The sequence below is a fragment of the Gilliamella sp. Pas-s27 genome (assembly GCF_009795865.1).
Classification (GTDB): Bacteria; Pseudomonadota; Gammaproteobacteria; order Enterobacterales; family Orbaceae; genus Gilliamella.
In genome coordinates this window covers 1-99,782 of sequence record NZ_WTEW01000006.1, presented here as the reverse complement: position 1 = coordinate 99,782, position 99,782 = coordinate 1, and the positions used below count along the sequence as shown (strand labels likewise).

Sequence of the window (99,782 nt, the reverse complement as noted above, 5' to 3'; positions counted from 1 at the left end):
TATCACCTGAACAATATGAACAACAATATTACCAAAATGAAAAAATGATAGAGGTGGGCACTGTCTAATATTTTGGCGAGGATCAAACATTATTGGAGTGAAATAAAATTTATTTAGAATTTGTAACTACCTCCTAAAATAGTACAGCCAAAAAGTAGAAAATTCTTTACGATAAAAGTAAAAGAGGCTCTATCAAATAAAGAAATTACAGAGGAGCAATGTGAACAACTAAAAAATGTCAATATTAACGGATTTTATTTTCAATCGGTTTATACCCGTTCAACACATGGGCTAGAAGGGTGTGAAACAGGACGGCAATTTAACCAAAAAATGTATGATCTTAAACATCTAAAGGGGATCGATGTTGAATCAGGCGCCTATATTAAACTGCGTAAAACCCACTTTGTTATATTGGCATTACGGGCACAATTCTTCGATTTTAAGCCAGCAATGAAAGTCCTTCAAAATATTTATGATGTGGTTAACAAAGAAAATAACAGCAAATATGAAAAAGATTTTTTAGAACAAGTAAGTATAAAAGGTCTATCATTTATTACGAGTCAATTTCGCTATGCAACCTTAATGCTTGAGTATTTTACTGAACTGCAACGGTTAAAAAAAATCGAAGGATTAACCACAATCGCCCTTAACACTAATCTGGGTAAAAGAACAATTTTAATCAAATATCTGGCTAACTATGACTCACCAGGGCTAATTTGTAACGGAGTATTGCGGATGCACGACAATCTGATCAAGCTCTGTAAACCTATCGGTAATGGTTTGTATAGTTTAGGGGCATGATTGTCGAATCGTCAATACTGGCCCTTTCGGGGGTTGTTTGGGAAATCTGCGTGGTTTATGCTCATCTAAAATATCAACTGTTTGAAGCGTGGATAACCTTTAAAAGCCTTAGTTTTTCGGGTGTTGATGTTGGTGGTGGCTTAAAGTTAGTATCCAATGCCTATTCAGCTGAAGTAAAAAAACTGATTAAAGATCTGCGCAATAGCTTAAACCAAGTGATCAAAGATATTGACCAACGACTTCATCGCCAATTGGTTGAAATTGAACATATCTTTAAAAAAGCATTAAATATTACCTTTAAAGTGTTTGAAGATGGTACGGGGATCAATGTTAATCGCAAACAACTTCAATTTCGCAGTGTAAGACTTTCTTTTTTAGTCGGTGCATTCGAAATTTATAACTGGCAATGTGTGATGGACAAAAAGCCTAATCTGTTTGCTAATGATAGTGATATTATAATGGAAAAAATGATAGCTACTAGTTCGCTCATTGCCGCTGCTGCAGATATTACAGCCAGTGTGACAAAAGTTTTAGCTGGGCGAACATCAGTGTTTATTTATTCCAAATTTACTTTTGGTGTTTTTACTGGATTAGTTAGCTTTTTAATGGGGGCTAAAATGATAAAATCCATTATACAAGATGGTGAATTTGGTAGTGTCTTGTCAATATTTTTAGCTAGTGCATCATCTTTGAGTTATTTTGCCTCAGGCAGTGCTTTTTCGTTAATGTGTATGAGCTATCGCTATGCTTGGGTACAAACTTTTATTGAAGCTAAAATTACGCCAGCGGCAGAAAAGCTAGCAGCACGCTTTGCTAAAAAAGGCGTTCAAAAAGCGTTTGATCTATTTGCTATGCGTACAATATTATTCCGTTTTGCAGGTGTTGTTGGCATAATAGCTTTGGTTTTAGAATTACTTTATGACTATTTTTCTGACGATGAAATTCAAGTTTGGATCACCTATTCTGCTTTAGGAGTACGTAAAGGTGAGCTAAGATTTAGAATGAGTTTAGATCAAATTAACTCGTTTAAAAAACTCAATATGTTTGTTGAAAAGTTCCAAGAAGAGAGCGGTGTTAATCTTTCCCAAATTAACAAAAAAGCAATTGAAAGTATGAAAAACGATTACGAGTCTATTTTATTAACGACTCAAAATAACGTTCATAAATGGCTTAAATAAAGAAAAAAAAGGCACTTAGGTGCCCTTATTCTTCAAGCGGTGGGTAGCCTGGCCAGTAATTTTCAAATGGTAGCTCTCCCATAGTGATGGCATATTTACGCCAAAGTTGGGCTTTTGCGATATCTTGTGCTTCACCTTTATAATAATAACTTAAATAAGTCATGGTTTTATAGTAACCTTGTATTGACTCTTTTACTAAGTAACGTTCTTTTAATGGGGTAATTTCACCAATAGTTTCACCTAGTACGCTTGACCATGTTGGTCTTGGCCAAATTTCTATAGGGCCAATCCCATTGATAAAATTTAACTGATAGATTCGATTGAAAAATTGAAATTTTTCAGTAATATAGTCTTCGTCACTGGACTCCATTATTTGAAATTTTTGTCGGTGCGGTTTTTTATAATCTTCAATTTTAGCTTTAAGTGAGTATTTTTTATAATTTTCGTTAGTTTCAATACGCCAGATAACATCTTCTAGATTATTATCTGGCATAACACGAAAAGCCTGTACCAAAGTGTCAAAACCTTTAGGTATATCTTGCTGAGTGCCAAGACCTTGCATATACATAAAGGCCAGTGTTTTAAGCGCAGGGGCGCAGTTTTGTTTAGCGGCTTTTTGATATAACTCAAAGGCCTGCTTTTCATCTTTTTCAACGCCGATACCGAATAAATAAAAATAAGCTAAATTAGTTTGAGCAAGGGCATGCCCTTTATTAGCCGCTTTTTGATACCATTCGATGGCTTTAGCCAAATCAGGCTCAACACCTTGACCAAACTCGCTCATTGGGTAAATTGCACGGGAATAAGGGTCAGAAGGTAGTTGAAACTCATAAGGAGCAAATTTGGCTTCAATATAGGGTAAATCGGGGTCAGCATTTTTGCCGTTTTCATCAAAAAAGTAGTTGCGAGGCGGTTTACCACCAGAGCCGTTTTCGTAGATATAGCCAATACTATTTTGCGCATCCAAATCACCTTGAGCGGCCGCTTTTTCAAACCAGCTTAATGCAACAGGAAAGTTATTAAACTCATCACGATACATCGCCCCCAAATTATATTGGGCTTTAGCCAGTCCTTGAGCCGCAGCTTTTTCGAACAATAATCTGGCTTTAGTGTGGTAGCCTTTATGTAACAAGGCATCTTGATAATAGATTTCGCCCAGATTATTTTGGGCTGTAGCCTCGCCTTTATCGGCCAGTTTGGTACAAATAGCGATATTGGCTTCATCTTTTTTAAGTGGCAAACACTTTGTGTTGGTTTTAGCCGCACTGGGCAATGATAATCCAACTAACACAATCAATAAAAAGGGGAATTTGGTGTATGCTAACATAGCGTGCTCCAGTTAATCGTTCAATAAAACATCAGGTTAACATAAAACACCCCTAGATAAAACAGATTATTAATTCCTAATAGCAGTCACTGACGATGAAATTAAAACCAAAATAACGTTCATAAATGGCTTAAATAAAGAATAAGGGCACTTAGGTGCCCTTATTCTTCAAGCGGTGGGTAGCCTGGCCAGTAATTTTCAAATGGTAGCTCTCCCATAGTAATAGCATATTTACGCCAAAGTTGGGCTTGTGCAATATCTTGCACTTCGCCTTTATAGTAGTAACTTAATAATGTCATGCGTTTATAATATCCTTGTATCGATTTTTTAACAAAAAAACGCTCTTTTAGTGGGGTAATTTCACCAATAGTTTCACCTAATATTACTGACCATGTTGGTCTTGTCCAATCATACATTGCCCCAACAGTACCCGTAAAATTCAACTGATAGATTCGATTAAAAAATTGAAATCGTTCAGCGATATAATCTTCGTCGCTTGAATCATTTGGTTCAAATTTTTGTCGGTATGGTTCTTTATAATATTTAAGTGTTGTCTTTAAAGAGTAACGAATATACATTTTATGGCTTATCATATGCCATAAATTATCGTCTGGTAAAATCTGGTAAGCCTGCTCTAGAGTCGCAAAACTTTTAGGTATATCTTGCTGAGTGCCAAGACCTTGCATATACATAAAGGCCAGTGTTTTAAGCGCTGGGGCGCAGTTTTGCTTAGCGGCTTTTTGATATAACTCAAAGGCTTGTTTTTCATCTTTTTCAACGCCGATACCGAATAAATAAAAATAAGCTAAATTAGTTTGAGCAAGGGCATGCCCTTTATTGGCCGCTTTTTGGTACCATTCGATGGCTTTAGCCAAATCAGGCTCAACGCCTTGACCAAATTCGCTCATTGGGTAAATTGCACGGGAATAAGGGTCAGAAGGTAGTTGAAACTCATAAGGAGCAAATTTGGCTTCAATATAGGGCAAATCGGGGTCAGCATTTTTGCCGTTTTCATCAAAAAAGTAGTTGCGAGGCGGTTTACCGCCAGAGCCGTTTTCGTAGATATAGCCAATACTATTTTGCGCATCCAAATCACCTTGAGCGGCGGCTTTTTCAAACCAGCTTAATGCAACAGGAAAGTTATTAAACTCATCACGATACATCGCCCCCAAATTATATTGGGCTTTAGCCAATCCTTGAGCCGCAGCTTTTTCGAACAATAATCTGGCTTTAGTGTGGTAGCCTTTATGTAACAAGGCATCTTGATAATAGATTTCGCCCAGATTATTTTGTGCTGTAGCCTCGCCTTTATCGGCCAGTTTGGTACAAATAGCGATATTGGCTTCATCTTTTTTAAGTGGCAAACACTTTGTGTTGGTTTTAGCTGCACTGGGCAATGATAATCCAACTAACACAATCACTAAAAAGGGGAATTTGGTGTGTGCTAACATAGCGTGCTCCAGTTAATCGTTCAATAAAACAGCATTTTAGCATAAAACAGTTGATGACTAATAATCTTAAAATTCATAACATTAAAAGAAAAATGGCACTTAGGTGCCCTTATTCTTCAAGTGGAGGATAACCTGGCCAGTAATTTTCAAATGGTAGCTGCCCCATAGTAATAGCATATTTACGCCAAAGTTGGGCTTTTGCAATATCTTGTGCTTCGCCTTTAAAATAATAACTTAAGTCTGTCATAGTTTCATAATAACCTTGTATAGAGTTTTTAATAAAATAACGTTCTTTTAATGGTGTAATTTCACCTATTGCTTCACCTAATACAATTGACCAAGTCGGTCGTTGCCAACTATACATTGATCCAATACCATCTCTAAGGTAAAGTTGGTAAATATTATTAAAGAATTTAAACCGTTCAGTAATGTAGTCTTCATCACTGGAATCATTTGGTTCAAATTTTTGTCGGTATGGTTCTTTATAATATTTAAGTGTTGTCTTTAAAGAATAACGAATATACATTTTATGGCTTATCATATGCCATAAATTATCGTCTGGTAAAATCTGGTAAGCCTGCTCTAGAGTCGCAAAACTTTTAGGTATATCTTGCTGAGTGCCAAGACCTTGCATATACATAAAGGCCAGTGTTTTAAGCGCAGGGGCGCAGTTTTGTTTAGCGGCTTTTTGATATAACTCAAAGGCTTGTTTTTCATCTTTTTCAACGCCGATACCGAATAAATAAAAATAAGCTAAATTAGTTTGAGCAAGGGCATGGCCTTTATTGGCCGCTTTTTGGTACCATTCAATGGCTTTAGCCAAATCAGGCTCAACACCTTGACCAAATTCGCTCATTGGGTAAATTGCACGGGAATAAGGGTCAGAAGGTAGTTGAAACTCATAAGGAGCAAATTTGGCTTCAATATAGGGTAAATCGGGGTCAGTATTTTTGCCGTTTTCATCAAAAAAGTAGTTGCGAGGCGGTTTACCGCCAGAGCCGTTTTCGTAGATATAACCAATACTATTTTGCGCATCCAAATCACCTTGAGCGGCCGCTTTTTCAAACCAGCTTAATGCAACAGGAAAGTTATTAAACTCATCACGATACATCGCCCCCAAATTATATTGGGCTTTAGCCAACCCTTGAGCCGCGGCTTTTTCGAACAATAATCTGGCTTTAGTGTGGTAGCCTTTATGTAACAAGGCATCTTGATAATAGATTTCACCCAGATTATTTTGTGCTGTAGCCTCGCCTTTATCGGCCAGTTTGGTACAAATAGCGATATTGGCTTCATCTTTTTTAAGTGGCAAACACTTTGTGTTGGTTTTAGCATAAGCACTAGGTAAAGATAACCCAATTAACATCGTCACTAAAAAGGGGAATTTGGTGTGTGCTAACATAGCGTGCTCCAGTTAATCGTTCAATAAAACAGCATTGTAGCATAAAGCAGTTGATGACTAATAATCTTAAAATTCATAACATTAAAAGAAAAATGGCACTTAGGTGTCCTTATTCTTCAAGTGGAGGATAACCGGGCCAGTAATTTTCAAATGGTAGCTCTCCCATAGTAATGGCATATTTACGCCAAAGTTGGGCTTTTGCAATATCTTGTGCTTCACCTTTATAATAATAGCTTAAATAAGTCATGGTTTGGTAATAACCTTGTATAGAATCTTTTATTAGGTATTGTTCTTTTAATGGTGTAATTTCACCCACTGTTTCACCTAATACAATTGACCAAGTTGGTCGTTGCCAACTATACATTGATCCAATCCCATTCCTAAAATACAGTCGGTAAATATTATTAAAAAATTTAAACTTTTCAGCAATATAATCTTCATCACTGGAATCCGTTATTAGAAATTTTTGTCGGCGTGATTTTTTATAATCTTCAATTTTAGCTTTAAGTGAGTATTTTTTATAATTTTCGTTAGTTTCAATACGCCAGATAACATCTTCTAGATTATTATCTGGCATAACACGAAAAGCCTGTACCAAAGTGTCAAAACCTTTAGGTATATCTTGCTGAGTGCCAAGACCTTGCATATACATAAAGGCCAGTGTTTTAAGCGCTGGGGCGCAGTTTTGTTTAGCGGCTTTTTGATATAACTCAAAGGCTTGTTTTTCATCTTTTTCAACGCCGATACCGAATAAATAAAAATAAGCTAAATTAGTTTGAGCAAGGGCATGCCCTTTATTAGCCGCTTTTTGATACCATTCGATGGCTTTAGCCAAATCAGGCTCAACGCCTTGACCAAATTCGCTCATTGGGTAAATTGCACGGGAATAAGGGTCAGAAGGTAGTTGAAACTCATAAGGAGCAAATTTGGCTTCAATATAGGGCAAATCGGGGTCAGCATTTTTGCCGTTTTCATCAAAAAAGTAGTTGCGAGGCGGTTTACCGCCAGAGCCGTTTTCGTAGATATAGCCAATACTATTTTGCGCATCCAAATCACCTTGAGCGGCGGCTTTTTCAAACCAGCTTAATGCAACAGGAAAGTTATTAAACTCATCACGATACATCGCCCCCAAATTATATTGGGCTTTAGCCAGTCCTTGAGCCGCGGCTTTTTCGAACAATAATCTGGCTTTAGTGTGGTAGCCTTTATGTAACAAGGCATCTTGATAATAGATTTCGCCCAGATTATTTTGTGCTGTAGCCTCGCCTTTATCGGCCAGTTTGGTACAAATAGCGATATTGGCTTCATCTTTTTTAAGTGGCAAACACTTTGTATTAGTTTTAGCATAAGCACTAGGTAAAGATAACCCAATTAACATCGCCACTAAAAAGGAGAATTTGGTGTGTGATAACATAGCGTGCTCCAGTTAATCGTTCAATAAAACAGCATTGTAGCATAAAGCAGTTGATGACTAATAATCTTAAAATTCATAACATTAAAAGAAAAATGGCACTTAGGTGTCCTTATTCTTCAAGTGGAGGATAACCGGGCTAGTAATTTTCAAATGGTAGCTCTCCCATAGTAATGGCATATTTACGCCAAAGTTGGGCTTTTGCAATATCTTGTGCTTGGCTTAATACAATTGACCAAGTTGGTCGTTGCCAACTATACATTGATCCAATACCATCTCTAAGGTAAAGTTGGTAAATATTATTAAAGAATTTAAACCGTTCAGTAATGTAGTCTTCATCACTGGAATCATTTGGTTCAAATTAAAACACTAAAATGCTCAGTATAATTTTCTACGAGAGTTGTGTACTAAAAATGGGGTATTTACATATACTCATTACAGTCGTTTCTCAAATTACTTTAAACAACGTGGGGAATTTTTGCATTTTATTTAATATCATTTTAATCAACAAATATCACTACAAAAAATAGTGATATTTTTTTAGGTAGGTATTCAAAGGTTCAGAATTGCAACAGAAACAAAGATGGGTATATAATCACTACTTTGCTTAAAAGTTGTTAAAAACACCATGATAAACAATCAAATTAGCCATATTATAGCTGGTGAGCTTACTGTAAAACCCGAACAAGTGTTAGCTGCCATTCAATTATTAGACGAAGGTAGCACAGTTCCCTTTATTGCTCGTTATCGAAAAGAGGTAACAGGAGGGCTTGATGATACTCAATTACGAACACTTGATAGTCGATTGAGCTATTTACGTGAACTTGAAGATCGTAAGCAAACCATTTTAAAATCAATAGAAGAACAAGGCAAATTAACGCCTGAATTAAGTAAAAGTATTGCCTCAACGCTTAGTAAAACAGAACTTGAAGATTTATATTTACCGTATAAACCCAAACGCCGTACTCGAGGCCAAATTGCAATTGAAGCAGGTCTTGAACCTCTTGCTGATGATTTATGGCAAAATCCTTCATTAAATCCAGAAAACGAAGCAGAAAAATATTTTAATACAGATAAAGGTATTACCGATACTAAATCTGCCTTGGATGGGGCTCGTTATATTTTGATGGAACGATTTGCTGAAGAGGCTAACTTATTAGCAAAAGTACGTCATTATCTTTGGAATAATGCTCATTTGGTTTCTCGAGTAGTCAGTGGAAAGGAAGATGAGGGTGTAAAATTTCGAGACTATTTTTCTCAAAGTGAACTTATTTCAAAAGTACCTTCACACCGAGCATTAGCTATGTTCCGTGGGAGAAACGAGGGTTTTTTACAACTTTCCTTAAATGCTGATCCGCAATTTGAAGAAGCACCAAAAGAGAGTTATTGTGAACAAATTATCACTGAGTATTTAGGTGTTCATTTTAATGATCAACCAGCAGATAAATGGCGAAAAGCAGTGATTAATTGGACGTGGCGCATAAAAATTTTAATGCACATGGAAACCGAGCTGATGACGACGCTTCGAGAACAAGCCGAAGAAGAAGCAATTAATGTTTTTGCTGCCAACTTGCATGATATGTTAATGGCCGCACCAGCAGGTATGAAAGTCACCATGGGTATGGATCCGGGGTTAAGAACTGGAGTAAAAATAGCGGTTGTTGATGCAACAGGTAAATTAGTTGCGACTGAAACTATCTATCCGCATACGGGGCAAGCTGATAAAGCGGCAATGGTTATTGCTGCGCTTTGTATTAAATATCAAGTTGAATTGGTGGCAATTGGTAATGGTACGGCTTCGCGCGAGACAGAACGTTTTTATTTGGACGTTCAAAAAAAATACCCAGAAGTGAAAGCGCAAAAAGTGATTGTCAGTGAAGCTGGCGCTTCGGTTTATTCCGCATCAGAACTAGCCGCACAAGAGTTTCCTGATCTTGATGTATCTATTCGTGGTGCTGTTTCTATTGCACGTCGTTTACAAGATCCATTAGCTGAACTTGTTAAAATTGATCCTAAATCTATTGGAGTAGGTCAATATCAGCATGATGTAAGCCAAACTCAGTTAGCTAAAAAACTTGATGCCGTGGTTGAAGACGGTGTCAATGCGGTTGGTGTAAATTTAAATACTGCCTCAATGATGTTACTCGCACGTATTGCTGGTCTAAATAAAGTTATTGCGCAAAATATTATTGATTGGCGTAATGAAAATGGACAATTTACGGATCGCAAACAACTATTAAAAGTTTCGCGTCTTGGGCCTAAAGCATTTGAACAATGTGCAGGTTTTTTAAGAATTATGGATGGTAAAAATCCACTTGATGCCTCTGCAGTTCACCCAGAAGCTTATCCTATTGTTGAGCGTATTTTAGAGAAAAATGGAAAATCTTTAAAAGACATTTTAGGTGATAGCAATTATTTAAAATCACTTAAAGCAATTGATTATGTGGATGAAAACTTTGGTGTGCCAACAGTAACTGATATTATTAAAGAACTTGATAAACCAGGACGAGATCCAAGACCTGAATTTAAAACTGCTCAGTTTGCTGATGATATTGAAACTATGGAAGATTTAAAACTCGGCATGATTATGGAAGGTTCTGTTACCAATGTGACCAATTTTGGTGCCTTTGTTGATATTGGTGTTCATCAAGATGGTTTAGTGCATATTTCGGCCTTATCAGATAAGTTTGTTGATGATCCAAGAACAGTAGTAAAAGCGGGGGATATTGTTAAAGTTAAAGTGGTAGAGGTTGATATTCCTCGTAAACGTATTGCGTTAACCATGCGTCTTGATGATCCTGCGTCATTGACTAAGCAAGATGCTAATCGCATTTCAAAAAAACATACTCAGGCCAACAAACAAAATAATTATAATTCATTGCCGAATAACAGTGCGATGGGAAATGCGTTTGCTGCTGCATTAAAGAAAACTAAATAAAAATATTGACAAATTATGGGACAGTTGTCCCTATTTTGTATTCAGTGCGTTGAAATATGGTCATTTTTATATTGGATATCATCAATGTGCTTTTTAGCTATTTTTTATTAAGTTATAAAATAAAATTAAATTAAATTAATAGAAAGGGAATATCAAAAACAATGAAAAAATATTTTAATGTTGTTTGGTTGGCATTAATTGTTATCCTCTCAGGATGTGATAAAAACCAAGTAAAATTAACGGAAGAAGTTAAATCTGAATTGGAAGATCAAGACAAACCGATTTGTTTTTATTTAGGTAAAGTAACATTTCCTTATCTTAAAAAAGATCTTAGCTATCCTGCAAATGAACGAGCAGAGGTTTGGGTAAATAATGAATTAAATCGACGGTTAGAGATTTTTTCAAATTTAGGTTTACTAGAGCGTTCATCAGATGCTAACAATCAAACAACCACCTATCAATTAGCTAAATTAAACAGCGATACTATATTTAAAAAAGGTAGTTTTTGTTTTGGGCAAGTGAGTTTAGATCATCTTTTTGTTGACAATTATAGAAATAGTGTAAACCCTTTTGCAACGGTAACTTATACTATTGAGCAAATTCCTTCTTGGGTTAATAATGATATCTTCAAACAATATTTTTATTCTCGTGAATTAGATAAAAATAAACAAAGTTATTACTATAGTTATCCTAGTTTAATTGATGGGCAATTTCCTAACCAAATATCGTCCACAATTAAGTTAGCTAAATTGGAGAATGGTGAATTGATTTTTGATAACGAAGATTCGATAAAGCATTCATATTTTAATAGTAAAAAAGATGATAACTGGGATCGTGAGCATTTCACTTATGCATATTATGATACGGCAAAAGCAACCGAAATCAGATATGATTTTGTTAAGTATAATCAAATGAATAATGATTGGGGGATAGAGCCAGATTCTGTATTATTTTCAAAAGAAAAACCAAAACCATCAGCAAATTTAGCTCGTTCAACTAACTTAGTTGTAATGTATTACTATTTTGATCATGCGCTTACTCAAAATCGTATTAAGTCGGCAAAAGGATATATAAAAGATAAGTTATTAGCTCAGTACTCAAAATTGCTTAGTGAAAAAAACGATTTTGCTTTTGAAATGAATTTTGATGAAAATGGGGTAGTTTCTTATTTCGTTGATACAATTGAAAGTTATAATTATAAACAGAAACGTATTATTTCATCTTCTGACGATATGAAAACAGAACGAACGAGTTGGAAATTTTATGATTATTTTACCATGTCTTTACCTAGCCAAGATCAAAACTATCTCAATCCGTTTGCAACCGATGATTATGAAAAAACAGAGATATTTGATATTTTCCAAGCAGACTATAACACAAAATTTGTTCAAACAGGGGTTGATTTAGATGAACTTCATTCAGTTTTCGTTGACTATGATGATGAAGACAAAATACTATTTTTTGATAATAATATGACATTTCAATACAATGATAAAAACCAGTTGATTTCAAGGGTGATTGATAATGAAACTTATACTATGGAGTATAATAAAGAAGGTCAATTAATCAAAATGAAAAAATATACTGGTAATAAAAATAAAGCGAGTCTTGAATGTCAATTTTTTAAACACAACCAAAAAGGTGATTGGACAATCAAAGAATGTGATGATGGTAAGATAACAACTCGAACTATTGAATATTATTAATAGCTTTTATAATAATCCTATTTTATTTCTTGTGTATTTAATCGTTAAAGGTGATGGTTTAGGCCGTCACCAAATTCGATAATAAGCCAACTTATTGTTAGTTATCACAAATATTACTGCGTTGGTGATTTATCGATTGGCTATATTTTTGTCATATAGAAAAGAAACCGCTTTCTTATTATCGAGAAATAGAAAACCTTGGTATCATTTTTGTATAGTCTTTTTGTCGATATGCATTTACTTTTTAGTGAATGGATTAATTCAAAAACTAAAAATCGATAAAATTTTTACAGTGGTAAAAAAATCACAAATAAACACTAGGTAATACAATCTTTTGTAGATTATATTGTTTTAATTGTTTTGCAAACTGCTCTACTTGTTGTTTACTGGCAGATGGCCATGTTTTAGCAATGCCATGTACACCATGATTATGAAAGGCGTTAATTCGAATTCGAATATTGGGATCTATATCAATTAAGAATTCAGCAATATTTTTTGCATTATCTTGTAGATCGGTTTGTTTTGGAATAATTAAAAATCTTATTTCATATAATTTATTGATTTTGGCAAGATATTTAATCGTTTCTTTTACTCGTAGATTGTCTCGTCCTGTTAGCTGTTTATGTACATTATTATCCCAAGCTTTAAGATCAATCATTGCTCCATCCATCGTGCTTGTTACTTTTTGCCATCCTGTCTGTTTTAAGTAACCATTACTATCAATAAAGCAAGTAAGGTGATTTAAATCGTTGGCTTGTTTTATTGCTCTAAACAGATTCTCAATAAAAGGGAGTTGTATAGTGGCCTCTCCTCCACTAAAAGTTATACCGTTTAAAAATGGCAGATATTTTCGGATAATTTTTAATATATCTTCAACACTGTATTTATAAGTCATTGGTGTTGAGTTATAACCGCAAGTATTAATACAAGTATCACATTGTTGGCAAACCGAAGTTTGCCATATGACGCGATGATTGTTAAAACTTAATGCCTTATGTGGACAAGCATTAATACAATCGCCACAATCCTTACATAATGATATTGTGTAAGGATTGTGGCAGTTTAAGCAACGAAAATTGCATCCCTGTAAAAATATTACAAGTCGATTGCCTGGTCCATCAACACAAGAAAAGGGTAATATCTTGTTAACGATTGCCCATGACTTGTTCATGACTGATTACTCTTGGCTTTCGAGATAAATAACTATTGTTTTTAACGTCATCAGCAGCTTCTGCTCCTAAAAACGTTGTGTTAATTCGTGATCCTTCTTGTTTATACTTTTTGATGTCGGATAATCTAACCATATAACCCGTTACTCGAACAAGATCATTGCCACTGATATTGGCGGTAAATTCACGAAAACCCAATTTAAAAGCTGCTTTACAAATTTGCAGTAATGCTGATGGGTTATTTTTGATGGTTTCATCGATAGTTAAAATATCACTAATGCCCGATGTGTAGTAATGATGATGTTTAAATAGCGCCATAATATGGGTAACTGGATCGGGTTCATGACCGTAAGGAATTCTTAGACCAGGGGTTATGCCTATATCGGTACTGATTCCTGATTGTGAATGTAACATAGCCTTTCCTTTCCAAGCATTTTCTATTGTGTGGTTGTCAATAAATTTGGCAATGAGTTGGGTAATGGTTAATGCCAGTTCATTGGCTTGTTCGTCAAAACCATAACGCCCTGCTAAATTTGCTTTTTCTTGCAGGATATTGACCGCTTCAGCCATACCAAAAATACCAAACATAGGTGCAAATCGGTTGGGATCAATTAATCCTTCTTGAACTAAAAAACTGCTATTAAAAAAATTGGATTGATTATAAAGAAAATTCGATCTTGCTTGAATAAGATTAAGTTGTAACTGACAATAGTAAGGTAAGGTATTTGTCAAAAAATCCTCACTATTTTTACTGCGTAATGCCACTTCTTTTAAGTTGATTCGTGAAAGCGTGCTTCCTCCGCCTGCAACTGGCAGTGAATTATAGCAACTTACAACACCGTATCCTTTGCTATCAAAATCTTTTTGGACCATATTATTGTTTGCAATATGAGGTTTGCTTGTTTCACAGATATTTTCAATTGCCACTAATAATAATGATTCTGGGGTAATCTCTTTATCATAGATAAAGGTTAAATTAGGTGCAACTTGTTTTAGTTCTCTATCTATACGTAAAATTACCCGACAGATAATATTATCTGTTGGTCCAATGTTTGCATGCATAAATGCATCAGGTAAATTACGATCGAGCATGATCCAAAAACGCTTTAATCGCTGATAAATTTCATCTTCAGTAAGATTACCAACGTAAGGAAGTAAAATTTGATCTAAGCATCCTAAATAAACAGGCATACCAGTTACTGAAGGAACGTGATGATAGATGATGATAAGCAAATTTAATGCATCATCAAATGTTTCAGCTGGATTAAGTTCTAACCACTTCGACCCTTGTTTTAAAAATTTCACATAATCAGGTAAAACATAACGAGGTTTATAAGGCGCGTGACCTTCGTACATATCACAGATAACGCGGTCATTTAAAGCTTGTTGTGTTTCTTCATCCAGATCTACATAAGGTAAATTATTTTCTGCTGCTAAGGCGAGTAAATTTGATTTTTGTTTAGGCGACAAATTAGGATCTGTCACAATATTATAACAACTTTGTTGAAATTCAGTCATGCTCATAATTATCTCAATATTTATTTCTCAATAATAAATTGTTTTGGTTCATAATCAGATGCATTAATTGGTGAATGTTTTTCAACATATTGTTTTACTACATCTGCATCGCGATAACCTGTATCAACGTAAGTCGGTGACGTATTGGTTATTGGGTAACCATCTCCACCAGCGGCTAAAAAGTCAAGCGTGGCAATGCGATAGTTTTTTTGTAAATCGATCGGTTGATTGTTAATTTTTACATTTTCAATATTGTCCTCATTTTTTGTTAGGCTAATATTTTTCAAATGCGTATATCCTCCTGAGCCTTGTTTTTTACTTAATGCCGCTTTCAGATAATCAATTAATTCATTGCCTGTTAATTCGAAATAAACCACACTGTTACCAAAAGGTTCTACTTTTAAAATATCGCGGTAAGTAATATTACCTTCAATTAAGGAGTCACGAATCATACCACCAGACATAATGCCAACATCTGCATTAGTTTTTTCAACAAAAGCACTAAGTAACAATTGTCCCATATTGCTTTGCTGGTATCTAACAACATCACGATTGCCTTCTAACCGACCTATCAACTCACCACTTTTCACTAATAACTGCTGTTTACCCAGTTCTTGATATGGCCTCAAATTTTCAAGTAAGGATTTATCTTGAGGAATTTCTTGCGTGTAATATTCAAGGCGTTTAGTGCTATTACCATTCTCCACCTCTTTTTTTAGATTAATAGGAATTAATTGGTAATTTTTTAATGTGATTTTGCCATTTAAAAAGACAAAATCAGCTCGTCCAACATATTTACCCCATTCGTGGGCTTGTACAATCCATGTGCCATTTTGTTGATCTGGTGCACAAGGTGTACCTGGTACATATTCGGTAATACGTTTATTAGGGCTAGCCATACAGACAGGATTTTGGGAGTGTCCACCTACTATCATATCCAAATCGCCTGTGTGCAATTTTCTGGCTAATTCAACATCGCCCGGTGCCATCGAGCCATGTTCACCATTTTCATAATGTCCCATATGAGTGACAGCAATAATCATGTCTGGGTGTTCATTGTCTTTTAATTGTTTAATTATTTTCTGTGCTTCAGGTAAAGTTTGTCGAAATTCGACGCCTTCTGTATTTTTGGGGGAAGCTAGAAAAATGGTATCATCAGTAGTCAAACCAAACACTGCAACTTTAATACCATTTAAATTAAACATTTTATAAGCATCAAATACACGTTTATCAGTTCCCTTGAAATAAGTATTTGCTGATAAAAAAGGAAATGTTGCCCATTTTTGTTGCTCACGAATAATTGTCAAAGGGTGATCAAACTCATGGTTACCCACAGCCATAGCATCGTAACCAACAGCATTCATACCAATAAAATCAGGTTTGGCTTGCTGTACATCAGATTCAGGGACCCCCGTATTAATATCACCACCTGAAAGTAGCAATAATTTGCCACCTTCTGCTGTAACTTGTTTTCGAATTTCATCCACTACAGTTTTTTGGGCAGCAAGTCCATATTCACCAATATCGTTTTGCCAAAAACGACCATGATGGTCGTTGGTATGTAAAATAGTAAATTGATAAGACTTGTCTTTTTCCCAAGTTGGAGTAGGGGTGTTTTTTGTGGTAACATCGGCCATGCAAGAGGCTGAGAATAGCCCCATACAAACAAGTAATGATAGTTTTTTATTAAATTGAAACGGATACATTGTATCTCCTAACTTACTATATAATAACTACTATTCTGTAATAACTTTGTAAATAAGTTGTGGTTCTTTTGCACTATCACTAATAGTAATATTGTCGTAAAGTTTTTGTTTGATCGCATCAATCTTATCGGTACTAGCATGGATCGTTAACAAAGCTTCGCCTTCGGCTACTTTATCACCTACTTTTTTATGTAACACGATTCCTACAGCAGGATCGATAATATCCTCTTTAGTTGCACGGCCTGCACCTAATTGCATAGCAGCAATACCAATTTGATCGGCAATGATTCTTGAAACATAACCTGATTTAAGTGCAGGTAAAGCAATTTGATAAGGAGCACTAGCTAATTTTTCAGGGTGATCAACAACTGAGCTATCCCCACCTTGTGCTTCAATAAGTATTTTGAACTTCTCAATGGCTTTGCCATTTTTAATAACTTCTTGAAGTTTTGCTCTGGCTTCTTCTAATGTTTTGGCTTTATTAGCAAGCACAACCATTTGGCTACCTAACGTTAAAACTAATTCAGTTAAATCAGCAGGGCCATGACCTTTTAAAGTATCAATGGCTTCTTTTATTTCAAGTGCATTACCAATTGCATAACCAAGCGGTTGTGACATATCAGATATAATAGCCATGGTTCGACGACCAATTTGGTTACCGATATTGACCATTTCGTGAGCTAACTTTTCGGAATCGGCCATATCTTTCATTAGTGCACCATCACCTGTTTTGACATCAAGTACAATAGCATCGGCGCCTGCTGCTAACTTTTTACTCATAATTGAGCTTGCAATAAGAGGAATAGAGTTAACTGTTCCTGTGACATCACGTAAAGAATATAACTTTTTATCAGCGGGGGTTAAATTGCCTGATTGACCGATAACAGCAAGACCTTTATGATTAACTTGATCGATAAAATCTTGTTTACTTAATTCAATTTTAAATCCTGGAATTGATTCAAATTTATCGGTAGTACCACCTGTATGACCTAAACCACGTCCAGACATTTTGGCAACAGGAACATCTAATGCGGCAACAAGCGGTGCAAGTACGAGTGTTGTGGTATCACCAACGCCTCCAGTTGAATGTTTATCAACTTTAATTCCTTGGATTGAAGATAGATCAACGGTATCGCCTGAATACATCATTGCACTAGTTAAATCAGCACACTCTTTTGATGTCATACCTTTATAGTAAATTGCCATTAATAACGCACTAACTTGGTAATCGGGGATAGTGCCATGAGTATAGTTGGTGATAAAAAATTGGATTTCTTCGGTAGTTAGAGGATGTCCATCACGTTTTTTTTCAATAATATCTACAAATCTCATTATTTTTCTCTTTTAAATCAATTAATTATTTTTTGTTTACTTATACAAATGAGCATGTTTAGTTTTTGTCGAAAATAATCGACTTAAAACAGCACTAAAATAAGTATAATGTTACATTATTTAACAACTTTGTTTCAAAAAACGAAATTACTCCAAATCACTTGGTGAAAAAGACCAAGGTAATAATTCCCCTACCGTTGTTTCTTGAACTTTACCATTCATATTCGTTAAAATAACTGGCATATCTTTAGCACAAAACTCACTAATCACTTGACGACAAGCGCCACAAGGTGAGATAGGGCCTTGAGTATCTCCAATTACCACTAATTTTTTAAATTTCCTTTTACCTTCAGATACCGCTTTAAAAATAGCCGTACGCTCCGCACAGTTGGCTAATCCATAAGAGGCATTTTCAATGTTGCAACCTAAAATGGCTTCGTCATCTTCGGTGATAAGTACAGCCCCAACCTGAAATTTAGAATAGGGTACATAAGCCTTAGCTCGGGCTGTTTTGGCTAATTCAATTAGTTTTTCAATTTTCATATTAATAATCCTTCTGTCTTAATCACATTATTTTGTGGGTGTTTGTAGATTGATACGGTAAACACCAAACCCTAAGTTGTTTTGTTCTATAAATTTTATTGGGTAGAGTGAATTATTTTGAATATAGTTTTTTGCATCATCATTAAGGGAGGATTCAAAGCGAATATCCAAATCTTTATTACTAGTAATCGGAGCAATTCGCCAATTATTATCGACAGTAACATCTACTGTGCCATTTTTTTGGGTCATATTGGTGATATAAGCTGAAAGAATCACTCTTAAATCATCTGGTGAATTGAATTTAACATTTTTTTCACCTGTCCCAGGAAATATGCCACTATAAGCGCGATAGTTATTGGTAGCAATTAAAAATGTTTGATTAGGGTTAATCGGTTTTTGTTGATAAGTTAGATTGTTAATTCTTTCTGATGTTGGATTAATTAGCTGACAATTTGCATCATAACGAGGTGGTTTAGTAATATCTATTTGATAATTCACCCCATCAATTGTATCAAAATTATAAGTTCTAAACTGTTCCCAGTTGATCAGGTATTGTGGGTTTGATGTATTAACATCAATTTGATTATATACTCCTGCCGAACATTCAAGCCACTCTTTTACGTCTGCACCAGTAATTTTTAATGTTGATAGTAAATTAGGATAAAGGTAAATATCCGATGCATTTCTAAAGGTTAAATCCCCTTTTTTTACATCAACAAAAGCATTTGGATCATTTTTTCTTCCACCAGCTTTAAACGGTGCAATAGCTGATAAAATAGGTAATCCATCTAGATCAGGATCGCCTTGAATAAATTGTTTAACATAATCGATCTGTGCATCGCTAATAATTTGTAAGGCTGAGCTATCTTCGACCAAAGCTAAATAACTAGTAATATCAGTTGAAACTTTGCCTATTGGTTTGCTAACAAATTCACGCGTACCTTGATGGTCTTGATTTAAAATATTGACGATATTTTGATCGGTATCGACTAATGCTTTTTTATTTTTTATATCATAAATAGGGCGAGCTTCAGATTTTCCTGAAACCACTTGCCAATTTGCTTGTTCACCTTCAAGAACTAAGTCAACTACTCCTAAGTGGCTTCCCCATTGTCCTGGCATGACCGCAGGAACGTGATTAATTTTACCGGTTTTTATATCTGTATTTGGTAGTGATTTGAACTCCTCGCTTGGAAACACTCCATGGGCGTGGCCAAACATAATTGCATTAATACCTTCAACTTGACTTAAGTAATAAACTGAATTTTCAGCTAGTGCTTTATAAGGCTCAGAAGAAACACCTGAATGAGGAATGGCAATAATGATATTAGCGCCTTGTTTTTTCATTTCTGGAACCAAGCGCTTGGCTGTTTCGGTAATGTCTTTAACCACAACTTTACCATCAAGATTAAGTTTGTCCCATTGCATAATTTGTGGTGGCACAAAGCCAATGTAGCCAATCTTAATGGTTTGTTTGTTACCATTTCTATCTACAACGGGGGTATCAATAATAATATATTGCTTAAAGAACGGTTTATTGGTTTTTGCATCATAGACATTTGCATTAATATAAGGGAATTTAGCTCCAGCAAGGCTTTTTTGTAGGAATTCCAAACCAAAATTAAATTCGTGATTACCAATATTACCTACAACATAATTAAGCGTGTTCATTGCTTTATATACAGGATGAATATCACCATCATTAAGGCCTTTATTTACTGTATAATCAGCCATTGGACTACCTTGAATCAGATCGCCATTATCAACAAGAACACTATTTTTTATTTCACTTCGTGCTTGGTGAATCAAATTAGCTGTTTTGGCTAATCCAAAGGTCTCGATAGATTGATCTTTAAAATAGTCGTAGTTCATCATATTACCATGTAGGTCGGTTGTTTCGATAATCCTTAAATCAACCGTTGCTGCACTGGATGTGCCAGAAATGAATAGGGCTAAAAAGGTTAAAGGTAACTTAGTTTTTTTCATACAAATCTCCTATTATTCTGACAACTAAATTAATTAATGGTCATGGCTAGTAATAATTTTTGATATTCTAAAAAGCGTTCGATAATTGCTGGATGATATCTTTTATCATTGATACACTTTTCTAACAATTGCTTATCATCAGATGTAAAACAAGCAAGAATTTTTTTAATTAATTGGGTTTTAATTGAATTTTCAATAAATGCAGCGTGAATACCGCACAGTGTAATATCAAGTAATTCTAATCGCGAAAATGCAAATATAGATTGAGCGATGTTATACTCTTTTTCTATATCGGTACCAAAAATCCCTGCATCATCCGTATTTAATGTAATGCGAACACCTTGGTCATAAAGCTGCCTGATGGGGTGCTGATAAATATCACCATGTAGCTCATTAACTAAAATTCGATTGCTTGTTAAGGCAATTTCGAGGGTGATTTTTTTATTAATCAGTTCACCAATAAGTGTTTTGTCTTCAATAGCACGAATGCCGTGTCCAATTCTATTTGCGCCATGCTTAATGGCTTGAATAATACTTTGAGCTGAATCTATTTCGCCAGCGTGATACGATTTTTTTAGATTAAGCTCGGTAGCCAATTCATGAGCATCCTTAAAGTCATCAAAATGACCTGTTTTTTCATTACCAGCGATATTGAAACCAGTAATAAATGGGTGAGGATTATTTTTAATGAATCGCAAAGTATCGTAAACCACGTTCGCACCAAGATGCCTAACACCGATTACATGATATCGTACGGTAATATCATATTGCTTACGAACGTCAATAATTGCCTTATCCATTTGCTTTAGTGTTTGGTGAAATCGATCTTGATTCCAAACAACATGTCCATCGTGGGATTGCGTTGCACAGATATGAAAAGGGGATATAAACAGCTCGCAATAAATTAACCCTTGTTTAGCATTTCTATTAAGAAAATCGTAAGTAATTAAATAGTAATCCTCTGGATTTTTTAGAAAGCTAGAAACAATATCATATGTTTTGATAAATTCTTCAAACTTAGATTCGTCGTATGAATATCTACCATTTTTATACTCATTGGTATCATATTGATCGGGTTGGTAACATAAAGTTTTAGGGAATGGAATATTATTTTTTTGGGCTAATTTGTGAGCCATTATTGGGGTTATGCTTCCTTCAATGTGCTCATGTAATATGACTTTGGGTATTATTTGGTTGTTCATTTGATATTTAATTTCTTTAAATGAGCTAAATATGCTCTAGTAACAATGGCATAAAAAATTGATCAAAAAGATCAAAATAGTATACGCACATTGTGAATTATAGTTTCAGCTAGTCTACCTTGATAAGCTATCTTTCTGCTATTTATTTTGCATTACTTATTTATTTTTTGTGCGACAAATCATACTTTTTTAACTTTAACAATAAAGTTGGCTTGTTGATAACCAAAAAGGCAACAACCGATATTGTTGCCTTTATATTGGTAGTGTAAAATTCAACCTACCACACAATAATTGATTAATTAATGATTTGAGTGGCTTTTTCGTTAGTATTAATGTTTTCGTTAGAATTTTCGTTTTTAAATATCAACGCAAATACGACGGCTAGAATCAAAGAATAGCTAGCAAAAATAAGCCAAACGCTTTGCCAATCAATAACATCATTATTAGTATAATGATCGACAACAAAACCACTAATTACCGAACCTAAATAAGCACCAATCCCATTAGTCATCATCATAAATAGACCTTGGGCACTATTACGAATACTAGGGGAAACCGTTTTATCAACATACATGGAACCAGAAATATTATAAAAATCAAAGGCACATCCATAAACAATCATGGATAAAAGTAATAGCACAAAACCAAATGGTGATGGGTTACCATAAGCAAACAAGCCAAAACGAGCAACCCAAGCTAGCATACTAATTAACATCACATATTTAATGCCAAGGCGTTTCATAAAGAATGGAACGAATAGAATAAATACCACTTCTGAAATTTGAGAAATTGACAACAATACTGATGGATATTGAACAGCGAAGCTATTTGCATATTCAGGAATATCTTCAAATGAGCGAATAAAAGGATTACCAAAAGTATTAGTGATTTGTAAAATACCGCCAAGTAATATTGCAAATACGAAAAAGATAGCCATTTTTGGTTGTTTAAACAAAACAAACGCATCTAACCCTAAAGAAGTTATAAGTGATTTTTTTTCTGATTTTCCTTGAGAAGTTGAAATGAATGGTAAAGTAAGGGTATATAGGCTAAGTAAAATAGAACTTAATCCTGCAATATACAGTTGCATACTACTTAATTCTAATTTTAAAAAGCTCACTAGCCACATAGCAACGATAAAGCCAATTGTACCAAATATTCTTATGCTTGGAAATTGTGTAATGACATCTAAACCTTGAGATTCCAAGCAAGAGTAAGAGATAGAGTTGGAAATTGCAATGGTTGGCATAAAGGCTAAACAGTGAATTAGCATAATAATGAACATCATAAAAGGTGATGTTATTGAAGCTGCTATAAATAGTGTAGCAGCACCGATCAAATGACAAATCATATATAAGCGGTTAGCAGGTATCCATCTATCTGCTACGACACCGAGTAAACCAGGCATAAATAGCGATGCTATCCCCATGGTTCCATATATAGAACCGACAGCAGTACCGCTAAATTTTAGGGTCTCCATCATATAAGAACCGAGGGTAATAAGCCAACTTCCCCATATAAAAAATTGTAGAAAAAATATAACTCTAAGTTTTTCCGTAGTGTTCATTTTGTTCCCTTATTAAACAAGATATTTATAACCTACTACACATAAATATAAATAAAAAGTCGTATTACTATCAATATTGATAAGTTAAAAAAAAATGGCAGTGATTCTGCCATTTTTAATTTTAGTTTTGATTTAATAAAACAGATTCCAACGCAACAGTAATCATATCTTTAAAGCCTAGCTGGCGCTCTTGTGCTGACATGGCTTCGCCTTTGCGAATATGGTCTGAAACTGTACAAATAGCCAATGCTTTTGCGCCGTATTCTGCGGCAACGCCATAAATGCCAGCAGCTTCCATTTCAACACCTAAAATATTGTATTTTTCCATCACATCAAACATATCAAGTTCAACACTATAAAAAAGGTCGGCAGAAAAGAGATTACCCACTTTAACATTTACACCTAATTTTTTAGCTGCATTAACAGCATTACAAGTTAGCTCAAAATCAGCGATAGCCGCAAAATCATGATCTTTAAAACGTAAACGATTGACTTTTGAATCGGTACAAGCACCCATTCCCACAATGATATCACCCACGTTAACGTTAGGGCTTATAGCGCCACATGAACCAACACGGATAATGTTTTCAACGCCATAAAATTTAATTAGTTCGGTTGCATAAATAGAGCAAGATGGAATGCCCATACCATGCCCCATAACTGAAATTTTTTGTCCTTTGTAATAACCGGTAAAACCTAACATAGATCTTACATTAGTGACTTCTTGTGCATTTTCTAAAAACGTTTCTGCAATAAATTTTGCTCGTAGAGGATCGCCGGGCATTAAAACGGTTTTTGCAAAAGCATTATCAATGGCATTAATATGCGGGGTAGACATTAACTTCTCCTGATATTTGTTACTAAATTGGCATGACTTAAATTATTTCTTTTTTATAAACGATTTACCGTAATCCATTGGCGATAAATCAAAATAGTCAGCAACACTTTGCCCAATATCGGCAAATGTTTCACGATGGCCTAAAGAGCCCACAGGCACACTGTTACCATAAACGATGACAGGAATATGTTCACGAGTATGATCAGTACCAGTCCAAGTGGGATCGCAACCATGATCGGCACTAATAATTAGCAGATCCTCGGGCTGAATTAGTGCTAACATTTCAGGTAGGCGACTATCAAAATATTCTAATGCAGCGGCATAACCACAAACATCACGACGGTGACCATAAGAAGAGTCAAAGTCAACAAAATTGGTAAATACAATAGTATTATCTTTAGCTTGTTTTATTTCTTCAAGTGATGCATCGAAAAGTGCTTCAAGACCCGTTGCTTTAACTTTTTTAGTGATCCCAACTTGAGCATAAATATCGGCAATTTTACCGATTGATACTACTGTGCCGTGTTTTTCATCAACTAACTTTTTAATCACTGTTGGAGCAGGTGGTTCAACGGCAAGGTCATGACGATTACCCGTACGTACAAATTCGCCTGCTTTTTTACCGATAAATGGTCTAGCAATAACACGTCCAATATTGTAATTACCTTTATTTAGCTCATCACGAGCAATTTCGCAAATTTCATAAAGTCTATCTAAGCCAAAAGTTTCTTCATGGCAGGCAATTTGGAATACCGAATCAGCAGACGTGTAAAAAATAGGTTTATTAGAAGCCATATGCTCTTCACCTAGTTCATCAAGGATAATGGTACCAGATGAATGACAATTACCAAGATAACCAGGGAGTTTTGCGCGGGTAACAATTTTATCTAAAAGATCTTGAGGAAAGCTATTTGTAGTATTAGTAAAATACCCCCAGTCAAAAAGTACTGGTACACCTGCAATTTCCCAGTGTCCTGAAGGTGTATCTTTACCAGAAGATATTTCGCTAGCATAACCATATGAGCCAATAATTTTACCTTCAGTTTGCATGCCTTTAGGGTAATTACCCGATGATTCATACGCTGCTTCGATTAAGCCTAATTGACCTAAATTTGGTAATTTTAATGGTCCACTGCGTCCTTGTTCAGCCTTACCTAATGCACAAGCTTCGGCAATATGTCCCAAAGTGTTAGCCCCTTCATCGCCATATTTTTTGGCATCTTCAGCACCACCGATCCCAAAAGAATCTAGGATCATAATAAAAACTCTTTTCATAATATCCTCTAATTGATAGACAACACTTAACTTGAGCACAATAAATATAATCAATTACAGCCAATCAAATATTGACAACTATCTTGGTGCTAACAATAATTCATAAAAAATTGCTCAGCTAGTGGTTATATATGATAACAAAAAACAAAAAAGATTTAAGCATTGCTTTTATCAAATAGTCGAATATTTGTTAAATAATGCAATTAACTTGCGCCAAGTTATACTTTTTATAAAAAAATAACATCGTTTTAGCAAAACGAAGGCAATAACAAATTGATAAAAAATTCAAATGCATTTACAACTAAATAAATCATCAAATAACATTAGCTATGTGATAATATAGAAAGCAAATACAGTAGATTCCAAACCATAAAAATAACAAAGAAAATCGATTTGCATTTGGTATCTACTTCCACAAAAATAAAGGTAGTGATTATTGATGAAACAAAAAATTCCTAATACATTTGGTTTAAGTGTTTTTGCTCAAAAAGTTATTACTGTTACGACTGTCGAACAATTACAACAAGTCTGGCAAGATAACATCCCAAATTTACCCATTATGATTATTGGCGAAGGCAGTAACACTCTATTTACATGTGATTTTGATGGTATTGTTATTGTTAATCGAATCAAAGGTATAACCATTGCCGAAACCGCCCAAGAATGGCATTTAAAAGTCGGCGCAGGTGAAATTTGGCATGATGTCGTATCACAAACAATCGAACAAAATATATCAGGGCTTGAAAACCTTGCTTTAATTCCTGGTTGTGTAGGTTCTGCCCCTATTCAAAATATTGGTGCTTATGGGGTTGAATTTCAAAAAGTAGCCGATTATGTGGAACTGCTTGAATTTGCTACAGGAAACATTATTACTGTCACAGATGGTCAATATGGTTACCGTGAAAGTATCTTTAAAAAAGCGTATTTACAAGGTTATGCCGTTGTCAATGTGGGCATTAAATTACCCAAACAATGGCAGCCTGTTTTAACTTATGGTGAATTACGAAACTTTGATCCACAAACAATCACCGCAAAAATGGTTTTTGATAAAGTGTGTGAAATCCGCCGTAGCAAGTTACCCGATCCTAAAGTACTTGGTAATGGTGGTAGCTTTTTTAAAAATCCTGTGGTCGATAAAATTGTTGCTGATAAGCTACTTGAAATTTACCCAACTATGCCAATATATCCACAAGCTAACGGAAAAACAAAATTAGCCGCAGGTTGGCTTATTGATCAGTGTGGCTTGAAAGGCTATCAAATAGGCGGAGCTGCAGTACATCAACAACAAGCGTTGGTATTAGTCAACAAAAAACAAGCAACTGCGCACGATGTCGTTGAATTGGCTCGTTATATTAAAAAATGTGTGGCACAGAAGTTCTTGGTGAATTTATCACCAGAAATCCGATTTATCGGCAACAAGGGCGAAATTGACGCAGACAGTTATTTATAATTAGCACTAAATTATAATTGCCCGCAAATTATAGCTCATAAATTATATGCGATAACATTATGAAACATTCGTACTCATTTCCTATTCTATTAACGAGTTTACTCTTTGTGACTATCTCGTTGTCGGCACTAAATACACAAGTACCATTATGGTTAGTGCGTAATGAGTTTTCGCTAGGGCAAATTGGGCTTGTAGGATCAAGTTATTTTACAGGTAACTTAATTGGTACTATTTTTGCCAATTGGTTTATTAATAAATTCAATGCGCGTCACACGTATACCTATAGTTGTATTATTTTTGCAATTGCAACAATCGGACTAGGTTTTTCAATGAATTTTTATAGTTGGATAATGTGGCGGTTTTTTATTGGTATTGCTTGTGCTGTAACGTGGGTGGTTATTGAAAGTTGTATATTGCTAACAGGTCCTGTGCGTACGCGTGGAAAAATGCTTGCAGTGTATCTGACCACTTACTATTTAGGCACGGTTTTAGGGCAAGCTTTATTGCAGTATTTTCCACAAGATGTATTGTATTTTGGGTTAGTTATCGCGTTACTGATGGGGCTAGCGATTTTATTTATTTTGCTCACCCATTATAAATTACCTAAAAGGAAAAAAAGCAGCTTTAACATTATGCCAATGATATTGAATAAGCCTTCTCGACTAGGCTTAACTGGTTGTGTGATTGCTGGTATGTTAATTGGATCATTATATTCACTTTTACCTGCTTATTATTCACATTTAGGTTATAGTGATATTCAAGTTGCAAATTGGATGATATTACTGATTTTATCGGGCGTCATTGCACAAATGCCTGCCAATTGGTGTGCAGATAAATTTGGACGGCAACGTGTATTATTAATTGAATCGTTACTGATGTTAATTGCATGTATTATGCTAATATTCAATTGGTTTGATGCATTAGCAATTATCTTATTAGGCGCAACCATTTACACTATTTACCCAATATCTATGGCTTGGGCTTGTTCTTGCGTTAAAAAACAAGATATCGTTGCCATGAATCAAGCTATGTTATTAACCAATACGTTAGGTAGTTTGATTGCGCCAGCGGTGATCGCCTTTATTATGGATAAAATGAATAATGCTTATTTATTTGTCAGCTTTGCTATAATCTCGTTATACTTCATTATGCTGTTAATTAAAAAAAGAGGAACGGATGCGCAACCACAACAACCCACTTAAATTAATTGAAATACTTGCAGATGGCAAATATCATTCGGGGGAAGAATTAGCGGTAATATTTGGCATAACACGTGCAGGCATCAATAAATACATTAAACAACTGCGTGAGTGGGGACTAGAGATAACATCTGTACAAGGTAAAGGTTATTGCTTGTCAGCTCCGCTTGATTTGTTAAGCAAAAACAAAATTGATCTACACTACCAATCCGATAGCCATTGTGAAATCTTACCGATTATCGACTCCACCAACCAATATCTAATGGATCGAATTGGTCAATTAACATCGGGCGATTGTTGTGTTGCTGAATTTCAATCAAAAGCAAGAGGGCGAAGAGGGCGAAAATGGTTTTCACCTTTTGGCACTAATCTATACTTTTCTATGTATTGGAAATTAGAACAAGGTGTGGCTGCGGCAATGGGACTAAGCTTAGTGGTGGGTATTGTGCTTGCTGACACGTTGCGTGCATTATCAGCTCAAGACATTAAAGTTAAATGGCCAAATGACCTTTATCTTAACGACCAAAAGTTAGCAGGTATATTAGTTGAACTTGCGGGTAAGACTGGCGATTGTGCTCATGTTGTGATCGGTATTGGTGTTAATCTAGTCATGACTAATCCTGATACCAACATCGTTAATCAAAAATGGGCTAATTTAGGCAAAGTTGATCGCAATTTGCTAGTTGCTCAAGTAGCCAAAACTTTGAAAAACAAATTAATCGACTTTGAACAACATGGTTTAGAACCATTTATTAACGATTGGCATAGACTCGATAACTTTGTCAATCGACCAGTAAAACTTATTATTGGTGACAAAACCATTCGTGGCACTGCAAAAGGCATTAACGAGCAAGGCGCACTAATGCTAGAACAAAATAGCAAAATTAACGCCTACATCGGAGGTGAAATATCCTTAAGAATTGATGATTAGTCACTTCACAACCTATTGCGCACAGTTTAAATGAAATAGGTTAATCGCTATTTTATTCACCTTTATTTTTAAATTTTAAAACACGAAGAGCATTTGCTGTTACAATCGCGGTTGCGCCAGAGTCAGCTAATACAGCTAGCCACAGTCCAGTGAAGCCTAACAAACTGGTCACTAAAAATACTAATTTAATTCCTAAAGCAATGGTAATATTTTGTTTAATATTACGATATGCAAAGCGCATTAAACGAATTAATTTAGGCAAACTTAACAGGCTATTTTGGGTTAGTGCGGCATCAGCTGTTTCAAGTGCAACATCAGTACCACTACCCATAGCAATACCTACGCTTGCGGCTTTCATAGCAGGAGAATCATTAATTCCATCGCCCACCATAGCAATAGCCGTTGTATTACGGATTTTTTCAATTTCTGCTAATTTATCTGTTGGTAACAGTTGGGATCGATAATCAATGTTGAGCTGCTTTGCAACCTGCTTTGCTGCACGTTCATTATCCCCAGTAAGCATCAAGGTTTTTAAACCTAATTGATGTAATTGATTAATTGCTGTTATTGCATCTGCGCGGAGCACATCTTGTAAAGCGATAATGCCCAATAATTTTTGGTCTGTTACTGCTACAATGACGGTTTTTCCTGCGGTTTCTAGCTGGTTAATTATTTTTATTTGTTCATCGGTTAGTGCCATAGACACAGTCGATATTTTATTGGGTGATACAATATAAAAAATTTGCTGATTTATTTCACCTTGTATTCCAACGCCTGCAATTGTTTTACGATTATTGGCTTCCACAAATGGAATTTGGTTTTGCTTAACATACTCAACAATAGCTTTAGCCAGAGGGTGATGCGAACCACTTTCTATTGCTGCCACAATGGCAAGTAACGCTTCTGTTGAGTTTGCATTTTGATTAATAATATCGGTAATTTGTGGTTTGCCTTCAGTTAACGTACCAGTCTTATCAAACGCAACCAATTTCACTGAACCAATATGCTCTAACGCTGCGCCACCCTTAATTAATATCCCTTGCTTTGCCGCATTAGACAAGGCCGAGGTTATCACCGCAGGGGTTGATATCACTAGTGCACAAGGGCAACCAATTAATAACAATGTCAAACCACGATAAAACCAAGTATACCAATCTGCATTAAATAACACTGGTGGCACAACTATCACCAATAGTGCAAGCAAGGCAATTGCGGGTGTATAATAACGGCTAAACTTATCAATAAAGCGCTCAATAGGTGCTTTGCGCTCTTCGGCGTCTTCAATTAGCTGTAAAATACGATCAACGGCATTTTGTCCAACATCAGATACAACTTTAAGTTCAATGGTATTATCAACCACCAACGACCCGGCCAGAATTTTATCACCTGAAAGGTAATTTACAGGAATCGACTCGCCTGTTAAAGCGCTTTCGTCAATATTGGCTTGCTCGCTTATTAAAATCACATCAGCTGGCAAACGCCCTCCTGACGAAATTTCAATAATATCACCCGGTTTCAAATTATGGCTAGCAATGGTTTTTCGTTCGCCATCAATAATTATTACAGTTTCTTCAGGCATTAGCTTGGCAAGCGACGAGATTCCCTGTCTAGCTTTACTTGTTGCCACACCTTCTAGCATTTCGCCAATCATAAATAAAAATATAACCATGGTCGCTTCTTCGGCTGCACCAATAAATAAAGCGCCAATAGCCGAAATACTCATTAACGACTCGATAGCAAAAGGAGTGCCACTACGAGCTAAAATTAACGCCTCTTTTAGAATTGGAATCAATCCAATAATGGCTGTTACTATAAAAGCATATTCGCCAGCTGTTTTATTAAACAATAAAAGAAGGTAACTCACCACAATCAAGCCACCTAATACCGCTAAAGGAATAAGCGCCTTTTTATCGAAGCCGTGAGAATGCTCATGGTGGTGAGTATGTTCGGGAGTAGATTCAAAAATAGGGGTATAGCCTAATTCGGTGACTTTATCTTCAATCAATTTAATGGTTTTTTCATTTTTTTGCGGAACAAAAACCACTAATTTTTGGGTAGAAAAGATAATTTTAGTTTGGCAAATATTCGGCAACGTTTTTAGTCCGTTTTCAATTTTTTGTGCACAGTGCGCACAATCCATGCCTTTTATTTTCCATATTAATTTAGTTTGTGAGCTTTGCCTGTCTGGATCATCGGGGGAATCGTCACACTGATTTTTTTTTGCTGTTGTATGGCAATCATCTGTATGGCAATCACCACCACAGCTAGGGATTGAGTCTTGATGACAATTTAGATCATGAGATAAATGTGCATGATTATGCGCCATATTTTTACAGTCACAATGACAACTTTCATGATGATGATTATGCTGTATAAATTTGTTATTATATAACATAACATTACCTCGATTTGGGAATGATTTTGATTGTACGCTAAAAAAAGGGAAAAGGAATCATTTTGTTTTAAATACATTAGATTTTTTCAAGAGCGTGAATTCCGAGGTAGTGGTTTTCCATGTTTGTTATCAGTAAGCCTTTCAGATTATTATTCTTGGTACATATATAGATACTAATTTACTTTTTATTTGCAAAAATCGTTCAGGAAAGGTATTGATTTTATTGAAGTTTTTATTTTATCAAAATAAATCATTTCTATAATTAATAAAATATCGATTCTGCCTCTATAATTTTACAGCGCTTAGTAGGCTTTGTCGTACTTTTAATTAGCTCACATAGTAAAGTTGCTGATTTTTGCCCCATTTCAAACAGCGGTTTATTTATTTTACTTAAATTATCTAGCTGATTATATTTAAGTTCTTTGGAAGCGCTAAAATATGATATTGTAAGCGGTTTTGTGAGTTTTGATTGGCTTTCATTGGCTTGGTGAACGGCACCTAAAACCATGTTATCAGGCGATTGGTTGTGGTCTTTATAATTATTTTTATCTAAACAATTTAAGCTAAAATTATCAGTACAAATAATCGCTGAAGGTGATTTAGTGCTGTTTATGAGTTTTTTTACCGCAGATCTGGCATGTTGATAGGTAAAGCAGCCATGAATAATATATTGAGGTTCAATAATAATATTGGCGCGCAATAAAGCTTGTTTATAGCCTTGTAACAAAAGCGTAGAACTAGTTAATTTTTCATTATTGAGCAAAATGGCAATTTTGGTATGTGACTTATCAATCAAATATTTTGTTATTTGGTATCCAATAAGTAAATGATCAAAGTGAACACAAATAAAATCCAGTGAAAAGTGATTAACTAAGACAATGGTTGGTAATGTCGTTTTATAAGTAACTAGCGTTTTTAAGTAAGGTGCATCATTAATAATAATGATGCCATCAAATGCATGTTGAGCAACATAACGAATAATATGATGGATATCAGTTTTATTATGATAAGGAAACTGCAAATAAAATATTTGAAACTGTTCTTCTTTTAAAACTTGCTCTAATCCTGCATTGATTAAGCTTTTTGAATAAAGTTGATTGTCGATAATTAATATTTTGCCACTATTATGTATGGGTTTATAGGGTTTGAAATTTTTTGACGTATCCATATTTAATTCCTCAATTGCTTGATAAACACATAACTGTATTTGAGGTGAGGTTAAATGTGGTTTTTTTAGCACTCTAGAAACCGAAGCGATAGAGGTATTCGCTTTTTGAGCAATTGTTGATAGGGTGATTTTTGTCATAATAATAAATAAAGTTAACTAAAATGACTTATCACTTTACTGATATTGATTTTTTTTGTAAGGGATCAAATTTTATTTTGTCGATCTGTGTTCCAAAATCTTTTTCAAAGATATTGAAATCAGTTTAGACGAAAGTGATTTATCAGAAAGATAAAGATACTAGAATAAAAAACTTGATTATTAAGAAATCAGGTAAAAAGTTGTGTTATTATTAATAAAAAAGATAAAATTGAGTTATTCAGAGATAAGGAAGTAAAAAGGAATCTTATATGATAAAAAAACGTTTACTTAGTACAATTTTATTTGCATTTAGTTATTGTGCTTATGGTCAATTACTTGATATTAATCCTAAATATCGTGGAGATCCTTTTTTTATTAATGTTAATATGCACCAATTGAAGCAAGATTGTGCAAAAAATGAAGATGAATATAATCAACTCAATAAACAGGACAAGTTAAAGTATGATAATCGTTGCCCTTTAAATAATTTGAAATTTGATTTTAAAAAGTTAGATAAATTAATCGATGATGATCCTGTTGTCTATAATGGTAATGACTTTCAATTAAAATTGAGTATTAGCCCAGTTAATCCTAAGAAAAAAAATGAGGAAGACCAGCCTAATTCTGGGCGAGATATTACGTTATCTTTAATTAGCAAAAATCAGGTAATAGATAAACTTCTTTTAGCCAATAACTCTTTTTCTAATAATCCTACTCTTTGGAATGGTTATCAACATTACTATCTTGCCCCAAGTGGGGATATTTACACACTATTGTCGATAAAATCAGAACCCGTTGAGGATGAGTCTGGGACTTTTCCTACATTATGGAAGCATTACAATATTGACGTTAGCAATATGAAATTTGTGCTTAAAGAGATGTTAATTGAAATGCCAGAAGCAACTTATCAAATTATTTATCCTAACCAATTTAGTACTAATCTTCATAAAGGTGCTGTCGAATATGGTTTAACATTAGAAGAGTCAATAGCACTCTTTAATCAATCATCTAAGAATGGAACTTCTGATTATAGCCTTGATTTTAGAGTCTATAATTATTATCAAGATCAGCTAAAAGATAAAATAAAATTGCTTGATAACAAAAAACAACAAAAAGATTCATTTTCAGCATTAAAACAAAGTATGGATAAAACGTGTTTAAGTACACCTGATCCAATTCATGAAAGCGATATCGAACCTTATTTAGATAAGGTGCTTACTTGCTTAATTGAGCAGCATCGACAAGCAATAAAACACGCCGAAGATGAGTTAGGTAATTAGATGTTAATATAATAAGTGAATAAACTATAATTAAAAAAACTTGTATCAAAAAAGCCATCTTGAAGGTGGCTTATCATTTTTCATGATTATACTAACTGTTAGATAATATCTATTCATCCAATGCTATCGTCATTACTTTTTCCGCTATCTTTGACAATATAGTGATATAATTACCGCTAAATTTTTTATTTGGGTTGATAAATATGTCTGCATGGAATATTGCTATTGTTGGGGCGACAGGACAAGTGGGTTCTGCGCTAGTTGAACTACTACAACAACGTGGTTTACAAGATAATAATCTAAAAATTGAAAATCTCTATCTAGTTGGTAGTGATAATAGTGCTGGCGAGATTGTTCGCTTTTCTGGCAAGAATTTAACCGTGATTGATAGTGCACAAATGGACTGGAGCGAGTGCCATTTTGCCTTTTTTGTAGCGGGTGCAAAAACTAGTGAAAAATATGCACAAGTTGCTGCAGAGGCAGGTTGTGTGGTGATTGATGCAAGTGGTTATTTTGCCGAGCAGGATCATATTCCACTTGTAGTCCCTAAAGTTAATAATAGTGTATTAACAGAATACCGTAACGAAAACATCATCGCTGTTGCCAGTGCCACTGTGTGCCAATTATTGCGCTGTGTTGCATCGTTGACTGATATGGCGTTATTAACTAATTTACATGTAACTAGTTTTATTCCAGCATCATTGTATGGTAAGTCTGGCGTTGATGAACTTGCCGGGCAAAGTGCTCGTTTATTAAATGGTATGCCAGTTGATAATCAACTGTTTGATAAACAATTAGCCTTTAACTTATTGCCTATATCTCACGAACAGGATGATGCGATATTAGGTGAAAAATCACAAGTGAACCAAATCCGTAAAGTATTGAGTAATTATGAACTTCCTGTTTCTATTGAGTCAGTGATTGTGCCCGTGTTTTATGGTGTATCACAAGCCATTAATGTATCAAGTAGTTTACCAATTGAATTGGATATGGCTCGTTTTGGCGAATTTGGTGTTGAAGTCCAAGGTGATAACTTGCCAACGCCAGTGACCGAAGTGAGCACCGAATCAGAAAGCCAACTAACCATTAAATTGGCTAATTTACGACACAGTTATGGTCATTATGAACAAATTCAATTTTGGTCAGTAGCGGATAATATCCGTTATTTAGGCGCATTAATGCTAATTGAAACGCTTGAGATCCTCATTAATGACTATATATAAAATTGCCCTTGGTGTTGAATATGATGGCAGTGCTTATTTTGGTTGGCAACGGCAGCAGTCGGTCGATTCTATTCAAGAAAAGCTAGAATCGGCACTATCGATTATTGCCAATTCACCCATAACCGTATTTTGTGCAGGAAGAACAGATGCTGGCGTGCATGCAACAGGGCAAGTTATCCATTTTGAAACTCAAGCCGTGCGATCAGCTAGTGCTTGGACAATGGGCGTGAATTCACATTTACCCGATAATATTGCTGTGCGTTGGTCGCAAAACGTAGATGATAGCTTTCACGCTCGGTTTAGTGCCACAGCTCGACGTTACCGTTATGTGATTTATAATCATCGCTATCGGCCAGCCATTTTAGCCAAAGGGGTATCGCATTATTATTTACCGTTGAATGAGAACTTAATGCACCAAGCAGCGCAGTATCTGTTAGGCGAAAATGATTTTTCATCTTTTCGAGCATCACAGTGTCAATCATTAACACCGTGGCGCAATATTCACCATATTGAAGTTTGGCGGCAGGGTGAATATATTATTGTCGACATTAAAGCTAACGCATTTGTGCACCATATGGTACGCAATATTGTAGGCAGCTTACTTGAGGTTGGTGCGGGTAATCAGCGCCCTGAATGGATCGATGAGCTGTTACAAGCTAAAGATAGAACACAAGCGGCAGCAACGGCAAAACCCGAAGGATTATATTTAGTTCAGGTCGACTATCCTGCTGAATTCCAAATACCAACGCAAGCATTAGGTCCGCTATTTCTAAAATAAATTATAAATTCAGTTGTAAAACGGAACATAGAATAGATAAAACATTTAAAATTGAATCAAATTAAAAAGATAAATGTCATGAATAGTAACGAAAAAAGCGCAAGTAAAGATTCAAGAAACCAAGAAGCGAAAAAATCAAAATTACATAATATCAAGCTTCCACCTCATTCAATCGAAGCTGAACAAGCAGTACTTGGTAGCTTGATGCTCGATAATCAACGTTGGGATGCGGTATCAGAAATGATCACCGAACGGGATTTTTATTCACGTCACCATCAATTGATTTTTTCTGAAATGCATACTTTGGTTAGCAAAGGAACTCCAATTGACTTAATTACTCTTTCTGAATGCCTTGAAAGTAAAGATATTTTGGCCGATGTAGGGGGATTTGCCTATTTGGCGGAGCTGTCTAAAAATACGCCAAGTGCAATTAATGTTGTTGCTTATAGTGATATTATTCGCCAACAAGCAATTTTACGTGAATTAATCAGTGCGTCAAATGATATTGCCGATAACTGTTATACCACTGAAGGGCGTGATAGTACCGAAATTTTAGACTTTGCGGAAAGCAAAATTTTCCAAATAGCTGAAAGCCGAACAAAGCAAGGTGAAGGCCCGAAAAGCATTACCGAAGTGTTAGAGGCAACCGTGGCTAAGATTGAAGAACTCTTTCAACGTCCACATGATGGTGTGACTGGGGTTTCAACCGGTTATGTGGATTTAGATAAAAAAACAGCTGGTTTACAGCGTTCCGATTTAATTATTATCGCTGCAAGACCATCAATGGGTAAAACCACATTCGCAATGAATTTATGTGAAAATGCTGCACTAGAGCAAGAAAAGCCAGTGCTAATATTCAGTTTAGAAATGCCATCAGAACAAATTATGATGCGTATGTTGGCCTCACTTTCACGAGTTGATCAAACCCGAATTCGAACAGGGCAACTACAAGACGATGATTGGGCAAGAATTTCAAGCACTATGGGGTTATTGCTTGAAAAGAAAAACATTTATATTGATGATTCATCGGGTTTGACGCCAATGGAATTACGCTCAAGAGCCAGACGTATTTATCGTGAGCATAAAGGTTTAAGCATGATAATGGTGGATTACTTGCAACTTATGCGTGTGCCAAATATCTCTGAAAACAGAACATTAGAAATTGCTGAAATATCACGCTCATTAAAAGCCTTGGCAAAAGAGTTACAAGTTCCTGTCGTTGCGCTATCACAACTTAACCGTAGCTTAGAGCAACGGGCTGACAAAAGACCTGTTAACTCAGACTTGCGTGAATCAGGATCGATTGAGCAAGATGCCGATGTGATCATGTTTATCTATCGTGACGAAGTTTATAACGAGGCGTCAGAACATAAGGGTATTGCCGAAATTATTTTAGGCAAACAACGAAACGGTCCAATAGGTAAAGTTAGATTAAAATTCCAAGGACAGTTTTCACGCTTTGATAATTATGCTGATGCCAGTAAATATTTAGATGATGAATAACGATAAAAATCGTATACGGCAATGCTTAGCCTATTTTTGTTACAATGATTTAAACATTACTTAAATCGCTGCTTTAACAGCGATTTTTTTATTATCAATAAATTGATAAATTTGAGCTAGTAAAAATAAAATTGCTTGTAAAATAACAATACTTGCACTGGTTGATGCATCAACATAATAGCTTATTAGCGTACCTAATACGGTTGAAAATGCCGAAACCAATACTGCTATGATTAACATCCGCTCAAACCGCTTAGTTAACGAAAAAGCAATGATACCCGGAGCGATTAACATCGCTATCACTAAAATCATTCCAGCTGTTTTTAATGAACCAACAATAGTTAAAGCTAGCACACTTAATAACCCGTAATGCAACAGCTTGACTGGCAAACCAACCACTTTGGCTTGTACGGGATCGAAGCAGTACAGCATTAAATCACGGCGTTTAATAATAACTAAGATCGACACAATTGTGGCAATAAGGATAATTTGTTTAAGCTCGTCATAACTTGTTCCAAGCACACTACCAAATAAAATATGATTTAAATGTTGTGATGTATCTACCTTTGAAAACAGCACCAAACCAAACGCAAACATTCCCGAAAATACAATGCCCATGACAGTATCTTCTTTAACTCGACTGTTTTCTTTAATATACCCCGTTGCCACTGAGCAAAATAATCCCGAAGCAAATGCGCCAATAATGATGGGGATTCCTGCTAAATACGCCAACACGATCCCTGGCAAAACGGCGTGTGAAATCGCATCGCCCATTAACGACCAGCCTTTTAGCACCAAAAAACAAGAAAGCAAAGCACAAACAATACCTGTGGCTAACGCGGCTAAAATTGCGCGTTGAATAAGGGGTAGGGTAAGTGGGTAATAAATAAACTCCCAAAATTCGGTCATACTTTTCCCCCTTTATTTAATCGGCTTTGACGTATTTTAAGGCGATTTGAAATAAGCCCTTGTTGTGGGGCAAATAAAAATGCGGCAATAAAAATCAGCGTTTGTAGCGTTACAATAACGCCACCTGTTTCGCCATTTAAATAATAGCTAATCCACGCCCCTACAGCACTGCTTACGGCACCAATTGCAACTGAAATCATCAACAACCGTGAAAATTGATTTGTCAATAAATAAGCCGTTGCCCCGGGAGTGATAACCATCGCAATAACTAAAATAGCCCCCACTGTTTGCAGTGCCGCAACGGTACAGGCGCTTAAAATGGTAAAAAATAGAATTTTTAGTTTTAGTGGTTGTAAACCAATGGATCTGGCATGGGTTTCATCAAAAAAAACAACTAATAAATCCTTCCAAAAAAAGAAAAGTAATATAAATGACACTAAAATAATAATTTGTACTTGCCACATATCGCTATCGTCAATGCCAAGAATATTACCAAAAATAATTGTTTGCACATTAACCGAGGTTGGATTGAGGGAAATGATCAACAAACCGATAGCAAAAAAAGTTGAAAAAATAAAACCAATAATCGCATCCGCTTTTAACCGTGTAAAAGCACGCACTAAGGTAATGGCAAGTGCTGCGAGCAATCCAGTAAAAAAAGCCCCAACCGAATAAGGCAACCCCAAGGCATAAGCACCAGCAACCCCCGGCACCACTGAATGCGAAAGCGCATCGCCCATTAACGACCAGCCTTTTAACATCAAAAAAGCCGACAAAAAAGCACAAGCCGCACCAACAAGACTACTTACCCAAATTGCTTTGAACATAAAATCATAGGTAAATGGTTCAAGTAATAGTTCCATTTATTTTGGCCTTTTTTGTTCGTTTTCAACATGGTTAACCAACAAATCTTGATGAGGAGAATCATGTTTACCTTCACCGTAAAAAATGGCAGCACGTTCATCATCGGTTAAGATCGATACTTTTCGGGGATCTTCATCTTCATGTAATTTATCGCCCGATAGGCTAAGATAACGCAATGCACCACCAAAAGTAGTCATTAAATTTTGTGGTGTAAAGGTAGTTTCGGTTGGACCAAATGCCAACACCGTTTGATTAATTAACACCACCTGATCGCAAAATTCAGGCACACTACCTAAGTTATGGGTTGACACCAAAATCAAATGACCTTCAGCACGCAGATTTTTCAAAAGATCAATAATGGCATTTTCGGTTTTAACATCTACACCGGTAAAAGGCTCATCTAATAACAGCACATTACCTTGCTGAGCTAAAGCTCGGGCTAAAAATACACGTTTTTTTTGTCCACCAGAAAGCTCGCCAATTTGGCGATGCTTAAAATCAAGCATATTGACACGTTCAAGCGCAATATCGACTTGCTTTTTATCTTCTTTACTTGCAATACGTAAAAAAGACATATGCCCATATCGCCCCATCATCACCACATCCGATACAAGAACAGGAAAATCCCAATCGACATCTTCCGTCTGTGGTACATAAGCGATAATATTTTGCTTTAAAGCCTGATTAACAGACATATCATTAAACGTCACTCGACCGCGGGTTGGTTTAACCATTCCCATAATGCTTTTGAATAAAGTCGATTTACCACTACCATTTACTCCAACTAAAGCACAAATAGTGCCACCATTTAAGTGGAAGCTAGCATCATGAATTGCGGTGTGACCATTATTATAAGTCACGGTGATGTCATTAACATTCAAGCAAATTTGAGTCATTATTCTTCGAATCCTTTAGCTATGGTTTCAACCGTTACTTTTAATAGATCAATATACGTTGGCACAGGCCCATCTTTTGTTGAAAGCGAATCAACATATAAAACACCACCATATTTTGCACCCGTTTCATTGCTTACTTGTTTAGCGGGTTTGCTTGAAATGGTACTTTCACTAAAAATCACCGGAATGTGATTTTTATTAACTAAATCAATTAAATGCCTAACTTGCTGAGGTGTACCTTGCTGCTCGGCATTGATAGGCCATAGATAAGCTTCTTTCAAATTATAGTCACGGGTCAAATAACTAAAAGCCCCCTCACTGGTCACAAGCCAACGCTTTTCATCAGGGATTTTGGCTAACCGCTCACGTAATGGGGTATCAAGTGCTTTAATTTTGGCAATATAATCAGCCGCATTTTTATTATAAATCTCGGTATTTTGGGGATCATATTTAACCAATGCTGCACGGATATTTTCGACATAAACTAACGCCAAAGTTGGTGACATCCAAGCATGTGGATTAGGGTTACCTTTATAACTACCTTCTTGGATCTGCATTGGCTCAATACCGTCTGTTACCACAACAGATGGTACATCTTTGACATCTTCAAAAAAACGTTTAAACCAAAGTTCTAAATTAAGCCCATTCCATAACACCAAATCGGCTGAAAGCACTTTAGTAATATCTTGAGGAGTGGGATCGTATTCATGAATTTCAGCGCCAACTTTGGTAATTGACTCAACCACAGCGGCATCGCCAGCGACATTTTGTGCAATATCTTGAATTATAGTGAAAGTGGTAACCACTTTGAATTTTTTATCTGCTGCGTGGGCGCATTCGGACTGGTCAGTCAAAATAATTAACGAAGTTAAAATAACCTTTAATAACGTTTTGCGGTTTTTAAAAAAATTGAACTTCATTAGCGACTCCTTGCACATAATCAAATAATAAAATTCAGTGATAGCCATTAACAAATAGAGTAATTAACCAATCAAGAAAATAACGTCTTATTTAATTAGTGATAATAGTGAAACAGCATTACTATAAACAATAGCAATAAATATTAATGAGAATTATTATCATTTAAATAAGTAAAGTCAAATATTTCCTAAAATTTATTGTTTATTGCTTCATTATTAGTATGACTATAACTTAATTCATTGTATATAAAACTAAATTAAATAGTAGATAGTTCCGTCTATTTAACCAATAGTTATCACAAAACAGATAATTATCAGGATCGCGATAACGCCCCTTTATTCACTATAACTAAAGGTATATTATTGATCTAACCTTTACCGTTCTAACTATTTGTTAAATTAAGCGAGGCTTAACATGAAATTGCGAAAAGTGATGATTATTGGCGTGGGTAATGTGGGATCAACAACGGCTTACACATTGGTAAATCGAGGTATTTGTGAAGAAATAGCACTCGTTGATCTTAATAAAGAATTAGCCTATGGCCATGCGCAAGATTTATTAGATGCTGCGGCCTATCGACAAAACATGGTCAAAGTTAGCCTGCGTGAATCGACTGATTGTTCAGACATTGACATAGCCATTATCACCGTCACATCAGGCATTGCCCAAAAAAGTCGAGCCGAAGAACTTGCTGGCACATCTAAAATCATCGCAAGTATCGTGCCTAACATGATGAAAAGCGGATTTAAAGGCATCTTCTTAATTGCCACCAACCCTTGTGACGCGATTACTTATCAAGTTTGGAAACTATCAGGGCTACCACGCCATCGCGTAATTGGCACAGGGGTATGGCTTGATACCGTACGATTACGCCGATTATTAGGGCAACAAATGGATATTGGTCCACAAAGTATTGACGCTTTTATTGTGGGTGAACATGGTGATTCACAATTCCCTGTTTGGTCGCATTCATCGGTTTATGGCATTAATCTTAATGATTTAGAAAAAAACAAAATCGATTTTGAACAAATTGGCACTCAAGCTCGAAAAATGGGCTTTGAAATAGCTAACCGTAAACACTGTACCGAATACGGTATTGCCAGTACTATCACCGAAATCTGCCAACACATATTCACTAATAGCCACCGAGCCTTAGCGCTTAGTTGTATTTTAGACGGCGAATATGGCTATAAAAATGTTGCTATTGGTGTTCCTGCAATTTTAGATCAACATGGTATTAAAAAAGTGATCAAACTCGACTTTACCGAAAATGAAAAGCAACTTTTTGAAAAAAGCATCAATATTGTTAAAGGCTATATTGATCATATCAAATTACCGTAGCACAAGTTATTTTCACTATTGCTTTATTAGCGAGCTATTAATATTATCAATTCGTGGCATTGTTCCTATTCACAGCGTGCCACGAACAAATTAGGCTTTGTTAAAGCTTCATTTTGGAATATAACGGCTAATCGTCTAAAATGATTTTAAGTTGGTTTTTAAGTTGATGATATTCAGCATCACTTAAAAAATAGTAACGAGTATCTCTAATATGACTGGCGATCTTTTTATATGTATTAAGATGCTCAGATACAGGATAGCAAGCAATATAATCATTAAAAGTGGCAACATCAGCAATGTCAGCAAACTGTTTTTTATCGATGCTATTTAAATAGCCTTTAAGATCAAGTATTTGGCAATTAGGCTTATGTTCCTTTCGCCAAAATTGATTGTTTTTAAACTGGTAAGTTAAATTAACATTCGTTTTATAGTCATAATGGTTATCTTTGACATCAATAAAATATCCGAGTTCATAATCGGCTTTGACATGCACATAAAATAGATTATTAAGCACTAAAGACGAATAAAAGAACAAATGATCTTCATGTCCTGTTTTTGCTGATAAGATAAGTTCATCTAAATATTTTCCATTTTCATCAAAAGCATTAAGTACCATTAAATCTTCCTTAATGCCTTCGCCTTCACTATCAAAGGTCAGGCTATAGAGCACAAATCGAATATTATCGATTTCAAAACGACCAATAGAGGTAAGATCTTTTAATGTAAAATAACGTTGTTCTTTATCTAGGGGATTATCATAATATCGATAATCATCGTCCTCAAAATGAAAAAATTTGCTATCTACAAATTTACCTTTAGGTAGCGAATGCGTATCAAACGGTATGGTCAACATAGGTAAACTTTGGTAAAAGTCATCAAAATTGGCAAAATGCTCTCTAGATTTATATTGAGATGATGAACTTTGAGGATCCGCTAAAGAATAATTAGCACAAAACAAACTAAATAACATCGTTAAAAATAACACTAAATTCTTCATAATATAACTGTCTTATTCAATCAACTTATTTATTATTATATAGTTTTTTCTGTTCGGCAAGAATGATAGTGCAGACTGTCGATTTGTAAAAATAATCAAATAAAAACTTCAATAAAATCAATATCTTTCCTGACGGTTTTTTTAGGGTGATTGACTGGGGATTTATTCTTTATTTTTTTAACTTTAAATTAAACTTAAATAGTTAGATAACTTTAAATAAGCAAAAAATCGTCATAAAAACCATTGATTTAATTTGGTTTTTTTGAAATAAGGATAAAAAAACAAGTGCTAGTAATAATGAAAGAAGATACGTTTTATATTTAACATTGCTCAATATGAGATTATTGAGTTCATGCATCGAAATATGTCGAGGAATTTGAAAAATTTATTTAATTTCCATCGTTTATTTTTGTGATATTCATTGCATTTCGGTAAATATTACAAAAGGCTGTACATTTTACTCATATTAATTAATAACCTTTCCCAAAAAATATATTTAAATTTTTCCTGATCAATACGGAAAAAGTTGGTTAGTAATTCTATTTTTTTCCTTTTATACTAAATTTGAATTATTAATAAACACAGGTACTTAATTATGAATAATAGAGGTTTACCAAATGATTTTTTATGGGGAGGCGCTGTTGCTGCTCATCAATTAGAAGGTGCTTGGCAAGTCGGTGGTAAAGGTGTGAGTGTTGCTGATGTAATGACGGTGGGCTCACCCAAAAGTTATCGTAAGATTACCGAAGGTATCGTTGCGGAAGAATATTATCCTAATCATGAGGCTATAGATTTTTATCATCACTATAAAGATGACATTAAGTTATTCGCCGAAATGGGCTTTAAATGTTTCCGTACTTCTATTGCTTGGACTCGTATTTTTCCCAATGGTGATGAACTTGCGCCAAATGAAGAAGGGTTAAAGTTTTATGATGATCTTTTTGATGAGTGCTTAAAATACAATATTGAACCAGTCGTCACCCTTTCTCATTTTGAATTACCTTATTATTTAGTTACCCAGTATGGTGGTTTTCGGAATCGTAAACTAATTGACTTTTTTGTTCGCTTTGCAGAAGTTTGCTTTGATCGTTATAAAAATAAAGTCAAATATTGGATGACATTTAACGAAATTAATAATCAAGCTAATTTTAATGAAGATTTTGCGCCTTTTACTAATTCAGGTATTTACTATAAAACAGGTGATAATCGCGAAGAGATTATGTATCAAGCTGCTCATTATGAATTAGTTGCTAGTGCTAAAGCGGTACAAATTGGCCATGCAATTAATCCTGATTTTAAAATTGGTTGTATGATTGCAATGGTGCCAATCTATCCCGAAACCTGTAAACCAGGCGATATTTTAATGGCACAAAAAGTTATGGAGCGTAAATACTTCTTTGCTGATGTGCATGTGCATGGCGAGTATCCAAACCACATTAAAAAATATTGGCAACGTAAAGATTTTAAACTTGATATCACCAATCAAGATCTTGAGGTTTTGAAAAACGGTGCAGTTGATTACATTGGCTTTAGCTATTACATGTCTAATGCAATTAGGAAAAAAGAAGGTAATGATAGCTATGAATATAACGAAAAAACTGATTTAGTTGGTAATCAATATGTCAAAAAATCAGATTGGGGTTGGCAAATCGATCCTGAGGGACTTCGTTATACACTTAATTGGTTAACAGACATGTATCATTTACCGCTTTTTATTGTTGAAAATGGTTTTGGTGCTTACGATAAAGTCGAAGTTGATGGTAGTGTTCACGATGCTTACCGTATTGATTATCTACGGGAACATATTAAACAAATGAAGCTTGCTGTTGAAGAAGATGGTGTTGATTTAATGGGTTATACCCCTTGGGGTTGTATCGATCTGGTTTCGGCAGGTACAGGGGAAATGGAAAAACGTTATGGCTTTATTTATGTCGATAAAGATAATAAAGGTAACGGAACATTAAAGCGTAGCCGAAAAGATTCATTTATTTGGTTTAAACAGGTTATTGCATCAAACGGTGATGTTTTATAAAGGAATAATGATTGTATTGAGGAAAAGTTCATGAAGAAAACATTAATTATTTGTGCTGCAGGGATGTCATCATCATTGATGGCAAAAAAAGTAACAGAATATTTTGCTAGCAAAGATAAAGCTATTTCGGTCGATGCCGTATCAGCAACGGAAGGTAGCAATATGATTAAAAGTAGTGATTTTTCACTTTTTTTAATTAGCCCGCAAACGATGATGATGCTTGATAAATTTAAAATGTTGGGAGAAGAAGTGGGTAAACCTGTCGTGAGTATCCCTTTTCAAGCTTATATTCCTATTCAATCAGGTATTGAACAACTAGCTAAGCTAATAGAGGATAATATCAAGTAATTAAAATTGATATTTATTTTAGGGATATGATTTGGGCGTTGTGGATAGATTATCTAAAATAGCAGCGCCTTATTATCTTACTTGGGTGTACTTATGTAATAGATAAAAGTATTCACTATATTATTAATAATATGGTTTTGGTTGGTAGGCGGGTATGGATGATAGTGATTAAAAACAAACAGCGTGACCTTATCAGTTTATTGGTTCGTTCTAAAGATCTATTCAAAAGCAGTGCGTTGCTAGCAACTGAGTTATCATTATCAGATCGTACTGTTCGCACTTATCTTAATGATTTGAAGTTTTTAATTGAAAGTCATGGTGGAGCTATTATCAGTAAACAAGGTCATGGCTATAAATTAGAGATTAAAGATAGAACAACTTTCAACTTATTTTTAATTGAGCATCATTTATTGGATCGCAATGTAGAACAAGCAAATTGTCGAGAAGCATGTCAAAGAAAACACCATATTCTTAATTTATTATTATTAGAAAGCCAAAAAATTGATATAGAGGCATTATCTGAACAATTATTTATTAGTTCTTCTCAGCTAAATAAAGATATTTTAGAAATCAAACATCAACTCCAAGCTTACGGTCTTACTATTAAAAAAAGTCAATCCCTGATGTACGTAGAAGGAGAGGAGAAAGCAAAACGACATTTCATTTTAAGTTATTTTTTTCATGAGGAATCAATTAATTTTCTGCAAAATCTAACTTATTTAAACAAGTTCAATGATGTAATTGGTTTAGATACCTTAACTATTATTATTTTAGATGAGTGTCGTGAGGCAAAAATAAAACTATCTGATGTAATGATGCAAAATATTGTACTACATCTGTCATTAAGTATTAAACGTTTACAATCTGGGCTTTCTATTCAACATCTTGATATGCCACAATCGACTAAAAACACATTGGAATATCAGGTTGCTAAGAAAATTATCAATAGAGTAGAAAAGGTAATTGGTTTTTGTTTTCCCAAACAAGAACAAATGTATTTAACTTTACATTTGATTAGTAAATCAAATTTTATCCAAAATGACTTTAACTCCGAGTTATCTTTATCTTTGACTAATTTATTGTTTGAGATACAGCAAGAAACGGGATATTTATTTTTAAGCGATGAGCAATTGAAAAACGGAATTATTCAACATTTAAAACCAATGATTGTCCGTTTAGAACAAAATATTAAATTAAAAAATCCATTGCTTGATGAAATTAAAACGAACTCTCCAGAATTGTTTGAGCTAGTTAAAAAATACCTTAACCAAATCCCTGAACTTAAAAAATTTACTATTTCTGATGATGAATGGGGTTATTTGACTTTGCACTTTTTGGCTTCGATTGAAAAACTAAAAAATGAACAAAAAGCCAAAGTACTAATTATTTGTGCAACTGGACTTGGCAGTGCTCAACTACTAAAAAATAGAGTTGAATGTGAATTTAATGAAAGAATCAAAATCGTTGCAACACAAGGATATTATGAAATTGAATCTCAAATATTAGACAAGGTCGATTTTATTATATCGTCAGTTGATCTATCGTCAAAAGTGTTTAAAGTTCCCGTTTTTCATGTCTCGGTTTTCTTTACTGAAAATGATATACAAAAAATTCGTCGTCATCTTTCGTCATCTATTATGCTTAGTTCACTACACAAAGATCCAATATCAACATTTAAATCATCAAGCACTTTGGAACATTTTAGTGATGTAGGTCAAATGGTAGATGATTTATCCGCTGATTATTTTTACTGTTGCAAATACCCTCAAAGTAAAGAACAAGTGTTAGATTGTTTACTTGAGCTTTTAGCACTAAATGAAGATAACGATTATAAGCAAAAGATGATAGAGCAAATGGAAAACCGTATGCTGTTAGGCGATATTTTCTTTAGCCCAACTATCGTAGTACCACATCCAGCAATACCTATTGGGAAATTGTCTAAAATTGGCATTGCAATTATTCCAGATGGATTATTTTGGGATCACAATTATTCAAAAATACACTTTATCTTCATGATTTCGCCTTCTATTTATCAAAATCCAACTTTATCGATGATGACAAAGGCTATTGTCAAATTGATTGATGATTTAAAAATGCAATCAAAACTATTAAGAGCAAAAAACTTTGACCAATTTAAACAACTTTTTATCCAACTTATTGAAAAAGGAGTATAGCAATGAATGAGGAAATGAGCTCAGAGGATATTCAACTTATCGCTTTTAATATTATTTTATATAGCGGTAATGCTAAAACCAAAATCCACGATGCTTTTAAAGCAATGAGAAAAGCTGATTTTATTACTGCAAATCAGCTTCTTGAAGAAGCAAATGAACAAATTTTACAAGCACACCACTCACAAACGCAATTACTACAAAATTATGCTAATGGCACCAAAATCACGATGGAAATTATTATGGTACATGCACAAGATCACTTAATGACAACCATGAGTTTTCGAGAAATGGCGATTGAAATGTTACACCTATATGAAAAGCATCATGAGCTAGAAATAAAACTAAAGAGTTAAATAAGGAGTAGCATAATGACAGAAAAGTTAACAATGCATAAAAAAATCAGCTTAACTAATCTCTATTTTAATCGATTTTTAATGATTCGCTATACCACCGCATTTTTTTTATTTTTGAATCTTTATTGGGCAACCTTTTTAATGGGGTCATTGTCAATGGTAGCTATTTTGCCGCTTGTTCTTTTTGTTTTAGGCATACTTACCACTTGGGAACAAATTAAACTTTATCGAAATCATTGCAATAAATTGCCTTATGCACGGTTATTTTATCGTGTTTTAGCGGTAGTTTTTATAGCATTAATGATCACACTTTATACGCCTTTATATCAGCTTTTTTATCCATTTTTAAAACAGACACAAGATGTATTAAATGTGTTGTTGGTATTACTAACGGTGAGTTTAATTATAACGCTTTTAATGCTTAAAAAGTTAAATAATATTCAACATAATCGAGATCAGCATTTTAAAAGAATCCAAGCTTATGAAGAATTTATTAATTAAATGAGGATATCAAAATGAATACAGGATTTGTTATTTTACAAAAATATCTGATGACGCCTATGGCGAAAATATCGCAATTTAAAATTGTTCGAGCCGTAATGGCTGCGGGCATGGCATCTGTACCTTTTTCTATTGTTGGTTCCATGTTTTTGGTATTCAACACGTTACCAGTGACATTTACTGGATTAAAAGGTTTTTTTGAAAATACTTTTTTTAGAGTTAGCGATCTTTATATGATTGCCAATACTGCAACAATTGGTATTTTAGCCCTTTATTTTAACTTTGTTGTTGGTTATGAACTAACTAAAATCGAAGCAGAAGAAACAGGTCTTAAAGTGAATGCACTTAATGGTGCGATGTTATCGGTCTTTGCCTTTTTTATGACTTTGCCAGAATTAGTTATGCAAAATGGAGTGATTACTTTACTTAATGATGAAACTAATTTAGTTTTTAATGGATTACGTTTAAAACCATTTGTCTTTAGGTTGGGGACATCCGGTATATTTATTGCAATAGTTATGGCTATTGTGGCGACTCATCTCTATTTTTTATGCGTGAGGCGAAACTGGGTTGTAAAAATGCCAGAAACCGTGCCATTAGGTGTTTCACGATCGTTTACCGCACTAATTCCAACTTTTGTAATTGCTTTTTTTGTAATTATTCTTAATGGTATTTTCATTTATTTTGGCACGGATATTTTTAATATTATTGCCGTGCCATTTGCCTTTGTGACCAACCTTACAAAAAGTTGGTTAGGTATTATGGTTATTCTATTTTTAATCCATGCGCTATGGGTAGTTGGGATCCATGGTGCAAGTATTATTGGGGCTTTTATCACCCCAATTATGTTAACTAATATGACTGAAAATACGGTTGGAGCACATATTCCTTTTGCAGGTGAGTTTAATAATTCACTTGTGATTTTAGGTGGTTCAGGTTCCACCTTGTTAATGACATTTTTTATTGCTTTTTGCGCTAAATCTAGTCAGCTAAAAATTTTAGGGCGAGCTTCTGCTGTGCCAGCAATATTTAATATTAACGAACCAGTTATTTTTGGTATGCCGATTGTGTACAATCCTTATTTAGCACTTCCTTTTTTCTTAGCACCTATGGTGTGTGGTACGTTAGGTTATTTTGCTATCAATACTGGTTTTATTCATCCTATCATCGCATTAATTCCATGGCCATCTCCAATGGGATTAGGTGCTTTTATTAGTACTGGTGGTGATTACAAAGCTATTTTTGTTGCTATATTGTCGGCGATTTTAGCACTTGTGATTTATCTTCCTTTTGTAAAACTCTATGACAATAAACTTTATAAAGAAGAGCAAGGTAAATCGGAAGGGAAAATAGAAACAGCTTAGTTTTATAATGATTTATATAAGAGCGTATATACTTTAATCAAGTTAATTACGCTCTTTTTTATTTTTAACTTCAAACAAAAATAAACGGCACGTTAGGTCATACATATTCTAATTTAATTTTGTATAAATTTTGATCATGACTTTGGTTTTTTATGTTATAGTGAGAATTCCCCCTTTCAACCAAGTACTGCATTATATTATTCATAGTTTGATGTATTTTTATTCTGCGTAATAAGGTTAAATAATATTTCTATTAGGAGGTAAAAATGCCCTACACTAAACATAACTTGATTAAGTCTTTATTTTTTATTGTTTTTATTTTAATAAATCAACAAGTTCTTGCTGACGAAAACATAAAACAAAAATTAGAAGCTGGCGCAGTGGCTTCGCCCGATTATTATGGTGCAATGGCTGCACAGGAAATATTAAAAAAGGGGGGCAATGCGGCTGATGCAGCAGTTGCTACTGCTTTTGCGCTTGCTGTGACTTATCCTGAAGCGGGTAATATTGGTGGTGGCGGTTTTATGACTCTTTGGATGGATGGACAGCCTTATTTTATTGATTATAGAGAGGTTGCACCGGCTCAAGCTAATAAAGATATGTATCTTGATGAGCATAAAGATGTGATCCCTAATTTAAGTTTATATTCTCACAAAGCATCAGGCGTTCCAGGAACTGTTGCAGGTATGTGGGCTGTACATCAACGTTTTGGTAAATTATCTTGGAAAGATGTCATGGCACCAGCTATTCATTTTGCCAATGAAGGATTTACTGTAGATAAACAACTTATTAAACGTTATCAAGAAACATTAGAGGTGGCACCTGCTAATGGTCACTTTAAGCAATATTTTGGTTCTATGCAAGCAGGAAAGCTATTTAAACAACCTGAACTTGGCAAAGTATTAGAGCGTATTGCAAATCAAGGTAGTGATGGTTTTTATAAAGGTGAAACAGCTAAGTTAGTAGCCCAACAAATGAAAGAAAATGATGGACTAATTAGCGAAAATGATCTGGCAAATTATCAAGCTAAATGGCGTACTCCTTTAGTTGCTAATTGGCAAGATATGAAGGTTGTTACTGCACCACCACCAAGTTCTGGCGGTGTTGGTTTGATTCAACTATTATTAATGAAACAAGACCTTGCTAAAGATTTTAAAAATGTAAAAGTAAATTCAGCACAATATATTCACTTATTGGCCGAAATCGAAAAACGTGTTTTTGCTGATCGCGCTGAATATATGGGAGATCCTGATTTTATTACTGTTCCTGTAGAGAAATTAATTGATCCTAATTATGTTGAAGAAAGAGCGAAACAAGTTAATCCAAAAGCGATTTCTGTTACTGAACAAGTTAAACCTGGTTTAGATAATGATCGTGAAAAATTACAGACAACCCATTTTTCGATTGTCGATAAATGGGGTAATGCGGTATCAAATACTTACACACTCAATGGTTGGTTTGGCTCTGCTGTTGTCGTAAAAGGAACAGGTATTATACTAAATAATGAAATGGATGATTTCAGTAGTAAACCTGGCGTGGCGAATCAATTTGGCGTGGTTGGTAAAGATGCCAATGCGATAGAGCCTAATAAACGCCCGTTATCTTCAATGACGCCGAGTATTTTTATTAAAAATAACGATGTAGCGATGGTTATTGGTACACCGGGTGGCTCAAGAATTTTTACATCAATATTCCAAGTTGTCACCAATGTTTTTGATAATCATATGTCATTAAAAGCAGCAATCGATGCTCCTCGGTATCATCATCAACTATTGCCAGCTAATCTAATTTTTATTGAACGCTTTCAAAATAAAGTGCCCGAAGAGTTAAAAGACAAACTTAAACAGATGGGTTATCATTTTAAACAGCAAGACTTTAGTGGTGATATTCAAGCTATAAAAATTACTGATAATAAACTCGAAGCTGTATCGGATATTCGAGGTAGAGGTAAATCAATTATTGTAAAATAGATAATAAAAACCCGTCATAATGACGGGTTTTTTGTGTTTGTTGTTTGATGATTATTCAGGAATAATATCAACAATAACCTTAGCAAATTAGGCTAAACAAGTATCGGTATAATAGTTATTATTTCAATATTTAGATACTAAGTCTTAGCCTATATTGGCAAAACAATCAGCCTAGATAAGTGTGTTGAGGAGGAAAACAAAATAGTCGAATGGAAAATGAAAAGACATTTTGTTGTTAATTTAAATAAATAAGATAAATCCAGACTAGCATGTATTATAGCTAGTCTGTTTAGATTATTTAACTTAAAGTGAATCTTCTATCTTTTTAATGTCTTCTTGCGTAAAAGTAATGTTTGTCTTTTCACTAGTATCGTTAATTATCTTTTGACTAATTAACTCGGTGATTGGGTAGATAATAGTAAAATGATCGCCACCTTTAATCATATTTGAGTAAAAAGGAATATTTTTATCTTTTGCCATAGACGATAGAATATTGAAGTCTGTGCTGTAATATTCTTCACCTTCAAAGTAAAAAGTAGGTGTTTTGATTGATTCAATAAAAAAGCCGGGTGATCTAAGTTTAAATTCTTCGGCGTTAGTTGTATCAAAAGGCAAGAATGACATATCAGCGTTACCCCACCATTTTTTGACATCACTTACACCACCCAAAGAAAAGATAGCCCTAAATCCTGTTAAAAGTTCGCTAGCTAATAAAACGCGAGTACCACCAGTGCTATGCCCTGCTAGGTAAATTCTATTAGCATCAACATAAGGTTGGGCTGCTAAAAATTGACGAGCTTTTTCTAAATCATCAATTTCGCCAAAAAACATCTCGTCTTGTCCAGGATTACCACTTTCACCTCTAAAGCTTGGTAACATTAGAATTAATCCAGCTTTTCGAAAGGCACTACCAGTTTGATCGTTTGTTTTTGGTGCAGGAGACCAAAAATCATCACCTCCCTGTCCACCAAATCCGCCACTAATCCAAATCACGGCAGGATGTTTTTTTCCATCTTTAGGATCTGGTGTTAAATACGCTGACATATCACCATCTTTTGCTGGATAATAGACTAATGAAAAAATATCTTTAGGTGGAATAGGTGGTTTTTCATTATAATCCTTTGGATTGACAATTTTAGTTTTAAAGTTAGTTCTTGCTTCTTGCAAACTAACTCTGCTTTGATGTATTGCGTTTGATTTTTCAAATGAATTATTAGCGAGTATTGATAATGGAAATAGAGCCATAGCAATAACAGCAGTACGAATAATTGTGCGTGTGTTTTTTTTAATCATTTCTTTCCTTAAACCTTTAATTTTACAGAAAAATGAAAAATATCTTATAAAATAAGACAGTATATTTTAGGCATTTTTAGTTCTTTAGCAATAAATAGATATGGGTATGGTAATGAAGTAAGTAAAATATTGTTACTTTTCCTGTTATCATTTTAAATGTTTCACCTTCAAAACTAAATTATGAGGAGGAATATGATATGCCATATAAAAAACGTGAAGATTTACCTGATTCAGTGCGCCATGTTTTACCTGAACATGCGCAGGATATTTTTAAGGAAGCGTTTAATAGTGCGATTAAAGAATACCAAGATCCACGTAAACGGCGTGATAATAGCAATCCTGAAACAATTGCTTTTAAAGTGGCTTGGGCGGCTGTTGAAAAGGTTTACCACAAAGATGAAGAGGGTAAATGGGTGGCTAAATAGTTGAGTAGTAACCATAAATTGCTAATTATAAATAATGGATTTATAATCAATTTGATTAATAATTTGAGCTGTTTATAGGGCTGGTTTTGTATATTATGGAGATCTTATTATGTTCGTATTTACTCTCACCTATATTAAACCCATTAATGAAGTTGAAAAATATTTACAGCAGCATATTGCGTATCTTAAAGATTATTATCAATCAGGACATTTACGAAAAGTGCCTCGTACGGGTGGTGTGATTCTTTGTCGTGCTGAGAATAAAGAACAAGCACTTGCAATATTGCAAAAAGATCCATTCTATATTCAGCAAATTGCTAAGTATGATATTATTGAATTTGTACCGTCAAAACATGCCAAGGGTTTCGAGGCGTTTATTTAATAATCTTTGCTTGAAATATTTGAACTTCAGTATTCAATTTCGTATTGAAACCTCTTCTTTAATATTATAAAAATTGGCTGACTTAATAAATTCGCTGAATCCACAATTAGATGTGATCAATATTTAAATAAGCTAATTTTTATGAATCTAAAATAACAATTTTTTATATATTAACAATAAAAAAACCCGTCATGATGACGGGTTTTTTTGTATTTATTATTGGATGATTATTCAGGAATAATATCAACAATAACTTTAGCAAAAGCTTCGCTGTGTACTTGGAATAACACTTCGTGTTCACCAGTTGTACGTAATACACCATTTGGTAAGCGAACTTCGCTTTTTGATACTTGAATACCACGAGCTTTAACTGCATCAGCGATATCACGCGTACCGATTGAACCAAATAATTTACCTTCATCACCAGCTTTAGAAGTAATAGTTACTTTACCAAGTGCATTGATTTGAGCAACGCGTTCTTCAGCTGCTTTTAAAGTTTCAGCAAGTTTCGCTTCTAGTTCAGCACGACGAGCTTCAAAAAATTCGATGTTCTTTTTAGTCGCTGCTACTGCTTTACCTTGTGGGATCAGGAAGTTACGCGCATAACCCGCTTTAACATTAACTTGATCACCTAAGCTGCCTAAATTAGCAACTTTGTCGAGTAAAATAATTTGCATTATATGTTCCCTCTGTTGCTAATTACTGATGGTTGTCAGTGTATGGTAATAATGCCAAGTAACGAGCGCGTTTGATTGCGCGAGCTAGTTGACGTTGGTATTTTGCGCTAGTACCTGTGATACGGCTTGGTACAATTTTACCACTTTCTGTGATATAGCTTTTTAATAAAGAAACATCTTTATAATCAATTTCTTTAACGCCTTCTGCAGTAAAACGGCAGAATTTGCGACGACGGAAATAACGTGCCATTTGGCTATTCTCCTAATAGTTTAATTTGGTCAGCATGTAAAACAAGTTGGCTTGTTTTGTTGCGTCTAGTGTGGGTGCTTATAAATCCACTAACTAAAACGTTGCTGCCTTTTTTTATGTAACTTAACTCATGTTGTCCACTGGCTATGACGGGCATGACGCACCATGCTTGCCTTGTGAGTTCTGCTTCAATTTGTTCAGAAACATGTTCTAAATAAAACTGGCAGTGCGATATCCCACTTGGACTGACTTTTCGTATCGGGGTTTTGACAACAATTCCCGATAACGTTAAACGATTATTCTTCGGAATCATCGTCCATGTTTGTTTCGTTAAAATCTTCATCAGAGCTACGACGCTCATCTTTCGCTTTTAACATTGGTGAAGTTTCAGTTACAGCATGTTTAGTACGCATAATTAAACTGCGAATTACCGCATCATTAAAACGGAAGTTATCTTCAAGTTCGTTAACCGCTTCTTGAGTTGCTTCAACATTCATTAACACATAATGTGCTTTGTGCAGTTTTTCGATAGGATAGGCTAATTGACGACGACCCCAATCTTCTAGTCGATGGATTTTGCCACCATCAGTGGTTAACGTACCAGTATAACGTTCAATCATACCCGGTACTTGTTCACTTTGATCTGGGTGAACCATAAATACTATTTCGTAATGACGCATTATCGCTCCCTACGGATTAATCAGCTTTCTGTCGGGGCAACCGCAACCCATTGAAAGCAAGGAACATGAAAATAGGCGGTTGAAATCGACGGGGCATTATATATCAAGTTATTGGATTTGACAATGAATATGCCAAGATTTTTGGTAAGACAGTGTCGCTTTTAGTTGATAGGAAGTATCTGTTTTTATAAATGTTTTTATGAAAACCTTTTTAAAAACTTCAATAAAATCAATGCCTTTCCTAACCGATTTTTGTGGTTGTAAAAATGCGTTGTAAAATGTAACGATTTCTATACATTTTTGTTAGTAAAATATGATATGCTTTCGCGCAATGGAATTGGTATTAGTAGATGTTTGTATAACTATATATTAAGAGGAAAGGTTTGATGGCTCAAGAAACTATTTTTAGCAAAATTATTCGACAAGAAATTCCCGCTGATATTGTTTTTCAGGATGATAAGGTGACAGCATTTCGTGATATTTCTCCCCAAGCGCCGACTCATGTGTTGATTATTCCAAATAAACTGATTCCAACCGTTAATGATATTCAAGAAGAAGATGAAGCTATTCTTGGGCATATGATGGTGGTTGCTGCTAAAATTGCCAAGCAAGAAGGCATTGACGAAAGCGGTTATCGTTTAATTATGAATTGTAATAAAGATGCAGGGCAAGAGGTTTTCCATCTTCATATGCATTTATTAGGCGGTAAAAATTTAGGTCGATTAATAGGTTAATCATAATATGAAACAGATCAAGCGTATATTTGTTGTTAGCTCATTAGCTTTTTTGTTGGCGGGTTGTCATCTTCTTGGAAACTCTCAAAAAGCCGAAGTAAAACCGCCTGTTGATGTTAATCAACCTGATGATACAGGCGTGATTGAAACGCCACCGCAAATTGTTCGACAAACTGATTGGCATTCAATATTGTCGCCATTTATCAGTAAATTAGTGACCTCATCATCTTTAGACTCAGATAATAAATTGCTTTTAATTAGTGATATTCAAAACCGCAGTGGTGATTATCTGGCTAGTAATAAAATTGATGATGTATTGCATCAATTAATGCATAAACAAAACACGTTCACGGTAGTTGATCAACAAGCAATAAGCCAAGCTAAACAATCACTAGGTATTTCGGCTGATGACAAGCTTGTATCACGAGGTAAGATGATTGGTCTAGCTAAATCGATAAATGCAAATTATGTCCTCTTTACAACAATTTATAAAGTGCCAAGTGAAAGTACTGATGCCGATTTAGCTATGGAATTACTTTCAACAAAAAGTGGCGAAATCCTAACTAGAGTTGCGTCGAAAGATTTTCCAAAACCGTCTGATAGCAATAGTAATGCCAATAGTAATACACAATCAAAGCAAATCGGAGATAATCAATAATGGGGCCGTTGTTGATTGATGTTGATGGTTTAACATTGACCCAAGACGATAAAAAGCTGTTACAAAATCCATTGGTGGCAGGGGTAATTTTATTTAGTCGAAATTACCAAAACCCTACGCAACTAGCCGAATTAATTAAACAAATTAGATCAGCTAGCTCACAACGTTTGTTAATTTCGGTCGATCATGAGGGGGGGCGCGTTCAGCGATTTAGAGAGGGGTTTACGGCAATTCCTCCTGCGCAATCGTTTGCGGTATTTAATGATCTTGAACAAGCAAAGTCTTTGGCTTTTGATGCGGGTTGGGTTCTTGCTATGGAGCTAATTGCGTTTGATATTGATCTAAGCTATGCCCCTGTTTTAGATTTGGGACATGATTGTCTAGCCATTGGTACACGTTCATTTCATCAAGATGCTGATATTGCTTATCAAGTTGCTTCTGCCATGATTGATGGTATGCATGCTGCAGGGATGAAGACAACTGGCAAGCATTTTCCAGGGCATGGACATGTGATTGCCGATTCGCATAAAGAAACGCCTGTTGATCATCGTGAAAAATCGTTGATTGAGCACGATATGCAGATTTTTGCGAAGCTTATTGCTAATAAACAACTCGATGCGATTATGCCTGCTCATGTGATTTATCCTGCCTTTAATGATAAACCAGCGAGCGGTTCGTCATTTTGGCTTAAAACTGTGTTACGCAATCAATTGCAGTTTGAGGGGGTGATCTTTTCAGATGATTTATCTATGGAAGGTGCTTCAGTAATGGGCAATCATGCTGAGCGAGCGCAGGCTGCATTAGCGGCTGGTTGTGATCTCCTTTTGGCTTGTAATAATCGGCAGGGGACGATGGCTATTTTAGAGCAATTAATGGCGTTAGATAAGGTTAGTCCGCTAACATCAGATAAAGCAAAATGCTTATTAACCCGTACTAAAATCACTTATGCTGAATTAATAAAAAATCCTAAGTGGCAAAATCGCCGTGATAATTTAATCAAACTTAATGAGAAGTGGGCAAATTATGCAAGTAGCCATCATTGAAATTGATCATCATCAACATCTGATTGCGTGTAATGATACCGCTAAGGTGTTGTTGGGGCATAAGGCTTTGGTATTAAAACAACCTTTTGATTATCAATCGATTTTTAGTTTTGATCATACCGTTAATATTGATGAGCAAGATGATACGATTATTGTTTTAAATTCTCAGTATTTTTTATTGCAAAAGGTGATGGAATCATCCAAAACAGTATTTATTTTACAATCCATTGATTATTTAAAAAGACACTTATCAAAAATAACCGTGGCAGCTTGCCATGCTTTTGATATCTTTGCGACCCAAAGCGTGGTTATGCAAAAACTCATAGCACAAGCGAAAGTGTTTTCTATACAGCGAGAACCGTTATTAATATCTGGTGAAACAGGTACTGGTAAGGATTTATTGGCTAAAGCTTGTCATCAATATAGCCCCCGTGGTGATCAGACTTTTTTAGCCTTAAATTGTGCAGCCATGCCTGATGATGTCGTTGAAAGTGAGTTATACGGTCATGCAGCTGGTGCTTACCTTGGCGCAATTGAGAGCAAAAAAGGCTTTTTTGAACAAGCCAATGGTGGCTCAGTATTGCTTGATGGTATTGATGAGATGTCGTTTCAAATGCAAACTAAGTTATTGCGTTTTATCAACGATGGCTATTTTCGTCGTGTAGGGGATGATAACGAGGTTTATGTCGATGTTAGAATCATTTGCGCAACGAAAGTGGATTTAGCCGATTTGGTCGAACAAGGAAAATTTAGAAAAGATCTTTATTATAGACTAAATGTGTTGTCGCTTAATCTACCTTCTTTACAAGAACGCAAAGACGATATAGTTCAACTTACTAGTATTTTTGTGAATGAATTTGCCAATAAACAAGACATCACACCACCAATAGTTGACGATAATGCTATTGATTATTTGAAGCGTTATTCATGGCCGGGTAATGTAAGGCAACTTAAAAATATCCTTTATTCTACATTGGCACAATTGAAAACGCCTAAACTAACGGCTAAAGATATCGTATTACCAACTTCGATGCCATCGCAATTGTCTTGGACTAACGATATTGAAAATAAAACGTTAGATCAAATGACCAAACAATTTGAGAAAGAGGTTTTATTAAAACTCTACGACGAATATCCCAGCTCAAGAAAACTTGCCAAAAGATTAGGTGTATCGCATACGGCGATAGCGAATAAGTTACGGGATTATGGGATAGGGCGGTAATAAATTTATCTTTATCTATATTGTAACAAAAAGAAATATAACAAGTAATATGACATATACATTAATATGATTCTATTCAACTAAATTAACTTATATTTAACATATTTTAAAATATGTTTAAAATATGTTAACTAGTTGTTATACTGACGTAGAAGGGTAAGGTTTGAAAAATTATATGTGATTTAATTTAGGTAATTTAATGTGAAGACAGATATTATTAATTTATTAAGCTCTACTAGGAATTATTTTTTTCAAAATGCCAGAACATATGACAATATCTATATTGAAAGAGTTTTAAAGGATATTGAGTGCTATGAAGTGATTTCATTTGATATTTTTGACACTATTTTGACAAGGTTAGTCGAGTGTCCTATAGATGTTTTTTCGATTGTAGAGAAATATTTAATTGAAAAAGGTCATTCTTGTGTTGGCTTTGCCGTCGCTAGATTCGAATCGGAAAAAATTGCTAGAGATATTGCCTATCAACAAAATATAGAAGAGGTTACTTTAGACAATATTTATGAACAATTGAAGATAACTTATCCTGAGTATCGAGATGTTATAGAAGAAGCAAAGCAAACTGAAATAATGATCGAAATAAATTATTGTGTTCCATCTTTAGATAATCTATTTTTGATAAATAAAATTTTTGAAAAAAATAAAAAAATTATTTTAGTTTCTGATATGTATTTAGATGAAGAAACAATTAAAAAAATGTTAAGCAAAGTTGGGGTTTCATCTTTTGATAAATTATATTTATCAAGCAATTTATTAAAGACTAAAAATCACGGTACTATTTGGCAAAACGTCCTTGATGATTACGCCAATCAAAAAATCCTACATATTGGTGATAACTATTACTCAGATGTTGAGGTGCCTAAAAGAAATGGTATAGATACTATTTGGTATAATTCTCTCATAACAGAAAGAAGATTAGGTGGGCAATTGTCGACAGATATTATTCCTTTTTCTTTGATAAAAAAGATGATTTTATTAACAGATAAGGTAATATCTAAAGATTTCTGGTTTGTTTTCGGAATTTGTTGTGGTTCTTTTTTTATTTATAGCTTTCTTCAATGGTTGAATGATCATGTTAGAAAAAATAAAATTGAACATGTTTACTTTTGCTCTCGTGATGCACAAATTATTTACAATTTATGGAAAGAATTTAATTTTGATAAACTATGTGGTGTAACATCAAGTTATTTATATATTTCTAGATTTGTTCTTGGATATAGCCAGTGTTACATTGAATGTCAAAAACATAACAAACTTTCTGAGGCATCTTTAACTTTTCTTTCTAACCATAATATAGTTGAAGGGCAAACTAATAGAGACGTTCTAACAAGATTAAAAATTAATATATCAGATATTGACGTAAATAATTTTGTTAATAAATTTGGTGATTTGGATAGCAAATTTAATTTTTCACTATTGGATGATTTTAAATTTTATCTTGGTCATGATTTACTTCCTTTACTACTGCCTCAATTTGAAGAACAATACAAAAATTCCTATCAATACTATGATCAAGAAGGTATATTTAGCTCTAAAAAAATAGCAATAGTTGATTTGGGCTGGTCTGGTACTTTACAGCAAGCTCTAACTCTGTTTAGAGAAAATCATGGTATTAAAGAAAAAATATCTGGGTTTTATTATGGATTACACAATGGTTTGGCTACTGGCCGAATATTTTACAACGGATTAATGAATGCTGCATTTTTTAGTGAATTCAATGATCCTAATAAAAGTTTCTTAATGAAAAATAGCATTAATATATTAGAGAATCTTCATGTAGCAGATCATGAGTCTGTTATCGGTTTCACTAAATCAATGGAAAAATATATTCCTATTTTCAAAGAAAAAAAAGATAATCTTAAAGAACAAGTAGTGAATTTAAATAGATTTTATAAGGGATTGCATTTAGTTATATCTAAATGGGTTAAAAATGAAGATGTTTTCGGAATTAATTCTGATTATATTGATGTAAATACGGCAAAAGGAGCTCTAGCTCAAGTCATTTGTTCTCCTACTAGTTTAGAAGTTAAAGAATTGGGAAATATATTACACGCTCCAGGATATGATCATGAGATTTATTTTCCTTTGATTTGGTCAAATGAAGAACCTTGGGATGAGAAAATATATCCTATGATTCACCGAGGAGGTTGGTTATGTGGTCAATTACTTTACTGGAAATATAATGGATATTATTCTGACAATGTTCATTTGTATCAAATCGTTAGTAACGAATTATCTAATTACCCGACAATTTTAAAAAACTTTATTTTAGGATAATATATAATGAATATATCAGAACAGTTATATCCATCTTACATTCGAGATTATGAAAATGTTGATTATATAAAACATGACGGATCTGTTGCTGTTATTATGCGAACCAAAGATAGGCCTATTTTATTAGCAAGGGCTTTAAAAAGTGTATTAGAACAAGAGTATCAGAATTGGCATTTGTATTTGATAAACGATGGTGGGGATAAAAAATCAGTAGAAGATTTAGTAAATATATATGCTTCTTCTTTTGATGGTAGATTAACTCTTTTACATAACGAAAAATCATTAGGTATGGAAGCTGCTTCAAATAAAGGATTTGAACTTGCTTCTGAGGAATTCATTGTCGTTCATGATGATGATGATTCATGGACTCCTCAATTTCTACAAAAAACAACTAATTTTTTAAAAGAAAATAAACATGCTGTAGCTGTCATTACAAATTGTATTGTAATACATGAAGAAATCACAAATAATTATGTTCAAGAAACCGCTAGATATGAATGGGGATATTGGCGTGATGATGTTGATATATCTGTCCTTTTGAAAGGAAATATAACTCCTCCAATTTGTTTGCTCATTAGAATGGATGTTGCTAAATCGATAGGGCCTTTTAATGCTGATTTACCAGTATTAGGTGATTGGGATTATAATTTGAGGCTATTTCGATGTGGTGAAATTTTAACATTAGATGAAAAACTTGCTTTTTATCACCATAGAGTTAATGCAACATCTATCTATGGAAATTCTGTACATGCTGGTGTTAATAAACATAAACTTTATGCAATCCGTTACAAAAATGCGTTGGTTAGAAAATCTTTTCAAGAATCGCAAGGAAATTATGGTTTATTACAAATTCTATTGCTTGAACAGGATAAAAATTTAAATGAGATTAGAGCATTAGCGCATCAATTAGGCAACTCAATTGAACATCTTAATCATCAATTGGTACTTTCTAATCAGGAAGTGAAAAAAATCTTGAATGAAAGAGTGACGATCTATAATAGGATCAGATTATTAATTAGAAAAATTCGACGTTGGAAAAAACGAAAAAGTTGAATAATATAAGGGTTGATAGTGTGATGAAAATTGATATGAGAGATTTTTTATCAAGTTATTCAGGTAAGAAAGTTTATTTTATTACTAACCCGGGGAATGCCGGTGACGCATTTATTACATATTCGACATACTGTTTATTTGATGAATTAAATATTTGTTATGAGATTATTGACCCTAATAATGATATTTCTATTTCTAATGAAATTCTATTTTTTAGTGGTGGAGGAAATTTAGTAGAAGGGAAGTATGATCATTTATATAAAAAATTAAAAAAATATTTAAATAATAATAAATGTATCATATTACCTCATACTATCTGGGGCTATAAAGATCTTGTTCAAGAAACGCATAGAAATTTAATTATAATCTGCCGAGAAAAGGTTAGTTATGAATTATGCATTTTAAATGGGGCTAATAAAAATAATCTGTTCCTATCTGATGATATGGCTTTTTATTTTCCACAAAATGAGTTATCACAGTTTGCTATTAAGGGTAGAGGACACGGGTATTGTTTGCGAACTGACGGGGAGTCATCTAAATTTGTTTATGTTAATGAGTTTAATAAAGACATTTCATTATCTTGGAATGGAGAGTTGTGGGGTAATTATTTGTTATCAAAATATGTAACATATAGTTTGGCTAGTTATTTATCACAATTTGATGTGATTGAAACAGACCGCTTACATATTTCTATTTTTGCAGCGATGTTGAATAAAAAAGTTATTATGTACCCTAATGATTATTACAAAAATAGAGCGGTATTTGAAAATAGTATTATACAAAAATATCAAAATGTAAATTTTGTTAATACCTCTACAGATTTATTACACTCTGACTATGTAATGGATTTATTAAAAAATGCTCATCTCATTACAGATTAATAATTAATATAATTATTATTAATTCTAAACTTTTAAATTTTGATATTAAATGAGTAATAAGTCAACAAAAATATGCTATTAGAGAAGATAAAAGATAAATCCAAAGTAAAAGTTAGATTATTTGGAGTTACAATTTACAAAAGGTTGATATTCATAAATAGACGAGAATTCTTGCATGGCTTTTTTGTTATAGAAAAAACAGATAAACGCAAAATATTTCGCTTATTAGGGGTTAGGATTGCTTCAAAGAAATTAAAAATAATAACAGCTCCCTCAACTAGAGAAAGAAAACTGTCAGAAAAAAGTGAATTAAGTAATAGATATGATGTTTTAAAAGATTCATTACCTATTACTATTGAAAATATCAGTAAAATAATTGAACTTGAAACTGTAAAAGTCATTAGTTTCGGTATTTTTGATAACCTATTAATTCGCCCAACTTTCGAACCGAAGGATGTATTACATCTGTTATTTCATAGAGTAAAGAAAAAGTATAATATTGATTTGTGTAATGCTAGATTATTAGCTATTGATGAATTTATTCATCAAAATGTTTCATTATCAGATATATATAATTTTGTTGCAAAAAAACTTTCTCTTGATGAAAAAACAAAGTTATTACTCCAACAAGAAGAATTAGACATTGAGAGCAAATTACTAACAGCTAGAAAAGATTTTATGTATTTATATGATATGGCGGTTAAAAATAATAAAAAAATCATAGCCATATCAGATACATACTTACCTGAGGATTTTTTGCTTTCAGTTTTACGTAAGAATGGCTTTTGTAAGATTGAAAAAATATATACACCAATTAGTTATAATAAGAAAAAAGATAATGGTGAATTATTCGGAGATGTAATTAGTAATGAGAATATTGAACCATCAGCTATTTTACATATAGGTGGTAATTATAATTCCGATTATTTGCAGCCAATTGGAAAAAATATCACTGCGATCTATTATCCTTACATAAAGGATATTTTAATATCAGAACAATCAATCTATAGAGAAATTCTATCTGAATATGCAAATTTTGATTTAGGTCAAAGGCTGCTAATTGGATTTAGTTTTAATAGAGTGTTCGCTGACTATTATCAAATGCCTAAAAAACCTAATGTTTTTGCTGATGTTAGTTATTTATCTAGATTGCTTTTATCTCCACTTATATTATATATGGCATTAAAAATTCTGCAAAATAATGAAATTCAAGATAATTATGAAAAAATTTATTTTGCTTCCAATAATGAATGTCTAATTGAATTTGCTTATAATTTTCTAAAAGATAACTTATTGAATAAAAAATTACCAATTCAACACTTGCTCATGTCAAAACAAATCTATCATATGCTCAAATATGAAGATTTTATAAGATTTATCGAAAGTCTTGATGATTGTGATAATGAATACTATAAATTTCGTAATATGCTTGAAGACGTTATTCTAGACAAGTCATTACTTGAAAAGTTACTTAATTTATTATCTGAAGAAGAGAGAGAGCTTTTATTTTTTGACAACAAAGAAAAATGCATTGATATTTTAAAACGTTTTAATTTAATTCTTAATCAATATCTAATTAAGTTGAAAAATAATTTAGTAGATTATCTTTCACAAGAAGTGAAAGATAATCTAGGAAAAAGAGGAATTGTTTTCAATTTAGAAAATGATGAATTATTATCAGGAGTATTAACAAATATTACTCATATTTTATTTGATCAAATCTATTCTTTTAATGGAAATAGTTATTTTCAAAAAAATAATGATAAAATTAGGTCATTTTGTATTTCACCAACTATAAGTGATTCAACTTCTTTAAAAATACTAATGTGTTCCTTGTTTTCGCCTTCTAAATTGCTTTTAGAGAACGAAAAATTTCAAAACGATTTGTTGGTAATTAAAAATGAGATTAAAGACTATTTATCTCAATTTATTAATGTATTTGGTTCATATGTGAGTTTTTGGGATATAACTGATTTATCCGCATTTGCTAGGCTTTTTGATTTTTCTTGGCAAAAATCGCCTTATTGTGAAATGAATCAATTGAGGCATGTATTTTATCAAGGATCTTCTCCTTTTTATAAAACTAAATCTATACAATATCAATTAATTATGGAAAATTATCAATTTGATAATGTGTTTTTTGCAACAGGTTTTGCTAATCCTGAAAAAAGATATATTCCGAAGAGTGAGTTATCATTGTCGTTTAATAAAAAAATAGGAATTCATTGTCATCTTTATAATATTGATCTTTCAGAAGAAATATTAAAATATTTACATGATTTTCCAGTTAAATTTGATTTAATATTAACTATTCCTGATGAAAAAAAACGAGATTTATTAATTAATCTATTTAATAAAAAAATAGTAAAAAATTTAAATATACTGAGTATTATCTTAGTACCGAATCGAGGTAGAGATGTAGCTCCATGGTTGATTGAAACAAAAAAATATCAAGATCAGTATGATTTATTTTGTCATATTCATTCTAAAAAAAGCCCACATTTATCATATTCATCTTCATGGCGTAATTATCTTTTTTCTAATTTAATCAAAAAAGAAAGTGTAATTGATATTTTTAATATTTTTGAACAAAATCAAAGTGTAGGTATCATTATTAACGATTTCTATAGTGCGTTGAAACATGGACATATTCAAAATAATATTTCTTTAGCGGGTAATTATAATGAACAAAAATTAATAGATCGACTAATTTATAAGATGGGTTTTTCGACAGAAATGTGTTTAAATGATCAGTTATTTGCTGCAGGAACTATGTTTTGGTATCGTCCAAAAGCTTTGGAGCAATTATTTGTTTTGAATTTATCTTATGAAGATTTTCCTAAGGAACCAATAGGTGTTGGTGGAACTATTGCTCATGCTATTGAACGTTTACCTGTATTTGTATGTGAGCAAAATGGATATAAAGGTTGTGTTTATACAAAATATCCAAGTTAATTTTAAAAATTAAATACTAAGCTAAAGAGAAACTCAATGAAGGTGATAGTTACAGGAAGAGCAGGTTTTGTTAGTTCCACTGTTGTGAGACATATTATTTAACAGACTAATGATGAAGTTTTAGTCATTGATCAATTGACTTATGTGGGGAATTTGGAAGCATTACTGACAACTCTATGTCATAATGTAAATTATTCTCTCAAATAACTTGTCGATGAATGATCTCGTACTATAAAACGGTAAGGCAAGGTCTAGTAAATAAGTGGTTATTGTACTTTGAGACCGTAGAAGTCTATTAAGTACCGCAAAAAAACAGTCCAAAAGGTTAGCTCAAGCAATATAGGTATCTGGATAATTTTTTATATACAACATGTTATAAAGTTGGATTTGAACTTCGTTTCCCGCTCCAAATTTCAAAATTGTTATAAAAACATAGCGAAAATGTTAATCAATAATTAATGGAAAAATAAATATTAAAAATGCGTCAGGAAAGGTATTGATTTTATTGGGGTTTTTATTTTTCTGCTTTCAAATAAAAATACACAAAAAGTTTTTTGTGTATTTTATTCTTTTTTACAGAAAAAAGTGAGATTGTGAACGCTTTAACTATTTAGATAACCAAAGCGATAAAAGCCCAAAATTTTCATCCAAACTAGATTTATCTTCTAACCCTACAAATAGTGGCTAATAAATATTTTTAATCTATTATTTTTGTCACTATTGATTGCTAGAATATAGGTATGCTAATTTTTATTAAAAAATAATTTTACAATTAATTTATTAAGCCCCATTTTCTTGGTAAAAATTTGGAGTAGAATAATGGTATTCACTTTTCTAATTCGTCTTATCTTGGCAGTTTAAACTGTTCTAAAAATAGTAATAAACAATAAACTATATTTCATTTACATTTAGTTAAAGCTTAATTAAAAAAAGTTATACCGATTTTTTAGATAAATTGTTACTCGTTGCAAATCAAAAGGATTATTGAACTTTGTATTTGCGCTTGTCGTTCAACATATGATGTTTGGCTTGGAGGAAAAAATGTATTTATTAGAAATGGCACCAAAGTTTTTATTAGCTTTATTTATTTTACTTATTTATGTGAAATTATCAGGAAAAAGTCAGATTGCACCAATGTCACAGCTTGATCAGGTTGGGAGTATGGTTATTGGTGCGCTAGTCGGGGGCGCATTACTTAGCCCGACTGTATCACCTTGGGAAGCGGCAGGGTTAGTTGCAATTTGGGCTGGTTTGCTTGTTTTAATTCGATTTATCAAATCTAAAAACTCACGTTTACGCGACACAATTGATGGTAAACCAATCCAATTGGTTAAAAATGGTCACTTAATAACGGATAATTTTATCAAAGCAAACTTACCAGTAAGGGATTTTGAAACGTTAGTTAATGTTCAAGGTATTTCTTCATTTGGTGAATTAAAAGAAGTATGGTACGAACTAAATGGTTCTTTAACGGTTATTAAAAAAGGTGAAAAAGATATTGCATTGCTTATTATCGAAAATGGTGGCATTAGCCATGATAACCTTGAGCAACTTGAAAAAGATGAAGATTGGGTTAAACGTGAGATCACCAAACAAGGTTACGAAAAAATAGAAGATATTTTTTGTGCCGAATGGTTTGATAATAAATTAATTATTTACCCTTATGATTCGGTTGTTGAGGGCAAAAAATAGTTATTATTTTCTACATTAAAACGATAACATACTTAAAATGGGGGTAGCCCCCCATTTCTAAGCACAATCAGCTATTAACGAAGTTGGCTATCTTTACTACCTCGACGATTATATAAGCTAAATGCTTTAGCCGTTTGTTTATCGATTTCTTGCTGACAGCTTAAACAGTATTGCACACCTGGTAATGCTTGTCTTCGTGCTTCTGCAATAATATCACCACATTCAACACAAAAATGTGCACTTGCTATGCCGTGATGGAGTTGTCGCCTTGCGTTTGTAATAGCATCGACAATTGTACTATCGATTTGTTGATTAACGGCATCGTCAGACGCCCATCCACTTGCCATAACCAATTCCTCTATAACGAAAATAGTTGTTAAACAAGATGGTGTTTTTTTATTCTTTTTCAAGTAATATGCTTGCTAGTAGCATGACATGCTAATGTGAATGATAAAACCTGTATTAGGCAACAGGCGGGGCGATATTTAAACATTATAAAATCATAAACTTATAAACTCGAGAGGTTATTATGCAGCAATATGAACAAGCAACATTTGCAGGCGGTTGTTTTTGGTGTATGGTAAAACCGTTTGATCAGTATGAAGGCGTGATTAATGTGGTGTCGGGATATACGGGAGGGCATATTGCTAATCCGACTTATCAGCAAGTTTGTGGTGGTAATACTGGACATACCGAAGCAATACAAATCACATTTGATCCTAAAATAATTAGTTATAAAAAACTCCTTGATATCTTTTGGCATCAAATTGATCCCACTGATTCAGAAGGTCAATTTGCTGATAGAGGGAACTCTTATCGTCCTGCTATTTTTTACCATAACGAATTTCAACACAAATTGGCATTGGCATCGAAACAAGCTCTACAAGACAGTGGCCACTTTGATAAGCCAATTCAGGTAGCTATTGAGCCTGCATCTACTTTTTATTTGGCTGAAGATTATCACCAAAATTATTACCTTAAACAACCACAACATTATCATCAATATTACCAATTATCAGGACGATCTCATTTTTTATCTGAGCATTGGTCAAAAAACAAATAGAAGGATGACTTAATCATGCAAAACTACCCACAATACAGTAGTAAACAAAAATGGATCCATTGGTTAACATTAGTATTGATTGTGCTCACCTATTTATTGGTGCAGTTCAAAGTAACGTTATCCCCCTATTTAGGTGGTATGTTTAATATTTATTTATTTCATAAATCATTTGGTGTGCTGATTTTGGGGATAACACTTTGGCGCTTTATCGTCATTAAGCAAGACGGAGTGCCTGATGTGTTACCCAAAACACACAAACGACAACGTATTTTGTCAAAATCGGTACAAGGTTTTATTTATCTTTCACTGATTATTGTGCCTCTTTCTGGTTATTTAATGAGTAGTCGTTCACTGAATTTTTTAGGTGTTATCTCTATTCCTGCTATTGATATGCCAAATAAAGCTTATCAATTATTTCATCAAATTCACCAAGTCAGTGCCTATTTATTGTTAGCTTTACTTATTGTACATATAGTCGGCGCTTTGTTTCATTATGTTTGGATTAAAGATAAAGTATTACAGTCAATGTTAAAACGTAGTTAATCAACATAATTAGAACAAACAACATAATATAAGGTGGCTTATGGATAATACAATGAAAGAAAAAGCGCTATCAGTATTAACACCTATGCAATATCATATTACGCAACGAAATGGTACTGAACCACCCTTTGATAATCAATTTTATGCCAATTATCGGGAGGGTATCTATGTCGATATCGTATCGGGAGAACCACTATTTACTTCGTTAGATAAATTTGATTCAGGCTGTGGCTGGCCAACTTTTTCAAAACCGATAGAAAAGCGCAATATTGTTGAAAAAAAGGATACTAGCTTTGGTATGCGCCGTACCGAGGTTCGATCGGCTGGCGCCGATTCACATCTTGGTCATGTGTTTAATGATGGTCCTAAAGAGCTTGGTGGGCTACGCTATTGCATCAATTCGGCCGCGTTACGATTTATTCCGAAAGATGAACTTGAAGATGCTGGGTATGGACAGTATTTAAAGCTATTTGATAAATCATAAATTAAACCGAATCATCCAATCCTCAAATAAAAATCCTATCATCTTAACAAAGATGATAGGATTGATAAAAACACCGTTAGCTTAGCTTTTCGTTTGAATTTAGTTTGTTTGAACTTAGTTTGTTTGAACTTAGTTTTTTCGCTTAAATAAAATATAACTAATTAATAAAAACACAAAACTTGTGATAAGCGATCCAATCAATGGGTAAATGCCCATTACAATGCTGACTTGGGCAAACAAATTATCGGCAATATAAAACAAGAAACCAAAGCTAATGCCAATGACTACACGAATCCCCATCGACACGCTACGCAGTGGACCAAAAATAAACGATAGGGCTAACAACATCATCACCGCCACTGAAACAGGCTTAATAAGCTTTTTCCAAAACAGTAAATCGTAATATTTGGTATCTTGCCCTGAGCTTTTTAGATATTGTGAATATTGATAAAGCCCAGAGGCTGACAACGAATCAGGATCAAATGCAACAATGCTGAGTTTGTCGGGTGTAATATTGGTTTGCCAAGGAATAGAGACCATATTGACGCCCACCACCTTATTGGGTTCTGTTAGGTCGTTCTTTTCGATTTGTGATAAAGTCCAAGCATTATTTTCATAAACACCATAAGCGGCGTGAGTAATGGATTGTAATTTATTTTGATCGACCGAATAGATATACACATTTGAAATTGAATTATCGTTATTTATATGCCCAATAAATATATAATCATTCCCATCTTTTGCCCAAAGACTGCCTTGCTCAACCATTAGCGAATTACCGTACAGTTTTTCAGAACGCATATTACGCGCAGTTTGTTCACTTACAGGAGCAACCCATTCACCAATTGCCATAGTAATCAATACTAAAGGTATGGCTGTTTTCATTACAGCAAAGGCAATTTTAAAACGGCTAAAGCCAGAGGTTTCCATCACGGTTAGTTCACTATGTGACGCAAGGATTCCCAAGCCAATTAAAGCACCCAATAATGCTGCCATCGGGAAGAACACTTCTAAATCTTTTGGTACCATCAATAGTGTATAAATACCGACAGAAAACGCATCATAATCAACTTTGATTTTTCGAAGTTGATCAATAAAACGGATAATTCCTGATAAGCTGATCAACAAAAAAAGACTAACACCAATGGTGCTTAAAATAGTTTTACCTATGTAACGGTCTAAAATCGAAAACACGCATATCTCCTTAAGATGCCGAATATTTTAAGCGAAGTTTGCGCATAAATAGGCTATCCCAACAATTTAACATTAGTGCTAATAAAAAGTAACCGATATTCAAAATGTAAAACCAAAAATCAGGTTCTAACCGACCTTTACCTGCATTGGCCTTAATCGAACTGGCTGATAAAAAATAAACCAAATAAAGCAACAAAGCAGGAAAAACTTGTGCAAGACGCCCTTGACGAGGATTAGACACACTCAATGGAATAACCAAAAACGCCATCAATGGCACGGAAATAATTAATGTTAATCGCCAATAAAATTCGGCATTGGCTTTAGGCGTATCCATATCGGCAAGCGTCTGTAATCCTAACTGTTGAACATCGACTTTATCGGTATCTTCATTCACATCTAGTGCTTTAGGTTTGATAATGCCTAAATAATTGTGAAAGTTAGAAATCCGAAAATCCTTAAGTTGTGCCGTACCCTCGTAACGGTTAGCATCTTCAAGCGTGATGATTTGATTACCTTCATTATCGTGGCTTGTCTTGCCTTTATTGGCAATAATAATCGAAGGTCGCTGATTGGCTTTGGGATTGATTTGCGCAATAAAAACATTTTCTAAATTATTCTCATTCACATTCCCAATATAAATCATTGAATTGCCATCAGGGGTTTGTTGAAATTGCCCCGCTAACAGCCCAGCTAAACTTGGATTAATTTTCGCATTGGCAAGCAATTGATCTTGCTTAACACTAGACCAAGGACCAAACCACAGTGAGTTCAACGCCGTTAATAGGCAAGTTAAAATACAAAGAAACAGCACCACCTGATAAGTTAAACTCTTTTTAACACCACAAGCATGCATTGCCACCATTTCGCTGTCAGCATAAAGCCGCCCAAAAGTCACCAGCACACCAAGAAATAGGCTTAACGGTAAAATCAGATCCGCCATGTTCGACACACCCAACATCAATAAAGGCATAATCAAATCACGAGGGATAGAACCATCAATCGCATTTGATAAAATTCTAATTAATTTTTGAGAGAAGAAAATAAGCAACAAAATAAATAATATTGCCCCTTGGGTTTTCAGTGTCTCTTTAACTAAATACCGACGAATTATCACATTTTACCTATACATGTTGGTACAAAATTTGGTTATTATAATCTGAATTGCTTCTTTTTAGTTATCTTTTTGTTGCTATCCCATAATGAACCGATAGAATATTCATTATTCCCATCAACCATAAATGGAAACATCATGGAATTTCAAATAAAAAATAGCACTATTATAACCAAACAAAAAACAGAGTGTTTAGTTATTTCAATTGATTCAGGAAAAAGTCAGTCAGATATTGTTAAAGATATCGACAACTTAACTAACGGCCTAGTAAGTCAGCTTATCAAATCAGGCGACATTAGCCACGAATTAGGTAAAACGACGCTATTGTATCAAACTAATAGCGATCTCAAACAAAAACTCCTATTTGTTGGATGTGGTAAAGCCAACGACTTTGGAGTAATGCAAGCCAAAAAAGTGATTCAAGCTGTTATCAAAGAACTGCTTGCCAAAAAAATTAAAAGTATTGCGTGGGACTTGCTAACTGTCAATCAAAACAATAGTCTACAAATTGCTAAACAGCTACCACAAATAGTTAGTGACATAACGTATCGGTTTGATGAATTTAAAACTAGCAAAACGCCGGCGCCAAGCTTAGCAAAAGTGACATTATTAACGGGCAATAAAAGCAATATTGATGAATTAACTCGCAACTTGTTACAGGGTGAAATTATAGCTAATGCCATTACCGCAACCAAGACTATTGCCAACATGCCATCGAACGTTTGTAATGCAAAATATTTAGCCGAACAAGGCAAACAGCTAGGCAAATTACACTCATCGCTCAAAGTCACCTGCCTTGGCGAAAGCGAACTGAAAAAATTAAATATGAATGCCTATTTAGCCGTTGGGCGTGGATCGCAAAACGAATCGATCATGACCATTATTGAATACCAAGGCACCAAAGATAAAAAAGCCCAACCTTATGTCTTAGTTGGTAAAGGGCTAACGTTTGATTCGGGCGGTATATCAATCAAACCTGCTGCCGGCATGGACGAAATGAAATACGACATGTGTGGTGCTGCAACGGTTTATGGTGTTATGCAAGCCGTTGCTGAACTTAAATTACCGATCAATGTTGTAGGTGTTATGGCGGGTTGTGAAAACATGCCTGACGGTAATAGCTACCGCCCTGGTGATATATTAACTACCATGTCAGGCACTACGGTTGAAGTCATCAACACTGATGCCGAAGGGCGGCTTGTATTGTGCGATGCTTTAACCTATGTTGAACGTTATAATCCCAAAACCGTCATCGATATAGCCACCTTAACAGGTGCTTGTATTGTGGCACTTGGTCATCACTATACGGGTGTTATGGGCAATAACGATAAGTTAGTCGCACAATTGATTAGCGCATCACAAAAAGCGGAAGATAAAGCATGGGCACTGCCGATTGACGACCAATTCCAAGAACAGATCAAATCGACATGCGCTGATATTGTTAACGCTGGTGGGCGTGATGGTGGCACAATTACTGCAGCGTGTTTCCTATCTCGTTTTACTGAAAAATATCAATGGGCGCATTTAGATATTGCGGGTACTGCATGGAAATCGGGCGCAAAAAAAGGTGCAACAGGTCGTCCTGTTGCTATGTTGATTCAATACTTACTTGATCAATAACTTGAGTCAGCATTTATGAAAAAAGTGATCTTCTATCTACTTGAAAACCAAACAGAAGCCAACGAATCAGGCATGCTATATTATGAAAAACTCGCATGCCAAAAAATCGTCGAAGCATGGCAAGCTAATTTGCGTGTACAAGTTGCTTGTCAAGATCAAGCACAAGCTGAGCGAATCGACGAATACCTATGGCAACTGAGCACCGACAGTTTTGTACCGCATAACTTAGCTGGCGAAGGTATGAAGGGGGGATCACCAGTCGAAATCAGCTGGCCACAAAAACGTAGCAGCGGTAGTAGGCCGCTGCTAATTAATTTACAAGAACAATTTCCTGAATTTGCCAATGTCTATCGTGATATTATTGATTTTGTGCCTGTTGGCGAGGATTTAAAAGCATTAGCAAGGGTAAGGTATAAATATTATAAAGAAGCTGGATTTAATCTCAAAACTATACCGGTTACTTGTGAATAGGGCGATAAGACGGTGTTTTTTGTCAAAAAACCGTCAGGAAAGTCATTGATTTTATTGAAGTTTTTATTTCATTCTCAAAGAGGCTTTCAGGAGGACGCCAAATCCCTTTCCCCTTTAACATCTATCAACAAAATAACGCATAATTCGATTATCTTTACTTAATTCAGGATGAAAAGCACATACTAAAATATTACCTTGTTGCGCCATAATGCAACGTTGCTGAACAAATGCAAGTTGCGCTACATTTTTTCCTGCCTTGGCAATATAAGGAGCACGAATAAATATCGCAGGAATTTGTTGACCAATCGTTGGTATGTCTAACGTTGTTTCAAAGCTGTTAATTTGCCGCCCAAAACCGTTGCGTTCAACACAAATATCCATTAAATCCAGTAATTCAACCTCGTTATGAGTTGTGCTATTACCGCAAAGTACCAATCCTGCACACGTACCCAAAATACCTTTACCCTGCTCGGCAAATTGTTTTATTGGCTCGACAAGCCCATTTTGTTTGATTAAACGACTAATGGCGGTCGATTCGCCGCCGGGAATAATTAAACCGTTTAGCTTGGTTAATTGTTCAGGGCGTTTAACTAGCGTTGCTTGTACATTGTTGATGCTATTAAGCATTGTTATATGCTCACTGACTGCGCCTTGCAAATTGAGCACTCCAATGTGTTTAATATTGTTATGAGCAGAAGCCATCATTACCAACCTCGATCTTGCATTCTTTCAAACTGAGCAAGTGTACTGATTTCAATCCCTTTCATTGCGTTACCCAAACCTTTTGAAAGCTCGGCTAAACGTGGATAGTCGTCAAAATAGGTGGTCGCTTGTACAATTGCTTTGGCAAACTTTTCAGGATTTTGGGATTTGAATATGCCAGATCCAACAAAAACACCATCAGCACCCAGTTGCATCATCAGTGCTGCATCGGCAGGGGTTGCTATGCCACCAGCGGCAAAATTAACAACAGGAAGTTTTTTTAACTGTTTGATTTGTAATACTAATTCATAAGGAGCACCTATCTCTTTGGCAAAGGTCATTAATTCATCTTTTGATTTATTAGCAACTTGGCGAATTTGTTCGTTGACTTTACGCATATGGCGTACGGCTTCAACAATATTACCTGTGCCGGGTTCGCCTTTGGTGCGTAACATCGATGCGCCTTCACCGATTCGGCGCAACGCTTCGCCCAGATCACGACAACCGCAAACAAATGGCACGGTAAATTCATCTTTAAGCAAATGATACTGTTCATCAGCAGGTGTTAATACTTCACTTTCATCAATATAATCAACGCCCATTGATTCTAAAATACGAGCTTCAACAATGTGTCCAATACGGGCTTTAGCCATAACAGGTATGGTGACTGCTTTCATAACTTGTTCAACAATGGTTGGATCAGCCATTCGTGCAACACCACCCGCGGCACGAATATCCGAGGGAACTCTTTCTAAAGCCATAACTGCAACAGCACCTGCTTGTTCAGCAATTTTGGCTTGTTCTGCGTTAACCACGTCCATAATCACGCCACCTTTTTGCATTTGTGCCATGCCGCGTTTAACGGTTTGTGTGCCTGTTATTTGGTTCATTTTTGCTCCTAATTGAATTGATAATGATGATATTGTTTTAACTGTGTTTACTTTTTTTATTATTCAAAAATTAAGCACAACAAAAAACAGCCAATTGGACTATAATAATGCCATCCAATTTGGTGGGGTGTTAACAAACATTTTTTAAACATCCTTCAAACAACTAATAACACCAGTTAGAGCAAGATCACTATGTGGGATCAACAAAAACTAGCCAACTTGTCTGGCGCGCTTTTTAAGAAAGTAGCACAATTGATTGAAGATTATATTGAGCAAGGCATGCTAATAGCTGGCGAAAGACTACCTTCGGAACGTGAACTGGCAAAAAAACTGTGTATTAATCGCTCAACGGTTGTTCATGCGCTAGATCTGTTAACTGAACGCGGTGTGCTTGTTCGGCGTCAAGGAAGTGGTACTTATGTTAATAATCAAAAATGGGGAATGCAGACATATTCATCGATTCATTGGCGCTTACCTGCACATTTTTATCAAAATAGGCAATCAGTTTATCAACAAAAAGTGACACAAATGCGTATGCAACGAGCAGATATTTGTGATCTGGCTAATGGTGATTTGCCAACGTATTTGATACCTAAATTTCAATTACCAAATATGTCGTTAAATGAATTAATTATGCACGAAAAAAACAGCGATATATTACAACTAGGGTTACCATCACTTAAGATGCAAATTGCTATTTACATGCAAAAACAATTTGCGATGCAAGTTGATACTGAGGAGATTTTAATTACATCAGGTACACAACAATCGTTATTTTTGATTACGCAGGGATTGCTTAAACCAGGGGATTCGGTGGGGATTGAGTCGCCATCTTATTTTTATTCGTTGCCACTATTTCAAGCAGCGGGATTGCGTTTATATGGTATTGAGTGCGATAACGAAGGTATCACGCTTGAAAGTCTTGCTAGTTGTGTACAACAACATCACATTAAATGGTTGTTTTTAAATCCTGTTTTTCAAAATCCGATGGGTTTTGTTATGAGCAATGAGCGTAAACAGGCAATATTGGCATTTTGTCGATCACGTTGCATAGGGATTGTTGAAGATGATGCTTATAGTAGTTTAGCTTTTAAGTGTGATTTACCCATATCGCCCATTAAAAAGTTTGAACAGTCTAATCAAGTTATCTATTTAGGGTCGTTATCAAAATATATTGGGCGCAATATTCGTGTTGGCTGGATGGTTGCACCTCGGGATATTATCGAAAACCTAGCCAAAATTCGACAACATATCGATTCTGGGTTAAGCATTTTGCCACAATTATTAGCTCAAGAGTATTTGCAACATCATCATGTAAGTCATCAACAACAATTACGACAAACGTTACAAAGTAAAGCCAAACAGTTGATGCTATGGTTAAAAAGCTATTTTGGTGATCAAATTACCTATCAAGCCCCATTAGGCGGTTTACATTTGTATGCCCATTTACCAGTAAACACAGTAGCGCAAGAATCAACCTTACTTAATCAACTGTTATTAGACGGCGTGATTGTGTCACAAGGTAGCCGTTTTGGCGATAAGCTAGGGTCAATTAGGTTAAGTTATGGGCATTTTGAAAGGTAACTAATATAAAATTTTGTTACATCCGTTTAATATTTGATCTTAATTAAAATTTTTTTAATAATTATTATGTTACAGAGTTATCAACAGGTTTATTCAATACTTATTAAGTCATATAGTGAATAACTGTAGTAAATTTTTTAATAAAATTAATTTTTATGTTGCCATTATCGATAAATTGTTAGTGACCAAAATAAATGGTATTAAAATAATTAATAAACCGTTAATAAATATTAAATGATTAACCAATTATTGAAATTAGTGGCACCTTGTAATTTGTTATTATGTAGTAAAATTTTATTTGCTAATTATTTGATTAATAATAATTATTTTAAATTTGTTTTGTGCGCAATGATAGTTAACTTAATAAGTTTTTTTATTTTAACTCAATTTACAGTACGAGCCTTTAAACAGTGGATTGCTGGTGGTATTTTAACTCGCTATAATTGACCATCATAAGATGATAAATTATAAATAATATTGGAGGCAATTTTGCATCTTTCATCAAAGGCTTTTCGTATTTTAGGGATTATCGCTACGATAGCATCATTAGGGATGTATGTTTCTTATATTCCACAAATCATCGATAATTTAAATGGATTTAAATCGAATCCTACTCAACCGTTAGCCGCAGCTATTAACTGTACTCTTTGGGTCTGTTATGGATTATTAAGAGAAAAGAAGGACTGGCCAATTGCGATAGCTAATTTACCTGGTGTCTTTTTTGGGTTAATTGCCTTTTTTACTGCTCTATAATTTGTGAAATATTATTAAAAGGGCTAATTAGTTATCTGTTTATAGTTTGTTTTATCGGTATTTTTGTTATTAACGACAATCAGATTCTTTTAATAAAATTAAAAAAAGAATTGCTATTTTTAGCAAAATAAAGTTGAAAATAACATAGCTTAATATTTAACCTATAGCAAAAACAATTATTAATTATGATGTTATTGAGTTATTAACAGGTTTGTTAAACAGTTATCAAATTGTACAGTGTATAAATCTAAATCAGGGAGTAATATTATCCAAAAAGTCACAGTTTGGTTGGTGATATAATGATACTAGTCGATTGTTTTGAATATATTAAAGGAAGATACACAGTTGAATGGATAGTTTTATAATGCATTTAATAATTAAAATCACATATAAATATAAAAGGGAAATAAAATGAAAAAATTAATCGGTGTTTTTTTACTTAGTTTGCCAATGTTGGCTACAGCGTCAAATTGTGACGAAATTAGTGCCAAAATTGCCGAAAAAATCAAAAATAACGGTGTTGATCCGGCTCATTTCCAGCTTAAACTTGAATCAGCCGACAGATCAGGACAACAAATAGAAGGCAAAATAGTGGGGTCATGCGATCGAGGTCAACAACATATTGTATATGTTCGTTTAGATGGCGTAACCAAGGAACCATCACAACCACCACAACCAATACAGCAGCAAGAACCAGAACCAGAACAAACAACGCCAGTGCAGAGCGATGAACCAACTACAAATTAACTTCATCACAAATTAATTAAAACCGTTTTTTAAACCAAAATAGGGCATAATGCCCTATTTTAGTTGGTGTTGGATTATAGTAAATCGCTGTAATTTGCTTTGATATCATCACTCCAAACACTGGCTTGTACTTGACCTATGTGTTTTTGCTTTAAAAGCAACATAGTCAAACGTGATTGCCCAATGCCACCGCCGATTGTTTGCAATAAATCGCCATTAATTAATGCTTTATGCCAATCTAATTGTAAGCGATCTTCATCATTAGTTAGTTTTAATTGACGTTTTAATGTTTCGGCATCAACTCGAATTCCCATTGATGAAATTTCAAATGCACTATTTAATATCGGATCCCACACTAAAATGTCGCCATTTAATCCTTTAGAACCCAAATCATTAGCACTACTCCAATCATCATAGTCAGGAGCACGCATATCATGTTTTTCATTATTTGATAATTGACCTCCAATACCGATTAAAAACACAGCGCCAAGCTCTTTGGTTATTGCGTTTTCACGCTCTTTAGGGGATAAATTTGGGTAACGTTTTAGTAACTGCTCGCTGTCAATAAAGGTGATCGATTCAGGTAAAAAACGGGAAATATGATACTGCTGTGACACTACCTTTTCGGTCGCTTTAATGGCGGCATAAATATTTTCAACCGTTTGTTTTAAATAAGTTAAATTGCGATCTTCAGGACGAATCACCTTTTCCCAATCCCACTGATCAACATAAACTGAATGAATGGGCGAAAGCTGATCTTCGTCTGGGCGTAAGGCTTTCATGTTAGCATAAATTCCTTCACCAGCTTGAAAATGGTGAACGCTCAAAATTTTACGCTTCCATTTTGCAAGCGAATGCACTACTTCATATTGTGCATTAGGAATTGCTTTTACCTTAACTTGCACAGCATGTTCAGTGCCAGACAAATTATCTTGAATACCATCACCAACTTGACTTAGCAATGGCGCTTGTACTTCAATTAGTGACAAATGCTCGGCAAGTTGATTGGCAAAAAATTGCTTAACAAAACTGATTCGTTGTTGCTGCTCTTTAAATGATATCGTCATGTTTACGCTCTAGTTATTTATCCTATTTTAGATAAGTAAAGTAAACTAGATGCACAAATTTTGCAAGATGAAGATAAAAAGCAATACATAGTAAAGAAAGTACCTATGTTTGTTATGGTTTTTCACAATATATTGTGGAATTATTTTTATAAAATTATCCCTCAAAACTTGTCAGAAAATCATCGATTTTATTTGATTTTTTATTGATTGTACAAAAAATTGAGTATTTGTTTTTCAATAGCTATACGAGCGTTAACTCCCCCAATATAGCTTAATAAAAAAGCATATTAATAAAATATAATAATTAATCAGAAATACTTAGCTATGATTAATCAAGCTAAAAAGATCATGAAAAAAATAAGCAACATAATGATTTTGATATTCGCTTACTGCAATATTAGCGGCAGTTATCAACAGAAGAAAAACGAGCATTTATTTTATTTTTAGATACCTTAAAATAAATTTAAATGAACTTATTATTGGTAACTGTCCTTTAAATGAGTCTAAATTTATTTAAACCTTTTAAGGTTGATGTGTTTTATTAATTAAAAGTATGATTTTATTAATTATAATAGATATTAATTGCGTCAGTTTCGTCCTATTTAATCAATTCGTGTCTAATTATTAGGAATCTTCTTGAATAAATCCTTAAAATTTGATAGTTTACACGAAAGTATTTTTACATTAAAAACTCATAAAAGAAGGTAACTGTTATGACAATCAAAGTAGGTATTAATGGTTTTGGCCGTATTGGTCGTATTGTTTTCCGTGCTGCTCAAAAACGTTCAGACATTGAAATTGTTGCTATCAACGATTTATTAGATGTTGAATATATGGCTTATATGCTTAAATATGATTCAACTCACGGTCGTTTTGACGGTACTGTTGAAGTTAAAGACGGTAAATTAGTTGTTAACGGTAAAACAATCCGTGTTACTGCTGAACGCGATCCTGCAAACTTAAAATGGAACGAAGTTGGTGTTGATGTTGTTGCTGAAGCAACTGGTTTATTCTTAACTGATGAAACAGCACGTAAACATATTCAAGCTGGTGCTAAAAAAGTTGTTTTAACTGGTCCTTCAAAAGACAGCACTCCTATGTTTGTTATCGGTGTTAATGATAAAGAATATGCTGGTCAAGATATCGTTTCTAACGCATCATGTACAACTAACTGCTTAGCACCGTTAGCTAAAGTTATCAATGATAACTTTGGTATTGTTGAAGCATTGATGACAACTGTTCACGCAACAACAGCAACTCAAAAAACTGTTGATGGTCCATCTCATAAAGATTGGCGTGGTGGTCGTGGTGCAGCTCAAAACATCATCCCTTCATCAACTGGTGCTGCTAAAGCAGTAGGTAAAGTTATTCCTGAATTAAACGGCAAATTAACTGGTATGGCTTTCCGTGTTCCAACTCCAGATGTTTCTGTTGTTGACTTAACTGCTCGTTTAGCTAAACCAGCTAAATACGAAGACATTTGTAAGGCAATCAAAGCAGCTGCTGAAGGTCCAATGAAAGGCGTTCTTGGTTATACTGAAGATGATGTTGTTTCTACTGATTTCTTAGGCGAAGTTTGTACATCTGTATTTGATGCTAAAGCAGGTATCCAATTAAGTGATAACTTTGTAAAACTTGTTTCTTGGTATGATAACGAAGTTGGTTATTCGAATAAAGTATTAGATCTAATTGCAGTTGTTTCTAAAAAATAATTAGCATTTGATTTTGTCTATTTTAAAAGGCGGCTTTAGGGTCGCTTTTTTATTTGAATTTGTTATTTTTTAGGATACAAAAACACCCATTAAAAAATGGGTGTTTTGCTATATGTAAATAAATTATTTAAAGTTTTAATTAAAGAACTACAACTTCAGCTGCAGCCGGTCCACGAGGACTATCTTGGATAGCAAATTCAACTTGTTGTCCTTCAGCTAAGGTTTTGAAACCGTCACCTGAAATAGCAGAAAAATGAACAAATACATCTTTGCTTCCATCTGCAGGGGTAATAAAACCAAAACCTTTACTTTCATTAAACCATTTCACTTGACCTGTTTTTTTATTCATTTACTAGACATCCTAACAATAATTAATAATTAGCCTTTTCGGCCGTTTGGGTTCTAACATTGTATTTATTATGTAGCTAAAAACCATAACAATGTACTTTACATTAATTAAGGTGAATCGTTTCCGTAATTTTTTACTTTGTTACTTACCCAGAACTATTACCGCATAAATTATAATCGAAAGCAAGATGTCGATAACAATTTTTTTACTTAAAATTTGTTTTTTTCTTGGATTTTTATGTAACTATTTATTGATTGATAAATGGGAAATAATTAAATAACTGAATTTTTTTAATGATTTTTTAAATATCGGTTATTTTATAAAATAAAAAAACCATAAATATTAGTTTATGGCTTTTTTAAGGGTTTATTTTTTTATTACTCAGTTTTATTTGTTTTTCGCTCGTTCAAAAGATTCGATTATTTCTTTGCGAGCGGCATCTGCATTTTCCCAACCGTCCACTTTAACCCATTTACCTTTTTCTAAGGCTTTGTATTGTTCAAAAAAGTGTTTGATTTGTGATTTGAGCAATTCTGGTAAATCATCAACATCTTTAATGTGATCGTATTCTTTTGACAGCTTAGTATGTGGTACTGCAACAAGTTTTGCATCTTGGCCTGCTTCGTCTGTCATTTTTAATACACCAACTGGTCGACAACGAATAACTGAGCCCGGTTGTAATGGGTATGGGGTTGGGACTAATACATCAACTGGATCGCCATCTAATGATAATGTGTGATTAATATAACCATAGTTACATGGGTAGAACATTGCTGTTGCCATAAAACGGTCAACAAATACTGCACCTGTGTCTTTGTCAACTTCATATTTAATTGGATCTGCATTAGCTGGAATCTCAATCACAACGTAAATATCATCTGGTAATTCTTTACCTGCTGGTACATTTAAAAGTCCCATTTTTGTATCCTCTATCTAAGTTAATATAGTGTTGTTAATGATAATAAGCGTACAGAATAATGGTTATTCTGTTTCGCTTAATTCTTTTAAGTATTGAAAAATCTGTCTTGCCGTTTTTGCCGGTTTATTTGCTTCTTGTTCTTTTTTTGCTAAACGAGCTAAGGTGCGTAGCTGTTGACGATCGGCTGTAGGATATAAGCCTATAATGGTTTCGGCATCACCAGTTGTAATCAGCTCATCGCGTAGCTTTTCGAGTTTGTGGAATAGAGCAATTTGCTGATTGTGACGATTTTTGAGTTTATCAAGTGCTTGGCTAATAGGATCGATATCCCGGTTACGTAGTAGTTTGCCAATATATTGAATTTGCCTGCGATATCCTTCTTTTTTTATTTTTTGTGCAAGTTCAATTGCATAAATAAGATCTTCATCAAGAGGGATTTTTTCAAGTTCATTTTTGCTTAACTTGACAAGTTCGATACCTAATTTTTTTAGCGCTTCAGCATCGCGTTTGATTTCACTTTTACTGACGTAGATAATTTCGTCATCTTCAATGTCAATAGAAAAGTTGGGTTCTAGGTTTGTCTCTTGGTTTTGGTTCATGTTATTTCTTTTGTTAACTAATGTTCAATTCTGGCTTATTATAACGTATCACTAGCAGATTTGTAGAAAATAATAAAATGAGTATTGAACAGATTAAAAAAGAAGCGATAAATCAAAAAGAAAATTTATCGGCTATTGTTGATAATGCTATAAAACAAGCAAAATTAAGAGTCGATGCCGTTGAGGTGTCAATAAATCAATCAACAGGTATTAGTGTTAGCACACGTATGGGCGAAACCGAAAATGTTGAATTTAATAGCGATGGCGCTTTGTCTATTACGGTTTATCAAGATCAACGTAAAGGTAGTGCATCAACAAATGATTTATCTCCTCAAGCTATTTTACAGACGATAGATATGGCAATTAGTATCATGCAATACACTTCACCCGATCCATGTTCTGGTTTGGGCGATGTAAGTCAAATGGCATTTGATCCACCTGATTTAGATTTATTTTATCCTAGTGATTTGAATGTCGATAATGCCATTGAGCAAGCCAAACAAGCTGAATTAGCAGCGCTAAATCATTCAAAATTAGTGAATAGTGATGGTGGTTATTTTAGTAGCCGCTATGGGGTTTATGTGTATGGTAATAGTCTAGGAATGCTACAAGGTTATTGTGCAAGTTCTCATTCACTTTCATGTTCAGTTATTGCTGAGCAAGCAGGGCAGATGGAAAGTAATTATGCATATAGCTCATCGCGTGATTTTAATGAATTGAAACTAGCTGAAACAGTTGGCATTGAAGCGGCAGATAGGGCTATTTCTCATTTGGGAGCGAAGCAAATTGCAACAATGCAAGCTCCAGTGTTATTTAGTGCTGAAGTTGCTGTTGGGCTTATTCGGCATTTAGTGGGAGCCATAAGTGGTGGTGCTATTTATCGAAAATCTTCGTTTTTATTAGATAGTATTGGACAAACTATTTTTCCTGAATGGCTCACCATTTATGAAGATCCTTATATTCTAAAAGGTGTTGGTTCTTCGCCTTTTGATAGCGAGGGGACAAAAACCGTGCAGCGTAATATTGTTGAGCAAGGTGTACTGCAAACTTATTTACTAGGTAATTATTCTGCACGTAAGTTAGGCTTAACATCAACAGGGCATGCTGGAGGTATTCACAATTGGTCTATATCACCAAGCCAAGATAATGTGAGTTTTGATAATATGCTTAAAAAACTGGATAAGGGTATTTTGGTGACTTCATTGATGGGGCAAGGTGTTAATAGTGTGACGGGCGATTATTCACGTGGAGCTACTGGATTTTGGGTTGAAAATGGAAAGATTCAATATCCTATTAGTGAAATTACTATTGCTAGTAATCTTAAAGACATGTATAAAAATATTGTTGCAATAGGTAATGATGTTGAAACAAGAACTAGCATTCGATGTGGTTCTATTTTGGTCGATAATATGAGTATAGCTGGGAAATAAGGATCAGTATGGGTAGGTTTTTACACGGTATTTTTTTTCAAAAAATAACTTCTTGGATGCCAGGGCTAAGTAGTTTATTACAATATAAGCGAGAATATTTTACTTTTGACCTTAAAGCTGGGTTATCGGTTGCTGCCGTTTCGTTACCTGTATCCATTGCTTATGCTGAATTGACGGGAGTTGGTGCAATAGCGGGGCTATATTCAACCATTTTACCTTTAATTGTGTATGCGCTTTTTGGATCTTCTAAACAACTGATTGTTGGACCTGATACAGCAACTTGTGCGGTGGTCGCTGCTGTTGTTTTCCCGTTAGCAGCAAATGATCCTGTATTGCGTTGGCAATTAGTTATTATATTAACAATTATGATCGGTATTTGGTGCATCATTGCAGGGAAGTTGCATCTTGGTGCGTTGGCTGACTTGCTTAGTCAGCCTATTTTAATTGGTTTGCTTAATGGTATTTCAATTACTATTATGGTTGATCAATTAGCTAAAACATTGGGATTTCGTTATGATTATTCTTATTTGATTGAACGAATTGTTTATTTTCCATTTAAAATATCCCAAATTCATATAGGAACAGCACTTGTTTCACTTTTTACTTTATTAATTTTAGTTGGTTTAAAGCGATTAAAACCACTATATCCAGCCCCGTTATTAGCTGTCATTGTGATGACGATGTTTTCATGGTTGTTTAATTTCGAACATTTTAATATTCGTATTATTGGCAATATTAGTAATGATTTTATTCCTGCTGAGTCATGGCTCGATTTTGATAAAGGTCTAATGCGCGATTTAGTTGTACCTTCGCTTAATATTGCTATCATTTGTTTTGTTAGTATGATGATAACAGTACGCAGTTTTGCATCCAAAAATAATTATGAAACAAATGCTGATGTTGAATTTAAGGCGTTAGGTATTGCTAATATTGTAGCTGGTCTATCGCAAGGTTTTGTAGTTAGTGGTACATCATCAAGAACTGCTGTCAATGATGCCAATGGTGGTAAAACGCAACTAGTTTCGATTATTGCCGCAATCTTAATTGGTTTTGTGGTAATGTTTTTTCTTTCTCCCTTACAGTATATTCCAACTTGTGTATTAGGGGTGATTTTAATTTATTCTTCAATTTCGTTAATTAATTTTCAAACAATTATTCGTTTTTTCAAGTTTGATCGCGATGCCTTTTATTTAAGTTTAATAACACTAGTTTCTGTGCTTATTATTGGTATTATTCCCGGCATGGCACTAGCGGTGTTACTTGGGCTATTTTTGTTTTTACGACGTGTTTTTAGACCGAAAGATCAGCTGCTAGGTGTTGATGAAAGTGGTCGCATTCATTCAATTGGTCAAGATGTAAAACCCATTGGTAATACCATGATTTACCGATTCAATTCTCCGTTGACTTATTTTAATATTGCCTATTTTAAGCGAAGAATTATTAGTTATATTGATGAAGCTGAAGAGCCAATAAATTATGTGATAGTTGATGCGATTCCTTGTTTTACTTACAAAGATGTCAGTGTGTTGTCGGGGATTGAGGAGTTAGTAAAGTCTTTAAAAGTAAGAAATATCATTTTAATTTTATCAGGTCGTCGAAAAACGCTTAAAAACTGGTTTAAACAAATGAATATAAAGCTTGATGATGAGCATATTGAATTTGCTTATGACCTTTATTTTGCGGTTAGATTAGTTCAAAGCAAGGAACATATGGATAACAAAGATGATGAGGAATTAATTTAGTCATCATTGCTAGTGATAAAATTATAAAGGGGATTTTTCTAAGTAATTTGGATTTCGAGATATAAACCAATATTAATATAGACAATCCCCTATAAATTTAAGTAGAATACTAGATCATTTTAAATAAGTATTTTAGTAAACAATATTAGAGGTAAAAATGGCACGTGTAACTGTTCAAGATGCAGTAGAAAAAATTGGTAATCGCTTTGATCTCGTCATTGTAGCAGCAAGACGCGCTCGTCAACTACAAGTTGAAAATAAATCACCACTTATTCCTGAAGAAAACGATAAAGAAACCGTTATTGCTTTACGCGAAATTGAATATGGGCTTGTTAACAAACAAATCCTTGATGTTGCTGATTTCCAAACACGCCAAGATGAAGAAGCTGAAGTACGTGCAACACTTCATGAATCGATTCTTCTAGAAAACACACCATCGTACGAATAAACTGTAGTTTTACAGGAATTGCTCATGGAGTATTTTGATAGCTTAAAAGAGCTTGTTGCATCTTATCTTCCATCTAAACAAGTCGAATTGATTCAAGATGCTTATCTTTTTGCTAAAAATGCCCATGAAGGGCAATTCCGATGTAGTGGTGAACCTTATATCACTCATCCCGTTGCTGTTGCAACATATTTAGCAGATATGCGGCTTGATTATGAAACAATTATTGCTGCACTTTTACATGATACCATCGAAGATACCCCGGTTACCTTCCAAGATATTACAAATAAATTTGGTAAACATGTTGCTATTTTAGTTGAAGGTGTTTCTAAACTTGATAAATTAAAATTTCGTAATCGACAAGAAGCTCAAGCTGAAAATTTTAGGAAAATGGTTCTTGCCATGACCGAAGATGTGCGTGTTATTTTAATTAAACTTGCTGATCGCACTCATAATATGCGCACGCTAGGGGCATTAAGACCAGATAAACGCCGTCGTATAGCAAAAGAAACATTAGAAATTTATGCTCCACTAGCCCATCGTTTAGGTATTCATCATATAAAAACCGAACTTGAAGTTTTGGGTTTTACAGCAATGCATCCAAATCGAGCCAAAGTACTTGAAAAGGTAGTAAAAGTTGCACGAAATACAAGAAAAGAACTTATTCAACAAATTTTATCTGAAATCAGAAATCGCTTGGCTGAAGCTGGTATAGATGCCGAAGTTGAAGGATTAGAAAAAAATATTTATGTCATTTATCAAAAAATGCAAATGCGAGAGCAACATTTTCACTCTATAATGGACATCTATATTTTTAGAATCGTAGTTAAAAATGTAGATGCTTGTTATCGTGTCCTTGGTCTTGTGCATAATTTATATAAGCCACGACTTAATCGTTTTAAAGATTATATTGCGATTCCAAAAGCGAATGGTTATCAGTCATTACATTCATCATTAATTGGACCACATGGCACACCTGTCGAAGTGCAAATTCGTACCGAAGATATGGAGCAAATGGCAGAAATGGGCGTAGCCGCACATTGGGTATATAATGAAACTGATGAATTAAACAACACAACTGCACAAATCAAAGCACAACGTTGGATGCAAAGTCTGTTAGAACTACAACAAAGTGTAGGAAATTCTTTCGAATTTATTGAAAACGTAAAATCAGACTTATTTCCTAAAGAAATTTATGTTTTTACTCCTAAAGGACGTATTGTTCAGCTACCCGAAGGTGCAACAGCTGTTGACCTTGCTTATGCAGTGCACTCTGATATCGGTTATCAATGTATTGGTGCGCTTGTTGATCGTAAGCCTTACCCACTATCACAACCGTTAAGCAGTGGGCAAACGGTTGAAATTATCACCTCGCCAGAAGGGCGTCCTAATGCAAATTGGTTAAATTTTGTAGTTAGCGCTAAAGCGAAGTCTCGCATTCGTCAAGCACTTAAAACATTAAAACGTGAAGATGCTATTGAATTGGGTCGACGCTTACTCAATCTTTCGTTAGTTAAATCAGGCGGTATTAATGCTTTATCACCAAATCAAAAATCTAGAGTGATTGAATTAGCTAAACAATCCACTTTTGATGATGTTTTGGTTGAAATTGGACTCGGTAATATTATGAGTCATTTTATTGTCAAAGGCTTAGAGCATAAAGGGTTATTACAAAGTAAATCAGAACCAAATAAAACACTGGTTATTACTGGTAGCGAAGGTGTTTTAGTTACGTTTTCTAAGTGTTGTCATCCTCTTCCTAATGATCCTATTATTGGGCATGTCAGTCCAGAAAAGGGCTTAACTGTGCATCATGAATCCTGTCGAAATATTGTTGGTTATCAAAAGAATCCAGAAAAATATATATCACTGAAATGGGCATCTGACATATCTCAACGGTTTGTTGCTGAAATTTGGCTTGATATTCTAAACACTCAAGGCTCTTTGGCGCACATTCTTTCAATTATTAATGATGAAAATACTCGCCTGCAATGGTTGAATACCGAAGAAAAAGATAGACAAATTTATACAGTTATATTGCAAATAGAAGTAAAAAATACACAACAACTTAATGAATTAATTCGTAAAATGTCATTACAACCAGATGTAGTGAGTGTTACACGAAATATAAATTAGTCATTATGATAAATCGTTTTCTTGATCATTTACCGTTGATAAAACTAACAGGAATTGGTGCAAATTTAGAAAAAAAATTCAATACATTAGGTATTTATACCGCTAAAGATCTATTATTGCATTTCCCCTTGCGTTATGAAGATCGCACTTCATCTTGTGCCATTGGCGATGCCACTATTGGTGAATTTACTACAATAGAAGGCGTGATTATCAAAAGCGAACTCACATTTAATCGGCGGCAAATGCTCATTTGTTATGTTCAAGATGATTCAGGTATTGCTATATTGCGATTTATGCATTTTACTGCAGGTATGAAAGCGTCGTTAATTAAAGGAAAATGGATTAGCGCTTATGGCGAAATAAAACACGGCAAAAATCACCTTGAAATTATTCACCCACAATTTAAACTCAAAACTCATCAAAATGACAAAAGCGCCAGTTTAGATGGTGAACAGGAAAGATATACACCTATTTATTCAACGACTTATGGACTATCTCAAAATGTGATTCGACGATCAATAATGACGGCATTACTGTTTTTGAAAAACAATCCCCCAGACGAGATTTTACCACCGCAGCTAGCTTGTCGTTTTTTGTCAGCATTAGATTGTTTAAATATTATTCACAACCCACCGATTGATACCCAAATTTCGCAGTTAGAATCAGGTGAACACCCAGCTATTAAACGACTTATCTTTGAAGAATTGATTGCTTATCATTTAAGTATGTTGATGATAAAAACACATAACCAAAATCAGCAATCACATCAATTTTATCCAACCCAATGCTTAATTAAACCATTTTTATCATCATTACCTTTTAAGCCGACCGGTGCTCAGCAACGTGTTGTGCAAGATATCTATCAAGATATGACCAAAACTGCGCCCATGATGCGATTAATTCAAGGTGATGTAGGTTCTGGAAAAACATTAGTTGCAGCTTTAGCTGCACTAAATGCGATTGAAAACGGTAACCAAGTGGTATTAATGGCACCCACCGAAATATTAGCCGAACAGCATTATAACAATTTTAATAGTTGGTTTACTCCATTAGGAATTAGTGTTGACTGGTTATCAGGGCGATTAACTGCCAAAAATAAACAGCAGCGTTATGATCGTGTTAAAAATGGTGAAATCACCATGTTAATTGGTACGCATGCGGTTTTTGTAGATAAAGTTGAGTTTGCTTCGTTAGGTTTAGTCATTATTGATGAACAGCATCGCTTTGGTGTTAACCAGCGACTAAGTCTTTGGGAGAAGGGTATTAAAGGTCATCTTCATCCACATCAATTAATTATGACCGCAACACCTATTCCTAGAACACTAGCTATGACAGTGTATGCAGATTTAGATGTTTCTATTATTGATGAATTGCCACCAGGGCGAACCCCCATTACTACAGTTGTCATACCTAATACTCGTCGTGATGAAATTATTGAACGTGTCAATCAAGCTTGCCTCGATAACCGCCAAGTTTATTGGGTTTGTACATTGGTTGAAGAGTCCGAAATACTTGATGCCCAAGCAGCTGAAATACTTGTAGAAGAATTACAACAAAGATTACCACATCTTAATATTGCTTTAGTGCACGGTAAAATGAAATCTGATTTAAAACAATCAGTCATGCAAGACTTTAAAGCAGGAATAATTCAACTACTTGTTGCCACAACGGTTATTGAAGTAGGTGTTGATGTGCCTAATGCTAGTTTAATGATTATCGAAAATGCCGAGCGATTAGGTTTAGCTCAATTACATCAACTGCGAGGACGCGTTGGGCGAGGAACGGCGGTATCTCATTGTGTACTTATGTATCAAGCCCCTTTAAGCAAAGTTGCTCAAGCTCGTATGAAAGTTATGCGTGAAAGTAATGATGGTTTTGTTATTGCGCAAAAAGACCTTGAACTTCGTGGGGGTGGCGAAATTTTAGGAACACGGCAAATGGGATTGGCTAATTTTAAAGTTGTTGATCTAATTCGAGATCAACATTTGATTAGTGAAGTACAACAAGCCTCTTATGATATCCAAAAAAATCACCCACAAAGCGCAGCACAACTAGTTGATTGTTGGTTGCCAAATCGTGAAAAGTATATTAATGCTTGATGAATAAGATTAATTTGAATTGGCGTGTGGATGGTAAAATTATTATTTGAACCATCCACATGTTAAAATCGAATAACTACATTAGCGGATTATAAGAATGAGCGATACGGCAACTCTGGCTCATCGATAAAAATATCTCTAAAACCACGATAATGTTGATAATGCATTTTATGCTTATCGGTTGGATAAGTATATTTACCACCAACTTGCCAGAAGAAAGGGGTAAATTTATAATCAAGACGATCTTTTTTCATTTTCCATAAAACTTCAATTTCACGAGGATCGCTTTGGAAGTTTGCCCAAATATCATGGTGGAAAGGGATCACAACTTGAGTATTAAGTGATTCAGCTGCTCGTAAAATATCGGCTGATGTCATTTTGTCGGTCACACCACGAGGATTTTCACCATAAGATAACAGTGCTACATCAATTTTGTAATCATTACCATGTTTGGCATAATAATTAGAATAGTGGGAATCACCAGAGTGATATAGTGAACCGCCTGATGTTTCAAATAAATAGTTGACTGCTCTATCATTCATACCATCTAAAATAGACTTATCGGTTGATGATACGCCTTTTGGTAAGGTCACTAACGATGTTCTATCAAAAGAGTCTAAGACACGAATAGTAATATCACCTACTTCAATCGTTTCGCCTACTTTAGCAACAATACATCGTTCTTCAGGTACGCCCCAACTTTTCCATAATTCTACACAAGCTTTTGGACCAATAAATTTTACTTTTGATGAACAGTTTTGGATAACCGCAGCAGCAACATTGACATCGATATGATCAGCGTGATCATGTGTTGCCATTACTGCATCGATTTCTTTAATTGCAAAAGGATCAAGAACAAATGGACTGGTTCTTAAGTTAGGCTGTAATTCTCGGACTCCTCCCATTCGCATCATTTGGTGCTGTTTGTTCATTAATGGATTTGCGTGAGTTTTTTTACCTGTACCACACCAAAAATCAACAGAAATATTGGTATTACCTGCTGATTTTAACCAAATACCTGTACAAGCAAGCCACCACATGGTAAATGTATTGGGTTTAACCTCTGTCGTTTCGATCTCCTCATTAAGCCAAGTTCCCCATTCAGGAAATGTATTTAATATCCACGATTCACGGGTAATTTCATTCACTTTACTCATACTTTGTTCCTTTTACAATTTAATAGTTAGACTAAAATAACTTCAACGCCTTGCTCCTTAATGCATTCGATCACGTCCTTATTAGCTTGTTTTCCGGTAATTAAAATATCAATTTTATTTACTGGACAAAAAAGCATGCCTGAATTAGCTTTAGTATCAATTTTCGAACTGTCTACTACTACAACTAGCTTTTCGACTTGTTCAAGTATTTGCTGTTCTGCAACAGCACCTAAAATTTCGTTTTTATATAAACCTATTGGCGTTAAGGTTTTTCCACTGGTAAACATCCATTTGCCCGCATAAGAATCAGTAATACTGGCAATCGGATTAAGAATAATATTTTGTGTTTTGTTGTATAACCCTCCCATAATGATGACATTTTCATGATCATGTTCAATCAAATAACAGGCGAGTGGAAAGTAGTTAGTAATAATTGAAACATTCTTACCACATAATTCGCGTCCTAATAAAAATGCCGTTGAACCACAGTTGATAACAATATTTTCGTCACTATTACACAGTTTTGCAGCACGAATCGCAATACGGGCTTTTTCGTGATAGTGATCGGTATTATTGTTGTCAATGGGTGCCCAGATTGGTTTTACTTCTTCTAATCGCATAATGCCATTACGAACTTTTTTAACACGTCCTTCCTGATCGAGCTTAGTAATATCTCGCCTTGCAGTGGCTGGTGATATAGCAAAGTTTGTGATTAAGTCCGTTACTTTAACCATACCTTTTTCGTTTACTAATGCCACCATTTCATTATGCCGTGCGATTTCGTTCATTATTTCCTCTTACAACATAAAATGATTAAATTTGATTATTTTGATGATAATTTTCATTTGTATTGTTGTCAATTATTATAATTTTAACTTTCAGTATTTTGTTATTTAATATATTGATAATAATAATTTTAATTTTATTTTTTGCTTGTGGTTTTTTATCAGGTTGTGATCTGTGTCACAGATGCTATGTTGATTTTATGAAAATAGTGATCTTTATCAAAGTAATCATAAATAATCATTGAATGATTTATTTTGATTGTGGAATATAACAAATATTATTAATGAGCGATGAAGAATAACGTAAAGTAATCGGCTGTTTTAACCATTACTTTACAGTTCGTAAAAAAACTTGATGGAAGACATTTAAATGAAACTAAATATTAGGGATGAGTGTTGTTAGAGCAATGAAAATGTCAATAACTAATGAGAGGGACATATGGAAGTAATTTATAACGTATTTTATATTTTTTATAGTCAAGTGATGACAAAAGCACCTTTGTTACTTGGTTTGGTAACAATGCTTGGTTATTGTCTGTTACGTAAAGATCTAACTACCGTGTTGAAAGGTACAATTAAAACCATTGTCGGATTTATGTTATTGCAGGTTGGTTCGGGTGTTTTGGTATCAACATTTAAACCTGTTATTGCCAAACTGGCCGAATATCATGGTATTAAAGGTTCAATTATTGATACTTATGCATCAATGGTAGCGGTTGAAAACGGCATGGGTGAGCACTATTCATGGGTAGGTTATGCGGTTTTACTTGCTTTAGCTATCAACATTTTATTAGTTATTTTTCGACGCCTAACAGGTATTCGAACTATTATGTTAACTGGCCATATTATGTTTCAACAGGTTGGTTTAATTGCTCTATTTTACTTCCTTTTTGGCTACAGTATGTGGGAAACCATCATCTATTCGGCTATTATCACTGCGCTTTATTGGGGAATATTTTCTAATATGATGTTCAAACCAACCGAAGCGGTAACTGGTGGAGCAGGCTTTTCAATTGGTCACCAACAACAACTTGGTTCTTGGATTGCGGTTAAATTAGCGCCAAAATTAGGTGATAAAAACGATACAGTTGATAATCTAAAATTACCAAAGTGGTTACATATTTTTCATGATAGTATTGCTGCAACCACGATCGTGATGACTATATTTTTCGGTATCATATTACTTTCCTTTGGATTAGATAATTTACAAACAATGGCGGGTTCTACCCATTGGACCATCTACATATTTGAAACAGGACTTAAGTTTGCTGTCGCAATTCAAGTTATTGTTGGTGGTGTACGTATGTTTGTTGCTGAGTTATCAGAAGCTTTCAAAGGTATTTCAGAAAAATTGATTCCTAACGCGGTATTAGCCATTGATTGTGCAGCAATTTATGCCTTTTCACCCAATGCGATGGTATTTGGTTTTATTTGGGGAGCATTAGGTCAATTCTTAGCGATTGCTTTACTGCTTATCTTTAAATCGCCAATCATGATTATTCCTGGATTTATACCAATGTTCTTCTCGAATGCGACTATTGGGGTATTTGCTAACCATTTTGGTGGTTGGAAAGCGGTAATGAAAATCTGTTTTGTTATGGGCATGATAGAAGTATTGGGCTCTGCTTGGGTGATTGATATTTTTGCTCAAAATGGCACTCCAATTGATTCATGGATGGGAATGGCTGATTGGGCGATTTTATTCCCACCAATTTTACAAGGTTTATCTATTTCGCACTTATTCATCTATGTACTTATTGCGTTAGCCTTGGTTTATATGTTCTTTGCAGCTAAACAGCTACGTCAAGAAGAAGCTGATTCTAACAATCAACCTGATGAAGTGAACGACAAACAGCAAGATATTAACGAATCTGTACTTGAAAAAATGGACGAAGTGGCTGTGAGTGAAGGTCGTCCTATCCGAATTTTAGCAGTATGTGGTAGTGGTCAAGGTTCATCAATGATGATGAAAATGAAGATCGCCAATTATCTAAATAAAAAAGGTATCCCAAACGAAATGGATTCTTGTGCTGTGACTGATTATAAATCACGCTTGCCAAATGTCGATATTATCGTCGCTTCTAAACATCTTATTCACGAAATCGAGGTTAATGAAGGTCAACATGCATTAGGTGTGCAAAATATGCTAAACCCGCAAACCTTTGGTGATGAACTTATAAAATTGATTGAACAAGTGCTTTTAAAATAGATTTTAAATACTAAGGGGTACAACATGGCTTTAAAAGAATCATTAATTGAAAACAATTCTATTTTACTCAAAGCGGAGGCATCAAACTGGCAAGAAGCAGTCAAATTAGGCACTGACATGTTAGTGGCTTCTAAAGCAATAGAACCTTCTTATTACGATGCTATTATCCGTTGCGTCAAAACAATGGGTCCTTACATTATTATTGCACCAAACTTTGCCATGCCTCACGCAAGACCTGAAGATGGTGTAAATCGTACGGCTTTTGCTTTGGTGACTTTAAAAAATCCTGTCTATTTTGATGGTGAAGATGAGCCTGTTGATGTCTTAGTGACATTAGCGGGTAGTACGTCTGATCAGCATATGGAAGGATTAATGGAAGTCACGCAAATTTTAGATGATGAAAATAGTGAAACAGGGGTTGATCTTGATAAATTAAGACGTTGTAACACCAAAGAAGATGTTTATGCCGTTATCGATCAGGCATTAAATGGAGGTTGAATTATGTACCAAGCTTTAAAAGAACGTGTTTTAAACGCTAATTTATTACTACCCCAATATAATTTAGTCACTTTCACTTGGGGTAATGTATCTGAAATCGATCGCGATAAAGGCCTTATTGCCATTAAACCTTCTGGCGTTGAATATACTAATATGAAAATAGATGACATTGTGGTTGTTTCACTAACGGGAGATATTGTAGAAGGACAATTAAATCCTTCAAGTGATACCGCAACACATATTGAATTGTATAAAGCATTTCCACAAATTGGTGGTATTGTACACACGCATTCTCGTTATGCAACCATTTGGGCTCAAGCTGAGTTAGATATTCCAGCATTAGGTACTACTCATGCTGATTACTTTTATGGTGATGTGCCTTGTACTCGTGAACTAACCAATAGTGAAATTGCAACTGATTACGAAAAAAATACGGGATTAGTAATAATAGAAGAATTCAAACGTCGAGGTTTAGATCCTGTTGCTATGCCTGGCGCTATCATATCAGGCCATGCACCATTTTGTTGGGGTAAAAACGCCTTAGATGCGGTGCATAATGCTGTAGTACTTGAAGAAGTAGCAATGATGGCGCTTTCAACTCGGCAACTTAATCAAACAATCAAAATTCAACAAACATTATCTGACAAGCACTATTTTCGTAAACATGGCGCAAATGCTTATTACGGTCAAAAATAACAAATATTAAGGAGAACAACATGACAGCACCTAAATTACAAATAGCATTAGATCAAACTGAATTAGCATCAGCATTAGATGTGGCGAAAAATGTAGCAGGATTTGTTGATATCATTGAAGTTGGTACTATTCTTGCGTTTGGAGCCGGTATACAAAGTGTAAAACGGTTAAGGGAGCTCTATCCAAATCATATTTTAGTGTGTGATTTAAAAACCACTGACGGTGGGGCGATATTGGCAAAAATGGCGTTTTCAGCTGGTGCAAATTGGTTAACCGTATCAGCCGCAGCTCACATTGCAACTGTAGAAGCGTGTAAAAAAGTGGCTGATGAATTTAACGGTGAAATTCAAATCGAATTATATGGTCATTGGACTTTAGATGATGCCAAAGCTTGGCGAAAGCTTGGTATTAAGCAAGCCATATATCATCGTTCTCGTGATGCTGAATTAGCTGGTATTGGTTGGGGTGAGGATGATATAACCAAAATGCGTCAATTGTCTGATCTAGGACTTGAACTATCAATTACTGGTGGAATTGTACCAGAAGATATCCATTTATTTGCTGGCATAAAAACCAAAGCCTTTATTGCCGGTCGTGCACTTGCTAATGAAAACGGCCAAAAAACGGCGCAAGCATTAAGAGAGCAGATCGCAAAATATTGGTAAAAACCGCATGCAGCTAAACAAATCAGCTGCATGGTTTCTTTTCATATAAAAAATGGATTATCACCATGTTGCAAAGTAAAGATATATCAAAAACATTGTATCAAATCAAAAATACTCCTCGTATTGGTATTTATGAAAAAGCCTTACCTAACGAGTTATCATGGCAAGATAAATTACAAGTAACTAAAAAGTTAGGATTTGATTTTATCGAAATTTCGGTCGACGAATCAAATGAGCGTCGTGCTAGATTAGATTGGTCTGATGATGAGATCTATTCACTTAGGCATCAATGCGAAAAAATTGGAATTCCACTACATTCTATGTGCCTAAGTGCACATCGTAAATATCCATTTGGTTCAGCCAATAATGATATCCGTAATGAAGCCAAAATCATTATGGACAAAGCCATTACGCTAGCTTACAAGTTAGGAATAAGAGTGATCCAACTTGCTGGCTATGATGTTTACTATGAACCAGCCGACTTACAAACACATCAGCGCTTTATTCAAGGTATGCAGTGGGCAGTTAAGCAAGCTGAGCGAGCAGGGGTGATGTTAGCGGTTGAAATTATGGATACGCCTTATCTCAACAGTTTAAGCAAATTCGAGATCCTCAAAAAAAATATCGATTCACCTTACTTTATGGCTTACCCCGATGTAGGTAATATTACTGGTTGGAATTATGATACTTGCACCGAACTTAAGTTAAGTCGTGATCATATTGTCCAAATTCATCTAAAAGACACATTCAAAGTTAAAGTCGATTATTCTGGGCAATTTAGGGATCTAGTCATTGGTGAAGGCGAAGTCGATTTTACCGCTATTTTTGAAACACTTCGCACCATGAATTATGTTGCACCATTGGTAATTGAAATGTGGGCAAAGGATGAAAAATGGCAAGACAACATAATTATCGCCCAAAATCGTCTAAAAGCAATTGCTGAAAAAGTAAATTATCCTTTATTTACAAAATATTAACTTTAATAAAAATCAATAATAAATTCACCATCTATAATTAAAAATACCTCATGCTCCACTAATATAATTTAGCGGTGGAGTATAATGTTATTTTTTGTATAATTATTTAATAAAACAATGATTTTTTGCATTCAATGATCAAAAATTATTAATATTAAAAAAGTGATGGTTAAAAAATAGTTAAATTTTGCCCTGAAATATTCTATACTCTATACCTTATTTAGATTATCTATTAGTTAACTATATTAGATAACTAAAAGTGATTACAACAAACTAAAGGTATTATTCTTTATTTCAATTAAATCAATAAGTAAGGAAGGGAAAACATGGCAAATGAGTTTGACCGTTTGGTTGACAAGTTAGGTGAGGGATTGGTTAATGGGTTAATTGATGGGTTGAAAAGTGTGAGTCATAATCGTTATACCTTAACCGTTGAGGGGCTGGGTTCACCGGTGTCGGTGTTGCAGGTTAAAGGCGATGAGCCACTCAATCAACCCTGGCATTATACGATAACCTTCACCAGTCCTGATAAAGCCCTGTCCCTTGATTCCCTCCTTAACCAACATGCCACTTTCTCATTTAATCCAGTTATCAATAAGCCCTTAAGCACCGCCATACGCTCATTAAGTGATTTACCCACGGTCAGTGATGCTCGCAGACTTCATGGGGTGATTACGGCCTTTAGTCAGCTATCGGTCAGTAAAGAGCAAGCGCATTATGAAGTGGTTTTATCATCTCGTTTAGCGTTGTTAGCGTTGGAAAAGCAGTGTGCGATTTATCAAAACCAAAGCGTGGTCAGTGTGGTGGAAT

At 34.5% G+C, this 99,782-nt stretch carries 88 protein-coding genes and 1 pseudogene; 50 read left to right on the top strand and 39 right to left on the bottom strand.

The features are described from left to right. The first annotated feature begins 330 nt into the window (after positions 1 to 330). Together GQ589_RS04005 and GQ589_RS04000 are read left to right on the top strand one after the other, a co-directional pair. A complete protein-coding gene (locus GQ589_RS04005) occupies positions 331 to 801 on the top strand; it encodes a hypothetical protein (protein WP_160424713.1) in 471 nt (156 codons plus the stop codon). After that, positions 798 to 1,979, top strand: a complete 1,182-nt coding sequence (locus tag GQ589_RS04000) for a hypothetical protein (RefSeq protein ID WP_160424710.1) — start codon at positions 798 to 800, stop codon at positions 1,977 to 1,979. Before GQ589_RS04005 ends, GQ589_RS04000 begins: the two co-directional genes overlap by 4 nt. A 25-nt stretch (positions 1,980 to 2,004) precedes the next feature. Here the strand turns inward: GQ589_RS04000 and GQ589_RS03995 are convergent, their stop codons facing one another. The 5 genes from GQ589_RS03995 to GQ589_RS12415 all read right to left on the bottom strand — a co-directional run bounded on the left by GQ589_RS03995 (position 2,005) and on the right by GQ589_RS12415 (position 7,832). Then, positions 2,005 to 3,306, bottom strand: a complete 1,302-nt coding sequence (locus GQ589_RS03995; RefSeq protein WP_160424708.1) for a tetratricopeptide repeat protein — start codon at positions 3,304 to 3,306, stop codon at positions 2,005 to 2,007. Between the two features lie 161 nt (positions 3,307 to 3,467). Next, positions 3,468 to 4,757: a tetratricopeptide repeat protein gene (locus tag GQ589_RS03990; protein WP_160424706.1), complete on the bottom strand. Its 1,290-nt coding sequence runs from the start codon at positions 4,755 to 4,757 to the stop codon at positions 3,468 to 3,470. Between the two features lie 109 nt (positions 4,758 to 4,866). Continuing rightward, complete coding sequence (locus GQ589_RS03985) at positions 4,867 to 6,159, bottom strand: tetratricopeptide repeat protein (RefSeq protein WP_160424704.1); 1,293 nt, start codon at positions 6,157 to 6,159, stop codon at positions 4,867 to 4,869. 109 nt (positions 6,160 to 6,268) lie between these two features. After that, entirely contained in the window at positions 6,269 to 7,573 is a 1,305-nt protein-coding gene (locus tag GQ589_RS03980; RefSeq protein WP_160424702.1) for a tetratricopeptide repeat protein, read from the bottom strand. A gap of 136 nt (positions 7,574 to 7,709) precedes the next feature. After that, positions 7,710 to 7,832, bottom strand: a complete 123-nt coding sequence (locus GQ589_RS12415; protein ID WP_255471091.1) for a hypothetical protein — start codon at positions 7,830 to 7,832, stop codon at positions 7,710 to 7,712. A gap of 366 nt (positions 7,833 to 8,198) precedes the next feature. On the opposite strand from GQ589_RS12415, the pseudogene GQ589_RS03975 reads away from it, so the two are divergent. Both GQ589_RS03975 and GQ589_RS03970 read left to right on the top strand, forming a co-directional pair. Then, a pseudogene (locus tag GQ589_RS03975) lies at positions 8,199 to 10,368 on the top strand (Tex family protein); the annotation flags it as partial. A 301-nt stretch (positions 10,369 to 10,669) separates the two neighbouring features. Then, complete coding sequence (locus tag GQ589_RS03970) at positions 10,670 to 12,214, top strand: hypothetical protein (RefSeq protein ID WP_160424700.1); 1,545 nt, start codon at positions 10,670 to 10,672, stop codon at positions 12,212 to 12,214. A 304-nt stretch (positions 12,215 to 12,518) separates the two neighbouring features. Here the strand turns inward: GQ589_RS03970 and GQ589_RS03965 are convergent, their stop codons facing one another. The 10 genes from GQ589_RS03965 to GQ589_RS03920 form a co-directional block, all read right to left on the bottom strand. After that, a complete protein-coding gene (locus tag GQ589_RS03965; protein ID WP_160400090.1) occupies positions 12,519 to 13,385 on the bottom strand; it encodes a YjjW family glycine radical enzyme activase in 867 nt (288 codons plus the stop codon). Beyond that, the gene (locus GQ589_RS03960; protein ID WP_202115018.1) at positions 13,360 to 14,907 is read right to left on the bottom strand and encodes a YjjI family glycine radical enzyme; all 1,548 of its coding nucleotides are present in this window, start codon (positions 14,905 to 14,907) and stop codon (positions 13,360 to 13,362) included. Before GQ589_RS03960 ends, GQ589_RS03965 begins: the two co-directional genes overlap by 26 nt. Positions 14,908 to 14,921: 14 nt before the next feature. Next, the gene (ushA, locus tag GQ589_RS03955) at positions 14,922 to 16,538 is read right to left on the bottom strand and encodes a bifunctional UDP-sugar hydrolase/5'-nucleotidase UshA (protein ID WP_370516478.1); all 1,617 of its coding nucleotides are present in this window, start codon (positions 16,536 to 16,538) and stop codon (positions 14,922 to 14,924) included. Between the two features lie 99 nt (positions 16,539 to 16,637). Continuing rightward, a complete protein-coding gene (locus GQ589_RS03950; RefSeq protein ID WP_160424698.1) occupies positions 16,638 to 17,939 on the bottom strand; it encodes a pyrimidine-nucleoside phosphorylase in 1,302 nt (433 codons plus the stop codon). 147 nt (positions 17,940 to 18,086) lie between these two features. Then, positions 18,087 to 18,482: a cytidine deaminase gene (locus GQ589_RS03945; RefSeq protein ID WP_160400087.1), complete on the bottom strand. Its 396-nt coding sequence runs from the start codon at positions 18,480 to 18,482 to the stop codon at positions 18,087 to 18,089. A gap of 27 nt (positions 18,483 to 18,509) precedes the next feature. Further along, positions 18,510 to 20,468, bottom strand: a complete 1,959-nt coding sequence (locus GQ589_RS03940; RefSeq protein WP_160424696.1) for a bifunctional 2',3'-cyclic-nucleotide 2'-phosphodiesterase/3'-nucleotidase — start codon at positions 20,466 to 20,468, stop codon at positions 18,510 to 18,512. Positions 20,469 to 20,497: 29 nt separating this feature from the next. Further along, on the bottom strand, positions 20,498 to 21,670 hold the full coding sequence (gene add / locus GQ589_RS03935) for an adenosine deaminase (protein WP_160400085.1): 1,173 nt from the start codon (positions 21,668 to 21,670) through the stop codon (positions 20,498 to 20,500). Positions 21,671 to 21,965: 295 nt separating this feature from the next. Beyond that, a complete protein-coding gene (locus tag GQ589_RS03930; RefSeq protein ID WP_160400084.1) occupies positions 21,966 to 23,237 on the bottom strand; it encodes a nucleoside permease in 1,272 nt (423 codons plus the stop codon). 121 nt (positions 23,238 to 23,358) lie between these two features. Further along, complete coding sequence (gene deoD, locus GQ589_RS03925; protein WP_160400083.1) at positions 23,359 to 24,075, bottom strand: purine-nucleoside phosphorylase; 717 nt, start codon at positions 24,073 to 24,075, stop codon at positions 23,359 to 23,361. A 42-nt stretch (positions 24,076 to 24,117) separates the two neighbouring features. Further along, positions 24,118 to 25,350: a phosphopentomutase gene (locus GQ589_RS03920; protein ID WP_160412118.1), complete on the bottom strand. Its 1,233-nt coding sequence runs from the start codon at positions 25,348 to 25,350 to the stop codon at positions 24,118 to 24,120. 439 nt (positions 25,351 to 25,789) lie between these two features. Here GQ589_RS03920 and murB point away from each other — a divergent pair, with 439 nt between their 5' ends. From murB to birA, 3 genes are read left to right on the top strand one after another with little or no spacing between them, the layout of a single operon-like run. Continuing rightward, complete coding sequence (murB, locus tag GQ589_RS03915; RefSeq protein ID WP_160400081.1) at positions 25,790 to 26,800, top strand: UDP-N-acetylmuramate dehydrogenase; 1,011 nt, start codon at positions 25,790 to 25,792, stop codon at positions 26,798 to 26,800. Positions 26,801 to 26,859: 59 nt separating this feature from the next. Beyond that, complete coding sequence (locus GQ589_RS03910; RefSeq protein ID WP_160400080.1) at positions 26,860 to 28,002, top strand: MFS transporter; 1,143 nt, start codon at positions 26,860 to 26,862, stop codon at positions 28,000 to 28,002. After that, positions 27,977 to 28,930, top strand: coding sequence for a bifunctional biotin--[acetyl-CoA-carboxylase] ligase/biotin operon repressor BirA (gene birA / locus GQ589_RS03905; RefSeq protein ID WP_160400079.1), 954 nt, complete (start codon positions 27,977 to 27,979; stop codon positions 28,928 to 28,930). Before GQ589_RS03910 ends, birA begins: the two co-directional genes overlap by 26 nt. A gap of 52 nt (positions 28,931 to 28,982) precedes the next feature. Here birA and GQ589_RS03900 read toward each other — a convergent pair whose 3' ends face one another. After that, positions 28,983 to 31,325, bottom strand: coding sequence for a zinc/cadmium/mercury/lead-transporting ATPase (locus GQ589_RS03900; protein ID WP_160424694.1), 2,343 nt, complete (start codon positions 31,323 to 31,325; stop codon positions 28,983 to 28,985). 262 nt (positions 31,326 to 31,587) lie between these two features. Continuing rightward, entirely contained in the window at positions 31,588 to 32,493 is a 906-nt protein-coding gene (locus GQ589_RS03895; protein WP_237398341.1) for a substrate-binding domain-containing protein, read from the bottom strand. A gap of 407 nt (positions 32,494 to 32,900) precedes the next feature. On the opposite strand from GQ589_RS03895, the gene GQ589_RS03890 reads away from it, so the two are divergent. The 4 genes from GQ589_RS03890 to dnaB all read left to right on the top strand — a co-directional run bounded on the left by GQ589_RS03890 (position 32,901) and on the right by dnaB (position 37,415). Continuing rightward, entirely contained in the window at positions 32,901 to 33,911 is a 1,011-nt protein-coding gene (locus tag GQ589_RS03890; protein ID WP_160424692.1) for a hypothetical protein, read from the top strand. A gap of 203 nt (positions 33,912 to 34,114) precedes the next feature. Continuing rightward, positions 34,115 to 35,134: an aspartate-semialdehyde dehydrogenase gene (locus GQ589_RS03885; protein ID WP_160424690.1), complete on the top strand. Its 1,020-nt coding sequence runs from the start codon at positions 34,115 to 34,117 to the stop codon at positions 35,132 to 35,134. Beyond that, on the top strand, positions 35,121 to 35,912 hold the full coding sequence (gene truA, locus GQ589_RS03880; protein ID WP_160424688.1) for a tRNA pseudouridine(38-40) synthase TruA: 792 nt from the start codon (positions 35,121 to 35,123) through the stop codon (positions 35,910 to 35,912). Before GQ589_RS03885 ends, truA begins: the two co-directional genes overlap by 14 nt. Before the next feature lie 78 nt (positions 35,913 to 35,990). Further along, a complete protein-coding gene (gene dnaB / locus GQ589_RS03875; RefSeq protein ID WP_160424686.1) occupies positions 35,991 to 37,415 on the top strand; it encodes a replicative DNA helicase in 1,425 nt (474 codons plus the stop codon). Positions 37,416 to 37,475: 60 nt separating this feature from the next. Here the strand turns inward: dnaB and GQ589_RS03870 are convergent, their stop codons facing one another. The 5 genes from GQ589_RS03870 to GQ589_RS03855 are packed head-to-tail and all read right to left on the bottom strand — an operon-like array spanning position 37,476 to position 41,004. Next, positions 37,476 to 38,324, bottom strand: a complete 849-nt coding sequence (locus tag GQ589_RS03870; RefSeq protein ID WP_160412107.1) for a metal ABC transporter permease — start codon at positions 38,322 to 38,324, stop codon at positions 37,476 to 37,478. Continuing rightward, a complete protein-coding gene (locus GQ589_RS03865) occupies positions 38,321 to 39,151 on the bottom strand; it encodes a metal ABC transporter permease (protein WP_370519415.1) in 831 nt (276 codons plus the stop codon). The genes GQ589_RS03870 and GQ589_RS03865 overlap by 4 nt, the downstream gene beginning before the upstream one ends. Then, a complete protein-coding gene (locus GQ589_RS12510; RefSeq protein ID WP_370519414.1) occupies positions 39,130 to 39,234 on the bottom strand; it encodes a hypothetical protein in 105 nt (34 codons plus the stop codon). Before GQ589_RS12510 ends, GQ589_RS03865 begins: the two co-directional genes overlap by 22 nt. After that, complete coding sequence (locus GQ589_RS03860) at positions 39,188 to 40,084, bottom strand: manganese/iron ABC transporter ATP-binding protein (protein WP_160400071.1); 897 nt, start codon at positions 40,082 to 40,084, stop codon at positions 39,188 to 39,190. The genes GQ589_RS12510 and GQ589_RS03860 overlap by 47 nt, the downstream gene beginning before the upstream one ends. Further along, positions 40,084 to 41,004 carry a metal ABC transporter substrate-binding protein gene (locus tag GQ589_RS03855; RefSeq protein ID WP_202115017.1) on the bottom strand — a complete coding sequence of 307 codons (921 nt, stop codon included), beginning with the start codon at positions 41,002 to 41,004 and terminating at the stop codon, positions 40,084 to 40,086. The genes GQ589_RS03860 and GQ589_RS03855 overlap by 1 nt, the downstream gene beginning before the upstream one ends. A 415-nt stretch (positions 41,005 to 41,419) precedes the next feature. On the opposite strand from GQ589_RS03855, the gene GQ589_RS03850 reads away from it, so the two are divergent. Then, on the top strand, positions 41,420 to 42,346 hold the full coding sequence (locus GQ589_RS03850) for an L-lactate dehydrogenase (protein WP_160424684.1): 927 nt from the start codon (positions 41,420 to 41,422) through the stop codon (positions 42,344 to 42,346). 127 nt (positions 42,347 to 42,473) lie between these two features. Here the strand turns inward: GQ589_RS03850 and GQ589_RS03845 are convergent, their stop codons facing one another. Beyond that, entirely contained in the window at positions 42,474 to 43,343 is an 870-nt protein-coding gene (locus GQ589_RS03845; protein WP_160424682.1) for a hypothetical protein, read from the bottom strand. Between the two features lie 595 nt (positions 43,344 to 43,938). On the opposite strand from GQ589_RS03845, the gene GQ589_RS03840 reads away from it, so the two are divergent. The 7 genes from GQ589_RS03840 (at position 43,939) to ggt (ending at position 52,085) form a co-directional block, all read left to right on the top strand. Further along, a complete protein-coding gene (locus tag GQ589_RS03840) occupies positions 43,939 to 45,375 on the top strand; it encodes a 6-phospho-beta-glucosidase (protein ID WP_160412104.1) in 1,437 nt (478 codons plus the stop codon). Between the two features lie 30 nt (positions 45,376 to 45,405). Beyond that, entirely contained in the window at positions 45,406 to 45,723 is a 318-nt protein-coding gene (locus GQ589_RS03835) for a PTS cellobiose transporter subunit IIB (RefSeq protein ID WP_160412103.1), read from the top strand. Between the two features lie 158 nt (positions 45,724 to 45,881). Then, positions 45,882 to 47,897, top strand: a complete 2,016-nt coding sequence (locus GQ589_RS03830; protein WP_202115016.1) for a BglG family transcription antiterminator — start codon at positions 45,882 to 45,884, stop codon at positions 47,895 to 47,897. Between the two features lie 14 nt (positions 47,898 to 47,911). Further along, a complete protein-coding gene (locus GQ589_RS03825) occupies positions 47,912 to 48,250 on the top strand; it encodes a PTS cellobiose transporter subunit IIA (RefSeq protein WP_160412136.1) in 339 nt (112 codons plus the stop codon). 15 nt (positions 48,251 to 48,265) lie between these two features. Then, on the top strand, positions 48,266 to 48,751 hold the full coding sequence (locus tag GQ589_RS03820) for a hypothetical protein (RefSeq protein ID WP_160412102.1): 486 nt from the start codon (positions 48,266 to 48,268) through the stop codon (positions 48,749 to 48,751). 14 nt (positions 48,752 to 48,765) lie between these two features. Next, positions 48,766 to 50,115, top strand: a complete 1,350-nt coding sequence (gene celB, locus GQ589_RS03815; RefSeq protein ID WP_160424680.1) for a PTS cellobiose transporter subunit IIC — start codon at positions 48,766 to 48,768, stop codon at positions 50,113 to 50,115. Positions 50,116 to 50,381: 266 nt separating this feature from the next. Further along, the gene (gene ggt / locus GQ589_RS03810) at positions 50,382 to 52,085 is read left to right on the top strand and encodes a gamma-glutamyltransferase (RefSeq protein WP_160424679.1); all 1,704 of its coding nucleotides are present in this window, start codon (positions 50,382 to 50,384) and stop codon (positions 52,083 to 52,085) included. A 303-nt stretch (positions 52,086 to 52,388) separates the two neighbouring features. Here the strand turns inward: ggt and GQ589_RS03805 are convergent, their stop codons facing one another. Continuing rightward, positions 52,389 to 53,378, bottom strand: coding sequence for a S9 family peptidase (locus tag GQ589_RS03805; RefSeq protein ID WP_202115015.1), 990 nt, complete (start codon positions 53,376 to 53,378; stop codon positions 52,389 to 52,391). A gap of 197 nt (positions 53,379 to 53,575) precedes the next feature. Here GQ589_RS03805 and GQ589_RS03800 point away from each other — a divergent pair, with 197 nt between their 5' ends. Further along, a complete protein-coding gene (locus GQ589_RS03800) occupies positions 53,576 to 53,803 on the top strand; it encodes a ChaB family protein (RefSeq protein ID WP_160424677.1) in 228 nt (75 codons plus the stop codon). 109 nt (positions 53,804 to 53,912) lie between these two features. After that, a complete protein-coding gene (locus GQ589_RS03795; protein ID WP_160424674.1) occupies positions 53,913 to 54,185 on the top strand; it encodes a YciI family protein in 273 nt (90 codons plus the stop codon). Between the two features lie 227 nt (positions 54,186 to 54,412). Here the strand turns inward: GQ589_RS03795 and rplI are convergent, their stop codons facing one another. Genes rplI through rpsF form a run of 4 tightly spaced genes read right to left on the bottom strand, consistent with a single transcriptional unit; the run spans position 54,413 to position 55,792 of the window. Further along, the gene (gene rplI / locus GQ589_RS03790; protein ID WP_160400066.1) at positions 54,413 to 54,862 is read right to left on the bottom strand and encodes a 50S ribosomal protein L9; all 450 of its coding nucleotides are present in this window, start codon (positions 54,860 to 54,862) and stop codon (positions 54,413 to 54,415) included. Between the two features lie 22 nt (positions 54,863 to 54,884). Further along, on the bottom strand, positions 54,885 to 55,112 hold the full coding sequence (gene rpsR / locus GQ589_RS03785; protein WP_025314965.1) for a 30S ribosomal protein S18: 228 nt from the start codon (positions 55,110 to 55,112) through the stop codon (positions 54,885 to 54,887). A gap of 4 nt (positions 55,113 to 55,116) precedes the next feature. After that, complete coding sequence (gene priB, locus GQ589_RS03780) at positions 55,117 to 55,425, bottom strand: primosomal replication protein N (protein WP_160424672.1); 309 nt, start codon at positions 55,423 to 55,425, stop codon at positions 55,117 to 55,119. Then, entirely contained in the window at positions 55,409 to 55,792 is a 384-nt protein-coding gene (gene rpsF / locus GQ589_RS03775) for a 30S ribosomal protein S6 (protein WP_160400064.1), read from the bottom strand. The genes priB and rpsF overlap by 17 nt, the downstream gene beginning before the upstream one ends. Positions 55,793 to 56,178: 386 nt before the next feature. Here rpsF and GQ589_RS03770 point away from each other — a divergent pair, with 386 nt between their 5' ends. The 9 genes from GQ589_RS03770 (at position 56,179) to GQ589_RS03730 (ending at position 68,325) form a co-directional block, all read left to right on the top strand. Then, complete coding sequence (locus tag GQ589_RS03770; RefSeq protein ID WP_065626141.1) at positions 56,179 to 56,526, top strand: HIT domain-containing protein; 348 nt, start codon at positions 56,179 to 56,181, stop codon at positions 56,524 to 56,526. A 7-nt stretch (positions 56,527 to 56,533) separates the two neighbouring features. Continuing rightward, positions 56,534 to 57,184, top strand: a complete 651-nt coding sequence (locus GQ589_RS03765) for a hypothetical protein (protein WP_160412096.1) — start codon at positions 56,534 to 56,536, stop codon at positions 57,182 to 57,184. After that, positions 57,184 to 58,227: a beta-N-acetylhexosaminidase gene (nagZ, locus tag GQ589_RS03760; RefSeq protein WP_160424670.1), complete on the top strand. Its 1,044-nt coding sequence runs from the start codon at positions 57,184 to 57,186 to the stop codon at positions 58,225 to 58,227. The genes GQ589_RS03765 and nagZ overlap by 1 nt, the downstream gene beginning before the upstream one ends. After that, positions 58,208 to 59,449: a sigma 54-interacting transcriptional regulator gene (locus GQ589_RS03755; RefSeq protein ID WP_202115014.1), complete on the top strand. Its 1,242-nt coding sequence runs from the start codon at positions 58,208 to 58,210 to the stop codon at positions 59,447 to 59,449. The genes nagZ and GQ589_RS03755 overlap by 20 nt, the downstream gene beginning before the upstream one ends. A 201-nt stretch (positions 59,450 to 59,650) precedes the next feature. Further along, entirely contained in the window at positions 59,651 to 61,744 is a 2,094-nt protein-coding gene (locus tag GQ589_RS03750) for an HAD-IA family hydrolase (protein ID WP_160424666.1), read from the top strand. Positions 61,745 to 61,750: 6 nt separating this feature from the next. Continuing rightward, the gene (locus GQ589_RS03745) at positions 61,751 to 62,797 is read left to right on the top strand and encodes a glycosyltransferase family 2 protein (RefSeq protein WP_160412092.1); all 1,047 of its coding nucleotides are present in this window, start codon (positions 61,751 to 61,753) and stop codon (positions 62,795 to 62,797) included. A 23-nt stretch (positions 62,798 to 62,820) separates the two neighbouring features. Beyond that, a complete protein-coding gene (locus GQ589_RS03740) occupies positions 62,821 to 63,678 on the top strand; it encodes a polysaccharide pyruvyl transferase family protein (RefSeq protein ID WP_160412091.1) in 858 nt (285 codons plus the stop codon). Between the two features lie 171 nt (positions 63,679 to 63,849). Further along, positions 63,850 to 66,633: a rhamnan synthesis F family protein gene (locus GQ589_RS03735; protein ID WP_160424664.1), complete on the top strand. Its 2,784-nt coding sequence runs from the start codon at positions 63,850 to 63,852 to the stop codon at positions 66,631 to 66,633. Between the two features lie 1,041 nt (positions 66,634 to 67,674). Beyond that, entirely contained in the window at positions 67,675 to 68,325 is a 651-nt protein-coding gene (locus GQ589_RS03730; RefSeq protein ID WP_160399970.1) for a DUF421 domain-containing protein, read from the top strand. A 74-nt stretch (positions 68,326 to 68,399) separates the two neighbouring features. Here the strand turns inward: GQ589_RS03730 and GQ589_RS03725 are convergent, their stop codons facing one another. Then, positions 68,400 to 68,672 carry a DksA/TraR family C4-type zinc finger protein gene (locus tag GQ589_RS03725; RefSeq protein WP_160399969.1) on the bottom strand — a complete coding sequence of 91 codons (273 nt, stop codon included), beginning with the start codon at positions 68,670 to 68,672 and terminating at the stop codon, positions 68,400 to 68,402. Positions 68,673 to 68,854: 182 nt separating this feature from the next. On the opposite strand from GQ589_RS03725, the gene msrA reads away from it, so the two are divergent. Genes msrA through msrB form a run of 3 tightly spaced genes read left to right on the top strand, consistent with a single transcriptional unit; the run spans position 68,855 to position 70,415 of the window. Next, the gene (gene msrA, locus GQ589_RS03720; RefSeq protein ID WP_160424662.1) at positions 68,855 to 69,388 is read left to right on the top strand and encodes a peptide-methionine (S)-S-oxide reductase MsrA; all 534 of its coding nucleotides are present in this window, start codon (positions 68,855 to 68,857) and stop codon (positions 69,386 to 69,388) included. A gap of 15 nt (positions 69,389 to 69,403) precedes the next feature. Continuing rightward, entirely contained in the window at positions 69,404 to 69,931 is a 528-nt protein-coding gene (locus tag GQ589_RS03715; protein ID WP_160424660.1) for a cytochrome b, read from the top strand. Between the two features lie 52 nt (positions 69,932 to 69,983). Next, positions 69,984 to 70,415, top strand: a complete 432-nt coding sequence (gene msrB / locus GQ589_RS03710; protein WP_160412135.1) for a peptide-methionine (R)-S-oxide reductase MsrB — start codon at positions 69,984 to 69,986, stop codon at positions 70,413 to 70,415. A 129-nt stretch (positions 70,416 to 70,544) separates the two neighbouring features. Here the strand turns inward: msrB and lptG are convergent, their stop codons facing one another. Both lptG and lptF read right to left on the bottom strand, forming a co-directional pair. After that, the gene (gene lptG, locus GQ589_RS03705; protein WP_160399966.1) at positions 70,545 to 71,609 is read right to left on the bottom strand and encodes an LPS export ABC transporter permease LptG; all 1,065 of its coding nucleotides are present in this window, start codon (positions 71,607 to 71,609) and stop codon (positions 70,545 to 70,547) included. A gap of 10 nt (positions 71,610 to 71,619) precedes the next feature. Next, on the bottom strand, positions 71,620 to 72,723 hold the full coding sequence (gene lptF / locus GQ589_RS03700) for an LPS export ABC transporter permease LptF (RefSeq protein ID WP_160412086.1): 1,104 nt from the start codon (positions 72,721 to 72,723) through the stop codon (positions 71,620 to 71,622). 135 nt (positions 72,724 to 72,858) lie between these two features. On the opposite strand from lptF, the gene GQ589_RS03695 reads away from it, so the two are divergent. Further along, complete coding sequence (locus GQ589_RS03695) at positions 72,859 to 74,340, top strand: leucyl aminopeptidase (protein ID WP_160424658.1); 1,482 nt, start codon at positions 72,859 to 72,861, stop codon at positions 74,338 to 74,340. Between the two features lie 15 nt (positions 74,341 to 74,355). Further along, a complete protein-coding gene (locus GQ589_RS03690; RefSeq protein ID WP_160412084.1) occupies positions 74,356 to 74,811 on the top strand; it encodes a DNA polymerase III subunit chi in 456 nt (151 codons plus the stop codon). A gap of 114 nt (positions 74,812 to 74,925) precedes the next feature. Here GQ589_RS03690 and pdxT read toward each other — a convergent pair whose 3' ends face one another. After that, positions 74,926 to 75,513, bottom strand: coding sequence for a pyridoxal 5'-phosphate synthase glutaminase subunit PdxT (gene pdxT, locus GQ589_RS03685; protein ID WP_160424715.1), 588 nt, complete (start codon positions 75,511 to 75,513; stop codon positions 74,926 to 74,928). A gap of 2 nt (positions 75,514 to 75,515) precedes the next feature. Then, complete coding sequence (gene pdxS / locus GQ589_RS03680) at positions 75,516 to 76,403, bottom strand: pyridoxal 5'-phosphate synthase lyase subunit PdxS (protein ID WP_160401280.1); 888 nt, start codon at positions 76,401 to 76,403, stop codon at positions 75,516 to 75,518. Between the two features lie 192 nt (positions 76,404 to 76,595). Between pdxS and GQ589_RS03675 the strand changes: the two genes are divergently transcribed. The 3 genes from GQ589_RS03675 (at position 76,596) to GQ589_RS03665 (ending at position 79,487) form a co-directional block, all read left to right on the top strand. Next, positions 76,596 to 77,987, top strand: a complete 1,392-nt coding sequence (locus GQ589_RS03675) for a PLP-dependent aminotransferase family protein (RefSeq protein WP_160424656.1) — start codon at positions 76,596 to 76,598, stop codon at positions 77,985 to 77,987. A 489-nt stretch (positions 77,988 to 78,476) separates the two neighbouring features. After that, positions 78,477 to 78,740: a SemiSWEET family transporter gene (locus tag GQ589_RS03670; protein ID WP_160412082.1), complete on the top strand. Its 264-nt coding sequence runs from the start codon at positions 78,477 to 78,479 to the stop codon at positions 78,738 to 78,740. A 411-nt stretch (positions 78,741 to 79,151) separates the two neighbouring features. Next, on the top strand, positions 79,152 to 79,487 hold the full coding sequence (locus GQ589_RS03665) for a DUF1161 domain-containing protein (RefSeq protein ID WP_160424654.1): 336 nt from the start codon (positions 79,152 to 79,154) through the stop codon (positions 79,485 to 79,487). A 74-nt stretch (positions 79,488 to 79,561) separates the two neighbouring features. Here GQ589_RS03665 and asnA read toward each other — a convergent pair whose 3' ends face one another. Continuing rightward, entirely contained in the window at positions 79,562 to 80,554 is a 993-nt protein-coding gene (gene asnA, locus GQ589_RS03660; protein WP_160424652.1) for an aspartate--ammonia ligase, read from the bottom strand. Between the two features lie 713 nt (positions 80,555 to 81,267). On the opposite strand from asnA, the gene gapA reads away from it, so the two are divergent. Further along, positions 81,268 to 82,266: a glyceraldehyde-3-phosphate dehydrogenase gene (gene gapA / locus GQ589_RS03655; protein WP_160401688.1), complete on the top strand. Its 999-nt coding sequence runs from the start codon at positions 81,268 to 81,270 to the stop codon at positions 82,264 to 82,266. Between the two features lie 139 nt (positions 82,267 to 82,405). Here the strand turns inward: gapA and GQ589_RS03650 are convergent, their stop codons facing one another. The 3 genes from GQ589_RS03650 to yjgA all read right to left on the bottom strand — a co-directional run bounded on the left by GQ589_RS03650 (position 82,406) and on the right by yjgA (position 84,133). Further along, positions 82,406 to 82,615 carry a cold shock domain-containing protein gene (locus tag GQ589_RS03650; protein WP_160401687.1) on the bottom strand — a complete coding sequence of 70 codons (210 nt, stop codon included), beginning with the start codon at positions 82,613 to 82,615 and terminating at the stop codon, positions 82,406 to 82,408. A gap of 387 nt (positions 82,616 to 83,002) precedes the next feature. Then, a complete protein-coding gene (gene ppa / locus GQ589_RS03645) occupies positions 83,003 to 83,533 on the bottom strand; it encodes an inorganic diphosphatase (RefSeq protein ID WP_160401686.1) in 531 nt (176 codons plus the stop codon). A gap of 63 nt (positions 83,534 to 83,596) precedes the next feature. After that, positions 83,597 to 84,133, bottom strand: coding sequence for a ribosome biogenesis factor YjgA (gene yjgA, locus GQ589_RS03640; protein WP_160401685.1), 537 nt, complete (start codon positions 84,131 to 84,133; stop codon positions 83,597 to 83,599). A 77-nt stretch (positions 84,134 to 84,210) separates the two neighbouring features. Between yjgA and pmbA the strand changes: the two genes are divergently transcribed. From pmbA to recG, 5 genes are all read left to right on the top strand, one after another. Next, on the top strand, positions 84,211 to 85,563 hold the full coding sequence (gene pmbA, locus GQ589_RS03635) for a metalloprotease PmbA (protein ID WP_160401684.1): 1,353 nt from the start codon (positions 84,211 to 84,213) through the stop codon (positions 85,561 to 85,563). 8 nt (positions 85,564 to 85,571) lie between these two features. Next, the gene (locus GQ589_RS03630; protein ID WP_202115012.1) at positions 85,572 to 87,305 is read left to right on the top strand and encodes a SulP family inorganic anion transporter; all 1,734 of its coding nucleotides are present in this window, start codon (positions 85,572 to 85,574) and stop codon (positions 87,303 to 87,305) included. A gap of 157 nt (positions 87,306 to 87,462) precedes the next feature. Continuing rightward, positions 87,463 to 87,753, top strand: coding sequence for a DNA-directed RNA polymerase subunit omega (rpoZ, locus tag GQ589_RS03625; RefSeq protein ID WP_160424650.1), 291 nt, complete (start codon positions 87,463 to 87,465; stop codon positions 87,751 to 87,753). Between the two features lie 24 nt (positions 87,754 to 87,777). Continuing rightward, the gene (gene spoT / locus GQ589_RS03620; RefSeq protein WP_160424647.1) at positions 87,778 to 89,886 is read left to right on the top strand and encodes a bifunctional GTP diphosphokinase/guanosine-3',5'-bis pyrophosphate 3'-pyrophosphohydrolase; all 2,109 of its coding nucleotides are present in this window, start codon (positions 87,778 to 87,780) and stop codon (positions 89,884 to 89,886) included. Positions 89,887 to 89,891: 5 nt separating this feature from the next. After that, entirely contained in the window at positions 89,892 to 91,985 is a 2,094-nt protein-coding gene (recG, locus tag GQ589_RS03615) for an ATP-dependent DNA helicase RecG (protein WP_160424645.1), read from the top strand. Positions 91,986 to 92,074: 89 nt separating this feature from the next. On the opposite strand, the gene ulaG is transcribed toward recG, so the two are convergent. Together ulaG and ulaR are read right to left on the bottom strand one after the other, a co-directional pair. Further along, a complete protein-coding gene (gene ulaG / locus GQ589_RS03610) occupies positions 92,075 to 93,142 on the bottom strand; it encodes an L-ascorbate 6-phosphate lactonase (protein ID WP_160424644.1) in 1,068 nt (355 codons plus the stop codon). A gap of 26 nt (positions 93,143 to 93,168) precedes the next feature. Then, a complete protein-coding gene (ulaR, locus tag GQ589_RS03605) occupies positions 93,169 to 93,930 on the bottom strand; it encodes an HTH-type transcriptional regulator UlaR (RefSeq protein WP_160412075.1) in 762 nt (253 codons plus the stop codon). Between the two features lie 436 nt (positions 93,931 to 94,366). Here ulaR and GQ589_RS03600 point away from each other — a divergent pair, with 436 nt between their 5' ends. The 6 genes from GQ589_RS03600 to GQ589_RS03575 form a co-directional block, all read left to right on the top strand. Then, positions 94,367 to 96,136 carry a PTS ascorbate-specific subunit IIBC gene (locus tag GQ589_RS03600; protein WP_160412074.1) on the top strand — a complete coding sequence of 590 codons (1,770 nt, stop codon included), beginning with the start codon at positions 94,367 to 94,369 and terminating at the stop codon, positions 96,134 to 96,136. Positions 96,137 to 96,160: 24 nt separating this feature from the next. After that, positions 96,161 to 96,634, top strand: coding sequence for a PTS sugar transporter subunit IIA (locus tag GQ589_RS03595; RefSeq protein ID WP_160424642.1), 474 nt, complete (start codon positions 96,161 to 96,163; stop codon positions 96,632 to 96,634). Between the two features lie 3 nt (positions 96,635 to 96,637). Beyond that, the gene (locus GQ589_RS03590; RefSeq protein ID WP_160412072.1) at positions 96,638 to 97,330 is read left to right on the top strand and encodes an L-ribulose-5-phosphate 4-epimerase; all 693 of its coding nucleotides are present in this window, start codon (positions 96,638 to 96,640) and stop codon (positions 97,328 to 97,330) included. 20 nt (positions 97,331 to 97,350) lie between these two features. Next, entirely contained in the window at positions 97,351 to 97,995 is a 645-nt protein-coding gene (locus GQ589_RS03585; RefSeq protein WP_160412071.1) for a 3-keto-L-gulonate-6-phosphate decarboxylase UlaD, read from the top strand. Positions 97,996 to 98,090: 95 nt separating this feature from the next. After that, a complete protein-coding gene (locus GQ589_RS03580; protein WP_370519413.1) occupies positions 98,091 to 98,972 on the top strand; it encodes an L-ribulose-5-phosphate 3-epimerase in 882 nt (293 codons plus the stop codon). A gap of 347 nt (positions 98,973 to 99,319) precedes the next feature. Continuing rightward, a partial coding sequence (locus GQ589_RS03575) for a contractile injection system protein, VgrG/Pvc8 family (protein ID WP_255471087.1) occupies positions 99,320 to 99,782 on the top strand: 463 nt, incomplete at its 3' end.

What these genes read in the sequence shown, in the direction of transcription:
- GQ589_RS04005 (WP_160424713.1), top strand. Translation starts at nt 331, where the DNA reads ATGTATGATCTTAAACATCTAAAGGGGATCGATGTTGAATCAGGCGCC.
- GQ589_RS04000 (WP_160424710.1), top strand. Translation starts at nt 798, where the DNA reads ATGATTGTCGAATCGTCAATACTGGCCCTTTCGGGGGTTGTTTGGGAA.
- GQ589_RS03995 (WP_160424708.1), bottom strand. Translation starts at nt 3,306, where the DNA reads ATGTTAGCATACACCAAATTCCCCTTTTTATTGATTGTGTTAGTTGGA.
- GQ589_RS03990 (WP_160424706.1), bottom strand. Translation starts at nt 4,757, where the DNA reads ATGTTAGCACACACCAAATTCCCCTTTTTAGTGATTGTGTTAGTTGGA.
- GQ589_RS03985 (WP_160424704.1), bottom strand. Translation starts at nt 6,159, where the DNA reads ATGTTAGCACACACCAAATTCCCCTTTTTAGTGACGATGTTAATTGGG.
- GQ589_RS03980 (WP_160424702.1), bottom strand. Translation starts at nt 7,573, where the DNA reads ATGTTATCACACACCAAATTCTCCTTTTTAGTGGCGATGTTAATTGGG.
- GQ589_RS12415 (WP_255471091.1), bottom strand. Translation starts at nt 7,832, where the DNA reads ATGTATAGTTGGCAACGACCAACTTGGTCAATTGTATTAAGCCAAGCA.
- GQ589_RS03970 (WP_160424700.1), top strand. Translation starts at nt 10,670, where the DNA reads ATGAAAAAATATTTTAATGTTGTTTGGTTGGCATTAATTGTTATCCTC.
- GQ589_RS03965 (WP_160400090.1), bottom strand. Translation starts at nt 13,385, where the DNA reads ATGAACAAGTCATGGGCAATCGTTAACAAGATATTACCCTTTTCTTGT.
- GQ589_RS03960 (WP_202115018.1), bottom strand. Translation starts at nt 14,907, where the DNA reads ATGAGCATGACTGAATTTCAACAAAGTTGTTATAATATTGTGACAGAT.
- ushA (WP_370516478.1), bottom strand. Translation starts at nt 16,538, where the DNA reads ATGGCCGATGTTACCACAAAAAACACCCCTACTCCAACTTGGGAAAAA.
- GQ589_RS03950 (WP_160424698.1), bottom strand. Translation starts at nt 17,939, where the DNA reads ATGAGATTTGTAGATATTATTGAAAAAAAACGTGATGGACATCCTCTA.
- GQ589_RS03945 (WP_160400087.1), bottom strand. Translation starts at nt 18,482, where the DNA reads ATGAAAATTGAAAAACTAATTGAATTAGCCAAAACAGCCCGAGCTAAG.
- GQ589_RS03940 (WP_160424696.1), bottom strand. Translation starts at nt 20,468, where the DNA reads ATGAAAAAAACTAAGTTACCTTTAACCTTTTTAGCCCTATTCATTTCT.
- add (WP_160400085.1), bottom strand. Translation starts at nt 21,670, where the DNA reads ATGAACAACCAAATAATACCCAAAGTCATATTACATGAGCACATTGAA.
- GQ589_RS03930 (WP_160400084.1), bottom strand. Translation starts at nt 23,237, where the DNA reads ATGAACACTACGGAAAAACTTAGAGTTATATTTTTTCTACAATTTTTT.
- deoD (WP_160400083.1), bottom strand. Translation starts at nt 24,075, where the DNA reads ATGTCTACCCCGCATATTAATGCCATTGATAATGCTTTTGCAAAAACC.
- GQ589_RS03920 (WP_160412118.1), bottom strand. Translation starts at nt 25,350, where the DNA reads ATGAAAAGAGTTTTTATTATGATCCTAGATTCTTTTGGGATCGGTGGT.
- murB (WP_160400081.1), top strand. Translation starts at nt 25,790, where the DNA reads ATGAAACAAAAAATTCCTAATACATTTGGTTTAAGTGTTTTTGCTCAA.
- GQ589_RS03910 (WP_160400080.1), top strand. Translation starts at nt 26,860, where the DNA reads ATGAAACATTCGTACTCATTTCCTATTCTATTAACGAGTTTACTCTTT.
- birA (WP_160400079.1), top strand. Translation starts at nt 27,977, where the DNA reads ATGCGCAACCACAACAACCCACTTAAATTAATTGAAATACTTGCAGAT.
- GQ589_RS03900 (WP_160424694.1), bottom strand. Translation starts at nt 31,325, where the DNA reads ATGTTATATAATAACAAATTTATACAGCATAATCATCATCATGAAAGT.
- GQ589_RS03895 (WP_237398341.1), bottom strand. Translation starts at nt 32,493, where the DNA reads ATGGATACGTCAAAAAATTTCAAACCCTATAAACCCATACATAATAGT.
- GQ589_RS03890 (WP_160424692.1), top strand. Translation starts at nt 32,901, where the DNA reads ATGATAAAAAAACGTTTACTTAGTACAATTTTATTTGCATTTAGTTAT.
- GQ589_RS03885 (WP_160424690.1), top strand. Translation starts at nt 34,115, where the DNA reads ATGTCTGCATGGAATATTGCTATTGTTGGGGCGACAGGACAAGTGGGT.
- truA (WP_160424688.1), top strand. Translation starts at nt 35,121, where the DNA reads ATGACTATATATAAAATTGCCCTTGGTGTTGAATATGATGGCAGTGCT.
- dnaB (WP_160424686.1), top strand. Translation starts at nt 35,991, where the DNA reads ATGAATAGTAACGAAAAAAGCGCAAGTAAAGATTCAAGAAACCAAGAA.
- GQ589_RS03870 (WP_160412107.1), bottom strand. Translation starts at nt 38,324, where the DNA reads ATGACCGAATTTTGGGAGTTTATTTATTACCCACTTACCCTACCCCTT.
- GQ589_RS03865 (WP_370519415.1), bottom strand. Translation starts at nt 39,151, where the DNA reads ATGTTCAAAGCAATTTGGGTAAGTAGTCTTGTTGGTGCGGCTTGTGCT.
- GQ589_RS03860 (WP_160400071.1), bottom strand. Translation starts at nt 40,084, where the DNA reads ATGACTCAAATTTGCTTGAATGTTAATGACATCACCGTGACTTATAAT.
- GQ589_RS03855 (WP_202115017.1), bottom strand. Translation starts at nt 41,004, where the DNA reads ATGAAGTTCAATTTTTTTAAAAACCGCAAAACGTTATTAAAGGTTATT.
- GQ589_RS03850 (WP_160424684.1), top strand. Translation starts at nt 41,420, where the DNA reads ATGAAATTGCGAAAAGTGATGATTATTGGCGTGGGTAATGTGGGATCA.
- GQ589_RS03845 (WP_160424682.1), bottom strand. Translation starts at nt 43,343, where the DNA reads ATGAAGAATTTAGTGTTATTTTTAACGATGTTATTTAGTTTGTTTTGT.
- GQ589_RS03840 (WP_160412104.1), top strand. Translation starts at nt 43,939, where the DNA reads ATGAATAATAGAGGTTTACCAAATGATTTTTTATGGGGAGGCGCTGTT.
- GQ589_RS03835 (WP_160412103.1), top strand. Translation starts at nt 45,406, where the DNA reads ATGAAGAAAACATTAATTATTTGTGCTGCAGGGATGTCATCATCATTG.
- GQ589_RS03830 (WP_202115016.1), top strand. Translation starts at nt 45,882, where the DNA reads ATGATAGTGATTAAAAACAAACAGCGTGACCTTATCAGTTTATTGGTT.
- GQ589_RS03825 (WP_160412136.1), top strand. Translation starts at nt 47,912, where the DNA reads ATGAGCTCAGAGGATATTCAACTTATCGCTTTTAATATTATTTTATAT.
- GQ589_RS03820 (WP_160412102.1), top strand. Translation starts at nt 48,266, where the DNA reads ATGACAGAAAAGTTAACAATGCATAAAAAAATCAGCTTAACTAATCTC.
- celB (WP_160424680.1), top strand. Translation starts at nt 48,766, where the DNA reads ATGAATACAGGATTTGTTATTTTACAAAAATATCTGATGACGCCTATG.
- ggt (WP_160424679.1), top strand. Translation starts at nt 50,382, where the DNA reads ATGCCCTACACTAAACATAACTTGATTAAGTCTTTATTTTTTATTGTT.
- GQ589_RS03805 (WP_202115015.1), bottom strand. Translation starts at nt 53,378, where the DNA reads ATGATTAAAAAAAACACACGCACAATTATTCGTACTGCTGTTATTGCT.
- GQ589_RS03800 (WP_160424677.1), top strand. Translation starts at nt 53,576, where the DNA reads ATGCCATATAAAAAACGTGAAGATTTACCTGATTCAGTGCGCCATGTT.
- GQ589_RS03795 (WP_160424674.1), top strand. Translation starts at nt 53,913, where the DNA reads ATGTTCGTATTTACTCTCACCTATATTAAACCCATTAATGAAGTTGAA.
- rplI (WP_160400066.1), bottom strand. Translation starts at nt 54,862, where the DNA reads ATGCAAATTATTTTACTCGACAAAGTTGCTAATTTAGGCAGCTTAGGT.
- rpsR (WP_025314965.1), bottom strand. Translation starts at nt 55,112, where the DNA reads ATGGCACGTTATTTCCGTCGTCGCAAATTCTGCCGTTTTACTGCAGAA.
- priB (WP_160424672.1), bottom strand. Translation starts at nt 55,425, where the DNA reads ATGATTCCGAAGAATAATCGTTTAACGTTATCGGGAATTGTTGTCAAA.
- rpsF (WP_160400064.1), bottom strand. Translation starts at nt 55,792, where the DNA reads ATGCGTCATTACGAAATAGTATTTATGGTTCACCCAGATCAAAGTGAA.
- GQ589_RS03770 (WP_065626141.1), top strand. Translation starts at nt 56,179, where the DNA reads ATGGCTCAAGAAACTATTTTTAGCAAAATTATTCGACAAGAAATTCCC.
- GQ589_RS03765 (WP_160412096.1), top strand. Translation starts at nt 56,534, where the DNA reads ATGAAACAGATCAAGCGTATATTTGTTGTTAGCTCATTAGCTTTTTTG.
- nagZ (WP_160424670.1), top strand. Translation starts at nt 57,184, where the DNA reads ATGGGGCCGTTGTTGATTGATGTTGATGGTTTAACATTGACCCAAGAC.
- GQ589_RS03755 (WP_202115014.1), top strand. Translation starts at nt 58,208, where the DNA reads ATGCAAGTAGCCATCATTGAAATTGATCATCATCAACATCTGATTGCG.
- GQ589_RS03745 (WP_160412092.1), top strand. Translation starts at nt 61,751, where the DNA reads ATGAATATATCAGAACAGTTATATCCATCTTACATTCGAGATTATGAA.
- GQ589_RS03740 (WP_160412091.1), top strand. Translation starts at nt 62,821, where the DNA reads ATGAAAATTGATATGAGAGATTTTTTATCAAGTTATTCAGGTAAGAAA.
- GQ589_RS03730 (WP_160399970.1), top strand. Translation starts at nt 67,675, where the DNA reads ATGTATTTATTAGAAATGGCACCAAAGTTTTTATTAGCTTTATTTATT.
- GQ589_RS03725 (WP_160399969.1), bottom strand. Translation starts at nt 68,672, where the DNA reads ATGGCAAGTGGATGGGCGTCTGACGATGCCGTTAATCAACAAATCGAT.
- msrA (WP_160424662.1), top strand. Translation starts at nt 68,855, where the DNA reads ATGCAGCAATATGAACAAGCAACATTTGCAGGCGGTTGTTTTTGGTGT.
- GQ589_RS03715 (WP_160424660.1), top strand. Translation starts at nt 69,404, where the DNA reads ATGCAAAACTACCCACAATACAGTAGTAAACAAAAATGGATCCATTGG.
- msrB (WP_160412135.1), top strand. Translation starts at nt 69,984, where the DNA reads ATGAAAGAAAAAGCGCTATCAGTATTAACACCTATGCAATATCATATT.
- GQ589_RS03695 (WP_160424658.1), top strand. Translation starts at nt 72,859, where the DNA reads ATGGAATTTCAAATAAAAAATAGCACTATTATAACCAAACAAAAAACA.
- GQ589_RS03690 (WP_160412084.1), top strand. Translation starts at nt 74,356, where the DNA reads ATGAAAAAAGTGATCTTCTATCTACTTGAAAACCAAACAGAAGCCAAC.
- pdxT (WP_160424715.1), bottom strand. Translation starts at nt 75,513, where the DNA reads ATGGCTTCTGCTCATAACAATATTAAACACATTGGAGTGCTCAATTTG.
- pdxS (WP_160401280.1), bottom strand. Translation starts at nt 76,403, where the DNA reads ATGAACCAAATAACAGGCACACAAACCGTTAAACGCGGCATGGCACAA.
- GQ589_RS03675 (WP_160424656.1), top strand. Translation starts at nt 76,596, where the DNA reads ATGTGGGATCAACAAAAACTAGCCAACTTGTCTGGCGCGCTTTTTAAG.
- GQ589_RS03665 (WP_160424654.1), top strand. Translation starts at nt 79,152, where the DNA reads ATGAAAAAATTAATCGGTGTTTTTTTACTTAGTTTGCCAATGTTGGCT.
- asnA (WP_160424652.1), bottom strand. Translation starts at nt 80,554, where the DNA reads ATGACGATATCATTTAAAGAGCAGCAACAACGAATCAGTTTTGTTAAG.
- gapA (WP_160401688.1), top strand. Translation starts at nt 81,268, where the DNA reads ATGACAATCAAAGTAGGTATTAATGGTTTTGGCCGTATTGGTCGTATT.
- GQ589_RS03650 (WP_160401687.1), bottom strand. Translation starts at nt 82,615, where the DNA reads ATGAATAAAAAAACAGGTCAAGTGAAATGGTTTAATGAAAGTAAAGGT.
- ppa (WP_160401686.1), bottom strand. Translation starts at nt 83,533, where the DNA reads ATGGGACTTTTAAATGTACCAGCAGGTAAAGAATTACCAGATGATATT.
- yjgA (WP_160401685.1), bottom strand. Translation starts at nt 84,133, where the DNA reads ATGAACCAAAACCAAGAGACAAACCTAGAACCCAACTTTTCTATTGAC.
- pmbA (WP_160401684.1), top strand. Translation starts at nt 84,211, where the DNA reads ATGAGTATTGAACAGATTAAAAAAGAAGCGATAAATCAAAAAGAAAAT.
- GQ589_RS03630 (WP_202115012.1), top strand. Translation starts at nt 85,572, where the DNA reads ATGGGTAGGTTTTTACACGGTATTTTTTTTCAAAAAATAACTTCTTGG.
- rpoZ (WP_160424650.1), top strand. Translation starts at nt 87,463, where the DNA reads ATGGCACGTGTAACTGTTCAAGATGCAGTAGAAAAAATTGGTAATCGC.
- spoT (WP_160424647.1), top strand. Translation starts at nt 87,778, where the DNA reads ATGGAGTATTTTGATAGCTTAAAAGAGCTTGTTGCATCTTATCTTCCA.
- recG (WP_160424645.1), top strand. Translation starts at nt 89,892, where the DNA reads ATGATAAATCGTTTTCTTGATCATTTACCGTTGATAAAACTAACAGGA.
- ulaG (WP_160424644.1), bottom strand. Translation starts at nt 93,142, where the DNA reads ATGAGTAAAGTGAATGAAATTACCCGTGAATCGTGGATATTAAATACA.
- ulaR (WP_160412075.1), bottom strand. Translation starts at nt 93,930, where the DNA reads ATGAACGAAATCGCACGGCATAATGAAATGGTGGCATTAGTAAACGAA.
- GQ589_RS03600 (WP_160412074.1), top strand. Translation starts at nt 94,367, where the DNA reads ATGGAAGTAATTTATAACGTATTTTATATTTTTTATAGTCAAGTGATG.
- GQ589_RS03595 (WP_160424642.1), top strand. Translation starts at nt 96,161, where the DNA reads ATGGCTTTAAAAGAATCATTAATTGAAAACAATTCTATTTTACTCAAA.
- GQ589_RS03590 (WP_160412072.1), top strand. Translation starts at nt 96,638, where the DNA reads ATGTACCAAGCTTTAAAAGAACGTGTTTTAAACGCTAATTTATTACTA.
- GQ589_RS03585 (WP_160412071.1), top strand. Translation starts at nt 97,351, where the DNA reads ATGACAGCACCTAAATTACAAATAGCATTAGATCAAACTGAATTAGCA.